Below are 94,656 nucleotides of genomic sequence, written 5' to 3' on the forward strand. Positions count from 1 at the left end.
TTTCCGGATATACATGTAATTTTCCGCCTAAAAACGGCTGATACTCTATCAATTTTGTTTTCATTGCTCTCAAACCGCTGTAAAAGGTCGAATAAAGCCCTGCTGGCCCTCCTCCGATCACGGTTACATCGAATATGTCCGCCTGCTCCATATTTCCTTCACTCCCAGTATGTTATGCATAATTGAAAAATATTCTCAATCAGCTAGTTGACAACTCATACCCTCACCTTTATATTTATGATTATAACGAAAATGATAATCATTCTCAACTATATATTTCTTACATCGGAGGTGAAAGAATGATCCGCTTATATACAGATGCTCTTAACGTGGGCTATGACGGACACTTAATTGTGAAAAATCTCAGTATAGAAATTCCCGACAAACAAATAACAACCATCATTGGTCCGAATGGATGCGGAAAATCAACCTTATTGAAAGCAATTACCCGAATTATTTCACATGATTCAGGAGCCGTGGTGCTAGATGGAAAAAACATCTCAAAAGAAAATACAAAATGGCTTGCAAAAAAAATGGCCATCCTTCCCCAAACACCGGAAAGTGCAGGTGGACTAACTGTCGGCGAACTCGTTTCCTATGGACGCTTCCCCTATCAAAAAGGGTTTGGACGCTTAACGAAAAAGGATGTCGAAGTAATTGACTGGGCCCTTGAAGTAACGGGTATTAGCGATTTTAAATACCGCCCTGTCGATGAACTATCGGGGGGCCAGCGCCAACGTGTCTGGATCGCCATGGCGCTTGCGCAGGAAACAGAGATGATTTTCCTGGACGAACCAACAACATACTTGGATATGGCTCACCAATTAGAAGTTTTAGAGCTTTTACAAAAACTGAATCAAGAGCAGGAGCGCACCATTATCATGGTCCTTCACGACCTGAATCAAGCGGCCCGTTTTGCAGATTATATGATCGCCTTAAAAGAGGGCAACATCGTGAAAGCCGGTAATTGCGAGGAAGTCATCACTCATCGGGTCCTCAAAAGTGTATTTCAGATCGATGCTGAAATCGGTCGTGACCCGCGAACGAACAAACCTATGTGCATCACTTATAACTTACTGAAAGGAGAACACAAAAATGAAGAAACGCTGGATCCTAGCCGTACTGTTGTTCATGCTGTTCATTAGCGGGTGCGGCAATCAATCAACTAAAAAGGAAAGCAAGGAAGAAAAGGCAGAAACGATTACGTACGAATCGGAAAACGGGCCTGTTAAAGTTCCCGCCGATCCGCAGCGCGTTGTGGTACTCTCCAGTTTTGCCGGCAATGTCATGGCTTTGGACGTCAATCTGGTTGGAGTTGATTCATGGTCTAAAATGAATCCCCGCTTTCAGGAAAAATTGCAAGATGTTGAGGAAGTATCCGATGAAAACTTGGAGAAAATCATTGAGTTGGACCCGGATTTGATTATTGGACTCTCTAATATAAAAAATATTGATAAATTAAACGAAATTGCACCTACAGTCACCTATACATATGGAAAAGTAGATTATCTGACACAACACTTGGAAATTGGCAAACTGCTCAATAAAGAAAAAGAAGCCAAGGAGTGGGTAGATGACTTCAAAAAACGCGCCCAATCAGCCGGAAAAAAGATCAAAGAAAAAATAGGTGAAGACGCAACGGTTTCTGTTATTGAAAGCTTCGACAAACAGCTTTATGTATTTGGTGACAATTGGGGACGCGGTACGGAAATCCTTTATCAAGAAATGAAGTTGCCCATGCCGGAAAAAGTAAAAGAAATGGCTTTAAAAGATGGCTACTATGCCTTGTCACCCGAGGTCCTGCCGGAATTTGCCGGCGACTATCTCATCGTGAGCAAAAATACCGATGCGGATCATTCATTCCAAGAAACCGAAACGTACCAAAACCTTCCGGCTGTTAAAAATAACCGCGTATTTGAGGTGAATGCAAAGGAATTTTACTTTAACGACCCCATTACGTTGGAACTTCAACTAGATTATTTTATGCAACATTTTCTTGACAAGTAAAACAAGATGGACATGATTTCTTTAAAAAAATTCCTCATCCGCAACAAGAAAAAGAAAAGAAGAGTGACTGATGATAAAAGAAAAACAACCTTTCATTCCATTTGCATATAAGCTGCTTGCCGGAATTCTTATTTTAATATGCGTATTTATGGCCGCTATGGTGCTGGGAGCAGCTGATATCACAGTAAAAGATGTGTGGCTCGCTCTAATGTCTAATGAGAAAAGCGAGCAGACTTCAATCATCCTTAACATCCGTCTTCCTCGTGAAGTCGGTGCGTCCTTTGTTGGAGCGGCTTTGGCCGTTTCCGGCGCAATCATGCAAGGAATGACGCGAAATCCCCTTGCTGATCCGGGTCTACTAGGGATAACGGCCGGAGCCAATGCAGCTTTAGCCATTACGATCGTATGGATGCCATCCACAAATTATGTTGGCGTGATGATTGGCTGTTTGTTGGGGGCAGCGGTGGGAGCCATGATGGTTTTTGGATTGGGGGCAGCGAAAAAAGGCGGATTTTCTCCGTTTCGCCTCGTATTGGCCGGAGCCGCTGTATCTGCCTTCTTATATGCCATTGCAGAAGGGATCGGCATTTATTTCAAAGTTTCAAAAGATGTGTCCATGTGGACCGCCGGTGGATTAGCCGGCCTTTCATGGAGCCAGCTTCAAGTCATCGTCCCGTTTATATTAATCGGTATACTGATTGCCCTATTCCTTTCAAGACAACTGACTATTTTAAGCTTGAGTGATGAAGTTGCTGTTGGACTTGGACAAAATACGACACAAATCAAAATAGCCCTTTTTATTGTGATCATCCTTCTGGCAGGTGCTTCCGTTGCTCTTGTTGGCAATATGGTATTTGTTGGTTTAATGGTTCCCCATTTGGTTCGTGCCGTGGTGGGAACTGATTATCGCTTGATCATCCCCATGTCGGCGATCGGAGGGGCCGCTTTTATGCTTTTGGCCGATACGCTTGGCCGTACAATGAACGCGCCTTACGAAACACCCGTCGCAGCCATTATTGCGATCTTGGGATTGCCTTTTTTCCTGCTCATTGTACATAAAGGAGGCAAGGCACTCTTATGATACACCCCGCCTTAATCAAAAGACAGCAGTTGATATTGCTTATCTTGTCAATACTGATCATGGTCACGATCATCATCAGCATGGGGCTGGGCGATTCTCCCCTGTCTTACGGCAGGCTCATTCCCACTCTTCTTGGACAAGGGTCTTTTAAAGAGGAATTCGTCTTATTTTCCATTCGCCTGCCAAGAGTTATTGTCACCGTATTGGCAGGTATGGGACTCGCATTGTCGGGAGCTATCTTACAAGCGATGACAAGGAATGACTTGGCTGACCCGGGTATCATCGGCATCAACTCTGGAGCAGGTGTCGCTGTTGCTGTTTTCTTTCTGTTTTTTCCCATAAAAGCGGGCTCCTTTGTCTATCTGCTTCCATTTGTCGCTTTCATCGGGGCTCTCATGACAGCATGTTTTATTTACTTCTTTTCATACAAAAGAAATCGGGGGCTTCAACCTATAAGATTAGTACTCGTCGGAATTGGATTTTCCATGGCCCTATCTGCAGCAATGATTGTGCTGATCTCATCCGCTGAACGTACAAAAGTGGATTTTATTGCCAAATGGCTGGCAGGAAATATTTGGGGTACAGACTGGCCGTTCATTTGGGCGATCCTTCCATGGTTAGCTATTCTGATTCCTCTTACATTATATAAGGCAAATCGATTAAATCTTTTGGGACTCAGCGAGCCTGTTGCAATCGGGGTTGGACTTTCCATCGAAAAAGAACGGATCGTACTCCTGCTCACCGCTGTTGCACTGGCCGCATCTGCCGTTTCGGTAACAGGCGGCATCGCGTTTATCGGACTCATGTCACCGCATATGGCAAAAGCATTAGTCGGACCAAGAAACCAATTATGTATCCCGGTGGCCACTCTGATTGGCGGCTGGCTATTATTGCTTGCAGATACAATCGGACGTAATCTGGGAAATGCCGAAGGCATACCCGCAGGGATTATGGCCGCCTTAATCGGAGCGCCATATTTTGTTTATTTACTGATGAAGAAGAGTTAATTGCTGGAAGCTCGTGCCAGACATCTATATATTATACCTCAAACGGTATCCGCTCCTTATTCAGTGGTACCGTTTGAGAAACGATGTTTATTATTGATTCATTCTTCAGGAAAGAAGATAAAGGTCACATTTGCTTCTTCGCATGGTTCCTTTATTTTCTATCACATATAGTGTAAAAAACGACATTTGCAACGCTCTTGAAAGAGGGTGGACCCCGCTCACGTCATGATAGTAACGCCCCAAATAACAGCCAGAATGGTGAAGCGCATTTGAATGGAAGTCGCATAACTATATGAAATATATTGATACAGTCCGATGACATTTTACCCTCGCCCTTTTCAGGGTCTCCTCAATATGTCCCACCTTCTCATAAAAAGAAATAGGTCACATAAAAGTGGCAAATTATCGTCAATCAGCCTCTTCAACAGTCGATGTCTTTTTTTTGTCATACATTAAATGTTTTCTATTGTAAAAAAAGAGAATAACAATAGTAACCGATTATTTCAGGAAGGGGTATGTTTTATGGAAAATGTGGTTGTCACTTTTTTTGACGTGGAGAGCGAGGCATTTCAGGCGCTGGCAGAATTAAAGCAAAAGCAATACCAAAGTAACGACTTCGCATTATCACAGGTGGTTATTTTAAAAAAGGAGAACGAGCAAATCGTCTTGAAAGATGGCTTTGATACAGGCGTTCACTCAAGAGACGATACCTTAATCGGCGGCTTGATCGGTTCACTTGTGGGGGTTTTAGGCGGACCATTGGGTGTACTGCTCGGTTTTGGTGCGGGGGCCGCCATCGGGGCGATAGTAGATATAAATGACCTTGAAGAAGAATCCAGTTTAATTGCGGCCATTTCATCCCGTCTACAAGACAATGATGTTGCGATTGTTTTGGTGATGTCTGACGAATATGATGCCGTCTACGATGATATCATGTCTAAATTTTCCTCTCAAACCCGCCGCTATGAAGCTAGCATGATTAGAGAAGAGGTTGAACACGCACGCGAAATAGAAATGGAGTTACAAAAGCAAGCACGGGAAAAATTACGGGAAGAGCGCTCTGCGGAACGCAAAGCAAAAGTGAAGTCATATAGAGACCGCATTCGCGCAGAAGTGGAGGATCTCAAAAGAAAATTCAAGTCTGTCTGATAAGCTAAAAAAAGAGCGCCGCTGACAATCTGATGACAGCGGCTCTTTCCGGCGTACATAAATAGATGGCGAACCACTATTTTTGTGGCTAGTATTTGATTGGAAATAGCAGTCCGCACATCCCTTAAGGAACTGCCGGATTCATTTCTTTTACCATCTGGACAAACATTGCAAGGAAACGCCTGTCCCCTGTCAACTCAGGATGAAAAGCACTCACAAGGATGCTTCCTTGCTTTGCGGCCACCGGATATCCGTCGTAAGTGGCAAGCACTTCCACCCCTTCACCTGCCGTCTCGATGTAAGGGACGCGAATAAACACAGCCGTCAAAGGTTTACCCAGCCCTTTGACATCAAGCTCCGTTTCAAAGCTTTCTACTTGGCGGCCGAAAGCGTTCCGTTTCACTTTGATATCCATTAATGGAAGATGGGCTTCATCGGAATCGGCGATTTCTTTTGCAACAAGCACCAATCCGGCGCAAGTGCCCAAAATCGGCTTGGAAAAATGTTTAAGTGGCTGAAGAAAACCATATTGATCAATGAGCCTTCTCATTGTTGTACTTTCTCCGCCAGGCAAAATGAGCCCATCTATTTCCTGAAGCTGCTCCGGTTTCTTCACGATGATTCCGTTTAACCCCAAAGCGTTTACTTGTTTCAAATGTTCTATTACCGCACCTTGCAATCCCAGCACGCCAATTGTTGTCATCGTTCGACCTCCCTTCATGTAAAAAATAGTCAAGCGGCAGCACTTCTACCAGCCGCGCTCTTGCATTCTCTCTTCAAGACTGAGCTTATTAATATCGATCCCTTTCATCGCCGCGCCCAATTCTTTGGAAAGCTTGCCGATTAGATCATAATCCGTATAGTATGTCGTTGCTTGTACAATGGCACTTGCGAATTTTTCAGGGTTTTCGGATTTAAAGACGCCTGATCCGACAAATACACCGTCCGCGCCAAGTTCCATCATCAGCGCCGCATCTGCGGGAGTGGCAACACCGCCTGCCGCAAAATTAACAACCGGCAACCTGCCCTCTTCTTTAATTTGCTTAAGGATTTCATACGGTGCTCCAAGATTTTTCGCTTCTGTCATCAGCTCATCATCGTTCATTCTGGCAACTTTACGTACTTGCGCATTGACTTTGCGTATGTGGCGGACAGCTTCCACGATGTTGCCCGTTCCAGGCTCCCCTTTTGTCCGCAGCATGGCGGCCCCTTCCCCGATCCGGCGGGCGGCTTCTCCCAAATCCCTGCATCCGCATACGAATGGTACTGTATAATCACTTTTTAAAAGATGAAATTCTTCATCCGCAGGTGTCAGTACTTCACTTTCGTCAATATAATCTACGCCCATCGCTTCTAACACTCTTGCTTCCACAATGTGGCCGATCCGGCATTTTGCCATAACCGGAATGGATACGGCGTTCATCACTTCTTCAACGATTCTCGGGTCAGCCATTCTGGCCACGCCTCCTGCTGCGCGGATATCAGATGGCACTCTTTCCAACGCCATAACAGCCACTGCGCCGGAAGCCTCCGCGACTTTCGCTTGCTCCGCATTAACTACGTCCATAATGACGCCGCCTTTTTGCATTTGCGCCATTCCTCTTTTAACCGTCTCAGTTCCCAGTTGTTTTCCCATGTTCCCCACTCCTTCAAGTTGTGATTTGTTTCATTTCCCATTATTATAGAAAGTAAGTGACTCTGTTAAAAGTGTCAGTTTTCATAAAAATAACAGGGTCAGATAAGGAGGAGTTAAAAAAATGGATATGTTATCTTGCAATTTAAACCGATCTATAGACGTACCTTTATACGAACAACTCTATTTATATATTAAAAAAGAAATTACCGAAGGCCGCCTGGAGTATGGCTCCAAGTTGCCGTCTAAGCGAAAGCTCGCGGACTTTTTAAAAATCAGCCAAAATACAGTGGAAGCTGCCTACGATCAACTAATGGCAGAAGGCTATGTCGAAGGAATTCCGCGAAAAGGCTATTTTGTGCTTGCCTATGAAGATTTGGAGTATGTACAAACAGCCGCCGCCACCTCATATGTGCCGACAGACGAAAAAGAAAACATGAAATATCATTTCCTTCCCAGCAGGATCGATACGAAACACTTCCCGTTTGCCAAATGGCGGAAATACGCCAAAGACACAATTGACGAACAGCACCACGCACTCCTTTTATTGGGCGACAAGCAAGGTGAATTTGAGCTTCGCCGGGAAATTGCCCATTACTTATATCATGCGAGAGGAGTGCAATGCTCTCCCGAACAAATTGTGGTTGGTGCCGGCAGTGATTTTCTTTTACAACAACTTATTTTATTGTTTCCTAAAAAAACGGTGTATGGAGTGGAAGACCCGGGCTACCATGTCATCTCTCATATTTTAAAAAGCCATCAAAACGAAGTGTATCCTCTCGAGGTCGATGACGAAGGGGTCAAAGTGGATACGCTTGACCAAACCGGGATCAACGTTGTTTATGTAACGCCCTCCCATCACTTCCCATATGGATCTGTCCTTTCTGTCAACCGGCGGATCAAGCTGTTAAATTGGGCGGCGGGTCATGCAAACCGCTACATTATAGAGGACGACTATGACAGTGAGTTCCGCTATAGCGGAAAATCGATCCCCTCCCTGCAAAGCATGGACCATAGTGAAAAAGTCATTTACCTGGGGAGCTTTTCCAAATCACTTATCCCTTCTTTGCGGATCAGCTACATGGTTCTTCCCCAGGAACTATTACAAAGATATAAAGATGCGAACATTTTCTTTTATCACTGTTCGGTCTCTAGGATTGACCAACACATCCTTGCCCAGTTTATGAAAAAAGGGGATTTCGAAAGGCATCTGAACAGAATGAGGAAAATTTACCGCAAAAAATTAGAAAAAACATTGGACATCCTAAAGCCTTATCAGAACAAAGTCGAAGTCATCGGCGAGCACTCTGGCCTTCACATTGTCCTTGTCGTCAAAAATGGCATGAATGAACAAGACCTCGTTCAAAAAGCCGTGAATGCCAAGATGAAAATCCACCCCCTCTCCTCTTATTCACTGGAGAAAAAGGTGGAACATCCGCCAAAAATGATTCTTGGATTTGCCGGAATACCAGAGGATGAATTAGAAGCAGCTATTACATCGTTATTAAAGAGCTGGGGAATTTCATAACAACTGCCGGCTTTCTATTATGGAATTTTATCCCACTAAAAAGTAATATAAAAAGAAAAGGGGGGAATATGAGCATTTTGAATGAACAAGCGAACAAATTAATTCAAAAAGAATTGGGCCGGGCAAAGAACGCCAGTATGGGTCTTGGTGTCATCACAAAAGAACAGAAGTGGGTAAGCGGGCACTTGTATGACGAGAATAGGAACACCGACATCGGTGATTGTATTTTCGAAATGGGCTCCACAACCAAAACATTTACAAGTCTATTATTTGCAAAATTAGTCCTGGAAGGAACCATCTCCCTGGATGAACCTGTTACAACGTTTAAGCCGGAATATAAAAATGCACTTTCTTATAACGGAAAAGAAGTAACATTCCGGCATTTATCCACACACACTTCCGGACTTCCAAGGGAAGATATGAAAAAAATCCGCCAAAGAATGAAAGAAAATAAACAAGATAAAGACAATCCGTATAAACACTTTACCCATGATGACATACATCAGTTTTTCCTGGATTATGACTTAAAAAGAGAAATAGATCAAAAGTGGCGTTATTCCAATATTGGTGTAGGTCTGTTGGGAAACATCCTGGCAGAAATATTGGGAGTAACTTATGAGCAAGCTATCCAATCCCATATTTTGGAGCCATTATGTTTAAAAGACACTTTTATCACAGGTACTGCCGAGCAAAACAGCAGATACGTAAAAGCATATAATCAAAAAAAAGAGCCCATTCGGCCAATGGAACTACCGGCCATAAATGGCGCAGGAGCTTTAAAAAGCAGCCTGCATGACATGCTGCAGTACCTGGAATATCAAATTGGGTTGAAGGAAAGCCCTTTGCAAGAGGCGATGGCATTGACCCATCAAACGCATGGAAAAACCTCCTGGAAAAAAACTAGCATGGGTCTCGGCTGGTTTATTGAACAAGTCAAATGGAGCGAGTTTCCGCTCATACACCATGGAGGAACCACAATGGGATTCCATACATTTTGCGGCTTTATAAAAGAAAAGCAGATTGGAGTCGTCATTTTTTCAACGATTCAACTATCAGCGTGGCGAATCATCAAAATGCTCATAAAGCTCGAAAAAGGAGTAAACGAAGATATCGCGGAGGAAATATTCAAAGCGCACCTTGAGCAAACTTCGTGACTAACTAGCCCAACTCCCCTTGAAAAAGGGATGCCAATTGACAAGAGGCGGCGCGAACTAACCTCAGCGCATGGCCTGATCAATAGTTTGAATATAAGGCAGGCAGCTTTTTTCAAGTTAGAAAATTCACTTCAAAATGTTAAGGCTGAAGATATAGGCTTTTGTAATCATTTTTGGAATATTTTTAGAAGTGCACTCAGCCTGTAGAGCAGTAAATGGTTTTTCTCTACAAGCTTTTTTTATTTATTCGTGATATAGAATCCGAAAAAAAAAGATGCGCCGGCACTTTTTCTTTTCTGTTCATTACCGAAAAAGCGAAAGATGCCATTATTCGGCCACCATCTACTTTTACCAAATGGTTTTGTGGGGAGGCTTTGAATTGTATCGCAGGTATTGTGTAAAAATACAACTGTTGAAATATTGAAAAGAGCATAAGAAAAGACCTCGAATTAAGAGGACGGTTGCTTTTCACTTTTAGTTGCATTCGTTATCAAGTTGAATACGTGGGTTGTTTTTTTGTAACTCATTTACAAATGCCTGTATATCTTTGGGGGAAATCTGAATCGCTTTATACTTTTCGTAACTGCTTCAGCTGCTGGCAATATTACAAAAAGAGGTGTCCTAAAGTTGAAAAATTGACTTATGGACCCCTCTTCCCATTTGTATAATCTATTTAAGAAAAAAAGAAGCAAGAATGGTCTCTTTTATCTATCGTTCTTACGAAAATAGAATTGTAATTTGATACTTGAGGTTATTGCATAACCAATTAGTGCTCACCCTCCACCAGCAAATTCTCAAAGTGTTCCCGGAAATTTCCAGAAGGTAAAGATTACAAACGTCTCCTTTTCTCTTATAAACATTTTTGGTAAAATTAAGTTGTTGGTTGAAGACTTCAAAAGGGGGAGTGACCAGCAATGCTTTTGTTTTTTGGTAAGTTTATCTCGTTCTATTTGATCTGTACAATTGCATTCGCCCTCTACAAAGTAGCGTACTACAACATCAGCAAAAAATTGATTACAAAAACAACTGATGGTACAAAATTGCATTGGTTTTTAAATATATTTGTTAAAAGCGGTAAGAAATTAGATAATGACGATTACTTCTTAATAGGTGCTTTTGCGGCTCTTTGTGCGATTTATTTATAAAATGGTGCTGGGGCAAAACCCATTAAAACTAGAAAAAGAGTGGCAGTTGATGCATGCCACTCTTTTTTCTTTAATTACTTTTGGCTAGTTTTGTCCCAGTCTCTTTCTCACTTCGTAGGATATCCATTATCTTTACAGAAGTCTCTAATCTTCTTATATTTCTTTGAATACTTTCTGCATGCTTTTTTGATCCCATGCGTATAAACATCTTTTAAAAACTGTTGTGCCACTCCCGCTAATCCAAGCGCTGTCAAAATTGCGACTAATTCTTGCAATGAAATGTATACAACGTAAGGTATCGCAGGCGCAATCATAAGCTCCATTTGATTATCGCCATTTACTGCAACCTGTTTCCCTTCCTCTAAAAATTTTACTTGCTCTGTTGGCAAGCTTTCAAAAAACATCGCCATATTTGTTACTTGATCTGCAGAAAAACCAATTTGGAGTGCTTTTTTACGGTCTACAGAGTATGTAAAATCATCATTGGTTTTCAATGCTTCTTTTACAAACTTTCTCGCTTTTTCCAAGTCTTCTTCATCAACATTTTGCACAACATCGCTAACCTCTTGATTGAGCAAACTTTCTGTTGCATTTTGAGCCTGGACTGTAGCCGCTGGTACATTCAGTATTACTGTGGTTAGAAGTGCAAATGCTGATAAAACAATTAACACCCTAGCCTTCATACTTCTCATACCAAAAACAACCTCCTAATCTTTGGTTTATATTTACATGTAATATATTAACATACAACCCAACTATATGGAAGTGTTTTATTTAAATTTTACAAACATTTATTTCTATCTGATAAAACATTAGTGTAAAAGGGGGGGAATGGGTTTATGTACCTATTTACCATATCGACTGGTTCAGCCACAAAGTGATAGATTACGAGTTATCCATTACACTAGGAAAAAAGGGGGTGTCATCCTTCGCCATAGGCAAAGTTTGCAATGAGCCAATAAGAAATTTTTCGTGTGAAATCTGAAGTTGCTTACATGGTAAAAAATGGAACGACCTTAGCCCGGAAATGCTGGGTTAAGGCCGCATTTTATATTTCCACTGTCTACTTTAGAAGAAAAATATTGATTCATACGTTGTTTTTTTCTACCTATCAAAATTACATTAAAATGTTTAGTGGAATTTTTAAGCAACAATGGGTCTGTTTTTAATGGGATTATTTAAACCTGAATTTATGTTTAAAGAAGTACGACTTCATTATCAAAAGAAGTCTGCTACTTATTTAGGTTCTTTTATAGTTGGTTTTGTGTTTGCTGCTGGTTGGACACCTTGTATAGGTCCTATTTTTGCAGCAATTATATACGCGAGCGTTTTAAATCCTGGACAAACATTTGCTAATATTACCGCTTATTCATTGGGGTTTTGTATTCCATTTATCTTAATGGCTCTTTTTATAAGTAAGACTAAGTTTATCCTAAAATATTCTTCTGCCTTAATGAAATTTGGCGGCTTTATCATTGTTATTCTAGGTCTCATGGTTTATTTTTACAAAATGATTTATTTAAATATCTGGGCACCCACTTTGCAATATTTTTTCGAAAGTTTATTTTTTGATTAATTTTTCATCCAGTTTGATCGAATATATAAATTTTAAATGCCGACTATAAAAAAAATTCAGAAGGATTCCTTGCGTAAGAAATTTGAGGTTTAAAGAAAAGACCCCCATTTTGTATAGTACAGGGTGTAAATACATTGACAGGATTAAATAAATGTGATTGGAGGATTCTAATATAAATTAATATATTCTCTTTGTATAGTGTTACTTTTTAAACACCAGCTCCACTAGACACACATATTCAGACATTTTTAACACTTAACTTTCGTTTCATTCGTTCTTATCTGTCAAAGATAACGTTTCCTTCTTGAAGGGTGTTTAAGATAACGCTGTTAACATCCTCATTTAAAAAAACATGACGAGCGGCTTTTATCACTCGTCATGTTCACACGAAAATCTTCGTTTGGCGAGATGTTATTTATTACCCGGCCTCCCATTTCGCAACTTCCTCCCGGACGCGCGGGGCCACTTCTGTTCCAAGCAGTTCGATCGCTTTCATGACCTCATGATGGGGCATCGTACCAAGCGGTACATGGAGCATAAATCGGGTAATGCCGACTTCTTTACGGAGGTGGATGATTTTCTGTGCCACGGTTTCCGGATCTCCCACATATAGTGCTCCCTCAAAACTCCGCGCCGCATCATAGCTTGAACGATCATAGCGACCCCAGCCGCGTTCACGGCCTATTACATTCATCACATGCTGGGTAGACGGGAAAAATGTATCTGCCGCCTCTTCCGTATCCTCTCCTATAAATCCATGAGAATGAGAGGCGACCGGAAGCTTCGACACATCATGCCCCGCTTTGGCGGCAGCTCTTTTATACAGTTCCACAAGAGGCGCAAACTGCACCGGCCTGCCCCCGATAATCGCAAGTACAAGCGGGAGCCCAAGCGTACCCGCCCGGATAACCGATTGTGTATTGCCCCCGCTCCCAATCCACACCGGTAACGGGTCTTGGACAGGTCGTGGATAGATACCAAGATGATCAATGGCCGCCCGATGCTTCCCTTTCCAAGTTACCTTCTCGGATTTGCACAACTCCAGCAGCAATTCAAGCTTCTCTTCAAACAACTCTTCATAGTCATTCAAATCATAGCCGAACAGTGGAAAAGACTCGATAAATGAGCCCCTCCCCGCCATAATTTCAGCCCGGCCGTTTGATATGCCATCAAGCGTGGCGAAATCTTGAAAAACCCGTACCGGATCATCTGAAGAAAGCACCGTGACCGCGCTTGTCAGACGAATCCTTTTTGTTCGGGAAGCGGCAGCCGCAAGCACAACTGCGGGCGCAGAGGCGGCAAAATCCTTTCGATGATGTTCACCAACTCCAAACACATCTAATCCAACCTGATCGGCAAGTACAATCTCTTCGACAACCTCGCGAATCCGCTGAGCATGACTGATCACTTCACCTGTTTGAACATCCGGCGTTGTTTCAACAAACGTGGTCACTCCGATTTCCACTAGTATCCCTCCAATTTTTTAAAGACCGCTTATTTAGTTACTAAAAGTAATAAACTAATCTTGTGATATTAATTTATAAAAATCAAGCATTTTACCTAGTGGCGACCTTCAAAAAGTATTCCTGACGGTTTTTTTTGATGTATCCTTTTACATCATTGCTATGCCTTTGCCAATCTTTCTGATCACAGGTCGCTGGAACTGACCCATCTTATTATTTTAATAAATTTAAACTATGGAAATTATATAAAATAAGCATTATCATATATTTCAAGCATAACATCATCTTAAAAAGAGTCTCTCCCTTCCCTTCAAAGATATTGTTGCACTAATCTGGATGGGAACCACATTAAAATCAAGTGAACGATCTTTATTGGAGGTCATTAACTGATGAAAACCGTACTGATTATAGTCAACATTATGACAGGGCTGTTTGTTGGCATCTCAAGTATTTTAGGATTTTTAATGAGCGGAATAGCGGAAACACCGGAACCTACAAACAACTATTTTTACTTAATACTATTGTTAACTTGGATAATTGGCTTGGTTTTACAATTTAAGCCAAAAACGAGAATCATTGGTTTCATCATCTCGTTTATACCAGTAGCCTATTATATGTATCTCTATATTATGGCTGCTGTTTAAACCGGCAGGTTAGCCACATAAAGAAAAGAAGTAACTGCTCCATTCATTAAGTTTTGTGATATGCACTCGTTAAAAGCTAGTTTTTTCCTCTGTGCAAAATTTAATTTTCATCCTGAAAAGCTTCCAACAATTACATTTTCCAATGATGACAAGTAAAGCAAGAGTCTATATAATCAAATCAACGCTCGTAAATTTGATAGGGTTTGAAACAAAAGTTTGACTCCAACCAATAACCAATTTCGATGAATGGTACTAGCAAATTTACACAAGGCCAATGTCGTGCACTCTACGAGTATTACGGAAAAACGTTCATTGCCTACAAGCGTGAAAGCCTCCTCGACCCATCCCGCAACGAATGTCTCAGGATTTTTTCATCGTACACGACTGATTATATGCAACATGATTGCCCATCCTCATGGAAAAAATCGCAATTTGGAAAGAAATTATTTTATATTATCTTTCTGCAATCTGTAAAAAAGAAATAGATTGATCACTCCTAGTTTGTTAGTTGGCTCGATAAAGCGAAATATTCCAAAGAAAGCCTGTTTCGAGTTGAAATCTTGTGAGTCTCTGTTAAACTCCTTTTTTAATTCAATATCCCCGATTCTTTCACCATGAATGGAACACAACAAAAGATATAATAAAAACCTTCATAAAACGTTTATTAGCTTTTTTCAAATGATAGATGTTCAGAACACGCAGTCATTAAAGACCAGTGAACATACCATAGAAAGAATCGCCGCCACAAAAATCGGACACAGCTTTCTTTTACATAGCTGTATCGGAAAAAGAAGGAATGAAACAGCTTGGACGTGGTGTTATACGGGCGGCATATATCCAAAAAGAGAATAAAATGATTTTACGAAGATTGGCTGAGCTTTCTATGAAAACATGCTTGTGAAGATGATTCAGGAAGACCAAAAGTCCATCTTTGGAATCTTAGGAGAACATGAAGTTTCAATACGTACATTAAAAAGAAGGAGTCTGTGACACAAATAGCAAAGGCCGAACAATTCATTTATAATTGTTCGGTTTAATTGTGTTAAAAAAATCCCTATCATCGCTACGTCAACATATTTCGCTTTCCGCGGGCACGGCTTCAGCTTCCTCGGAAAGCAAAGGTCGCTTTCCTGCGGGATCTTCAGCTCGAGCTATTCCCGCAGGAGTCTACCTATTTTGACTACGCTAAAAGCTTGCGTATTATACACTGGGATAATTGATCCCGCATGTAAGGTGCCGTAAGACTCCCACTTCAAAATCTTAAGTGAATACAAAAGGTCTAAGTGGGAGAAAACGGCACCTAAATGCCCGATTGGTTCAACTAACATTCAGTAGGAGATGGAAGAAAACGCCTACTGAATGAAGTTTCACTTTATCCCGCAACGTATTTACTCATGTCCCAGCCCTACTCTTTCTTTTACCAAAACATCTTTGTTTTTGGCTTCACTCACCCGTAAATGCTTTAAGAGTCTCATTTCTCACAAAAGCCTTTTAAATCTTTTTGACAAACTCCGATTTTAGTTTCATGGCGCCGATGCCGTCAATTTTACAGTCTATATCATGATCCCCTTCAACGAGGCGAATATTCTTTACCTTTGTCCCCATTTTTACGACTGACGAACTTCCTTTTATTTTTAAATCTTTAATGACTGTAACGGTATCACCATTGTGTAATACATTGCCGTTGGCGTCTTTGACTACTTGCTCTTCTTCCATATTGTCTGCTTTCATTTCCGGATGCCATTCATGGGCACATTCCGGGCAAACAAGAAATCCTCTATCCTCATACGTGTATTCAGAATTACAATTTGGGCAATTGGGCAAATTGGTCATCTTCTCATTCCTCATTTCGCTATTTAACATTTTCAAAAAAATATAGTTAATTGTTTCCTATATGCCTATACTGTCACAGTCTTCCTGTAATGACAAGCTCCCCCTTACGAAATACCCGTTTGGAGAGCAATATAAAAAGTGACGCCCTTTTTTCCAAACTTGCGAGCGAACTCGGCTGTATAAAAGCCAATCCAGCCATAACAGTCAGATCATTCAGTAAATCCCCATCTCGCTTTTCTCTAAAGCTGTAATGAAAGGCATTAGAAAGCACCTCCCATCGTTTGATCGTTTCTCACGATGGAGGGTGCCATTCACAAAGGTGCTTATTTGATCTTAAGTAGTACAAACATATCTGCAAAAAACTGATTGTCATAATGACTCACAGAAGTAATGAGCAAATCCATTCTTACTTTGTCGTTCTCACGGGTAACAGTTGCTTTCTTTACAGACAGCATTTTGGTGCCTCCCCCGTAACTTTCTTCATCCTCAAGGATTTCAGCAAACACTTCTTTTGTATGAACCTTTATCAGTTCGGCGTTCTGTTCATCGACCAAACGGAGGATGATATCATCGCTTTCCAATTCTTGCTTCAATATATAATGTACGTTATTGATTTCAACTGGAACTTGCTGTACTTCTTTACTATTAACCGTCAGTTGAACCATTCGATCGTAAGGTTCTATATTCACGACAGGGCTTTCCTGCCAGTCCAGATCGGCATATTGTGATTTACCGCCCCCGTCTATTCCATCGTATACTGCTTGAAAACCGAAGGTTTTCTGAAAGTGATCATCGTAAAGAATGTTATCCGGCAGCCAATCAATTTTTTTCAGATAATCCATGCTGTCCAAATAACTGACCGTTCTCGTAATCGTTTTTTTATCTTTCTCGGATATGGATGAGTTCGGTACAATTTTGCCCTCTTCCAACATGCCGTTCTCAGTCAGAGTATCTTTCAGGACATTTATCTGGTTGGTTCGGCTGACTGTAAACGCATCTATGGGAGGAATGATCGATATAGCGGAAAAAACGATCAAAACAGCCGCAATCCAGCCATTTTTTCGAACAGGGAAAAAGCTGAATATAATGCCTGAAATGAATGCGAAAATCCCAAACATAATGACATAATAGCGTCCATGAGTCACTCCTGCTTCCGATATTTTTAAGATCGAAGCAATCGTTTGAAACAGTACGATCGGAATGAGTACCTTCGGAAAAATTCTCCTGAATATCATTGCGGATTGATTGTCCAGGCTGCTGGCCAGAATACACACGAAAATAACGGTAATCGTATAGGAAACAAGCATCGGTTCAAGCAGGTTATTCGTCCAAAAATCCCCGCGAATATTTAAAAGGACATAAACAAATAAAATAATGGTGTACACCGCAGTCAGCGGAATAATGACGTAAGAAATCAAAATACCCAGCGTTTTTGGAACCGAAATGGCCCTTTCCATTTTTTCAAGTTGATCTGTTGATAGATTCGTATCCTTTTTCCCTGGATAAGGGGGCGTAAAGGACAAAAAGAAGATCGGTGCAAACAAAGAAAAAATGATGTTTAAGGCGTGAGAGTAGACTTTATAATGTATGGAAAAAAGAAGCTGATCGATCGCAAAAATGATGGTGCTGACGCCTCCAGCGAGAACGGCTGAAAAAAGCGCCGTGATAAAAAATGCTTTAAAAGCGGACATAAAGCTTTCATTAAAGGTTACCTTGCTTTTAATAGCGGGAACCCAAATAAAAGCCATGAGCAGTGCAAACATGGCAACAGCCGTTTTTATGCTAATTTCGATATTAAATGCGGATGCCGATGGAATCATAAAGTAATAACCAGCAGTTAAAAGGATCGCGCCGCCCATCAGCATAAAGCGTTCACTTGCCTTTGTGCAAAAACGCTCATACACGTGCTGGCCAACAACACTCAGCATGGCTCCGACCACAAACGTAAAAAGATACTTTGAAAAATCTTCCTTTTCATTTTGTATGGAAATCACGTTCACTGTTGCAACAGCCACAAGAAAAAGCATCGTTAACGGGTAGCGGTCAACAGCCTTCACGACTCCAATCAACTTATTTTTTAAGCGTTCAATCACGAATCACATCACCTTTCTTCGTTTGTCCAAACGCGATATTACCTTGCCGATTGCCTTTTTAAAAACAATTGCCTCCCTCTCCATTGTATAATAGTTTTTTAAAAGTATGAAATTGGTAAAAAACATCTGTCAAAAACCATTCGACAACCTCTTTCAGCTTCAACGCGATTTTTTCAATTCGATCATCAAAAAATGACTAATACCCAAGCAAATGCCTCCTTACGGTAGCGATTCAAGATAATCGGCACCTGATTCATTGCTGGTTCGATCTCATTACCGATCAAGGAAGAAGCTTGCGGAGCACTGCAAACAAAAAAAGTACCTGTCACCTGTTTTCCCGGATTCTATAGGCACAAAACAAAATAAAAAAGCTTGGAGAGAATCTGCTTTCTCTACAAGCTAAAACCCGTTCACAAAGTTCATTCTCCAACAGGCAAAGCGTTATTTATATAATTCCTTGGACCCTTAATATGATTTCGGCAATAATGGCTGAACCGAGAAAAGTTCCCAAAAAGGCCATTAATGCAACTATTACGCTTCGGACACCAAGCTTCCTAAAGTCGGCCCAATTTTTTCCTATTGATATTCCTGCATAAGCAAGAATGGGAGTAGCAAGAGCCAGCATGTTGATATGATTCGTCCATTCCACTACATAGGATGATCCTGGAAACCAAGGCATGGAAATAATGATTCCGATAATCCCTATATAACCAACACTTGGTACATTGCCCGGTAATATTTTCTCAAGTATCAGTCCCAGTATACTGACACAAATTAAAAGCAACATTCCGGGAATGGCCATGATCGGAAGTACATCATACCCGAGCCAATTTCCAAACGCGGCCGATACACCAAAAACGAGCAATACCAAAAACCATTCACGAATATCTTTAAGCACTAAAATGCTCTCCTTTCCCTTCCTTGGATTTTCCTCTCCTCCTTGTCAACAATGAATAGTATTTTTCAGTTAGCGGCAAGCCAATAAAAATACTCATATATAATCCAGTGGAAAGAGAAAGCAAATTGCTTGCGCCGGCAAATGCGATAATTTGATTCTCCATATCCGGAAAAGCAGCAATTAAGGAACCGCTTGCGGCTGCCATCATGCTTCCGCTTCCGACCCCGGACGCCATGGCGAATGATAAAGGGTGCAGTGGGGTGATCGTTGCTAAAAAGCCGGCAAGCAATCCGAGAAAAGCGGCGCCAAATACAGTTCCAAAAATATAGACAGCCATCACACCCCGGCCTTCCGGTGAGTCAAAGCCGTATTTGTTTACAATTAATCCGACGTTTGGCTCCCTTCCAATCGAATGAGTCATCCCAATACTCTCCCTTTTAAAGCCTAGTAAAACGGCAAGCGGAAGAGCTAAGAGGATCGTTCCCAAATTGCCAAGCTCCTGGAGTAAAAGAGCCGGTCCTGCTTCAATAAGCGCGGGTATCTGAGGCCCTATAATGACACCAATCTTCGCAATTAAAAGGGTGACTCCCAAAACAATAAGCGGCTCAGCATTTTTGGCCTGTTTTTCCTTCATGATCGGTGTAAAATAAAGCCCCAAACCAAGGAAAAATGCGTACAACATCGGCAGAAGGAGAATCACTCCCGCGCCTATTTTGATACTGAATTGTCCTACCGCTTCAGTAAGGCATACAAGAACAAATACAATAACATGCAACCGCCAGTCCTTTACAATTTCAAGCCTGCCAGAATCCCCCATCCCATTTTCCCCCTTTCTTGCTTGTCCATTATTCTTCCTGATCATCCAAATCTCTTAAAATACAGCTTACCGCTGTCATATCGAGATGGCCCCAACCCTTTTTTTGGGCCTCCGCAAAAATGCTTCTAATAAGCGGACTCAACAATGTGCCCGCACGTTCTGATTTCGTAAGTCTAAAAAATAAATCAACGTCTTTTTGCATATGATTCAGCATAAAGACAACCTTCTCATGGGACTGTTCTATTATATTGGGGCCAAATACGTACATCACTTTGTTTTCCGCTGAACTCTTTTGCATGATTTTCATCATTTTTTGAGGATCGACTCCCACTTTGCCTGCGATGTGTAGCGCTTCCGACATTAATAATGTAATCCCTGCCACCACCATATTGTTGCAAAGTTTGACCACTTGCCCAGAGCCGCTTGATCCTACATAATGGATTTCTTTTCCAATAGCCTGCAAAATCGGAAGGATTTCTTCAAACCTGTCTGAATCTCCTCCCGTCATAATGGTTAAAGTTCCTTCCTGAGCCCCTTGTGGCCCATTCGAAACAGGACAATCAAAAAAGTTGACTCCTGCTTCTTTACATGTTTCAAAAAGTTCCTTCGTCACATGTACGTCCGTTGTACTCATGTCAAGTATAGCCGCGCCCTTTTTCAGTCTGGGAAGAATTCCCTCTCTTCCGATGATTGTTTCCTTAATCAGCTCGCTGGCGGGCAGTGACAATAAAAGATAATCAAGATGTTCGCCCATTTCCGTAAAATGGGAAACAGGCTGGGCTCCAAGCTCTTTCATTTGTGTTTGTTTTTCCAAATCAGGATCATAGGTGACAACACGGTATTGATGTTTAAGTAAATTTTTGACCATGCCACTTCCCATTGCTCCGCAGCCGACAACGCCAACTATTTTCACCGCAACCATCTCCTAAGCCTTCATATAGACTGTTTTAATGTCTGTCCAAAAATCCAATGCCGTGCTACCTTGTTCCCTCGGCCCTATACTCGACTCTTTTTTGCCGCCAAATGGATAATGGTTCTCGAAATAGGTAGATGGGAGATTTACGTGTGTCACACCAGATTCGATATTCTTTACAAAATGCAAGGCTTTTTTCAGATCTTTTGTATAGATGGTAGAAGATAAACCGAAATCAATTTGATTGGCCACTTTTAATGCTTCTTCATAATCCTCAACTGCAATCACTCCAATGACTGGCCCGAAAATCTCTTCTTTTGCAATGGTCATTTCGGGCTTTACTCCACTAAAAACGGTTGGTGCCACGAAATATCCTTTTGCCAAATCCCCATTGGTAAGCCGGCTTCCCCCCGTTTCAAGCGTTGCTCCTTCTTCCAGTGCCAATTGAACATATCGTAAATATGTGTTCATTTGATTTTCATCTATCACCGCGCCATTTACCGCATCTTTCGCAAATCCATTTTTAATTGTCAGGGATTCCGCTTTTTCGACCAGCTTACGAGTCACTTCTTTTGCGATAGACCTAGGCACAATCAATCGGCTCGTTCCCGTGCAGCGTTGGCCATTATCATAAAATCCACTAATGACAATACTTTCAATCGCCTTGTCTATATCGGCGTCCTCCAGAACGATGGCCGGATTTTTCCCTCCCATTTCAGCTTGCATTTTTCCTCCATGTCGTGTTACAGCTTTGCCTAAAGTTATTCCCACATCGGTAGAACCGGTGAAAGAAACAGCTTTCAACTCTTTGTTCTCGCCGATTTCCTTCCCTACAACCGATCCTTTGCCCGTGACCATATTAATAACTCCTCCGGGAACTCCCGCTTTTTCAAACAACTCCATCATTTTTACACTGATCAAAGACGTAGTACTTGCGGGCTTGAAGACAACGGTGTTTCCCGCAATGATGGCCGGAGCAATTTTCCATATCCCAATACCAAGCGGAAAATTATAAGGAGCAATTACGCCTACTACTCCCAATGGCTCACGTATCGTATAAGCAAAAATATCAGGCTGATAGGAAGGTAATGTTTCTCCGGCAAGCCTTGTTGCTTCACCGCTGAACTGCTTCATTGCCTGGATCGTCTTTTCTACTTCCCCCCGTGCCTCCCGTATGGCCTTTCCCACTTCCTTTGTAATCATGTGGGCGAGTTCTTCCCGGTTTCGTTCCAGTTCCCCAATCAGATTAAATATGACTTCGCCTCTTACCGGGGCAGAAGTATTTTTCCAAGCAGGAAAAGCTTCTTTGGCCACAGCAATCGCTTTTTTTACATCGTTGATAGAAGAACTCTGAAAATAACCCAATACTTCTTCGGTATTTGCCGGATTAATGCTTTTATATACATGATCACTTTCTGAACTTACCCATTCTCCCCCGATATAGTTTTTGTAAATCGGTACCTCCGCAATGGTTTTGTTTCCTAATAATTGATCCATATTTAGTCATCCACTCCCAATATCGTAATCGTTTTCAATAATTGTAATTCTTTGAAATATGGAGTGGAATGTGTGATAAAACAATCATTCGCTTGAATGTTTGTGTAGCATCACAAATCTGTATTGATAAATTCAAGAATTTCCAAAGCTGTATGAATGTTTTTCCAATCCCTGCCATTTTGTAAAGAAATCCCCAATATTCCTTCCGCTTTCCTCAAGCGATATGACAATGTATTGGGATGGATGACAAGCATATTCGCAACTTCTTTATGCTGTCTGTCCATGTTCATATACGTTTTTAATGTGTGAAATTCTTCCTGATAATTCTTGTCGAGTAACGGACCCAGCTGATCATCCACAAATTTTTTTAAAATCGGGAAATCCAAGCTTTGCCACAGTCTGACAGTTCCGAGCTCGGAATAAAGAACGAGCGGCCTTTGCTGTTCCCTTTTTGCATAAACTACAGATTCTACCGCTTCCCTGTAAGAGATGACGAGATCATGAATTGGAACACCATTCCCGACACCAATAGTTATGTTCTCTGCTTGTTTGCTCTTCTTCAACAGTTGCTTCTTAAATTCCCGCAAAGATTCCTTACTTATATGTGACACCAGAATGATGACGTCATATCCCCTTGTTAAAATAACACATTGAGGCTGGATTCTTTTCATGCAGTCTTCGACATATCTGATAAAGTGCTCCTTCTCAAAAACGGTCTTAGGGTCCCATAATGGAGCAATCTTTCCAGAAATAATGATGCAAGTAACCTCTTGAAATTCACCTAAGCCCATTTGTTTTTGATTTTTTAATGTATGGGCAAAAGGCGCTCCTTCTAAAATTTCATGAAATAACTCATCCTTGATGTGGACATCCCTTTCAAAAATCGCATTTTGTTTGATTAGCTCCAATGCCATCGCTGTCGCGGCCTGTTGTAAAGCAACAAGTTGCAACTTGGTTAGATGATGGATCGGCTTTCTGATTTGTAGATATCCAAGGGTTTCATGCGCCGAAATAATCGGAAATTGGTTACCATCCTCATCGTTGATTTCACTGTAGTACACCGGCTCATCTAATATACGCTCTAATACTTTCATAATTTGGGAAGTGCCGCTGCCTTCCAATAAAATTTTAGTAAATTTTTCATGAACATCGAGAGAAAAATGTAACTCTTCATTTCTTCTATTCAAATCCTCAAATAATTGAGCATTGACAATGGCAATAGCAGCCTGACTGGCAATAATCTCAACTAATTTTCCTTCTTCGTCACTAAAAACTTCTCCCTTTTCGTCAAAATTATCAACGGCAAGCACCCCAATGCATTCACCCTTATAGAGTAGAGGAGAGCAGATGACACTTTGTATATCACGGTTATATACACCTCGTTGCAAATAACGATGATTTTCTTTACTCATCGTTTTCATATATGTTTTTACCGTTTCACCGCACGCCGTCATAGTCGTTTTCTTTTGAAAAACAGTACCAGTCAATGACTCACCTGGCCTAAATGTAACATGACGTATCGCCTCTTTGTGAACCCCCATTCCATCGGCAAAGTGCAGAAGACCATCGTCCTCCAGATAATACAAAATAACGGTATCTGCTTGATCAATCAATTCAAATGCCGATTGCACCAAACGACTTAAAGTTGTTTGTTTATCCAAGCTTTGGGTCAACATTAAATTCATTTCAAACAACTTCATATCCTTTGAAACATTTTCCATGTTTCTCCTCCCCATCTTGTTTGAAAAATATATATATCATTGTACTTAACAAAAAAGAGAATACCGAATGAATGGTATCATTTATTATTTCGTTACCCAAAGCCTTGAACGAAACAGAAGGCGGCGGTAAAAGCCCGTTTCTCGCGTGCCGATGATGGATGATGCTCCATCGTTCAAACTTTTCTCCCGAATAAATGATTACAACAAGAATGGAAATACTACTTTCTACAGACATTCTGGCTTTATAACTTGTACTAAATTGGAGGTCAACATGGATCTTGCACATCTGTTCATCGTGATTGGCTTTATAACTAGCATCTTTGTCATTGGAACAATCATCTTTCTTTTTGCATATTTGCTTCTATTTGACAGAAATCAGAAGATGCATTCCATCTTAAGGAATTATCCGGTGCTTGGCAGGGTCCGGTATTTTCTAGAAAAAATCGGGCCGGAAATGCGCCAATATTGGTTTAATAGCGATACAGAGGGAAGGCCTTACACAAGAGACGACTATGAACATATTGTGAGGAGCGCAAAATATAAGCGGGCTGCGATCGGGTTTGGCTCTAAACGTGACTTTGAAGAAGAAGGCTATTACGTCCGAAATGATCTGTTTCCAAAACTAACAGAAGAATTGAAAGTAGACACTGAAACCTTGGCATTGACCCAAAAGTATTTACTTATTAAGGACCCTCTTTTTACACAAAGGGTTGAAAAATGGGAGGAGGATAAGTCATCGGCGTATCTACTGCACGATAATGATGCTGTCGTCATTGGAGCCGGGCTCAAGCATCCATTTATCCTGAAAGGGCTTATCGGCATGTCGGCGATGAGTTACGGGGCACTGGGAAAACATGCCATTACTGCTTTATCAAAAGGACTCTCCATGGCAAAAGGAACGTGGATGAATACCGGGGAGGGAGGATTATCCCCCTATCACCTTGAAGGCGGCGTTGATCTTATGGTGCAAATCGGGCCCGGCTTATTTGGTATTCGAAACCCGGACGGGGATGTCGATTGGGAGGAGTTAAAAAGAAAAAGCGAAATCCCGCAAGTAAAGGCCTTTGAAATAAAACTGGGGCAAGGCGCAAAAGTCCGCGGCGGCCATATTGATGCGGAAAAAGTAAATCCAGAGGTAGCCGCCATTCGCAAAGTAAAGCCATATACATCTTTGGACAGCCCAAACCGTTTCCGTCAATTTCACGACGTTCCAACGATGTGCGACTTTATTGAGAAAATCAGAGAAACGACCGGAAAACCTGTCGGAATCAAAATAGTCATTGGGGGAAACGACAGCGTTTTAGAGTTGGCAAGTTACATGCGAAAGACGGGAAAAGGACCGGATTTCATTTCAATAGATGGCGGTGAAGGCGGAACGGGAGCCTCTTATCAAGAACTGGCAGACAGCGTTGGTTTGCCTGTGAAGTCGGGCCTTCCCATCCTCGTATCCACACTTCAAAAATACGGCGTCCGGGATCGCGTCAAAATAATTGCGTCCGGCAAGCTTTTTACCCCGGACCGGGTGGCTATAGCGCTCGCCATGGGCGCCGATCTTGTGCAAATTGCCAGAGGCTTCATGATATCTGTCGGTTGCATTCAAACATTAAAATGCCAATCCAATATCTGTCCCGTTGGAGTTGCCACAACCGACCCTTTACTGCAAAAGGCATTAGTTATTGAAGAAAAGAAGCATCGGGCCGCCAATTATCTCATCACACTCCGAAAAGGGCTATTCCGGATTTCCGCAGCCGCCGGATTGGATTCTCCCGTTCATTTTTCTCCCAAACACGTCATGTTTAAAGACGATAAAGGTGTCGTCCATTCATTGGAAAACATTATGAATGAAATTGAGCAACAAATAAAAATCCGGGAGGAACAACATTCTACTTTGTTTTGAATGGCTTCTTTGACCCCCCGATATTGGTGGAGAACCGGAATACGAAAGAGACAATACAAATAGACTCGATGTTAAGAAAAAGGGTGACGTCAGATAAACATATTGTAAAAACACAAAATAAAAAAGCTTGTAGAGAAAGAACAGCTACTTTCTCTACAAGCTGAGCCTGCCTTTCTTATTCAAACCATTGAATCGGTTGAGGATTCAGGCTGATATTGATTTGCTTTGTTTCCTGGTATTCATCCAGCCCATAAGTCCCAAGGCTTCTGCCGATACCGCTCTGTTTGTAGCCTCCCCACGGAGCCTGGACGTTTGTCAAATGGTAGGTATTCACCCACGTAATTCCTGCACGCACTTTTTGAATGACGCGCATGGCTTTATGTTGGTCTTTGGAAAATACCGCGCCCGCAAGACCGAATTCTGTATCGTTTGCCAGCTTGATTGCTTCTTCTTCGTCTTTGAACTTTTGGATGACCACTACGGGACCGAAGATTTCTTCCCGGACGATCCGCATGTCACTGGTTACATCTGTAAAAACGGTCGGCTCGATAAAAAAGCCTTTCTCCATCCCGTCCCGCTCTATGCGCTTCCCTCCGCATAAAAGTGTGGCTCCTTCTTCTTTTCCAATCCGGATATATTCCAAAATGCTTTCCATATGCTTTTTACTGACGATCGCGCCCACTTCCGAGCTTTCTTCATTTCCCGGCCCGACTTTGATTGCTTTGGCTCTTGCCACATATGTTGTAACAAACTTGTCGTAGATGCCTTCTTGCACCAAAATGCGGCTCCCTGACGAGCAGACCTGTCCAGCTCCCATAAAAATACCGAAAAGCGCATAGTCAACCGCTGTTTCAAGGTCAGCATCATCAAAAATAATATTCGGTGATTTCCCTCCCAGTTCGAGGGAAACTTTTTTCAGATTGCCTGTTGCCGCCTTCATAATCTGGCGTCCAACGCCCGTGCTTCCCGTAAAGGAAACAATGTCCACATGATCGCTTTCAGCAATCGTTTGACCAACGATGGCTCCTGAACCCATCACTAAATGGGCCACTCCCTTGGGTAAACTTGTTTGATCCATCAGCTCAAACACTTTTACAGCCGTCAACGGGGTGATTTCAGCCGGCTTTAAAATAATGGAGTTTCCCGCGGCTAAGGCGGGAGCCATTTTCCAGACGCTCATCAATAGCGGGAAATTCCAGGGAACAATTAAGCCCGCAACCCCCATTGGTTCTTTTACGATCATCGTTTGCATATCTTGTGACGCTTCATATATTTGTCCATTCGGATGATTGAGCAGTCCCGCATAATAGCGGAAAGTGTTAGCTGCCTCAGCAGCATCCGCTTGTGCTTCCCGTCTTGTTTTCCCATTGTTTTGCATTTCCAAATCCGCAAGCTCGTCCATACTCTCTTCCATTTTTTCAGCGATCTCCAGCAACGTTTGCGCCCTTTCTTGGGGAGTCCTTTCTGACCAAACGCCGCTTTCAAATGCTGTTTTTGCCATATGAATCGCTTTTTCTGTCTCTTCCTTCGTCGCTTTCGGTGCTTTGGCGATGATTTGCTGATTGGCAGGGTTTAAGATATCCTGCTTGTCCGGATTATTAGACTCTATCCATTCTCCGTTTATATATAGTTTCAAGTTTAGTGTCATAACCATGATGCCTCCTGTTTTCAGCTTTTCATGCAGACGATCATTCTCATGTTCCAAAGAGGATGACGACAGATTGTTTATTCCCCGTGCGGACGGAAAGATGCGATATATTCCTCGGAGTCTTTATAATGGAGCGTACCTACTGCCTCCACATCAATAACAACCATATAAGGTTTTTGGCTGGCAAGCGCGTTTGCCAATCCTTTTTCAAATTCCTGAACGGAACTTGCTTTTTCTGCTTCAAAGCCCATTGATTTTGCCATCATGACGAAATCGGGGTTTTTCAAATCAACAGCCGCGCGTCTGCCGTAAGCGGCTTCCTGGTAGTATCTTAAAATACCGTAGCCGCCATCATCGAATAGCAGGACAATAATGGGCGCATCTTCTTGGGTCGCCGTAATCATTTCACCGGCATTCAACATAAAGCCTCCATCGCCCGCGATGAGTACGACCGGCTTATCCGGCTGGCCAATTTTGGCACCGATTGCCATTGGCAAGCCCTGTCCGATTCCTCCGCCTGCCATGTAAAGGTAATTTCTCGGCTCGTGGACGTCAACCAGTTTATTCCCCCAAGTATAGCCGGGGATCGTCACATCCGTTATCAGGACTGTATGATCAGGAAGCTGTTCACGCATAATCGCAGCTATATCACCATAAGGCTTAATGGAACTGCAAAGATCGTCACGCACTGCTTGACGGACAGCCTTGACTTCATCCACATAAGCGGTATCCGGCGTTAATTCCCTCTCGGCCAGCGCGTTGTTGATCTCTTGCAAAACTGCCTTGGCATCGCCGACCAATCCATAAAGTGTATCAAAGTTGCGGTTAAACGCATTTGGATCCGCATCAATATTAATGTGGTTTTCAGGTAACGGAGATGTCCAGCCATTTGTCTCTCCACCACGGAAACGGACGCCTATGCTGATCAGCAAATCCGACTTTTTCAAGAGCTCCTCGAACTGCGTAAAAAACGCAAAATTGCCGATACAAAGCGGGTGATTTTCGGGAATGGAGCCTTTTCCCGCCTCACTTGTCACAACAGCAGGCTGGATTTTTTCAACCAATGCCAGAAGTTCCTCCGATGCGCCTGAAGCAATGACGCCATGACCCGCCCACACAATCGGCCTTTTGGCTGTTGCAATTTTTTCAACTACTTCGGCCGGCAGATTAATTTTCACTTTCGTATCTTGAACAGTTCCTACTTCTATTAATTGATTGCGCGGAATGATCAGCGGCTGGAAATTTGTTGGAATTTGTACAGTAATAGGCCCTGTTGGAACTGTTAATGCCTCTTCGATCGCTTTACGCATAAATGGCGTGATCTGCTTCGGTCTCTTCAAGAGATACGCCGCTTTGTTCGCCCCATCCATCATCTTCAATTGATCTTTACATTCGTGGATATAACGTTGATCTGTTCCAATGTAATGGGAATCTGCTTCCCCTGTGATATGGAGAAGCGGAGTACCGGCGTTCCATGATTCCGTCAATGAACCCGCGCCATTTCCCGCACCGGCTCCCGTGCTCGTTAGCACAACTCCCAATTTCCCTGTCGCACGAGCATAGGCGTCAGCCATATTGACCGCCCCGCTTTCTCCGCGCGCAGTGACGATGCGGATTTTTCCGCTGCGGAGCATCGCATCATAGATCGGCATGTTATGAATACTGACAATCCCGTAAACTACCTCAACTCCCGCTCGCACCAACTCTTCCACAATGGCATCTGAAACTGTGTATGCTTTTTGATTATTCATGATAAGCCCTCCCAAGATGTTCATTCTTTATTTCTTTCTATCGTAAAAACTTCATTGTACTTCAAAATGGATCTAAACTGTATAACTGCATCCACGGAGCCGGGTAACTTTGGCCCTCATACGAATCTCTATCATCCACCCAGCCTTCACCTGCTGTTTAAGCTCACGCGGGCAAAATTCGTGCAGTCCCATTTCTATTGCGCAAATTTATCAGGTTCTTTATTTCTCAAGACTGGTGCATGCACTTTACTTCTCGCAAACTTGAAATAGTAAAAGATATAGCATGCGGCAACAAAGCCGAATCCGATATACAGTGACGTGCGCTGTGTGGGATCAAAAGCAGTGAAGACAACGATTCCTACACACATGAGCAAACAGAGGATGGGGACAAGAGGGTAAAAAGGAACTTTGAAGGTCAAATCTTCTACTTTCCCACCTTTAGCAATATACTGCCTACGAAACCTATACTGGGCCCATGCAATCGCCATCCAAGTGACTACTCCCCCAACACCGCTAATGGCCAGCAACACGACAAACAATGTTTCTTCCGCCATGACACTCGTTAACAGCGAGAGCAATGCGAACACCAATGTAACGAAAAGGGCGTTCATCGGGATGCCGCGCTTGTTCAATTTACCAAATAAACGGGGAGCCTGTCCGCTTTGGGATAGCGAATACAGGATTCTTGTACAAGCGAATAAACCTGTATTTCCCACTGAAAGAACGGCCGTCAATATGACGAAGTTCATAATATCAGCGGCATATGGAATACCAATCATATCAAATACGGTTACAAAAGGACTTTCCAGCACACCCGCTTTTTTCCACGGAACAATAGCCGATAAAATAAAGGTTGCCAGTACATAGAAAACCATAATCCGGATGACAATGCTTCGAATGGCTTTCGGGATATTCTTTTCCGGGTTTTCTGTCTCACCTGCGGCAACCCCCATAATTTCCGACCCCATAAAAGCGTAGACAACTGTCATCATCGATATAAAAACACCCATAAATCCCGTTGGAAATAGTCCATCACTGAAAAAGTTTGAAAGAAATGGCGCGGATTGGCCTTTTATCGGAACGAGTCCAAAAATCGCCGCACCGCCAACGACAATAAAGAAGAGTACAGCAAGTACTTTAATGGCGGAGAACCAATATTCCGTTTCGGCAAAGCTTCTAGTGGTCAATGCATTAATGCCGAATAGGAGTAAAGCAAAAATGGCACACCAAACCCATACCGGGACATCCGGAAACCACCTGGCCATCAGCAATCCGGCGGCGATAAACTCCAAACCCACATAAATGGCCCAGCTCAACCAATAAGTCCATCCGATCATAAATCCAGTTGCGGGACCGATAAATCGCTCTGCATGCGCCTGAAATGAACCTGATACCGGCATGACCACTGATAACTCTCCAAGGCAGATCATCACGAGGTACATCACCAATCCACCGAACAAGTATGCGGTAATGGCTCCAGCAGGTCCCGCTTCACCAATTGCATACCCAGACCCAAGGAAAAGGCCTGTTCCAATGACTCCTCCTATAGACATCATAAACAAATGTCTGCTTTTCATCGATCTTTTTAATCCTTTTGACTGTTGACTCCCTAGTTCTTCTTCCATTCAGTTCCCCCCAATATGTTAAAAACCTTAGCTTTTTTCCTTACGATTGTTCGGTACTGCCTATTTGTGAATGAATATGAAGATCCGAAACCTCGTTATCATATCAAAGTCACGAGTTCGGGGGAGACGCTTTACTGCGCTCCCCATCCATTTTTACTGAACGGCTGTTGCTGAACTTGATGCCGTATATTCTATTAAATCGCTCTTTTCCGGTTTAAAAATCTCAAAAGCAACGTCTCTTTGATAACGATTTTGTTTTTTCGCTTCCGTAAACAAGCGGGACACATTTTTCCGGCACAGTCTCTCAATATCATCTATCACCGCTTGCGGATTTGGTTCTACCAAACCAAAAATAACAGCGTCATAGGAACGGATTGCCCCCAGGTTGGCGACAAAGTCATTGACAATATCAATTCCTCTTTCTTTAATGATCTTGTCTCCCTCAGCTGAAATCGGAATATTCGCTGCTTCCACAATCAAGCTTGCTTTTACTTTTTCAGCATTGGATGCATTGATGACATCCTCCAGCGCACACGGAATTAAAATATCGCAGTCGACATCAAGCCATTCCGTGTTCGGTCTTACTTCATAATTTGCTTCAAAATAATCCCGATCCATTTCTCCGTAAGCATTTTTATGGTCGATCAGCTTTTGAACATCCAAGCCTTCCTTACACGTTACAAGCAAATTGGCATCTGAAATACCGACGACTTTATATCCCATTTGAGACATTTTCAATGCACAGCTTGCACCTACGCAGCCGAATCCTTGAATGACCACTCTCGCGCCGTCTTTCCCATGTTTAAATTTCCAGGCTTCATCCGCAGAAAATGCGACACCATAGCCAGTCACAACATCATTTACAAGCAGCCCGTCCACTTTTTTTGTTAATAGGTCATCATAATCTTTTATCCCTTGTAATACTGCCGGGTCTTGCTTCATTGACTGCGTGAGAGGAATATCAATACCGAATTCATGGAAGATATTCAAAACATCTTCATATTTTGTTCCTAAATCACTTCCCAAAGATACACCGTTATCTATATAAGGCATCATCGCAATCAAAAATCTTCTTAACACATCGTACGCGTCCGGCGCTTTGTAATCATAGGAAATACCTGCTTTACAACCTCCGGTCGTTTTAGATTCGCTCGCTACGTATTTATAAGCCATTGCTTCAGCGAGTCTTTCTACTTCTTCTTTTGTCACAGACGGGTGCATTCTCGTCCCGCCACCTGTGTAGCCTTTCACAAAGTTATGGACGACTAGCCAGCCTTTCGCATCTGTCTCTGTATCGTTCCACTCTACCACTAAATATGGTTTTAACATCTGGGTGTCCCTCCTATAAACAATCTGCAACATCTAGATGCATTTATGACCCACTTGCCATTTTTAAATATAGCAAGAAGGGTCCCTATATTAAGTGTAACGCTTCTAGTCATTGAAGGCTACCGCACTCAACGCTTGATTATCATACCTATACAGTTGATAAACTTGATTATAGGGCTCCCATATGGCATAACCTCTATATTTCACCCATTTCCTCTCTATAACGCTCGTGGAAAAACTTGATAGCGTATTCATTCGGAGAATAGCCCCCGCAGTCAAATGCTTTCGTATCAAACCATTGTTGCAAAAACTCCACCAATTCAAAATCTTCTTTGCCTACCTGGTCCACAAATCTGATCAGTTCCTCTTGCTCCGCAGTGATGTGAGCATTCTTAAAATATAACTGTAAATGGCCAGGGTCTTATCCGTGGCTTGTTGTCATATTGCCATCTTCTCCTAGATACATACCGATCTTCCAGTTGGGCCATACCCAGTAAAAATGCGACCATTCTTCGATGAGAAATGGTGCGCAAGTCTTATAAAATCAATCGCAGCTCTCGCCGGGTCACAAAAGACTTGTTGATCGGCCAAACGCTGACCGCCAAATGAATGAGGGAACATTGTAAGGACTTACAGGATCATAGGTAAAATAAAAAAACGGAAAGCCTACATTTATGTAAGGTTTTTCCGTTTTACCCCCTATTCGTCTATTGTTTCATTTAATCAAATGTTTGATTAAGACATCCCCCTTCAAAAAGAAAAAAGCCGGGACTGCTGTTGTGTCTTAGAAATCTCTTATTCCGATTTTTTTGCTCCTTCACTAGGCTTTTCTGCGTCTTGCCTGTTTAGCCCTTTGAGCTTTTCCATCGTTTGATGAAACTTATCTGCTTTCTCTGTCCATTTATCAAGATATTCACTGGGATTCGAGCTGTTTTCAAAAGTGGCACCGATATTTAGTTGCCCACTTAAATCTTTGATGCCAAGATTTCCCAAGTTATTCACCTGTTCGTACTTATCAACAAACAATTTATCCACCTTGATCTCTTGGTACACAATCGGCGTCTCCTGCTCTCTCTTGTCCCTTCCCTTCATCTTGTTTTCTTCCATCCACTGATCGTACATTGTCAAATAGTCCCCTAACCATTTTTCATAAAAAGAAACACGCTTCTCCATTTTGGAAATTCTTTTTGACAATCCTTCCAACGAATGCCGTATCGGTTTCAATTCTCCTTTGATGGCCTCCTCTATAAACAATAAGAGTTTTTTTTCCAAATCTTTCTCTATTTTTTGATTTGCCAAAGGAGCCGATCCTTTGTCCGCCCGCAAAGCCTCCACATGATCTTCGATCACTTCCAACTTCTTCACTTGTTTTTCGAGCGCTCTGATTTTTTGAAAAATGTCCTCCGGGAAGTGATTTTTAAGTTCTTTTCTTCTAAAGGGCATAACATGCATCACACCTTACGATAAAATGTTGACTTACCGAATCATGATGTTCTCTTCCCTTGTATATTTTCGTGCGTAGGATATAGTAAGGAGTCCATTTTTAAATCGGGCATAGATGTCTTTACTGTCGACAGGCTCCGGCAAATCAATATTTCTTTGAAATTCTCCATATTTTCGTTCATTCAAGACAGAAGCCCCATTGATCATGGGTGGCTGCAATACTCCTTTGACAGAAAGCTTACTGCCCGAAACGGACAGGGCAATATCCTCTTTTAAAGCACCAGGAATCTCCATTAATACAACGACATCCGTTTCCGTTACATAAATATCCGTTTTCGGGTATTTTTTTGGATCAGATTTGTTTTTTGATTGTAAAGGATGTACTTCAGACGTCTCCTCATCTTCATCAAAGGAATTGCCATCGAAAATTGTTTCCCAAAACTTCCCATTTTGATATTTTTGTGTAATTTCCATCCATTGTTTTATTTTTTCAAAGTCCATTTGTTTGTCCCCCCTTTATTGCTCAAAACAAAATACAAAGAACTGCTCCTAATCCAATGTCGGGACAGCTACCTCTGTAAATTGGGGATCGATTCTTTTTTTCATTTTGATTTGCAAATGATGGTCACGATATTCCGAAACAGATTCCTTCATTCGCACCGGAGAAGGCAGGGAAATGATATGCCGGTCATCTGAAGAGGGCATCCCTTCAATGACAAGCTCGTTGGAACTATGATAAATTTTCACATTGGGAAGTACAGATTCATCCTTGACAAACACTCGAACGTAAACGTGATCATTGCTTTCAAAAGTGGATGCCTGGAGTGTCCCATTCGCTTGCTCCGGTCTTTCTTCTTCAACTTCGTGCACGCTTCCCATCATCTTTGCATTTTTGATAGATGAGGAGATGGACTGCTCAACCATTTCTTGAACAAACTTTTGAATGTCATTGTTTAAATATGATTGTGTCAGCCATTTTGGCAGTCCACCTTTAGATAGAAACGGAAATGGAAGCATGGTCAATCTCCCCTAATTGTCTAAAATTGATTGCTGATCGGGAACGATGGAGTGGCTATTTGATCTTGGTCGCTTATATCGGTGTCAATGCTGCCGTTGCCCATTAAGGAAGTGGAAGGAGACAAATCACCCAGAGAAAGGTTGGCTCCTATAAACTTTGTATTGGCGGTATGGCTGTTTTGGATGACTGCTCCAATATCCAAGTTCCCGTTTTTGGTAATTCCATTGGTTTTCATTGTGAGAATATTTATAAAGTAAGGCATTTTTTACTCCTTTCTTAGAAGCGTTCATTAAAGCTGATTAGCGTTCACATTGGCTGGAGTTGCGATGTCCCCCTGGTCATTTCCATCAGGATCGATGAACACATTTTCCATGCCCGAAGTTGTCGGAGAAATATCCCCGTACGAGGAATTGACCCCTTGCGATTTGGTGTTGGCTGAATGTGAATTATGCAGAGCATCACCAATGTTTAGAGAACCGTTGTTGGAAATATTGTTAATTTTAATGCTGTATATATTTATGTTTGAGGGCATACTCTCTCCTCCCAACTCGTCGTTGTTTATATATATGCCCATTTTCCACGTTTGGTTAAAGTTCGCTCCTTATTCCCCTTTGCCGTTTTTCCCTCGGCTAACGCCGATTGCCGTCGTTTGCTTATTCAGATCAATGACATGAGAACAATCGCCGAATGAAAAACAAACCCCGGCAATCTTGGTATTTGCAGTATGGCTGCTTTGAACTGTCGCTCCAAAATTAATGTTTCCGTTTTGGGCGATGATATTTGTTTTCATGTTATGAATCGTTTTTACCATTTTCAAAGCTGTCACCTCTCATCAAATGAATTGGCGCTGAAGCTTTCCTCCCCATATTATATGTTGCGGGCTTGCCTTGCTCCATGGCATACGCCTATTTGCAAGCCTGTTCTCATCTAGTCTTTTGAAAAAAAAAAAGCAAGACTTTGGATACGCGACTAATTAACCAAATATTCTTACAGTATTTTTATCATTTATTCATGAAGGCTTTATCATTACTTCTTATAATAGAGTTGAAAATGAAGGGAGTGAGTGATTTGAAGAAGTTTTTTTCCATCGTTTTAATGTCAAGCCTCGCCATGGGAATGTATACAGCTCCAGCACTTGCGGCACAGGAGGGCCCTATTTCAAAACAACAGCAGCTTAAAATGATTAATGTGGCGCATCGGGGGGCATCGGGCCATGCACCGGAAAATACGATGGCCGCGTTTCAAAAAGGTGTAGACATGAAGGCTGATTACATAGAAATTGACGTCCAAATGTCAAAGGACGGCGAACTAGTCATTATGCATGATACAACGGTAGACCGGACCACGAATGGAACGGGTGCTGTGAAAGATCTTACATTGGAAGAAATGAAACAATTAGATGCAGGAAGCTGGTTCAGTGAAAAATTTGCAGGTGAAAAAATTCCGACCTTTGAGGAAGTACTTGATGAGTTCCGTGGAAAAACCGGCATTTTGATTGAGCTTAAATCACCTGAACGATATCCCGGGATCGAAGAGAAGGTAGCGAAAGCTTTGATTGAACGAAATATGCATAAGCCAAACAATAAAAAGATGGTCATTCAGTCTTTTCATCATGAATCCATCGAAACCTCCAAAGAGCTTCTGCCGCTTTTACCCCATGGTGTGTTATTAGGCGGCGGATGGGCAGGCGTTACAGATGAACAGCTTGCGGACTTTGCGGCATATGCCGATTATTTTAACCCGACGATCAGTATTGTGACACCGGAGCTTATAGACCGCGTTCATGCCGTCGGAATGAAAATGTATCCATACACTTCCAGATCGCAGGAGCAAGCTTACGAATTGTTCTCACTGAATGTTGATGGAATCATTACCGACTATCCTGAGCATGTTTATGACCATCCAGGAAAAAACCAATAATTCCCACAAAGAGAGTGGCATCTACATGCTGCTCTCTTACACATTGTTAAAAAACAACTAACCCCACGGGTCCTCCCTCCCTATCCGCCTTCACACCTTTTTACAAAACCTGATCACTGGCGCTTACTCCATACCAATTTTTCCATTTAATAAAAGGCATATATGGAAAGTGTGAATGTCAAAACCAATTGACTTCATAACCGAAGTGATGTAACATATAAATTACATAAGTAATATATATATTACATCAGGCAATGAATGTAGGTGATACATTGAACAACAGAGTGAAGTTGGCGAGATTAGAAAAATCCATGACACAAATCCAGTTGGCAAAAAAAGTGAAAGTCACAAGGCAGACGATTGGATTGATCGAAAAAGGCGAATATAATCCAAGCCTGCAACTTTGTATTGCCATTGCCAAAGCATTGGAAAAAACATTGGATGAATTATTTTGGGAGGTTGAGTCACATTGATTACATCATGGTTAACGTTTTTTCTGCCGAAAGATGAATACAAACGCTTGAAAATAGTCTACTTTATGGCTGAAGCAGCTGTCACCTCGATGATACTTTTCGGTGCCATTGCCTTTATAGAACTATTGTCTATCTGGCATTTTGACGCTAACATCCTTTGGGGATTAGGGTTCTGCACCCCGCTTCTTTATATAGCGACAAGGTATATGCTCTCTGGTATGGAATACGAAAATGTAGTAACGGCCAGACAGTTTCAAAGAGAAAGAAAAGCGTTGATTTACCAAACCTTTATTTTTGTTGTTATTTTTTTCATTTTATACATCTTGTTTATGGGAGTATCAACACTGAAGAAGCAGTTGGCGGATGTAATCGGACTCCTGATTACGGTCGGATTGGTTGCGTTTTTATCAAACTATATTTCATTAAAGCGATCCTACAAAAAGAACAAAGATTTATTAGACTAGGAATAGCTCAGAACATTATGAAACCTCTTGGCTTCACTTTATTTTTCAAGCGATTTATCTAGTTGAAAAGCGAAGTGAAGCTTTCCCCTCAATTACAATTGTTCCCGCTTCCATTCCAATCTGGCACGAGGAGTCAAGCCGTGATGGGCCCGTTCCAAGTCCTTTCCCGCGTAATATGGCTGTTTTCCACGTCTTCATTCTCTCCCCCAAAAACATACTCCCTCTTTCACCTCCTACCGAAAATAGGTTATAATGAGCACGATGAAAAGGTAGAAAATTCATATTTTTTCATCGTTTCTACTATAAAACAGAGGAGATGGTCATTTGAATCATCATATAAAAACAAGTACATCTTTACATATGGAAGCCCCTCTTTATGAAATGCTTTGTTTATATGAGGAACAGAACCGCACTTCATTACATGTACCAGGTCATAAGGATGGACGCGTCTTTGACGAAAATTCTTTAAAACATTTTTCCAATCTATTGTCTATCGATGCCACTGAATCAAAAGGGATTGATGATCTGCATCATCCGTCAAATGCGATCAAAAAGGCGCAGCGTTTGGCTGCGGATGCGTTTGGAGCGGATCATACGTTCTTTCTTGTGGGAGGAAGTACGATAGGAAACGTCGGAATAGCGCTCTCCTTATGTCAGCCGGGAAACAAAATTCTTGTTCAACGCAATATGCATAAATCTGTATTTCACGGTTTATTGTTGGCCGGGGCCGAGCCGATCTACATTGCTCCGGCAATGGAGTCCACCACAAAAGCAGCAATGGTGGCGGAACCATATTATATTGAACAGGCTTTAAAGAAATACCCTGATGTGAAAGGAGTGTGGATTACAAATCCAAATTATTATGGGATGAGTCAAGACCTTACCCAATTAGCGGCTATTTGTCATCAAGCCGGCGTACCATTCATTGTGGATGAAGCGCACGGCGCCCATTTTGGCCAAGCGGAAACAGTTCCGCCGTCCGCCCTCTCGAAAGGAGCCGATTTGGTCATACAGTCTACGCATAAAATGTTAACCTCCATGCATATGACCTCCATGCTCCATATGAAAGGCCAGCTCGTTTCCCGTGAACGGTTGGCACAAGTACTCGGTATGATTCAGTCCACAAGCCCTTCATATCCGTTGCTTGCTTCCTTGGATGTTGCAAGACGCCATTTAGTAGAGCGCGGCAGGGAACAGTTAAAAGAAACCGTACAGCGTTTGGAAGACCGCAGAAAAACTCTTTCTGAGAATCTCAAAATACTTTCCATATGGGGAGGAAGTCAGGAAGTATATGCCAGAGATCCTTTGAAGTGGATTGTCTCGTGTAAAAATGAACTTGTTTCCGGATATCAATTGCTGGACCTGTTTTATGAGCAAGGCGCAACCGCCGAAATGAGTGACCCACGCCATGTTGTTTTCTTGTTTTCGCTCCATGAAAAAGAAGGCGATATTGATAAAGTCGTATCCTCCATCAAAAAGGTTGATGAAACATTACAACATTGGTCTGAAAAAGCCAGACCGCCAAAAAAGGAATTGGTTTTTTTTGATCCAGAAGGCACTTTATATCAACCGAAGGTTTCCTTGCGGGACGCCTTTCATATGCCCCGCCGAAAAGCCGCTTTGGACGAGGCAGTCGGCTCCCTTTGCGGAGAAACAGTGCTTCCGTATCCTCCCGGCATCCCGCTCCTTACACCCGGAGAGGAAATCAACCAATCTCATATACAAACGATTAGACACCTTTATGCGATGGGCGCATATTTTCAAAGCCCTTCCGACGATACGATGGAATCCATCTACATCATTGAATAGCCATAAACCATTAAGGACCGCCCGCAAAGGATATATCTTTTAAAAGTAACATACAAATAAAGCTCACAACGTTTAAAAGCAGAGGGGGGTGTCCATAGGCCGAATAATCGACTTATTGAACCCCCCAGCATGTTTATCCAATTTTTACTCTTGATAGCCGTACAATAATCGCAATAAATGTATAAATAAATCCTATGAATCCAACATCTTATCTTTAAAAAGGTCGAGATATCTATATTTCTTTTAAAAGTTTGTATGTATTGTCATGATCATATTTTGAAACTACGCAAGAATTAATTTGCCTGAAACTTAATAAAAAACGTCGTCCCTTCAGACCCTGTCTCAATATCGATTGTTGCATTATGACGGGCAGCAATGGCATAGCACACACCGAGCCCCAAACCGGTGCCATTGTCTTTAGTTGTAAAAAAGGGTGTTCCCAGCTTTTCCATTACTTCAGGACTGATTCCCGCTCCTTGATCCTGCACGGCAAGAACGACATGGTTCCCTTCTTTATATGTTTTAATGGTCAGCACTTGCCCTTCGTTCATCGCTTCAAAGCCATTCCTGTAAAGATTCATTAATAATTGCCTAATTTCATTACGATTTAAGAGAAGTTGCGGAATATCTCCCGTCTCAACAGCAATTATTTGGCTTTGACTGGCCGCGTCGATTTTGATTAAGGGAACGATATCGTGAACAATGGTATTTAAATCAAGCATCTGTAATTCAGATGTCCTTGTATTTCCGATTGAAAGGAATTCCGTAATAATCGCATTGGCACGATCGAGCTCTTCTATCATTAAATCCAAATAGCGTTTGTATTGGATAAATTTATTTTCCATTTTTAATAACTGTAAGAAACCCCGCACCGTCGTCATTGGATTTCTGATTTCATGGCTGATACCCGCTGCCATTTGTCCAATTAAATCCAAGCTGGATAACCTTCTGAGCTCTTTCTCGTATTTCTTCTTTTCCGTTATGTTCTTGAAAAGACAACAGATTCCGTCATCGTATGGATAGGCTACGATTTCATGCCAAACATCTTCATAAACTGAACGCATTTCAAAATGGACAGGAATGTCTCCCCTCATCGCCCGATGAAATTCTTTATACATAGCCGTACCAACTGCCTTTGGAAAAATATCCCATATGCTCTTGCCCAATACTTCTGTCACAGTCTTGTTTTGGGGTAAAAATTGATGTTTATTGATATAAGTAAATTTCCACTCTTGATCCAAAGTGAAGAAACCATCTGTCATTCCATCAATGATGCTTGTCACTTTTTCATTAGCAGCAGCGAGTTCCTTTGTCCTTTCTTCCACCATATTCTCCAGTCTATCCACATACTGTACATTTGAAAGCGTAAGAGCGGTCGCATCCACAATAGACTGGGCCAGCGGGATTTGGACATCGGGGTAAACGTTGAAAGCGGCTATTACCCCCGCCACTTGCCCCATTGAAGCGAAAGGAATCAACAATATACTTTTCATATGGCACTGTCCTTTAAGCCTTTCATCTTCACGCACATCTTCAATAAACAGGATTTGTTTTGCTTTTACAACATCTTGAATCAACGTTGTCAGGCTCTGCCCCAATTCTAATTTATCACCCCATGTTTTTATGAGGGTAATGGTATGTTGGTCACATGGATCCAAGAGATAAGCCGCGAGTTGCCAAGTATGTAAAACCTTTCCCAAGTAGAAAAAACACGTATGCAAACTATCTTCAGATGATGTAGACATGCATAAATCGCGCAGCACTCCCTGCATGAGCCGCTCCTCGGCAATAAGCTCCCGGTGTTTAAATATACCGGCATTCCGAATGGCTACAGAAACCATATGCGCATACACTTCAACCCCTTGGATTTCGGGTTCCGATAGACACATAGGAGTTCTATCATTAAACAAAAAAATGAGGCCGAATAATTCATCCTCAAAGAAAATGGGTGAAGCTAATAATGATTTGATGTTAAACGCTTCCACATAATCCGAAACCAGATGGTGATCCATGGACATATCTGGTATATATAAAGTTTGTTTTGTGTTCATGATTCGTTGAATCATAAGATCTTCTTCTGGATCAAAGATCATTGTTTCGAGCATTACGCCATAACCAGCCATTCTTTTGTATGTTCCATCTTCTTGACGTAAACCCAGCGGCATTACATTGAAGGATTTCTTCGGATATGGCCACAGCAACAAGTCGCAAAACTTCATTCTGTCCTAATGATGTAATGAGGGTTGCATTCTTTTCATGCTGTATGTATTCCATCTGTTTCCTTACCATCATACAAGGCTCCAATCATCAAATTGTTGTCATAGACCTTTATGCCTATTATATAATACTTACAGCCTATTATTGCACTAAATGTAATACTTATAAACAAATTTTCCCCAAAAGAAGTGACACGAAAAAAAAGCCGCCTCAAAAGAACATGCAGCCAAACTCCACAATTATTTATCCAAAGCAATTTGAACTAATAACCGCGAGTAAAAGCCATACCCCTTTGGGCAACCTCTTTTATACCGTTTTGATTTTTTTAAACTCACTTACATCAAATAACTCATTTAATGCTTCCTGCGTTGCCATCCCGTTAACTGAAATAGTCCCGTCTTTTGAAATTCGAATTTCAATTTTATTGTCAATGCAGGAAAGGTCGCTTTCCAAGTGCTTATAGGCAGGTGATAAAAAGTGAAACCGCTGGTTAGAGGAGCCAACCCAAGGTCGGCTTAAATCAAGCTTTTCTTTCACGAAAGGCCCATCTATCAATAAATCTGTACAGGCGAGCAGGCTTCGGGCTTTCGTTCTATGTTTCAGCTCCTCGTACAGATAACCGGAAAATGTCATCACTGTCAAGCCCGCATTCTTTACCATGCCAGCAAGCTTTCCAAGAGCTTCCGCTTGATCGAAAGGTTCGCCGCCAAGAAATGTGACACCCTCTATATCATTCTCTTCTTTGCTCTTTTCGATTTCCTTAAAAAGCTCCTCAACCGTGATCGTGCTTCCATTCTGTTTTGACCATGTCCAAGGCACCCCGCAACCTTCACAGCGAATAGAGCAGCCTTGCACCCAAAGACAGAATCTTTTTCCAGGGCCTTCAACAGTTGTACAAGACAAGTAACGATGAATAACGAGTTTCATTAGAAGTCAACAATTCTCCCCTCTGATTTTTCCAAGGAACTATTTTCCGTTTCTTCAGGAAAAACAAGGAAAGGTCTCATCTTTTCAGCCAAGTGCGGTTTAATGGCGAGGACTTCTACAAAATGGTCAAACGATGTAAAGCCGTTCGCCCTGCTTCTGGCCTCAACCACTTTTTTGGCGAACAAAGCGCCGATTCCCGGAACTCCTGCAATTTCATCTTCGGAAGCAGTATTAATATCAATCAGTTGAATCGTATCTTCCGGTTTTTCCTTAACTGTTTGTTGAACAGGCGCTACTGTGGACGGAGATTTAACAGTACCCCCATACTCCCGCGTTATCTGTTTCCTCAGCGATTGAATCTCCCGTTCTTTATGGCCGCTTGCCGTCTTGGCTTCAAGCCTTAACAAATACTCTGGTCTTATTTTAAATACATGGATGATCGAAACAGCCCATCCGACTATCAAAAAAACAGCCCCTGCATCTAACATCCAATGTTCTTCCGAAAAAATATTGTTAATAACCATCGTCGTGATAAATATCGATGAATATAGCAGAGCGGCAAAAAACCATTTTTTCTGTTTCACGCGAAAAGAAATATAATAAAAAGAAACATAATTAAAAAATCCGAATGTCAGGATGGCCCAAAGCATCCAGATTGAGTTTCTCAACTCCCACCCTTTTCCCTTGCTGGTGATCGCCATCGACTAATCGCCCTCCTTTATAAACTGTTTATTTTGGCGAACAGACTGGATCTCTGTTTGATAGTATTCTTCTGTATAGTTAGAGTCTATTGTTTCAGCATCCAGCAGTTGTTCAAGCATCTCTATATACTCCAAACAATCCTTTCCCTTGATGCCGATTGTCTCGGCAAAAACTTGGCCGTCCTCTGTAATTTTTATTTGTAATTTTTTATCCCTCAATTTTTCTCACCTGCCGACCACTCACTTACATTGAATGTTAATAAGATGGAACGATCTTTCTGAATTTCTTCCGATTCCAATTCCAACCCTTTTTCCTGGGCCTGTTGCAGCAGCTTCTGGTACGTCTCTTGCTGGATCAAATATTTATACTCTACGTGCAGGTTATCAATAAACTCCAATGCATGTTCCTTTTCTACACTTTCATCAAATACTGCTTCAAAAATTCCCTTGTCATTTTGTTGGAAAAAGATTTTAATATCCCCTACTTCTGCCTGACAATTATCTTCATTAAGTTCATAAACGTTACAGCCATATTGTTCAATGGCTTTTTGCAGCAAATGCTGTCTCTTCATGACTGTTTGGATGCTGTATGTATGGCCGCTTTTTTTCTCGATTAACGAGCCCGCAGCATGTGCCAGTGCAATTCCTACCGGGATCAGTACAAGTTCAATACTCAATGGGCATTTTCCACCTTTCAATCAGATTAAAAGTCGATCGTCCTTCCGCCACGTGATGCCATGATATCACCGATGCCTGCGGCCTCATTACTTTCCGTGTATTCCTCTCGGTCTTCGCGCGGGGTTGCAGCTACAGCCCTGACATTGGCCCAGTCACGGATTCCCTTGATTTGTTCAGCCTGGGTCACTGACAGCGGGATAAACTGTTTACATATCTTTTCAAAATCAGACAGTGTAACACTTCTTTCTTCGTAAAATGCTTCAAATAATCCATTTATGACTACCTGTTCAATTTCTGCCCCGACAAATCCTTCTGTCAATCCGGCAAGTTGATGTAAATTGTTATCATTTATTTGAAAGTCTCCGGTAACGTTCGGATCCTTTAATCTTTTCTGTAAATGAACCTTGAAAATTTCGACCCGCTCTCGATGCGTCGGCAAATCGACAAAAAATATTTCATCAAATCGGCCTTTTCGCAGCAATTCCGTAGGCAGGCTCGAAATGTTATTGGCTGTCGCTATGACAAAAACCGGCTTCTCCTTTTCCTGCATCCACGTTAAAAAATGGCCAAAAATACGGCTGGCCGTACCGCCGTCGCCGGATGAATTTAAACCGCTGAATCCCTTTTCAATCTCATCAATCCATAAGATAGAAGGGGCAATGGCTTCAGCCGTTTGAACTGCTTTTCTCATATTCTCTTCACTGCTCCCGACAATCCCGCTGAAAATTTTTCCTATATCCAGTCGTAATAAAGGAAGCTGCCACATCGCGCTGATCGCTTTGCTGATTAAACTTTTCCCACATCCAGGCACACCTGTTATGAGCACACCTTTTGGAGCCGGCAGACCGTATTTTTGGGCAGACTCCAGCCACGACTTGTTTCTTTTTCGCAGCCAGCGCTTTAAATTTTCCAACCCCCCAATGTCATCCATATTCAAGTGGCTATTGACAAATTCAAGAATCTCCGTCTTTTTGATGATCTGTTCCTTTTCTTTTAAAATCACTTCTACATCATGAATAGATAGTTGTCCATCCTCTACCATTGCGCGTGCAAAAGCATTTTCCGCTTCAGACAACGTAAGTCCAAGTGCTGCCTTTACAAGTTTTTCTTTTTCCTCTTCACTCAGATTAACTGCAATTCGTCCGGTTTGTTTATTAACCTCAATAAGATCGTCCAAAATTTGTTTGATCTCATGAAAAGTGGGCAAGTCAAAATCGACGATTGTAATATCTTTCTCAAGATCATGCGGAAGCCTTAGTACAGGAGAAAGAAATACAACATTTTTAGGATTTGGACTGCGTTTCAACTTCAAGCTGATATCCCTTAATTTACGGATAATTTGATGGTCTGGAGTGCGTCCTTCGTCCCCAAAATAAATATGAAAGTCATGCAGGACAAAAATAGCAGGCTCTTGATAATTCTCAATAAGTTCCAAAGCTTTAAGCGCAGATTTTGTATCTCCTTTTCCGTTAGCCTCTCCTTCAATCCCGGTCGTAATTTTCCATGTGATGACTTTTCTTTCTGTTTTAATTAATGCCTGATTGGAAGCAATCGATTCTATGAGTGAAAGCACTCTGTCCTCTTCCCATGTAGCTATATAAAGGAAAGGAAAACGTGCTTTAAACAGATTGGCCATTAGCTTTTCCCGATCAAACTTTTTCTCCATTTTTCCATCCCCCTGTAAATTCTTACAAACTATTAAATTCTATTATATTAAAACATTGGAGCTGTGACTATGTGTGCAGATAAATTGTTTTGGGCATAAGAGGGTGATCCTCCTTTATTGTTAAAATAGCTGACTTGCAGCTATGGGTACTTATGGCAGCGGAACCAATCATGGCAGAAGCATGCAGAGCCCCGATTCACGAACATTAATCTTCAGAAACCGGAACATTATCTATACAGCACTCGGCTTCACATCAATGAGGGGCACTTCTCGATTTCTCTCATGTCATTCCATTCATTATGCTATAATTTTAAGTGTAAAGTTTGAAAAAATGACGGGCCCCTACCTTAAGGTCATGTCCTAACTCCCGAACCCACACTAAAAAGAAAGCTCGAATATTTTGATATCGTAAAAGGATGCATGGTTATCTATTCTCTATTGGGGCTGTATCATTGCCTGCTTTAGTCCGCTTTTCATTGGAAAAGACCTTGAAACACTTTTGTTCACCATACCTTTTGCAACCCTGTTCATATCTACTGGATATAAAATACATAACGAACCATTCAACAAGGACCGATTAAAGAAAATCCCAATCAAAGACATCAAAAAAACGACACTAGAAAAAAATCCATTCGCATCTTTGGCACATTCAATAGACAGGTTCGAAATCATATACGACGATTCTAACTTTAAAGTGGCACTTGTTTCACCAAAGGATAAATAAGCATATGTCTCTATGTTAAAGAACCACTCCATTTGAAGTTGACCGCCATTTAGACCCATAAACACTTAGCCATTTAGCAGGTATATCCTTTATGTAAAACGATAGCATGTTGATTATATTTTTGTCTCTTTAAAGCTTGACATGTTCCGATTTTCCCCTTTCATTTTTTGTAATGATCCTTTTCGTAACACCCGTGAAAAAAAGAGGTTCCTGTCATTAGGCAGAATCGTTTTCAGATTTTCTATTGTTGCATATGAAAAAGATTGTATGTGAGTCGATATCATTTCGTTGTTGACGCACTTGCTTATTTTTCGCTCCATATGCATGTGGCAGAAACAGACGCAAAACTGATTTTTCCAAGGATCAGATTCGACATTTGGCGAATATGAAAATAAAAGAAGGTGAAGGTATGAAAATAAACATGTACACAAGCAATGACCGTTTCATGGCAGGGATGACGATGAAAGATAAAAGCAGGCTTGAAATGAACAACATGGCTCTCCATGTATGTGAAAACCTTGATCATGTTGTAGAAAATCGCCAGAAGTTGGCCGCCTTTTTAAACTGCCGGTTGGATGACTTTGTGTGCGCTCATCAGACGCATAGCGCCAATGTCCATCAGGTGACGGCCGATGACAAAGGGCGCGGTGCCGACCGACCTGAAACGGCCATTCCGAATACGGATGCCTTGTACACATATGAGCCGAATGTATTGTTATGCTGCTTTACTGCCGATTGTGTCCCAGTGCTGTTTTACAATGAGGCAAACGGTCTCATTGGTGTTATTCATTCCGGATGGAGGGGCACGACTAAAGAAATTACCTTGAAGATGTTTGAGCACGTCATACACGCGGAGGGTTGTCATCCGGGGGATTTTCGTGTTCATCTTGGCGCAGCTTTGAGCCAGGAAAAATTTGAAGTTGATGAGAATGTGTACACAAAATTCAAAGACCTCGGTTATGCTGATGACTTTATTTATTTCAATGCCGAAACAAAAAAATATCATATAGACAACCAGCTTACCGTCAAAAAACAATGTGAACTCATCGGCATCCCTTCTGAGCACATCACCCTTGACCGGACTTGTACCTATTTGAACAAGGGTGGATTCTCCTATCGTCAAGACAAGACATCTGGAAGACATTTGAGTTTTATCATAAGAAAAACATAAGACGCTGTCCAAAGCTTTTCATTATAAGAATATACAATCTATTGGCCACCCTCCTATTCCATGCACGAATAACCGGGTCGGGTGACCATTTTTTGTTTTTTCTCCGTTGGACAAGAATAACCATCTATTTGGCTTTAAGGGATCTTTTGACAATCTCTTTTGTCATATTATAGCTTTTTTTCTCATAATATAGAAAAATATGCTAGAAAAACTTGATAACATATATTAAATAATATATGATTATAGAAAATCGATAAAAAAGGAGGAGGAGTTTCGTCCTAAATGAAAACGCTTCACATTTAAAATCTCAATATTAGGGGGAGTGAAAAAATTTGCAATTTATGGCCCATAGAAAAATAAAGTGGTTTTTTCAACTCATGGCATTAATCAGCTTAATCTTTCTGTCTGCCTGCGGTGGAGGAAGTGAAAGTACAGACGCTAAAAAAGACAAAAGCGGAAATGGCGACGGAGGTGGCCAAGAACATGAATTTGACTTCTCACACTTTTTCCCACCCACACATTTTATGGAAGAGGAAATTCAGACATTTGCCGCTGAACTAGAAAAAGCGACAGATGGCAGGATAAAGATCAATTCTTATCCCGGAGCCTCTTTGGCGGCACCGGATGAACATTTTGATGCCGCTGCCACAGGTTCAGTCGATTTGGCTTTAAGCGTTCATGGTTATACACCCAATCAATTTCCATTAACCTCTGTGATGGAACTGCCATTTATGTCGAAGTCCGCGGTGGAGGGCTCCGATCATTTATGGGAATTATACAACGAATTTGACGAGTTCGATGATGAATATGCCGGAACGATTCCTTTATGGCTGTATACGACGGATCCCGGTCAATTATTTACGGTCGGAAAGCAAGTAAAAAGTGTGGATGATTTGAAAGGCATGAGAATTCGTTCCCCTTCGGCCGAAACAAGTGAGTGGTTAAAAGCGCTTGGAGCTACACCTGTATCCATGCCCATGAACGAAAATTTTGAAGCCTTGGAACGCGGCGTGGTGGATGGAACCATTGCACCCTGGGAAGCTATTAAAACATGGGGATTGGATGAAGTCATTGACTATGCGACGGTTGGAAACTTTTATTCTACTACCATGTTCGTTGTCATGAATGAAGACATCTGGAATGACCTGAGCGAAGAGGATCAAGCAACGATGAAAGAATTGACCGGTAAGAAAATGGCCGAGCAAACAGGAAAAGTTTTTGATAAATTCGGACAAGACGCCATTGAACAAGCAAAAGAAAAAGGGATTGAAATTCACGAATTAAGTGAAGAGGAATTGAAAGATTGGCGAAAATATATCAACCCTACCATTGAAAAATGGATTAAGAACGTTGATGAAAAAGGGTTGCCTGGACAAAAAGTGTATGATCGAGCAGTTGAATTAAGCAACAAGCAGGAGTGAGGCTTAAACCATGGCCAATATAGTAGAGAAGGCGGAAAAAATATTAAATAAGATAGTTGATATTCAACAGTTCATTTCAAATATGTTTCTTATTTTTATTATGGTGATGATCACATTGGATGTGGCAGGCAGAAACTTTTTGAACAAACCATTAAAAGGAACGTATGAAATGACGGAACTCGGGGCGGCCCTGCTTGTTTTTTTTGCATTGGCTATTACACATCGTCATGGGGATCATATCACGATTGATTTTCTCGTTGACCGATTTTCAACAAAAGCGAAACATGTTTTAAATGGCGTTATTGAAATCGTCATAACATTTACACTGCTGTTTATGGCGAGGCATATTTTTGACAACGGGCTCCGTTTCATGGAGAGGAAAACAACGACATCAGACTTGGCTCTTTCTATTCACCCTTTTTTATTTGTGATTTCCTTTACACTTGTGATCTTTGCGCTTACAGCCATATTTAAAGCGGTTACACATTTCAGCTTGGTGGTGAATAAGAAATGAGTCCGGAATTGTTGGGTATTTTAGGGATTGTTACGTTACTGCTGTTATTTCTCATGAAAGTGCCAATCAGTGTATCACTGATCATTGTCGGCACTTTCGGACTAGCCATGATCAGGGGATGGGAGTCGGCACTTGTTCAATTGGGAACTACTCCCTTTTCGACGGCAAGCTCTTATTCCTTAAGCGTCATACCCTTATTTATTTTAATGGGGATGTTCTTGTCTTATAGTGGATTTGGAAATGACTTATACACCGCCGTAGACTCTTGGATCGGGCATGTAAAAGGCGGGCTTGCGATGACAACGATTGGCACAAGCGCTTTGTTTTCGGCCATTTCAGGATCTGTCAACGCGACAACCGCCACAATGGCGAGAATTGCGTTGCCCGAGATGAAAAAATATCGTTATGATGATGCATTATCCACTTCATGTGTTGCCGCCGGAGGCACCCTCGGCATCCTGATTCCACCAAGTGTCATCCTTGTGCTATATGGCATTCTAACGATGGAACCAATCGGCAAGTTATTAATCGCTGGCCTCGTTCCAGGTATACTACAGATGGTTTTATTCATGCTGGCCGTCTACATCATCGTGCTAAGAAATCCTGATGTAGCTCCGGTAACTGGAAAAAAACCATTAAAAGTAAAAATAAAGTCCTTATCAAGTGTATGGCCATTTCTTTTTCTGTTCGCGTTAAGTATCGGAGGAATTTACTTTGGATTTTTTACACCGACGGAAGCCGGCGGTGTCGGAGCTTTTGGGGCATTTTTATTAGCAGTTGCAACGCGAAGATTAAAATGGGACGATTTTAAATCATCGTTAAATGAGACGACCCGATTAACTGCTATGATCTTCTTTATTTTGATCGGCGCTGATATTTTCAGCAAATTTCTGGCATTAAGCAAAATTCCGGTCGTCATTACGAAGTTTGTATCCAATCTAGATATGTCGCCAATGATCATATTGGTGTTCATTTTAATCGCCTATTTCATTTTAGGTCTTTTTTTGGAAGGGATCGCCATATTTGTATTAACGCTGCCAGTCGTGTACCCGTTAATTACAATGCTTGGATTTGACGGTATTTGGTTTGGAGTCGTTATGATCTTCGTCATGAATATCGGCTTATTGACTCCCCCGCTCGGTTTAAGTGTTTATATTATTAGCGGGGTTGCCAAAGACGTACCCATTCAGCGTATTTTCAAAGGGGTCATCCCCATGTTGCTTATGATGATTGTATGTTTGGCGCTCGTTGTCATTTTTCCTGAAATCGTTACATTTTTACCCGATTATATGAAATGAAAAGAGGCAATCCAACTGCCGATGGTTCGGCCTTGGATTGCCTCCCTTTATACAGTTAAGGATTGGTCGACCACAATCCGGCTGATTTGATAAAGACGCGGGGATGCAATTTTAATTGTGCAACCATGACTTCAGCGATATCTTCCGGCTGCATTACTTTTTCCGGATTACCATCCGTCAAGTTTTCCGCAAACGCCAAATCAGTGGCGACAGTGCTCGGGGTTAACGCGGTAACACGGATATTATGTTTTCTTGCCTCATACATCAGGGATTCGGTAAGACCCAACACGGCAAACTTGGATGTGCTGTATGCACTCATAACCGGCCCGCCTTTTTGCCCGGCAGTAGAAGAAATATTGATAATATCTCCGGATTGCCTTTCTATCATATCTGGCAAAACCGCTCTTGTCACATAATACATTCCCATCACATTGACATCAATAATTCGTTTGAACTCCTCAGGAGTAAGGTCTAGAAACTTTCCAAACTTGGCAATTCCCGCATTGTTGATCAGAATATCTATTGGACCAAGCTCCGATTTTACATGGTCAACGGCGGCCATCACCGAGTCATGATCCGATACATCCGCTACTGCCACCGTTACGTTGACCTCGTATGCTTCAAGTTCTTTGGCCACTTTTTCAAGGTTGTCAAACGTTTTGCCAATGAGACCTACATGGATGCCTTCTTTCGCAAAAGCAATAGCGGTTGCTCGCCCAATCCCTCTGCCGGCTCCTGTAATTAAAGCATTTTTCCCCTGTAAGTTCCGCATGTCAACTCTCCTCGTATAGTATATTTAAGCTTCCTAGTTGAATATACCATGTCACCAAATCCAGCGCCAAATCTTTCGATTCATGCCATGTACTGTTTACGACGTCTGCAATGCTGCTTTATGAAGATAAAGACATCAAGTACCACAATAGGTGACATAAGGAGCCGTTGAAGCGGGCACCGTACAGTATTCTGCTTGCTCTTCTGTATAGGCATAAGGGGTGGAAAGAATGTTATGCAAACGTTCAAGCACGCTGTAGTCTTCTTTTTCCACTGCCGCTTCCAGCGCCTCTTCTACGCGGTGGTTCCTCGGAATGACGGAAGGATTGCTTTTCCTCATGAGCTCCTGGGAGGAAGCGGTTGATTCTTGTTGCCTTTCCATCCTATCCCGCCATCTTTTTTGCCACTGGGTAAATCTTTCTGTTTTAAAAAGATCCATTCCTTCCAACCGGTTCATCGTTAATGCCCGAAAAGTATTCGTATAATCCGCGCGATGATCTTTCATCAAATCAAGGAGATCGGTAATCAAGTTTTCATCCTGAGGCTCATCATTAAAAATGCCGAGTTTAGCCCTCATTCCCGTAAGCCAATGGGAATGAAACAGCTCCGAAAATCCGGAAACCTCTTCTTGCGCGATTTTTACCGCTTGCTCTGGTTCTTCATGCAAGAGCGGCAATAGCGTCTCAGCAAACCGGGCAAGATTCCATCCTCCAATGATCGGCTGGTTCTGGTAAGCATACCGGCCTTGGGTATCAATAGAACTAAATACAGTATCAGGATCGTAAACATCCATAAAAGCGCAAGGCCCATAATCAATTGTTTCTCCGCTAATAGCCATATTATCTGTGTTCATGACTCCGTGAATAAAACCAACAAGCTGCCATTTGGCGATCAGCTCCGCTTGGCGGTTGATCACTTCCTGAAGCAAAGAGAGATACTTGTTTTCATCATCTGCAATCTCCGGAAAGTGCCGCTTAATGGTATAATCGGCCAAAATTTGAAGCTTATCGACTCCGCCCCATCTGACAACATATTCAAAAGTTCCCACCCGCAGATGGCTGGCCGCCACACGTGTCAAAATGGCACCCGGAAGCTTTGTTTCGCGCCAGATGAGCTCCCCCGTTGTCACAACAGCCAGACTGCGAGTTGTAGGAATACCAAGCGCATGCATCGCCTCGCTGACAATATACTCGCGCAACATCGGTCCCAGCGTCGCCCGGCCATCACCCCCGCGAGAGTAAGGAGTTTTGCCTGAACCTTTCAGTTGAATATCCATCCTGTCACCTTGCGGTGTGATCTGCTCACCCAATAGTACTGCCCGCCCATCACCCAACATGGTAAAATGGCCGAATTGATGTCCCGCATACGCTTGTGCAAGCGGCTCAGCCCCAGCTGGTATGCTGTTTCCGGCAAACACCGCTGCTCCTTCACCACTTTGAAGCGCTCCCACATTCAACCCTAAAGACTCAGCCAACTGTTCATTCAGAATAACCAATTTGGGCGAGTGGACAGGAGTTGGGCTTATGCTCGTATAAAACAAATTCGGCAACTGTGCATAGCTATTGTCAAAGTTCCAACCTGTTTGGTTATATTTACTCATTGCATCTCCTTTTGTTTTACAAAATTGATAGTGGCCATTTTTATCCCGCATGTAAGGTGCCGTACTACTCCTACTTCAAGAGCCTTGAGTTGATACAAAAGGTCTAAGTGGGAGAAAACGGCACCTAAATGCCCGATTGTTCAACTAACATTCAGTAGGAGATGAAGAAAACTCCTACTGAATGAAGTTTCACTTTATAATTTTGCTTTTGTTTATGTATTATACTCTTTTGGATGCATCTTTTGTATGGAAAGTGACAAATTGCTTATAACCTGCCGATGTTTATATGACTGCTAGTAATTCATCAACGCAGTGTTTGGTTGAGTATCCACCGTTTGTTATACATGGATTGGCGGAAGCTATAGGCTTTTGCAATAAGTGATACCCACCAGGGCTCCATGACAAGCGGCAATGAAACGAATATCCTTGATTGCCATTTGATTTTAACTCCCTTTTCGCTTGGAATTTTTAATGTAAAAGCAATCCCCGACAGATACCCCTAAGGATTTGGCGATGACATAAGCAATTCTCGGACTTACTTTTTGCTTTCCTGATAGTATTTTTGACAAATACGAGGGATCTGTTTGAATTTCTTTAGCCAGGTTCGCTTGTGTATCATATTTATCATAAATTAACTCAAAAAGATTATTCTTAATTCGATAAACCGGCTTCATCTAAACTGCCTCCTAATTAATACTCCATATTAATTAGTACTTTTACAGCAATGGCAAATGGAGATGATTTTTATGAATGGACTTTAGCTTGATCCTTTTTCGTACAGAGTTATTAAAATAACCTAACTGTACATGTCGAATTGCCAGGTGATGCCAAGGCATTTTCCTTGTTTTTACGTATTGAAGATGAGCGTTTTGCAAGATATGCGTCTTTTTGATGAAAACTCCTTGTTCAACAATTAAATGATCCGCTTCAATTTGAAATTTTACACTCCAATGCTTCATTACCTTTATGCTACATAAAATCAGTAAGGCAAGTATCCCGATCGGGAACAAGATTTCAGCTAACATGTAGAGACACAAACCCGTAATGAAAAATGCAGTTAAATAGATGAGGAGTACAGCATGCCTCCCGCCTTGCTTGTTCCATTTCTCTTCTTTCAAATGGATGTCCTCTCTATAACACAACTTTATAAACATAGGGATGTCTTCATTTTTTACAAAAGGGTGTAAAAGGATTTTTCTTTGCTCTTGATCAATTGTTTCTATATAAAGGGTCGACCTTTTAAATAATTTTTGAACGAGGGTTTGTTGAACCATCAAACCCTTTATATTTTTGATGTAAATACTGACAATTTTTTTGGAGAATGCTCCGCTCACTATTTTAATTTGCTGATCATCCATTTGAAGATTGAAATTGATTGCTTTGGAATATTGTGCTATCAATGACATGATTAAGAGAGCTGAAGCATACATATAGACGGAACCTGGCAAATTGGCGATTCCTTGTATCCAAAATTCGATAGAAAAGTACCCTTCCCAAGTTTCGGATTTGGAAATATTTGAAACAAGGGTTGATAGAAAAATTACAAAAAGTGTAAATATAAGTCCTCTGGTGATTAAGCCTCCGAGGACTTCTCTTGGTGTTACTTGAAATCTTTTTATAAAATCAGAGTTGGTCTCTTCGGCTTTTAGGGCGTTCATAATTGCGAGTCGATCTTGCTCTCTTATCGCGGGCAGAGAAATGGTTGCCTCATCTTCATCCCCTTCCAGCTGAATTCGCAAATCAGAAATTCCCAGCATATTACTTGGAAACCACTTTGTCGTCACACAATTAACGACCTTTCTTTCGTCAATGTATTCTACCGTCTGTTGCAAAAATGAAAAGTTTTTAACGATTACTTGATCATCTTGTATACTGTAACGCAAAGTAAACCATTTCACGAACCCGAACATAATGAAACTACAACCAAGAATGGATATAATGGTTCCACTAATATGTTCATTGATCGTTTTTAAACCTGCACTGGAACGAAAAATTAACACTAATAAATAAGGAGGGATCAATCTTATCGCCAGTTTGACCGCATAAGAAACAATAAGGAATGGATGCATCTTACTCATTCTTTATTTCCTCTTGATTTCCATTTAATTCAATGTATTTGATAATAGATTCTGCTGTCGAATGTTTTATATAGTCAATCTCTAATGAACCTGCTGCAGTAATGATCTCTAAAGATACTAAATGATATTTCTTCAAAATCGGCCCTTGCCTTATTTTTGTTTGATACACTTTACGGCAAGGAATAATGACTTCATTTTTTATAACAATGCCAGATTGATAGAAAATCAATTTATTTGCGCATTTAAATGAAATGGAGTGATAAAGTCTTTTTAACCTTAGCAAGCTTATGAAAAAAAAGACCGTAATGAAAATCATTATGTAAATCAACATGCTGTTTATAAACTTATGAAATGAAAATAGGTACAAGATAAACGTAATAAGAAAAGTCGCAACGAAAATAAGCGAGTATTCAATCCTTTTTCCTTTTATAAAATTATTGGACACCTTATTCCAATCATTTACACAATCCATACACTACTTCCTTTATCGTTTTTGATCATAAAAAGTTTTACACAAATATATCTCTTTTCTTAAAAATCACCATTGATAGATATAATAATAATACTATTGCAAGTCCGATGACGACAATCGCCGAAATAAGACTGACACCATATGGTTGTGTCGCCCCTCCCCCTTCCAAAAACAGCGCTAATTTTACGTTAGGGAAAACGGAGTAATATAGATAAGGAATTTTTTCCATATAAAGCGGGGAAGTATACTGAATTAATACAAAAGTGATAAATCCTAAAATTGAACTCATGACATTATTAAAAATAACAGAAAAGAAAATTGCTAATAAAATATAGAAAGTCATTGAAATTACTAAAAGCAAAAACCCTAATACGATTCCTTGCCACACTGAGTAAATACCAGGGTTTATAAGGGTCAACACGATTTGATCAGTCCATCCACCGAAACGATAAAGCGTTCCTGTTGTGATGTATTCTAGAAGAAAATAAAATATAGATAGGCCTAGTAAAACAAAAAAAACTGCTAGAATCTTAGAGAATAACAATCTGCCTCTTCCCAAGGGAGAAAACAATAGCGACTTTAAACTTCCGGTAGTCTGTTCGCCTACAATCATATCGCTACACAAAATAATGACTGCAAAAGGTAAAATGATTGAAATAAAAAATCCTCCCGTGATTTCTTCAAATAACAGCATTGCCCCTGTTTGATAACCTTCCGCAGGTATATTGTGAGCCATTTTTGTATCAATAATTTCCAATGAACGTTCTATGTATGTAGAGTCTATTTCTTTATTACTATATAAACTTTTGAGCGATTGTTTTTCCATTTCATATATCTCATTGGAAGCCATTTTAACTTCATTTGAATCAAAGTAGCTTAGCGTTGCCGAAAGAATCATCATTCCAACACTAATTATTAAAAGAACAACAATTTTCTTTCTTAACCAAAGCTTTATTATTTCATTTTTTATAGCTGCTTTCATACACTTTTCTCCTTAGAACCAATTGCTTCTAAATAGATACGCTCTAATGATTTTTCCTTTTTTAAAAAGTGGGTGATGACTATTTTTTGATTAATGAAACTTGAGAGTATTTGTTGTGCGCCGTTCGTATTTGTTGAAAAATGAATATGGCTGTCTGTCATATGTATGATTTGTACCTTGTGAAGATGAAAGATAGCTTTGATCTCTTCTTTCGTTAGTTCGGTCTGAAATTCAATCTGATACGTATGTTTATCAGCTTCTTGAAGATCTTTTTTTTCAATGTCCGTCACTTTTTTTCCTTCATGAATGATAATTCCTCTATCTAATACATGTTCTAATTCACTTAAAATATGTGAGGAAATAAAAACGGAAATATTTTTCTCTCGTGAAAGGTATTGGATAAGATTCCGAACATCGATGATTCCCTGTGGATCTAAACCGTTAATTGGCTCATCTAAAATGATCATTTTAGGCCGCCCGATCAGTGCGAGCCCAATCCCTAAACGTTGCTTCATCCCAAGTGAAAAATGAACTGCTTTTTCATGAATGCGAGAGCTTAAGCCGATAAGTTCAACGATGTCAGACAAGTCTTTGTCTGTCGGGTTTGAATCTAAAAGTCGAGCACGTTGCTTCAAATTTTCCCAACCACTCATATACAAATAGAGTGACGGATTTTCCACAATCCCTCCCATATGCCTCATTGCTTTGGAAAAGTCTGTTTCTATGTTCCAGCCATTGATATAAATGTTTCCACTTGTTGGCTTAATCATCCCCGTTAACATCCGAATCGTCGTTGTCTTTCCAGCACCATTGGGTCCAAGAAATCCAAAAACTTCACCTTGTTTAATAGAAAATGAAATATCATAAATGAGTGTTTTCTTTTTAATAACTTTAGTAAGCCCTTCCACCTTCATAATTTCCATTTGATTCACCTAAACTTTTCATACTCATTTTGATTGCTATATTTCTAAAATGTCCATTTATTTTATTTATAAAAACATATTTCAAATGTCATCCGGCTTCATCTCTATGCATACGCCTAGCCCCAACCCCCTTTTCATCACAGCCAAGCAAATCATTTACCCAAGCCTATTTACAGCTTCAGCCATTATGACTCATTCTCTTTGTTAATTATATTATAGTCTATCTATTTCGAATTTCACCGCAATCCTCATTGCGGTTTTACGTAAAGTAGTTTGCGGTAGGAGAAATCTATAAAAATGTAAGGACAGGATGATTAAAGATGATCATGTTTATGTAAGCAAATAATTAAGTAAAAACAATAAAGTAGGAAACATTTTATATCACATAAAAAAAGTATATTCCTCTCTCAGGAATATACTTTTTTCAAAATAATAAAATAATTTCCCTCATCCGAATATATCAATAACTTCTATTAAACGCCAAACCCATTTACCAGCTTCCTTTACCCATTTCCATACCTTTTTAACTTTCTTCAACAAGTAACACCCCCTATTTTTTCTAATGAGATCATTTATACTAATAATCTAGTGATCTCATGTTTAATTATATTTTTTTGCTCATATTCTATCAATTGTAACTTATGGGAACATATGGTAATTATCTTAATATTAATAATACTTAGTAAATACCAGACTGAAATGTGGTATAGATGACCACCAGCGCTGCATTAAAAAGTTAAAACTATTCAACTGACTATTCAGAACTATATCCTCTATCAAAATTTGCAAAAAGGACAAACCTTACTCAAAGTGATGTTAATTTGGTAAAATATGTATATTGATACCCGGGACGATTGACATTTCCTTATGTAGGCTGAAGATTTCCAACAGCTCTTAAAGTCGGAAAAAGCAAAGCTCGGAACTTTGTGAATATTTGATATAAGGCCAATGTTGTGTTGGTTTCCAACCTAAGAAGCAGTCGTATACTGTAGGCGATCATGGCAATATAAAGCTGGTTCCAAGCAAACTGTTCCGTTCGCCATGGATATGGTTTACCTGCAGATGCTGCTTCATCAATTAATTCCAGGGTAATCGCTTCAGCCCATTTACCAAATGACGTAAATAGTGTATGTTTGTCCATAAAATATTTCTTTGTAATGGATTTGGCCAGGCCATCACCTATCCGTCCTTTACAAAGGTTTTTTTCTTTTTCAGACGTGTCTGAAACTATCGTATGCAACCCAGTTGCAACACTAGTGGTTTATATTAAAAAAAAGTATATTCCTCTCTCAAGAATATACTTTTCCAAAAAATAAAATAACTTTACTTATCCGGAAATATCTTCAATAAATTTTACTAAACATCAAATCCATTTACCTGCTTCTTTTACCCATTTTCATTACAAATACCGCTCCAATAAATATATTATTGTTTTTAACTTTCTTCAGCAAGTAACACCCCCTTATTTTTCTTATGAAATCATTAAACTAATCATCTCATGTTTGATTATAGTTTTTTGTTCATTTTTATCAATTGTAATTTATAGTAATAAATGGCAATTTTTAAATTTTAATAATATTTTTTAAATGAAATGTGAAATAGACAAAATAGCTGAGCTCCGAATTTAACCTTGCATTCACCCCTTCCGTTCAACAAAGTCTGGATCATTGGCTGGAAAAAGAGACTTTGTTGGCCTTCAAGGCTTCATCCCGGAAAGTTCTTAATAGCAACAAGCACTTCCCTTGGAGAGTAAACCAATGTATGATGAGCCAACATTCCGCCATACTTGCGATAAGGTAAGCGCTACTTTCCTAGGAAGCATGCGTTCTATATAGGCAAAGAATCCTTTTACATCAGTATAAGTGTGTGCTAAACGAGGATGTCTAGGTTCAGCTTATCGCAAAAGTTGTTTCATATTACACTCTCTTTTTCTTGCTATCACGGAGTTAAAGGATGTTACGGATGCATCCTATTTACTCCACTTTTCTTTCCCATTCTCCTGCTCGAGACAAACGAGATAAATCGGATTTTCCCTTGTTTTCCTTGCCTACATCCTCCGGATGTTTGTTTCATACAATATAACAAAACGCATGCACCTGTTTAGCAACGTGCAAACTGGAGCTAATTGCAATGATATAAAGGATAAGGAAGTGAACGTAAAGCTAGACAATTGCTGAAAAAGGCGCCCTTAGCCTTCAGCAGCGATTGTCTTCATTCTTGCGCCTGGGAGGACTCCCAACTGGGGAAACATAACAACGAAAAGAGCCGATATTGACCTTATTAAGCAAACGATGGCCTCGTGTAATGTTTCCTCGATTCCCCACCATGCAGTCGAATATGCTGCGTCTCAAAGACTACTAGGCATAGGCGCTGGAGTTAGACAACAAATACTGTACTTTCTTATCTTTAAAACAAAGGATGGGAGAAAAGCTATGAAAGAAACGGATGTCGGACCGAGATTAAAAGTGCTTCAAGGCACGATGGAAATTGCCAATCAACTGCATACATCTTCCAAGGGATTAGAAAAAAACGGAGCCATCTCAAAAATAATTAACAATTTTCATAGTTATTTAGGCTATCCGTCTAAGTATGAAATAAAAGATTGGAAAAAAGTAGAAAGCAGTAACAAAGTAAACTATATTCAAAATCAGCTCATTCCCGAATTTGATCTATTCCATTTTCATTTTTCGACGAGTTTACTAACTGATCATTCTGACTTAAAACAACTTAGAACTGCTCAGAAACCAATCATTATGGAGCACTGGGGGAGTGAAGTTCGTTCCTTAAATAAGGCATTACAAATTAATCGCTATGCGAAAGTAAAAATGAACAATGACGACTGGATTTCCCGTAAACTGGAATTCCTTGCTGAAAACATTCCATATTGCATTGCTCCTGATCATGAAATGCATTACTATGTCAAGCCTTACTATCAGCACGTTTTTTTTGTGCCACAAATGATTGATCTATCCGAATATGCACCAACTTTCTTGGAAAAGAAAACACGACCACTTATCGTTCACGCTCCAACCAACCCGCAAATCAAAGGAACTCGTTATATTTTACAAGCCATTGAACAATTACGGACTGAATTCACGTTCGATTTCCAATTAGTTCAACGCATGAATCATCTAGAGGCTAAAAAAATTTATGAAAAGGCCGACTTGATTATCGATCAGCTTCATTTAGGGAGCTACGGCTTATTTGCGATTGAAGCGATGGCTTTAGGCAAACCGGTGATTTGTTATATTAGTGACTTCATGGCTTCTTATTATCCAAAAACATTACCGCTTATCTCAGCCAACCCCGATACCTTAGTTGAAAAGCTGCGCTTTCTTTTAAATAACCAGGATTCCTTTCCTGAAATAGGAAGGAAAGGAAGAGAATACGTGGAGGCGCATCATGATTATCTCAAAAACAGTGCTAAACTTCTTAAGATCTATGAAGCAATCATCCAGTCTGAAAATGGGTAGGCAGCCCTTTTCACGATTCATCGTTCTTCTCCATCCACTCTTTTCATAAAATAATGAAGTCAAGAGAAAAGCATGAGCAAGCAGGTGACAATATGAATAATGATTTAAAACCCGCCCCATTAACAGATCAACATATTTTAGTAACAGGTGGAGCCGGATTTATCGGATCAGCGCTCATTGAAAAATTAATTGCTCACAACAAAGTAACGATTTTTGATAATTTTTCCCGAAACGCATTAAAGTGTAAACCATATAAAGATCATCCAAATTTACAAACGATAACCGGTGATGTTCTTGATCTGAAAGCATTGAAACAAGCAGTGAACGGGGCCAATTACATCGTCCACGCTGCCGGGATTGCCGGGATTGACACTGTCATTAAAAATCCCGTGAAAACAATGCAAGTCAATATGATCGGCTCCGCCAACGTTCTGGAAGCCGCCGCTTCCCTCCCTAATTTAAAACGTGTGATCTGTTTTAGCACAAGTGAAGTGTTTGGCCAAGTAGCGTTCCGTTCAACCGAAACGACCCACACCATTTTAGGAGCTGTCGGAGAAGCAAGATGGACCTATGCTGTCAGCAAACTAGCCGTGGAGCATCTTGCTTATTCTTATTTCAAGCAGTACCAGTTACCTACTGTAGCTGTTCGCCCCTTTAATGTTTATGGGCCGGGGCAGGTTGGCGAGGGCGCCATTAAAACAATGGTTCAGCAAGCCCTAAAAAATGAACCAATCACGATTCACGGTGATGGCACCCAAATTCGAGCCTGGTGTTATGTGGACGATATGGTCGATGGAATTCTTCGCTGTTTAACCGTCGATGAAGCCGTTGGAGAATCTTTTAATATCGGTAATGAACGGGCGATTATTACGATTTATGGTTTAGCGAACACGATCATCCGCGTCCTCGGTTCTGAATCAAACATTCAATATGACAAGCGGGCGACAGCTGACATTGAACTACGCATTCCTCAGGTAAGAAAAGCGAAGAAGCTACTTGGTTTTGAAGCAAAGGTAGACTTAGAAGAAGGCATTCAGCGCACAGCAAACAGTATGAAATTGAAATGATCAAGCGATTGGAGGTTTACCGGTTGAAAAAGTGGAAGTCAGAAGGAGATGGAACGTTCTCATATGACGAGCTTGGCAGCTGTGGTGAACATGTCATTATTGAAGACGGCGTGCGCATTTTCCATCCTGAAAATGTTCATCTTGGTGACAATGTTTACATCGGCCATGACACGATTATTAAAGGTTATTACAAAGATACATTGCGGATCGCTTCAAATAGTTGGATCGGCCAGCAATGCTTTATCCATGGGGCTGGCGGGGTCGAGATTAACGAATTCGCCGGGATCGGTCCCGCGGTTCGAATGCTGGCCTCTTTTCACATTGACCCAGATGATGTTGATGAAGCCATTGTCTTTTCTCCTCTCGTTTCTTCACCTATTATCATCGAAAACAACTGTAATATCGGTATCGGCGCGACCATTCTTGGCGGCGTTACTATCGGAGCCAACTCCAAAATTGGCGCAAACGCCCTCGTGAATAAAACGATCCCTCCCTACAGTATTGCTGTCGGCGTTCCCGCAAAAGTCATTAAAAATCGCCAAATGTCTAAAAAGGAGAAGAACACAGATGATTCGATTAGTTGAACCGTACATTCGCTTTGAAGAGGTTCAGCATGAGCTTGAACAAATCTTTTCTTCCGGCATATTAACGAAAGGGCCGTTCGTTCAACAATTCACTGACAGCTTGAAACAGTATGTCGGTGCTCGCCATAGTTTTTTAACAACATCTGGGACAACAGCCCTTTCGACCTGCCTTCGCTTATTCAATATTCAGCCAAGTGATGAAGTCATTGTTTCTGATTTTTCATTTCCAGCTACCGCGAATGTCGTTGAAGAGCTTGGAGCAAAACCAATCTTTGCTGATGTCGATTTAGATACATTTAATATGCTGCCAGAAGAGCTAGAGAAGCAAATAACACCGAAAACGAAGGCCGTTATTTTTGTTGACGCACTCGGCAATCCAACCGGGATTCATCAGATTAAACAAATGTGTGACCATTATCAGCTCCCATTAATTGATGATGCCGCCTGTGCTCTAGGCAGCAGTGAGAATGGCGTCAAGTCGGGAAAAATCGCTGATTTGACTTGCTTTAGCTTTCATCCGAGAAAACTGTTAACTACGGGGGAAGGTGGAGCAATTATTACAGATAATGACCGTTGGAGCAGTTGGCTCGAAAGAAAGTTAAATCATGGTGCTGTCCCGGCAAACGGACAATTAGATTTTGTCGATTACGGGTACAATTATCGCCTGCCTGATATTCAAGCTCTTATGGGCTTGAAACAGTTACAAAAGCTTGATTCAATTGTTAAAAGAAGGAATCAGTTAAAGGAAACGTATCGTCAGCTTTTGGAACCTTTAGGTTTTACTAACCAAAAGATTGCTCATCATGTGATTCATAATGTCCAGTCTGCTGTTTTTAAAATCCCGGAGCAGGTTAAACTCGGATCGTTAATCGCCTATTTACGCGAACACAAGATAGAATCCACTTTTGGCACCTACTGTTTAAGTGCAACGAGCTACTATCAGCGCAAGTACGGACAAACGAAGCAAAATGCCCGTTATTTACAAGAACATACGCTAGCCCTTCCTTGCCATGATCAAGTAAAGGCCGAAGAAGTCGCGGCAGTAATTGAGTCTTACATGAACCTTCTCTAGCTTTCTTGTAAATAGGAATTGAAAAGGAAGATGTTATAAAAGGAAAAGCTCATGCACCTCTGCCTTAAGTGGAACTCTAGTGCGCAGATTGGCGGACAACAATAAAGCCCTGCAAGCAAGTAATCTCTACCTGCTCGCAGGGCCGCATTTCTTAATTTTCTTCTATTTCTCTACGATTTTTCTTGAATAGCTTGGATAATACTTCATACACGATTGGTACAACTATTAAAGTTAGCAACGTCGAACTTGCTAATCCACCGATAACGGTAATCCCTAAATCTCTTGAGATTAGGCCGCCTCCGCCATTTCCCAGTGCCAATGGGATTAACGCGCCAATTGTAGCGATAGCGGTCATGAGAATTGGGCGGAGACGAGTTGCTCCGGCTTCTAATATCGCCTGGCGCATCGTCAATCCGGAGCGCTCCATGCGGATGATCCGGTCGACCAGAACGATGGCGTTCGTCACAACAATTCCGATCAGCATCAATAGCCCCATCATAACAGAGACCGAAATCGTTTCACCGGCAATAAATAACCCGACTAAAGATCCGATGACGGTAAACGGTAATGAAAACAAGATCGAAAACGGTGCGACACCTTCATGGAAAGTAACTACAAGGATAAAATACACAATGGCAATTGCCGCTGCCATGGCCATACCCAATTGTGTAAATGTCTCCTGCATATCGGCTTGTACACCGGCAACTCCGACTGTCACGCCTTTAGGTAAATCCAGATTATCTACTTCTTTACCAATCTTGGATGTTACTTTTGAAATATCTTGGCCTTTTACTGTCCCCGAAACCGTTGCATAGTACTCGCCTTTACTGCGGGCAAGCGTATTAAACGTAGTCCCTTTCTTCACATTGACAAGTTCGGAAAGAGGCACTGTGTTGCCTTGCGCAGTCGGTACTTGTTTATCCAGTAGTTCATCGATCGATTCCGGTTTAGCATCTTGCTCTTGTTGAACAATGACATCTAAGGAGTTCCCGTCTTTTTCCACCGTCGTTAAAACATCTTTTGCTTTTTGCGGGCTTAACATCATCACAAGCTGGCCTGTTGTCAACCCATAATTCAGTAATTCTGCCTGGTCGACTCGGAATGTATATTCAACATAAGCCTCCTCGTCAGAGGACGAAACATCTTTTAATCCATCATGTTTTTTCATGATGTCCTCTACCTGTTTTACAGATTCATTTAGTTTATTTAAATCTTCACTGTAAAGAGTGTAGCTTACTTCATTGGTAGATCCTGATCCTGAAGAGAAATTCTGGCTTTTCCATGTGCCCGATTGGTCAAGTGATGTTACATACTTTTCTATTTCCTCCCTGGCTTCCGGGAAGTCTTCCATTTCCTCATCAAAAATCAGGTACATTAAAGCACCGCCTGAGCCGCCGCCCATCATCATAGCCGTCTCGTCGCCAGCTTCCGTAATGGACACTTGAACAATATCAATATCCTCGCGTTTCAGCATTTTCTCTTCAAGCTCTCTTACATTTTCTAATGTCTTGTCTTGAAGCTCTCCCGCTTTTGGTGTGTACGTTAAGTACATTACCTTTTCTTCTTCGCTTCCCATAAAGCTGAAACCGATGAGTGGCGTTAACGCCAAACTGCCCACCAGTAAGAGGGTCGCCAACACTGATGCTATGATTTTATGGTTGAGCACTTTTTCAAGAAAGTTTCTATACCCGTTTGCCAACTTGCCTGGCCCTTTGTGGCTCGTTTCCGTTTTTTCACCATATAGTTTCTTTTTAAATAAGAAATGCGACAAAGCCGGAACGATCGTAATCGCCACAAGTAATGAAGCTCCCAGCGCAAACGCCATCGTTAAGGCGAATGGCATAAACAATTCACCGACCATGCCGCCGACAAAAATCATCGGTGCAAATACAGCAATCGTCACTAATGTTGAGGACAAAATCGGCTTGAACATTTCAATGGTCGCTTCACGTATAAGAGCGCGGCCTGTCAAGGTTTCTTCTTTTAAATGCAAGCGACGGTATATATTTTCCACAACAACAATCGAGTCATCGATGACTCGTCCAATTGCTACGGTGACCGCCCCAAGCGTCATAATATTTAATGTGATATCCATCCAATTCAATAGCAGCAATGCCATGAAAATAGAAACCGGAATGGAGATAATGGAAATGAGTGTTGATTTGAAGTCCCTTAGGAAGAGAAGAATAATCAATACAGCAATTAATCCGCCAAATAACGCTTTTTCAATCATCGTTGCCACGGATTCTTCAATTGGTTCTCCCTGGTCAAGCGTTGTATCAATCACAAGATTCTCATACTTCGATTTTTCCTCTTTGACTAACTTCTTGACCTTATTAACGACATCAACTGTGTTTGCCTGCTGATCTTTGACAATTTGGATGGCAATAGCATCTTTTCCGTTTGTCCGGGAAACCGATTCAACCTTTCCGACTGTCTTGATTTCCGCAATATCGCCAAGCTTAACAAATGGTGATGAATTGGAAGGTGTGGGCGTAACAGGAATCAACATTTCCTTTAACTCGTCAATGGTCATAAATTTGCCATCAATCGCTACGGCCTGCTCGCCTTCTTTAAACTCATATAATCCTAATGAAACTGCCATGTTACTGGCTTGAATCATTTCCTTGACCTTATCTTCCGTCAAACCGAATTGACTCATTTTCGCTTGATCATATATAAGGTCCACTTCTTCAATATGCTGGCCGGTAATGGTGGCTGAAGCAACACCAGCAAGCTTTTCAATTTTCGGCAGCAAACTTTCCTCTACTGTTGATGTTAATTCAACAATATCATCTTTCGAACTGCTGACACTAAGAGCCATAATCGGCATCATATTCATGCTGATCGCAGATGTTGTCGGTTTCTCTACCTCTTCTGGTAATTCCAGATTATCCAACACTGATTTTAATTCCCGGTTTGCCTCATCCATATCAGTCCCGTATTCGTATTCCACTTGAATACTCGCCATATTTGAATAAGAATTGGAATAAACAGCTTTTACATATTCGAGGTTTTCCGCTGCTTTTTCTATCGGAATGGAGACATCTTCCATCACCTGTTCAGGAGTAGCCCCGGGATATACCCCCGTAACCATCAAGAAAGGAATGGAAATATCGGGAATCGTCTCTGTTTTCATTCGAGTCCCTGAGTAAATGCCTGATACCGTAATGATAATCGTAAGCAGCCATACAGCAAGTTTGTTCTTTAAGACAAAATTGACTAACCCTTTCACTATCCCACCTGCCCTAAATTGACTATTTTCTTACATTTATTTATAATAATGACTGATTGGTCACTTGTCAATAAATACCTGGGAGCGATCGCTTTATGATGAAAAAACAATTAATTATGGAAAAGGCATTGGAGCTTTTTGCGAAGCAAGGATTTGAGGCCACATCAGTCCAACAAATAACAGAACATTGCGGCATTTCCAAAGGAGCATTTTACCTATCATTCAAGTCAAAAAATGAATTAATATTGGATTTGCTTGATTACTTTTTGAGGAAAATTTTATCGGATATTGACTATCTGGTCAAAAACACGAAAAACGCCGCTCTTTTATATGAATTTTATGAGACGTTGTTCCATTCTTTTCAAAAACATCATGACTTTGCCAAACTACTCCTGAAAGAGCAAATACTAACAATTAACGATACATTTATGAATAAAATGTATGCCTATGAAGTATCATTCGAGAAAATGATTTTAACCTTGCTGGAACGGAACTATGGTGAAACAATCAAAAATTCAAAATATGATCTTATCTATTGTGTCAAAGGCCTCATCAATACTTATTCCCAACTTCTTTTATTTGGTGATGCGCCGTTTGATGTAAAACTATTGATCCAATCACTCGTCGAGAAAACAAATATACTTGCTAAATACACGACCATCCCTTTTATTTCGCAAGAGCTGCTTCAAACATTAAAAAGACCGACAAATGAAAATATAACGAAGGAACAGCTCCTTGAAATGATGGAAGAAAAAATCGAAGAAATGGAAGATTCGATTGAAAAAGAATCGTTAAGCTTGTTAAAAGAGCATCTATTGGAGCCGAGTTTCAGCCCTGCCATCGTGAAGGGGTTGCTGGAAAATATTCGGCATCATCCTCATTGTAAAATGATGGCTTATTTGCTCCGCCATTATTGGAGGCTTTAAACATGACGGAAATGCAGAAACATCTGTTTCGGCTCGTTTGAATGTCACGAAGCAAGTGAACCGTTATATCGATTCGGTCTTTCATCACCAAGATCCTCTTTTGGAGGAAGTCATTTCATCCATAAAAGAAAACGGACTGCCCTCCATATCAGTATCCCCCTCCTCCGGAAAGCTTTTAACCATGCTCATATCCATTTCAGGGGCTAAAAGCATTTTGGAAATAGGAGCCCTTGGGGGTTATAGCGGGATTTGCCTTGCAAGGGGATTCGGTACAGATGAAACATTAACCTCCCTTGAACTTGAGGAGAGATGCGCCGAGTTGGCACACCGCAATCTATCTAAAGCCGGCTTTCGCGATCAAGTATCCTACATGACAGGACCGGCTCTCCAAAGCCTTGAAAAACTCGTTGCCGATCATAAGCGATTTGATTTTTTCTTTATTGGTACAGATAAAGTTAATTATAAAATTACTTGGAATATTGCATCAGATTGGCGGAATCAGATGCTTTAATCGTTGCTGATAACGTACTTGCGGGCGGCGGTGTAGCAGATCCGGGAGCTAAAGCAAAGCGCTATACTGAATTCATGGAAGAATTTAATAAAGTAAAACTTCATTCAGTAGGCGTTTTCTTCCATCTCCTACTGAATGTTAGTTGAACGAATTCGGGCATGTAGATGCCGTTTTCTCCCACTTAGACCTTTTGTATCAACTCAGGTCTTGATGTGGTGTGTATGGCACCTTACATGCGGGATAAACTTTGGTTCTCTGCTTATTCCAATTGGGGATGGGATGACCGTTTCAAAAGTAAAGAAATAAGAAAACAATTGTATCAGAATGCTGTGAATTGCCATCTTGCCTGCTTAAAAAGACCCGCCGTCTTTGAATTTCTCTCGATATACATCCGCGATCTTTGCTCATACAGCCTGTGCCCGGCTGTCTTTCCGGGGGGCCGTTGCTTGCCGATAGGATATGAAATTTAACGGCAATATATAATATCTGCCACCATTAGGCGGCAAGCATATTTAGGACGACTGTGTTAATAGCCTGTCTAATATAGTGCCAATTATTTTTCCGGCTGTCTTTGGAGCCGTTTTCCCTGGAAGCCCAAGAGCGTGGATGGTCTTTAAGCCTTTCTTTTCTGCAAATGCAAAGTCCGTTCCCCCTGGTTTGGAGGCTATGTCAATGATCAGAGCCGCCGGGTTCATTTTTGAAAGGATCGCCGCTTCCAAAATCTGTTGGGGAATTGTATTGATACAAATATCGGTTTTAGCAATATAATCGGCTAAATGGTCAAAGTGAACCGGACGCAGCCCCATTTCAGTGATGCGGGCTAGATCGGCATCCTTTCTTGCGGCCACACTCACTTGCGCCCCGACAGCGGAGAATAGCCTTGCCAAAGTAACACCCGTTCTGCCAAATCCCAGCACCATCACATGAGAACCGTGAATCGTATAGTCTGTTTCTTCTATGGCAATGTTTAATACGGCCTCGGCTGTAGGAATGGAATTTAAAATAGCAACATCGTGACGGTCCATTAAACGGACAAGCTTGCGATCAGCTTGCTTCACAATACGGTCTAAATATTCATTTGAAATCCCCGTATACACAATGCAATGTTCAGGAGTCTTTTTTAACATATCGGGCGACACGTTCAAAGATTTCTCCGAATAGACGGCCTCTACTTCACCGCGGGCATTCGTTCCGCCCAAAGGAAGCAAAATGGCATCAATTCGCCTAAAGTCGACTTGATCCAGCTTTTCATTATGTATGTTGGAATGAGAGAAGATCAATTGGTCGAATCCGGCTACAAATATATCGATCCCTTTGGAAGCTAATTGATTAATGACTTCAACATAGCGCTGATCACCACCCATAATCAACAGAGACAAATGCTTTTCCACCAATAATACCGCCTTTCCGTTCCATATTTAGCTTGTTTCTATATAAAATAACTATTCTAGTTGATAATCTCTATCTTGTTATAAAGCGTTGAAATCGAGATTCCCAAAGAGCGGGCTGCCTGCTTTTTACTTTCCAACGAACTGCCATAGTAATGTAATGTTTTTTTAATCCACAACCTTTAAAGGTAGAAGTGAAGTAGAAGCCAAGGATGGCAAAGAATCTATTTTATTCTGGGAAGAAGACCCCGGTAATGTTTGCATCTGCTTCATCACTAATAAATCCGGAATAACGGATGAAGTACTCTCGTTCATGAATCTTTCTAACACGTTTTCCAATTCCCGAATGTTCCCGGGCCAATTATATGTGGATAAAATGGACATTCCTTTGCTTGTAAAGCTGCATCGGGTAAAATCCGACTCTTTCCTCGATCCTGTTCATCAAAATCTTCTACCAATAATGGTATATCTTGCTTTCTTTGTCGTAAAGATGACACTTCGAAGCAGAGAACGTTCAATCGATCATATAAATCTTCACAAAACTTTCCTTCAGATACCCGCTTTTCCAAATCAGCAATTGAATAAAAACCTCCAAAAACACACCTATCATTTATATAAAATATAAATCCATAGGATAAAAAGCTTTATATTGTATAATTTATAACCTTGACTATTTGGTAACATTCAGCTCCAACCATATTTTTGTCCGGCCTACAGATGAAATATATGGAAAAAGCGTTGCGGCTGCTTTGTTCCGGGACTAGAATTTGGCCTGCTTTATAGGTACAATGAGATTAATGGTGAATGAAAAAATAAAAGTGAGGAATATCATGATCAAGGCTATTTTTTTCGATTTAGACGATACTCTGTTATGGGATCAAAAAAGTGTGAAAGAGGCTTTTGCCGCGACATGTAAAACGGCTGAAGAACGCTGTGGATTAGACCCGGATCATTTGGAACAAGCGGTTCGCGAGAGTGCGAGAGCGCTATACTCTTCTTATGAAACATATCCCTTTACCCAAATGATCGGGATCAATCCTTTTGAAGGGTTATGGGGAGAGTTTAAGGATGAAACAGCAGACTTTCAAAAATTAAGCAACATTGTTCCCACATATCGAAAAGACGCATGGACACTCGGTTTGAAACAATTGGGTATAGATGATCCGGATTTGGGGTCTGAACTGGGAGAACTTTTTCCCCAAAACCGCCGGAAAGTCCCGTTTGTTTATGACGATACATTTCAAGTGTTGGATACACTTACAAAAGATTATCGGCTCGTGCTGATTACCAATGGATCACCAAGCTTGCAAAACATAAAATTGACCATCACCCCAGAATTGAGACCATACTTTGAGGAAATTATCATTTCTGGCGATTATGGGAAAGGGAAACCTGATAAAGGAATCTTTGAGCATGCTCTGTCACTAATGTCCTTGCATAATGATGAGGCCATCATGGTAGGCGACAACTTAAACACAGATATTTTGGGGGCAAATCGCGCAGGAATCAAATCTGTCTGGATCAACCGCGAGCAAAAAGAACGGAATGAGGTCGTGCCTTCCTTTGAGATTCAGCAACTGACGAATGTTTATGATGTTTTAAAAGATTTATAGATACCTTCTTTACAAATACCGACCAGCTTCAGAAAGATTTCAAACAACGTTTAGGCATTGTTTGAAATCTTTTTTTTCCTGTAAAACGAAACTTATAGGGATTTGTTTTCCATATGTTAGCGCTAGATAGTTATTGACAAAATAGTGTGAAACGGAACCGGGAAGTATGTACAATGAATTCTTTACCTGTTACTATTTATATAAATGTTATATTTATGAGGAGAGTTGAGACAAGATGAGCACAGTGAAGCAAAAAGGTTATTTCGGCCAGTTTGGCGGAAGTTTCGTTCCTCCTGACTTACAGAAAGTAATGGACCAGTTGGAGGAGCAATTCGAGAAGTACAAAAATGATGAAGAGTTTAATAGAGAGTTTGCTTATTATGTAAAAGAATATGTGGGCAGAGAAAATCCGCTCACTTTCGCTAAAAATTTGACGGACAAACTTGGCGGGGCAAAAATTTATTTAAAGCGGGAAGATTTAAACCATACAGGAGCCCATAAAATCAATAACGCCATCGGGCAAATTTTGCTTGCGAAACGAATGGGCGTCAAGCGGATTATCGCCGAAACCGGGGCGGGACAGCACGGTGTGGCCACTGCTACCGCCTGTGCGATGTTCGGGATGGATTGCGTCATTTATATGGGAGCAGAGGATACGAGAAGACAGGCGCTGAATGTATTCAGAATGGAGTTATTGGGCGCAAAGGTTGTCGCGGTGGATAAAGGCCAGGGTCGTTTAAAAGATGCAGTTGATGAAGCATTGAACGATTTGGTACAAAACTATGACCATACATTCTATTTACTTGGATCAGCGGTCGGTCCACATCCTTATCCAACGATTGTAAAACATTTTCAAGCCATCATCAGTGAAGAGTCTAAGAAACAAATTCTGGAAAAAGAAGGAAAGCTGCCTACCGCGGTTGTCGCTTGTACAGGCGGGGGGAGCAACGCAATAGGCGCATTTGCCCATTATATAGACGAACAAGATGTACGTCTGATCGGGATCGAGCCTGACCAAGCTCCTTCCTTGACGAAAGGCGTGCCTGCCGAGCTCCATGGATTCAAATGTCTCGCCTTAATAGATGAAAACGGCAACCCACAGCCAACCTATTCCATCGCTGCGGGATTGGATTATCCGGGAATCGGCCCTGAACACAGCTACTTAAAAGAATCAGGCAGAGCGGAATATTACACAGTTTCCAACGATGAAGTGCTGGAAGCCTTTAAATTATTGTCAAAAGTGGAAGGCATCATCCCGGCACTGGAAAGTGCGCACGCCATCGCCTATACGGCCAAATTTGCCCCTACACTGGATCAAAATGATATCATTATCGTAAACTTATCCGGCCGGGGCGACAAAGACGTCCAGCAAGTGTTTGAAATGGAGACAAAATAATAGAGCTGTCCGAAAAGTAATATTGGAGCTTGAAAATCAAAAAAAATAAAACCCAAGAATGCTGTAAAATCAACATTCTTGGGTTTTAAGTTTTAGCGTCTTGACTCTAAGTTGGACTTTTTAGACAGCACCTTTTTGCGCGATTGAAAAATAGGCCTTCCAACTCCCTTATTTGAATTTTCTGGGAGGGTGATCAAAATGGACCGGAAACGAGTTAAAAAACAGATACAACAATGTACAGTTGAGGAATTAACAGCATGGCGAAAACATGCGGTGAAATGTCTTCAATATTTTTTGAAAGCGCGAAATAAGTTTGAGATTGAAGAATGTCACTTTGTCATTTCCCATATCGACCAAAGACTCCAAGAATTAAACAAAGATTTCTGCTGAAGTGACAGCGCCCCTGGACCAAGTGCGAAAAGTACAGAAGGGGGCGTTCAAAGGCTGCGTGAAAAATGCGAAATGGAGCCCCCGGCTTCTTTTCCATCAAACAGGTCTGACGGTGATTTCATTTACATTCACATAATCAGGCTGGGTAACGGCGTATAACACAGCTTTTGCGATATCCTCAGCCTCCAGTTTTTTACGGTTGGACACACTTGTGCTCAATGAAGTGTCCACCATGCCCGGAGAAATATTAGTTACACGGACACCGGTTCTGGCCAATTCCTTTTCCAGTCCCATTGAAATAGCACGGACCGCAAACTTGGTTGCGCTGTAAATTGTGCTCATCTTTGTCACTTCAAAACCGGAAACAGAAGCAATATTGATAATATGACCGGCCGAGCGTTCGAGCATGGAAGGCAAAACGGCATTGATACCGTATAGCACCCCTTTTATGTTCACGTCAATCATTTTCTCCCACTCTTCCACTTTACCGGACTGGACAGTGGCGGAAAGCATCTGGCCCGCGTTATTGACAAAAATATCAATACGTCCAAATGCTCCCAGCGCTTTTTTCACCATTTCCTCTACTTCTTCCCTGTTGGCCATATCCGTCCTCACCACAAGTGCTTTCCCTCTAGCTTGCCAATTTATCTCCTGCCCTATTTCATTCAACTTTTCATGACGTCTGGCGGCCAGAACAACATTGGCGCCCTCTGCCGCCAGTTCTTTGGCAATGGCGGCGCCAATTCCACTGCTTGCTCCTGTGATAACAACTGTTTTGCCTTGTAACTGCTCCATGTTCCATTCCTCCATTTACCTCTTTTAACCGAGTGTAACACGAAGGAAAATAGGAAGAAAACAGATCGCATTCCCGCTTAAATAATCAGCCACCTTTTAGATAAACCAACATAATTGACAAAAAGACAGGTATTACAACATTGTCATAATACCCGTCTTTGATCGTTATACTGCAGCCTCTGAATGCTGCCCGTTTGTTTTTTTCTTTTTGACCATAAAATAAGTCATTGTTAACGCGGCACAGCCCAGGATGTATAAGGCTAGAATGCCGATATTTTGCCACATGAACGCATAATCACCGCTTGAAATCACCGCTTTAAACGCCTGAACGGTATATGTCATCGGCAATAAGTTGTTGATCGGTTGGAGAACTTTCGGAATTAACTCCAACGGGAACGTTCCCGCGCTTGTTGTCAGTTGCAAAATCAGAATAATAATCGCAATGAAACGTCCGGGATCACCCATTGTGGTGACGAGAAGTTGTATCAATGTCATAAAAGCAAGACTCGTTATGATGGATACAAAAAGGAATAATGGAATGCTTTTTACTTCCATTCCCAATCCAAATAATAAGACAGCATCGACTAATAATGCCTGGATCACTCCGATAACGGCCACAACGCCGAATTTGCCAAGGAACCAGGAGATGCCATTACGCGGCTTTCCCGCGGGATCCTTCATATTGAAGACAATGGTCATCAATAAAGCACCGACAAACAATCCCAGCGACACAAAATAGGGAGCAAAACCTGTTCCGTAGTTTGGAACCGGACTTACCTGTTCCTTATTCACTTTAACAGGATTCCCCATCATATCATACGTATCACCGTTAGCGTCTACCGAGCCCGCCTCTTCTGCCGCTTCACTCAGTTTCTCATATAATTCTGCTGTTCCACCATGCAGTTCGTTTGTTCCTTCTGACAGCCTGGAGGACCCATCAGCTAGTTTTTGCGATCCGTCTTTGATTTTCGAGGAGCCGTCTGCCAATTGGCCCATTCCGTCATGTAATTTATTGGCGCCATCCGATAATTGGTGGGCGCCAGAATTTGCTTCTCCCATTTTTCGTGTGAATAATTCCATGTTTTTCACATATTCTTGTTGGCCGCTGCTTAACTTGGAAGACCCGTCGTTAAGATTTTTTGCTCCATTCGACAGTTGGTTGACCCCTTCCTGAAGCGCAAGCTGGCCAGACTGGATAGCTCCAAGACCCGTTCCTAATTGATTCAATGCCGGATCAACCGCTTGTTGAATTTCTTTCTCCAGCCCGGCGGTTGAGCCGCCAAGTTTTTTATTTACTTCACTCTTATACAAGCCGAATGCCTCATCGATCCCCGCAGTGGCTTGATGAACCCCTTGATTGACGCCGGTTTCTATTTGAGGTTGCAGTTGATTCACTAATGTTTGCTCCACTTGTTCTTTCGTCGGGGAGGCGGCTCCTACTTGGGAAATTATTTTTTGAACCGCTTCTTTTGGAACCCCGTTATCTAATAAAGCTGCGGAAAGCTTATCCATCTGCTCTTTTTGCATTTTATCAATTTGATCGGCAACCCCTTGTGCCACACCTGCTGAAAGCTGCCCAGACAGCCCATTCACTAAGTCATTTTGCAGTTTCCCGTTAATGCCCTGATTCAATTGATCCAAACCTTGATTCATTTCCTGGCCGCTTGCCTGGATTTTCGCATGGATCGTAGCGGCCATTTGCTTTGGCAATTGGGTTTGGAGCTGTTTGAGCCCATCCTGTACCTGTCCTGTTCCCTCGACCAAGTCCGGTATTTTCCCGTTCATTTCCTGTAACCCGTTGTTCATCTGGGAAATACCGCCTGTTAATGCTTGTGAGCCTTCTTGCACTTCTGTAGACGCGCTGTAAAGTTTTTCACTGGCATCTGTCAATTGATTCATCCCGTCCGCCAGTTCCCGTGATCCATTGGCAAGTTCATTGGAACCGGAGCGTACCTTTGTTATGCCATTTTCAAATTCAATGGAGCTGAATGCCAGCACTTCAAGATGATCTGTCAATTCTTTGGATCCATCCGCTACTTTTTTAGCCCCTTCATCTAATTTTTTACTGCCATCACTCGCTTTTTCAAGACCTTCCGCTACTTCTTCAACCTTGGCAAACATTGTTTCGGCATATGTGGTGGAAACAGCTTTGGCAACCTCGGCCTTGATTTCTTTTGCCGCTGTTTCCCCTATTTGAGAAGAAAGGAAATTGTAAGCTTCATTCGGTACGTACTTTAAAGCTAACTTCTTTGGTTTTTCGTCCATTAGCGTCGTCGCATTTTTTGAGAAATCCTTCGGTATTTCGATCAGCATATAATATTTTCGGTTTTTCAAATCCCGGTATCCTTCTTTTTTGGGGACAAAGTGAAATTGGAATTCATCGTTATCCTTCAACTTATCGACCAGTTCTTTACCTAATTCCAATTTCTCTCCCTCATAGTCAGCCCCAACATCTTCATTTACGACAACAACAGGCAAATCACTCAAATATTCATATGGGTCCCAGAAAGACCAAAGAAACATCCCCGCATATAATAATGGAACAAAAATGACAGCGATAACGGGAATCAGCACTTTTTTATTTGTCAGGATTTGCTTCCATTCCGTTAAAAAGCTAGATTTCTCCATCCATTTATTCTCCCTTCCGAAAAAAACGACCATTATATTCAACTGGTCAATTTTATGAAAAATAACCATTGACCACTTTATTCAATTGGTCAAAATTGTTTTAAAAATAAGGATTATCTTTTGGATAACCCCTTAAACAAATATAACTTAAACAGTTTTGATATGTCCTCTTTCTCCAACGGCTCCCGGACCTTCTCCCAATCAAAGATGAGCGCGACATAAAGCTTCAAAATGACAAAAGCCGTGATTTCGGGATTGCATGGCTTAATCTCGCCTTTTTCAATCCCTTTTCGGACAATGTTTCCCACGTGCTGGATAATCGTGTTTTCGATCTTTTGGATGACATCCTTTACCGCCGGCGTTCCCATTTCTTTTTCTTCTTGTATGAGTTTAATCATGAGTTGATGGTCAGTCCGGAACTCCAATAAGGTAAAAAGCGCGCGATCCACCTTTTCATAAAACGTTGCACTATCATATATCTCTTTTTCAACCGCCGCTTTCATTTCAAGGATTAAAGTAGAAATAATTTCATGAAACAGCTCTTCTTTATTTTTATAAAATGTATAAATTGTCCCTTTGCCGACATTGGCCAATTTGGCTATTTGATCCATCGTTGTAGCTTTGTAGCCAAATAAGGAAAAGGAGTTTGTTGCCGCCTGTAAAATTTGCTGCTTCCGATCAATGGCCATGTGCTTTCACCCCCATTCGGGAAACCATTTTGACCAATTGAACACTTTGGTCATACGTACAATGAAATACTAACACATCGATTTACAAGATGCAATACATTGTTCTGATTGCTGGTTAAGTGATTTGCCATGGATATAATTCAGCTTGCTTGTCCACTGCCACACGATCGGTCGGGGCGAACAATTCATTTTAACATGAAGTCACCCTGCTTGAATAGGTATATGTAATGCTGGTCGGATATATGATTTCTCTCACTTTAGACAATCAAGATTACCGTCAATCTTGCAGTTTGGACATGGACGGAAGCATTCCTTTGATTTCAACTTCCGCCATACGGAGTCTGTTCTTTGATCATTCATTGTGATCGTTGTCTAAACGAATTTCTAGCGTACTTGTGTCTTGACGAGGAGTAAATTCGATGGTTTTTAGAAGTGGTCCGGTTACTACCTCTCCAGATGTCTTTTTAGCCATAAATTCATCTACCGTTTTCACTTTCGATTTAGACACATGGATGGTGTAAGGAATATCAATATGTAACTTGATTGTTGCTTCCTTTTCCTCATTTGTCATTACTAGTCTCCCTTGAGGCAACACCGCGGAATTGTTGTCAGATTGCCCTCCTTTTGTTGATATTTCTATCAAATAGTATTCTTTTTCTTCTCCACCAATGATTTTCAAAGTAACTTCCTTCATTTTCGAATGTTCCTCCTGTTCTTTCGAATTACCCGAAGTAGAGCAACTAACTAACAAGATTGCTAAACAAAATATCATAAACGGTTTGATGGCTCTCACTTCCTCTTTTTCAATCGTTGACATTTGGAACACATAAGATTTTTTTCTTCATTTATATGTAGCTTAGAACAAATAAATGATTCCATCATTTAACATAAATATCCAAAAAAACATTAGCGCGACGCTATGATCACTAAACACCCTTTTCAAGCAGACGTATAAACCGAAGAGACAAGACAATTTTACATCACAACAAATATATCTTTCGACATAATCAATCAAAAACCATTTTTCAAAAATCTAGTTATCTGCCTATTACATAATTGGAAAGAAACCCTCTCCCAATTTTGGAGTAGGGTTAAAATGTAAGAACTTTTTGTGCGTCACTAAAGGGACATCCATTGATATATTTGGTATATTTCAGATGGTCCAAACTTTGGCCCCCAACTTGCTGTACTATTGACAGAAATAATAGAATTGGACTTAAGAATAGACCCACCACTCATACCGCCAGTGACAGAAGAGCTATGGATGATCGCATTTTGAGAAATATTATTTATTTTTCCGGAGCTTTTATATAAGTAATAATAGCCCGTTCCTGTACCTTTATCAGCAGGATATCCATGAGAAATGATCGGATCGTTCACTCCCGCATTTTGGCTGAGAGATAATTTTGGTGAATGAGAAGAATTAACTTTTATAACCGCATAATCATATTGTACATCTTTAAAATATACGCTGCTCGGATCTGGAGGGTTTGATGACATCCAGCCTAATGGGGCATAAGCCGTGGTAGAAGCCATCCCATCATAAGGCAACTCTGTACCATTTTGTCCTGGAGAAACAGCCCAATATGAAAAAAATTCATCATTATATGAATCATATACACAATGTGCCGCTGTAAGAACTGTCGTCTCGTTGATAAATGATCCAGAGCATACATACCAACTCCCGGATGAATCTCTAAAGGTGATTTGTGCCATGGCATTATAAGGGCTTATGGTTGTATTCGTGACTCTTACTCTGTTATCTGCGCTAAGTGGACTAACATCTAAAGAAGTCACATCAGGGGAAGTTGATTCAACGGAACTATTTAACTCAGGGGCATTTGGTTCTTCTAATATGTTTCCTTGAGAACTGACTGAGGTGGTTTTATGATTGCTACTTTCCAACTGTTTTAATTCGTCAGAATCAATATTCTTTTGTTTCGGCAGTTTTTGGATATCTTTTTTATATCTATCTTCCAAGGCGGGAATCTTATCTTTATCCAGTTTTGGCAGATCGAAGCGATCATAGACTTCATTTGTGTTCTCCTGTTGTGAAGATGCTGCAAAGCTCTCCATTGGCCCAACAAAATAGGCAAACAACAACATGCATAAAACGAGGTAGAGTGGTTTTTTCATTTTTGTTTTCCTTCCTTTCCTTTTTTATTTTTTGTATATTAGTCATTATTGTAAAGCGTTTTCATTTCTAAATCAACACAATATTAGGTAATATTTAAATATTTAGTAAATTATCTCTATTCATTTGGTAAATAATACAATTAAATGAAGACGAACGGGATTTATTTTTTCAAAATATCAGTCTTGCTACCCAGGCTGGACGAGTTGATACAACCAATGAGTCACGATTGAAGATGTTGTATCTCGGTTTCACTCACCCCATCATCCTCCTGATTTCTGATAAATCGTATGATTTGTTTCGTTGGCAACCGCCTTTTCCTCGTTAGCTTTTCTTAATGCCCAAGAATGGCCCGTTTGGCTTGGACGGTTGAAATAGCCAACGGCCACCTTACTCTTCCTCATTACAATCATTCTCCATGAATGACCAAGCTTCTTTTGCAATCTGGCCCCTTCTATTTTTATAAAAGTGGCACTTTTAGCGGAGTCAATCCTTTGCTAATCTTATCAATAAAACAAAATGAGAGAAAGAAGGTCTATGATGCAAAGAACAACTAGTTATTCGCGCTCCAACACGTTTGATCTGATCCTGACAGCCATGTTAACAGCTCTCGTATTCGTGGCCACTCTCTTATTAAATATTAAACTGCCTATTTCAGCGAATGGCGGTTTGGTTCACCTTGGAACAGCCATGCTCTTTATCGCATCCATTTTATTCGGTCCAAAAAAGGGAGCTATTGCCGGGGCCGCCGGAATGGGGCTGTTTGACCTAGTATCGGGCTGGACATTGTGGGCGCCTATCACCTTTTTAACCCGCGGTTTGCAAGGCTATATCGTTGGAAAAATTGCCTGGAAGGGAGAGCGGCGAGGAAGCAGCATCACTTTCAACCTGGTTGCCATGATTGTTTCGATACCTCCTATGATCGCCGGCTATTACGTTTGGGAGCGGGTGCTGTATGGCAGTTGGATTGTACCATTGGCTTCCATTCCCGGAGACATCATTCAGAGTGTCATAGGGATTGGTGTGGCTATTCCCGTTTGTATAGTGTTGAAAAAAATTCCCGTTTTTAAATAATGACTGAACACAGTCCGTCGCCCAAAAGAGACAAGAAAAGCCGTATGGATACAAGGTGAAATGCTGTATCCATACGGCTTTTTATATTGGTAAAAACTTTCGGCCCAGCAGTTTAGGCTTCCTGTAGCATATCTGTTTTTCTATGATCCACTAAACCTAGCGTATTATCTGTTGTAGCATGAATGTCTTGGAAAAGATCTGGATTTTCCACTAGTGACACGCCATAAGAAGGGATCATTTCTTTAATTTTTGGCTCCCATTCTTTCACATGTTGCGGGAAGCATTTTTCCAATACCTCAAGCATCACGTGAACAGCAGTAGAAGCACCAGGAGAAGCACCAAGTAACGCGGCGATTGAACCATCGGCCGCATTCACCACTTCCGTGCCAAATTGCAGCGTTCCTTTGCCGGCTTCGGTGTCTTTGATGACTTGCACGCGCTGGCCAGCTGTCACGATGTTCCAATCTTCGCTTTTGGCGCTCGGAATAAACTCGCGCAACTCTTCCATGCGCTGTTCGTTTGATAACATCACTTGCTGGATCAGATATTTTGTTAATTTCATCTCTTTTACCCCTGCCGCCAACATCGTGATGACATTATTCGGTTTAACAGAACCGATCAAGTCCATATTTGAACCCGTCTTTAAGAACTTGGGCGAAAAGCCGGCAAACGGTCCAAACAGCAATGTCTTCTCGTTGTTGATAAATCTTGTATCAAGATGCGGAACCGACATGGGAGGAGCGCCGACCTTTGCTTTACCGTACACTTTTGCGTGGTGTTGCTCTACCACTTCCGGATTCTTACAGACCATAAACAGTCCGCTTACAGGAAAACCTCCAATATGTTTTGACTCGGGAATACCGGTTTTTTGAAGTAATGGAAGACTTCCTCCTCCGGCGCCGATAAAGATGAATTTTGCAGTATGGTGTTCAATTGTGCCACTGTCCATATTATGCATCTTCACTTCCCACAAGCCATCGCTGTTACGTTTGATGTCCTTCACATAGTGCTTATAATTGATTTCGACGCCCCTTCGCTTTAAGTGGTCAAATAGTATGCGTGTTAATGCACCAAAGTTGACGTCCGTGCCCGAGTCGATTTTTGTTGCCGCTATCGGTTCATTCAATGTGCGGCCTTCCATGATGAGCGGAACCCATTCCTTCAATTTTTCCGGGTCATCGGAAAACTCCATTCCTTGAAAAAGAGGGTTGTTTGCCAGTGCCTCAAAACGTTTTTTCAAGAATGCGACATTCTTTTCCCCTTCTACGAAACTCATATGGGGTATTTGCCTAATAAAGTCCTGCGGGTCGTGAATCATTTGGCTGTTTACAAGATAAGACCAAAACTGTTTTGATAGCTGGAACTGTTCATTAATTTTTACTGCTTTGCGGATATCGATCGATCCGTCCGATTTTTCGGGTGTATAGTTAAGTTCACAAAGTGCGGAATGGCCCGTACCCGCATTGTTCCATTCGTTAGAGCTTTCTTCTCCCGCATCTGACAGTTTCTCAAACACTTTGATTTCCCACTGCGGCGCTAACTCTTTTAGTAACGAACCCAAAGTCGCGCTCATAATGCCAGCACCAATTAAGATAACGTCTGTTTTCGTTTGTTTATCGCTCATTTCGACCTTCCTTATACACTGAAATTTACATATAGAATGAAGGCGCTCTTACTTGAGCATCGAACAAGCAGAGCGCGAACTAATCACAAATCTTCTCTAACTCTATTATACCCTAATCATCGTTCATAAGAGCCTTTTAGAGATAAGAATCTTTATTTTGTATTATCTAAATTTAAGATTGATTTCGAAGAATTGATGACTAAACTGTTATAATACAAAAAATTAAAGTCCCGCGAGACCTAATACAGTATAGGGAAAAGCCATTTTTACCACAATTAGGATAAAATTCCTATGTGTGGTATTTTACCATAAAACCCCATCCACGCCAGATGTTACTATTCTATTACTTTGCATATGCCTTCAATATTCACATTCCTTACGCTAAAATGTTCCCCGTCCCTTTAGCCATCCACAATAATACGAAAGTAAAAACCCGATAAAGAAACTACATTCTTTTCGGGTTTGGGCAGAACAAACTATATGACATTAGGGCGTAACCAATCTTTTGCTTCTGCAGTTACTTTTTGCAAGACCACTTTCTTCAAGGCTTGGATAAAATCATAGGCATCATCCAAAAAAGCAGTCCTTACTAACTCTATGTTCCATTCTCGACATTGTTCCTGTAAATCGAATCCTATGTCATATAGAGCTTCCAAATTGGTTGTTACTGATAATAAATCACATGTGACTACCGCTTTAATGCCTTGACTTGCTTTTTCTCGAATGACATCTTTTACATCAGGGCCAAGCCACAGTTCTTTCTTTTCACCAGCACTTCGGTAAGCTATTTCCCAATCCGGCACATGCAATTGCTCCGCAACCAACTTTGCCAATTCGGAAAACTGCTGTATATAGATTTCATGCGTTTTCGCAAGACCTGGTTGACTATGGGCCGTAAAAATAACAGAAGAAGCTTGAAATTCGTCTTTAGGCAACCAATCTAACGCTTCTTGAACACGCTGGGCTAAGATTCGGATAAAATCTTCCTGTTGATGCCAGTGTTCAACATCCACAATCGGCATATCACACCCAAGCATGTTCAAAGTCTTTCGGACTTGACGTTGGTAGTAACGAATGCCCATTTTTGAATACAGTGGTTTAATCGGAAAGGTGATGATTTTTTCAACCCCGTCTGCCACCATTTTTTCAACCGTTTCCCGCACAAAAGGAGGCGTATGTTTAAAAGCGACATAGGACTTTACTTGTTCCTCAAAGCAAGGCTGTAAAGCATGCTCTAAAGCCAGCGCCTGCCTTCTTGTCATACTTCCAAGCTGATTTGCTTCTCCAACATGCCTATACTTTTCTTTCACTGCTTCTATCCTTTCCTCGCTCGGCGCCTTGCCATGATGGATATGAGTATAATAATCCAGTAAATCATCCATAGATGTTGGACCGCCATACGCAAAAATTATGATACCAATCATTTTATACACATCCTTGCATTGGTCATTGGTTTGGGTGAATCCATTCTGCCAGTTCCTCCAGTATATCTACTACATAAGCATTGGGCTGGGAAATAGATTTTGCCGGGATATTCTTTACATTGCCTGATTCAACAGCGCGCAAAGTGTTAAACCCCGGTGAATCCAACAGTTCGGAAAATTCCCCGCTTGTCGATCCCCACTCAACGAGAACGATGTAATCCGGATCTATTTCGATCATATGCTCTATCGAAGCAGGCGTTGTTTTATCCAAGTTGAGCACATCCGATGCCGGTGTGCCACCCGCCAGTTTTACGATGTCATACGCAATACTGGATGGACCCAGAATATAAGGGCCTGTATTAGAACCTACTTGTGAAAGCAGTAAAACAGAAGGCTTTTCTTTTTGATCCGCCACTTGTTTTTGAACCTTTTCCACTTTCGCCTTCATCTCCGCCACCCTTTTTTCCGCCTTTGCTTCTTCACCAACCAACTCGCCAATAAGTTGATAATTCTCCATTAAAGATTCCACCGTCATCCAACGGTCAAAAGACGCTAGTGGCACACCCGCTGATTGCAACATCTTATTCGCATCCTGTTCAGACCCATGGGTTAACGTTAAAAGCACCAAATCAGGCTCATACGACAAAACAACTTCCGGATCTAACGAGGTGGCGCCTGCAATTTTATGGGGAATCTGATCGAGTTCTTCGGTGATATGGGATAAACGATCATTTTCCGCGCTTGTTGTTATAGCTGCAATGTGCTCCGCACCAAGTAAATCCACTGCAATTTCCGCTACATTTAAAGATAGTGCCGCAACTTTTTCCGGCTTCTTTTCGATTGTGATTTCTTCTCCGTAAACATCAACCGTACGCGGGAATTCACCCCCCTGACCCTTTTCTTTATCATTCGAAAAAGACTCTTTCTCCGCATCTTTCTGTTGATTTTCCGGTTCACTGTTCGTCTTTTGTTCATTTTGCCCACATCCGCTCACAAAAAATAATACGAGCAGCGTACATCCATAAAATATGATTTTTCTCATCCATTACCCAACTCCATTCTTTCTTTCATTTATGATTTCCTGTTCGGGAGGCTGATATTTTAACGCTGTGACGGTCTGGGCATGAATGAGTTCATCATGGCGAATAGCAGTCTCAACATGATAACTCTCCTGTAACCTTTTCTTTGTCAATACAGCTTTAGGCTCCCCCGCGGCCTGCACTTCTCCGTTTTTTAATAAAACTAATCGATCGCAAAACCTGGCAGCCATGTTTAAATCGTGTAAAGCGGCAATAGCGATCATTCCTTCGTCAACCAATTCGCGCACCAGTTCGAGCACTTGAAGCTGCCGATGAAGATCAAGTGCCGAAGTAGGTTCATCCAATAATAAAATAGACGGGTCTTGCGCCAAAGCCTTGGCAATAAACACCATTTGCCTTTGCCCCCCGGATAAGCTTGTCACCGATTGCTCAGAGAGATGGGTAATCGCTGTTCTTTCCATCGCTTCATTCACCCGCTCATAATCGGTGAAACGGCCAAAACCAAAACGCGGGATATGGGCATGTCTCCCCATCATTACGATGTCTCTCACACGAAAATCGAATCCAATGGTTGTATCTTGAGGCACATAACCAATCATTTTTGCCAATTGATTGGCGGAATATGAGCTGATTTTCTTGTTTTGAATGCGGATCGTACCAGACTGATAACTTAGTAATCCGCCTAAAGCTTTCAGCCAAGTCGATTTTCCAGAGCCATTTGGGCCAATCAGACCAATAAAAGTGCCCCTTGTCGCACTAAAAGAAACCGATTTTAGAATTTTCTTTTTTCCGATTTGAACCACAAGTTGATGGCACGAGATACTCATTAGACACTCCCCCTTTTTGAACGGAGAACAAGCATTAAAAAGATCGGCGCTCCGATTAAAGCACAAACAACCCCCACTTGCAGATGAACCCTTTCAAAAGCCATACGTGAAACAGTATCCGCCAAAACAAGAAATGCCGCTCCACCGAGCGCACTGGCAGGAAGTAAAAAGCGGTGATCGGCACCGAATAAAAGGCGAATCACATGTGGCACAACAAGGCCGACAAAGCCAATTGTCCCACTGACAGCTACACCCGTACCGGTCATAAGGGCACTTAAGCCTAACAAAATATATCTTGTTCTTCGGACATTCACTCCGGAACTTTTTGCTTGATCATCACCGAGCAACATCATATTTAATTCCCTTGCGAAAAAACAGACACCTACTATAGCCGCAAGAATAAATGGACTAATGAGTTGAACATGTTGCCAAGTTGGACCTTCCAATCCACCCTGTAACCAAAAGACGATGCTGCGAAGCTCTTGCTCACTGGGAGCACTGGCAACAAAAACACTAATAACAGCCGAGACGAACAGATTTAGCCCCAAACCCACCAGCAGTAATGTCGACACTGATGTTTTCCTGCTCATCTCCCAAACTGCCAACACAATCCCCATTGATATAAGCGCACCTAAAAAGGCTGCTCCGGGCAAAATCCACAAACTGTATTTTACTAAGCCAAAAAAAAGAACCATGACCGCGGCTAATGCCGCACCACTTGAAACGCCAATATAGCCCGGCTCGACTAAAGGATTTCGAAATAAACCTTGCATAATGGCTCCTGCCGTACCCAAGGCTCCTCCCACCAATGCGCCGACAATTACACGCGGTAGTCTGATGTCCATTACAACAATGGCATCCCTCTCTATGTAATCCAATCCTTGTTCGATATGGAGAGCATCCAACATAATGGCAATGGTTTGTTGAAAAGGGATAGGTACTGGACCTATTGAATTGGCCAAAATCATGGAGAATATTAAGATAAAACCAAGAAAGCTTAAAAGAAATACATACTTTCGCCAACTTTTTTTGTAATTCACTCTCCGAGCTTGCAGACGATTTTCTGTTTCTAACTGTTTCTGAATCAATAGGCCACCCCCTAACTTGGTTAAGGGAATCAAATTTTACTGTAGTTAATTTTGTTTCCCTAATACAAGAATTTATTTTAATCTCTCCATTTTGTCAATGATTCCGTATTTTATTACATTTATTTAAATATTTTTTCATTTAAAACTACATTCGATCCATCTGCCCCGAAGCGCCATACGTTCCAGAATACCCGACATGCCCCTACCTGCCCAAAGTAAAAATGCCATCCACAACAGTTGGCATAGCTATATGGAGCTATCCGAAAAGTAATATTGAGCTTGAAAAGCAAAAAAATAAAACCTAAGAATGCTGTAAAAACAACATTCTCGGGTTTTAAGTTTTAACGCCTTTACCCTTTTAGACAACCCCTTGATTGTTCAATATCTATTCTCTCTAGCGACTCAAAGATGTCTCTGGAATCAATTTAAAACCTTCAATCATTGTATCCTCTTCCACTTCAATCAACAGACAGCGCTTGCCGTTTAAATGAACCTGTCTAACATACTTTAAGTCTTTTGGACTGATAGAAATATTCGCCACCTTTGTATTAATTTTGATAGATTTAGACGTATAACTCGGAACAATATTACTTGCTTTCAGCTCGTACTTCTCGTCATCGACGACTTTTTGAAAAGCCATTTCCACTAGATCCGTATCGACATTTTCCACTCCACTCACCTTTAGCACCCGTTCCACATCTTTATAATCCAATGTTGGAGGAACCTCTTCCTCCGCCCCTTCCTCTTCATCCATCATCCGGTTGATTTCTTCGTATACGTTGGACAGCGTATGGGTATCCACCTCGTCTCCAACCACTTCTTTTACGACAAACTCAAAAACGGCTTTATCATCCTCTGCAGTCATAATATCTTCACCATTTAACACATTTTCGATAAAGTGATAATCAGGTTGGTTTGCTTTGCCCGCCGAGTATAACACGCGATTGACATCAGCCGAATTGTCTGTGAAACAAGGAAACAAAAATCCCGCTTTCGGAGATGCCATATTGATAATGGAGTCAACTACGACGTTCGACTTAAATTCCTTCTCAATATAATCAAACACCAACGTTCTTTTCGGCTGCTCCGTCTGATTCATGCTACAGAGAATAAAAGGGTGCATATAAACCTCGTCCCGGCCACTTACTTCCGCTTCCTCATGACTTCTTTTCGTCGGTTTAAAATACTCTCCCCGAATGAAGGTGACTACCATATCCTTTTCGTACTGGACATCCTTGAACGTCTTTTCAACGATTCGCAACATCTGCTCCTTCCATTCATCTACATCGTCCGCTTGCAGACCTTCATGAAGAATAAACCGTGTGTGATCTTCTGCATGCTCCAGAAACTTCACTTCAAATAATTTCACATCCAATTTTCCGGTCAGCACCTTCTTGAAATTGTTCATGAACAACTCCTGCTGCTCCCGTTCCAGCATGGAAAACGGCTGGCTCTCTTGATGGTAAATATCGCTGCTTTCTTTTCTGATGTAGACATTAAAAATATCTTTGACTTTTAATAAATCATTATCAAGCTTGAATTGTTTACGAATGTTGGCTATATCATTTTTGTTCATATGAAAGTGCAACTCCTTACTGTTTGGTCTGTGAAGGGAAAGCAAATTTTTCCCGGGTGAATTTCCATTTCTTTAAAAAAGCAAGTCCAATTTGGCGTTTATACGCTCTGAACCGCTCCCCATCAGGCAAGATGAATTATACTTTTTGTATCCGTCTACCTCATTGGAAGCATATCACTCTTTGAACACTCCCTTATTATAACAACATAGCCGGACAGATTGTTTAAAGACATATAAGTGCCACCTCTTACATACTGACAGTTTCGTTAAAGGAATCCGCCCCTGCATGCACCCTCAAACATGCCTCTCGTTGATTGGAGCTAAGCAATCTTCACCAAAAATTCGCCAACCGTGAAGGAAGATTCCGGCCCCCATCGCTTTTTGCCGCTCCCAAATCGGCTTATATTGAAACCCGCAGAAAAGGTATACGTATAAATAAGTTGGGCCGACCTTTGCGGTTGGTATTGTTACAACACTTTCCCTAAAAAAAAAAAGAGTTTTCCAGGCTCAAACCCGCGTTTCAAAAGCATTTTCCCTCATGATAAAAACATTGCCTGGAAGCAACATTTTTTGTATAATTTGTCTTGTAACCATAACGTTTTGGTTAGGAGGGGTTTAGTTGGGACAGAAAAATTAAGAATCGGTGAATTAGCTGATAAAACTAATGTTACCAAGAGGACTATCGATTATTATACGAATCTTGGTTTGTTGAAAGCGGAACGTTCCGCTTCAAATTACCGTTACTATGACCCGTCTTCCATTGAAAGAATTGAATTTATTGAAAAACGAAAACAAGATGGAATGTCACTAGATGACATTAAGAAAGAAATCATTGCAAAATATTCAGAAGAAGTTGACGTATTAGAACTGCGACTGAAAATAAAAGGGTTGGAAAAGGAAGTTTCTGAAATTCTGGCTCAATTAGAGAAAACCGACAAAAAGAAATATGACGATATTAAGAAAAAAATCTCTCATGAAAGTTTGTCATTGATACAAACATTACTTTTATTGCTTAGTTAAATCTTTGGGGGTGATACTTCCATGTTTTTTCATCCAATGGACATTTTCATTTTCTTGGCATTAGGGATTTCCATTTGGGCACAATTTAAGGTAAAAGGAAATTTTAATAAGTGGTCAGAGGTGAAAACCCGGACGGGTTTATCTGGTGCGGAGGTCGCTCGGCAAATTCTGGACAGCAACGGGCTGCACAACGTTCCGATCGAGGTCGTGCCCGGCATGCTTTCCGATCATTACGACCCCATTAAACGTGTCGTTCGTTTATCGGAACCAGTTTATTATGGACGTTCTATCGCATCTGTATCCGTCGCAGCCCACGAAGTGGGTCATGCCATTCAACATCAACAATCATATACAGCTCTTGTCCTGCGGCACCGGATTTTTCCTATGGCGAATTTTGCTTCTGGCGTTGCTCCCTTTTTATTTATTGGGGGATTTCTTTTACAACAATTATCTTTAATCGGTATTGGCATTGTCTTCTTCTCGGCAGCAGTGGCTTTTCAATTAATTACACTCCCAGTGGAATTTGATGCAAGTAAACGCGCCAAAAACTTAATGCTTTCTGAAGGTATATTGTTTAATGATGAAGAACACGGTGTAAAGAAAGTACTAAATGCAGCCGCATTGACATACGTCGCGGGAGCACTGATGGCTGTATTTGAACTATTGAAATTTGTCATGATCTTTCTTCAAGGAAATGCTGAAGAATAGAACGATCTTTTATTGGGAGGTGTAAGTCTTACTTTCGTAAGGCTGTTCATTGACAACCATAAACTTAATTTTAATTGCTGTATTAATTGCTTTAACCGCATTTTTCGTGGCGACGGAATTTGCCATTGTAAAAGTCCGTACATCAAGAATAGATCAATTAATTGCTGAAGGAAAAAAAGGCGCTCTTGCTGCAAAAAGGGTTGTCACACATCTGGATGAATATTTATCCGCATGTCAATTGGGGATTACCATGACTGCTTTAGGATTAGGATGGCTGGGAGAACCGACCGTCGAAAAATTATTGCATCCTGTATTCGAGCATTTTGAATTAAATGAATCACTGACAAGTATTTTGTCATTCGCCATCGCTTTTTCCCTCGTAACGTTTTTACATGTAGTGGTGGGGGAACTGGCTCCAAAAACAGTCGCGATTCAGAAAGCTGAGGCGGTAACCCTTGCTTTCGCCGTACCCATTATTTGGTTCTATAAATTAATGTACCCTTTCATATGGTCGCTAAATGGGTCGGCCCGCTTGCTTATTGGACTATTTGGCATAAAACCTGCTTCAGAGCATGAAGTAGCCCACTCGGAAGAGGAACTGCGCATACTGCTGTCTGAAAGTTATAAGAGTGGGGAAATCAACAAGAATGAACTCAAATATATGAATAATATCTTTGAATTCGATGAACGAATCGCAAAAGAAATTATGGTCCCGCGAACAGAGATTGCGGCCATCTCGATTGACGATAGCTATGAAGAAATTTTGAATACGATTAAAGTGAAAAATTTTACACGCTATCCGGTCGTTGACGGTGATAAAGACCATATTAAAGGCTTTATCAATGTGAAAGAATTTTTAGCGGCCAACCTTCTGGCCCAACAAACAGATAAAGAGTTTCAAATTGAAGATTTCATCAATCCCGTCATTCGAGTCATTGAGACGATCCCCATACATGATTTACTAGTAAAAATGCAGAAAGAACGGATCCATATTGCGATCCTGATGGATGAATATGGGGGTACGTCTGGATTAGTTACCGTCGAAGACATACTTGAAGAAATTGTCGGAGAAATACGAGATGAATTTGATGAAAACGAAGTACCCGAAATCCGCAAATTAAGTGAAAATCACTTTATTTTAGATTCAAAATTACTAATTGAAGACGTAAATCATTTACTGGGAACAAACTTAGAGCACGAAGAAGTGGACACAATCGGCGGTTGGTTCCTGACCCAAAGCATCGATGCAGACCTCGATTCAGAAATAGAGCATGAGGGCTATACATTTAAAGTACAAAACAAAGATGGGCATCAAATTCATTATTTAGAAGTTAAAAAAGCGTAGTGTAAGATGTTATTGTTGAGAAAGGGATAGGGAATGTACATGAAACTGTGAAGTAAGATTCGTAATCACTCTTACTTCACAGTTTCGCTTTTGATTTTATTGACTAAATGATAAAATGGCAAAAAGGAATTCCGCCGGATCCCTTGAAGCCTGATGATGAAAAACTGGAGGCCTTGGGGTTTCACTTATCTGATGTATACATATCTGAATAAGGATCAAAGACCATACGTACGCCTGCCCTCTCCCATAACGCCTCCACCTATTAATGCAAAAGGCTTAAACAGAGCAATACAAGAAGCATAGTGTTCGTACATGGTTCCCCCTCCAAGTTCGCTGTTACCCGCTGTTATGAAATATATTAATGATCTTTAATAGAACCTGATCATACCCTTGTTTAAACACCGTTTTTGGTTGCCCTTACATAAGGGCGCCAAGTAAAGACCAAAGCTGGGCAACTAAAAGAAGTCCCACACTTATTATTGGAATAAAAATGATCCCTATTTATTCAATTGGTATATATTTTGTAGGTAAGGTACTTTTTATAATATCACCTTCACTTAAACTTATAACATATTCTTTAAGATACATTTCATCGGAGAAATGTCCAAGTATTACATTAACCTTTAGTCCATCGTTGACAAAAAAGTTCCCTCTTCCACCATTTGGCTGAACTTTATATCGTCCTTCTGGAATATCCTTTCCAACTTCAAATTGTCCGGCAGCTAAAGTTTTAGGCTCTTCTTTTTTTTCAACAACGCCATTTTCCAACTTCTCTAGTTCCTTCTGTTTTTCTTTTATTTGAGTATCTAAAGAAGCTACTTCTTCACTTTTTTGCTTTGTATTAACTTGTAATTGATCTACGTTTGTTTGCAATTCATCTTTTTGATCTACAAGTGCTGTTGCTTCTTGATATTCATCTTTTAACTGTTCAAGTTCTTCAGATTTTTGTTTTTGTTCTTTTTTGATTTCTGAAAGTTCATTTTCCATTTCTTCAATTGTAAGCTTTTTATCTTCTAGTAGTGTTGTTGCATTTTGGTAGCCAATTTTATGTGCAACATATGAAGAAGCGATAATAACTATTACTGTTGCAATAATAAAAAATACAAAACCTTTACCAAACCTTTCAACCATCCTTCCTTTTTCTTTCACAAAAAAACCCTCCTAATATGTAGTAATAATGACCTAACCAAAATATACCATACATCTCTATTTTCGGGATTATACTTTTTAGATATTATCATTTTTATAGGTGAAAATGCTTACTTTTCATACATTTTTTCCATATTATGGTTGGGGGGATTAGCATGGAAATGAATGCTGTCGTAGAATTGATATGGAATTACGCACGGGAAGTTATTGCAAAATTACGGAAAAACTCCGAGGATTACCACACGTAAGTCCGTGGTACGTACAAAGGAAAAAACTTATTTATACACGCGGATCATTGCAACCTTATGAGGCTTTCTCTGAGGTTGCGTTTTTAATTTGCCAATAGATGATTATTTAATTTTTGATTCATAATCTCTACTCCTCCCTAGTCAATCATAGAAGTCTTCAACTTTATCGATTCCACTTTCTTGTACAAGCTCTCTACGGATCCAACATACTCAATTGGTTCAAATAAGGATGTGAAAATGAGCCTGTTTCAGGTGCGGACTCTATATTGATCCCAAAGGCAGACAGGGATCGGCTTTTCTTCACTTCCTCTATAAAAAAAGTAGCACAAAACCATGGCCTTGGTTTTGTGCTACTAATGTTGTATGTTTGGGGTTCAGTACACAACTAATCAGTCGCTAGTCTTTTTAGGAGTTTTTGAAAGTCACTTCACACAAGCTTATGTTGTTGGATAAAATCTGTTACAATATCTTTTAAATTCGGACTGCCCATTTCAGCTAAATCATAGTGTACACGTGTACACGGCTTATTAATTGAAATGACGCGAGTTAAGTCGATCGGTGTCCCAATGATCACTGCATCACAGTCGGCCTTATTAATCGTTTTTTCAAGATCTTTTAATTGTTGTTCGCCGTATCCCATTGCTGGAAGGACGTTTCCAATATGTTTGTATTTATTTAACGTTTCGGTTAATGTACCTACCGCGAATGGACGTGGGTCAATGATTTCTTTCGCTCCCAAACGCTCTGCCGCGACGGTACCTGCACCAAGTTTCATTTCTCCATGTGTCAACGTCGGACCGTCTTCAACGACTAACACGCGTTTTCCAATAATACTTTCCGGATGATCGACTGTAATCTTTGATTCAGCCTTTATAATCGTGCTATGGGGGCTTGCAAATTTTATATTATTTTCTACAATTTGAATGGCTTCCTTTGACGCACTATCCACTTTGTTAATGATGGCTACATCAGTTGTTCTTAAACAAACTTCGCCAGGATAGTATTTCAGCTCATGACCCGGGCGATGCGGGTCCAAGACAGTAACAGCTAAATCAGGCTCAAAGAAAGAGAAATCATTATTTCCCCCATCCCATAAAATAACGTCACAGCCATCTGGATCATTTTCAGCTGCTGCCAAAATGTCTGCATAATCAACGCCCGCATACACAACATTTCCTCGTGCCACATGTGGTTCATATTCTTCCATTTCTTCGATTGTACAACGATGTTTCTTTAAATCTTCGACTGTCGCAAAGCGCTGAACACGTTGCGCATTTAAATCGCCATACGGCATCGGGTGTCGCACTGCAATGACTTTCAAGTCATGCTCCAACAGCGTTTCAATTATTTTTCGCGACGTCTGACTTTTTCCAGTTCCAGTTCGCACCGCGCAAACAGAAATGACGGGCTTATTACTCTTTAACATCGTGCTGTTTGGACCGAGCAATGTGAAGTTGGCGCCCGCTGCATTCACGATTGCCCCCACACGCATAACATCCTCGTAACTAATATCACTATACGCAAAAACACATTCATCCACTTGTAATTCCTTAATCAATTCTGGTAATTGATCTTGTGAATAAATGGGAATACCATCAGGGTATAGTTCACCCGCTAATTCACTTGGATACTTGCGTCCATCAATATCTGGAATTTGTGTTGCTGTAAAAGCGACAACTTTATAGGCTTCATTATCGCGATAATACGTATTGAAGTTGTGAAAGTCTCTGCCAGCCGCACCTATAATAATAATATTTTTTCTTTTCATAGAACTCTCTCCTATAATTACAATAAGTTATTATAATTATAGCTAGGAATGTATATTAATACAACGGCATTTCCGAATATGCTAGAACTTTGGTTCTATGTCAAATGTTGGGGTGAAGTGAGATGGAATCTCACCTACCCAACATGACTTCCAATTTTTTTATACTTATGTAAAAGAAGTATTCT

84 protein-coding genes and 3 pseudogenes (1 of these 87 cut by a window edge) are annotated in these 94,656 nt (G+C 41.1%); 31 read left to right on the forward strand and 56 right to left on the reverse strand.

Features of this window, described 5'->3' with window-relative positions; genetic code table 11:
• On the reverse strand, positions 1-151 hold the start of the coding sequence (locus JOC94_RS07465) for an NAD(P)/FAD-dependent oxidoreductase (protein WP_077112541.1). It extends 905 nt beyond the left edge of the window; 151 of the gene's 1,056 nt are visible here — the first part of the coding sequence; it begins with the start codon at positions 149-151; its stop codon lies off the left edge, out of view.
• A 148-nt stretch (positions 152-299) separates the two neighbouring features.
• Between JOC94_RS07465 and JOC94_RS07470 the strand changes: the two genes are divergently transcribed.
• From JOC94_RS07470 to JOC94_RS07490, 5 genes are all read left to right on the forward strand, one after another.
• Positions 300-1,145, forward strand: a complete 846-nt coding sequence (locus JOC94_RS07470; protein WP_077112543.1) for an ABC transporter ATP-binding protein — start codon at positions 300-302, stop codon at positions 1,143-1,145.
• Positions 1,096-2,007, forward strand: coding sequence for an iron-hydroxamate ABC transporter substrate-binding protein (locus tag JOC94_RS07475; RefSeq protein WP_077112545.1), 912 nt, complete (start codon positions 1,096-1,098; stop codon positions 2,005-2,007). Before JOC94_RS07470 ends, JOC94_RS07475 begins: the two co-directional genes overlap by 50 nt.
• Before the next feature lie 70 nt (positions 2,008-2,077).
• Entirely contained in the window at positions 2,078-3,088 is a 1,011-nt protein-coding gene (locus JOC94_RS07480; protein ID WP_077112547.1) for a FecCD family ABC transporter permease, read from the forward strand.
• Complete coding sequence (locus JOC94_RS07485; RefSeq protein WP_077112549.1) at positions 3,085-4,095, forward strand: FecCD family ABC transporter permease; 1,011 nt, start codon at positions 3,085-3,087, stop codon at positions 4,093-4,095. Before JOC94_RS07480 ends, JOC94_RS07485 begins: the two co-directional genes overlap by 4 nt.
• Positions 4,096-4,617: 522 nt before the next feature.
• Positions 4,618-5,244 carry a DUF1269 domain-containing protein gene (locus JOC94_RS07490; protein WP_077112551.1) on the forward strand — a complete coding sequence of 209 codons (627 nt, stop codon included), beginning with the start codon at positions 4,618-4,620 and terminating at the stop codon, positions 5,242-5,244.
• 124 nt (positions 5,245-5,368) lie between these two features.
• Here the strand turns inward: JOC94_RS07490 and pdxT are convergent, their stop codons facing one another.
• Both pdxT and pdxS read right to left on the reverse strand, forming a co-directional pair.
• Positions 5,369-5,947, reverse strand: a complete 579-nt coding sequence (gene pdxT, locus JOC94_RS07495; RefSeq protein ID WP_077112553.1) for a pyridoxal 5'-phosphate synthase glutaminase subunit PdxT — start codon at positions 5,945-5,947, stop codon at positions 5,369-5,371.
• Between the two features lie 45 nt (positions 5,948-5,992).
• Positions 5,993-6,880 carry a pyridoxal 5'-phosphate synthase lyase subunit PdxS gene (gene pdxS, locus JOC94_RS07500; RefSeq protein ID WP_077112555.1) on the reverse strand — a complete coding sequence of 296 codons (888 nt, stop codon included), beginning with the start codon at positions 6,878-6,880 and terminating at the stop codon, positions 5,993-5,995.
• Positions 6,881-7,001: 121 nt separating this feature from the next.
• On the opposite strand from pdxS, the gene pdxR reads away from it, so the two are divergent.
• Positions 7,002-8,405, forward strand: coding sequence for a MocR-like pyridoxine biosynthesis transcription factor PdxR (pdxR, locus tag JOC94_RS07505; RefSeq protein WP_077112557.1), 1,404 nt, complete (start codon positions 7,002-7,004; stop codon positions 8,403-8,405).
• Positions 8,406-8,473: 68 nt separating this feature from the next.
• The gene (locus tag JOC94_RS07510; RefSeq protein ID WP_077112558.1) at positions 8,474-9,559 is read left to right on the forward strand and encodes a serine hydrolase domain-containing protein; all 1,086 of its coding nucleotides are present in this window, start codon (positions 8,474-8,476) and stop codon (positions 9,557-9,559) included.
• Between the two features lie 1,252 nt (positions 9,560-10,811).
• On the opposite strand, the gene JOC94_RS07515 is transcribed toward JOC94_RS07510, so the two are convergent.
• Positions 10,812-11,396 (reverse strand): hypothetical protein, encoded by a 585-nt coding sequence (locus tag JOC94_RS07515; protein ID WP_077112565.1) that lies wholly within the window; start codon positions 11,394-11,396, stop codon positions 10,812-10,814.
• Between the two features lie 476 nt (positions 11,397-11,872).
• On the opposite strand from JOC94_RS07515, the gene JOC94_RS07520 reads away from it, so the two are divergent.
• Positions 11,873-12,280, forward strand: coding sequence for a sulfite exporter TauE/SafE family protein (locus JOC94_RS07520; protein WP_205178982.1), 408 nt, complete (start codon positions 11,873-11,875; stop codon positions 12,278-12,280).
• Between the two features lie 418 nt (positions 12,281-12,698).
• Here the strand turns inward: JOC94_RS07520 and JOC94_RS07525 are convergent, their stop codons facing one another.
• Complete coding sequence (locus tag JOC94_RS07525) at positions 12,699-13,745, reverse strand: LLM class flavin-dependent oxidoreductase (protein ID WP_077112569.1); 1,047 nt, start codon at positions 13,743-13,745, stop codon at positions 12,699-12,701.
• A 387-nt stretch (positions 13,746-14,132) separates the two neighbouring features.
• Here JOC94_RS07525 and JOC94_RS07530 point away from each other — a divergent pair, with 387 nt between their 5' ends.
• A complete protein-coding gene (locus tag JOC94_RS07530) occupies positions 14,133-14,387 on the forward strand; it encodes a hypothetical protein (RefSeq protein WP_077112571.1) in 255 nt (84 codons plus the stop codon).
• Between the two features lie 1,491 nt (positions 14,388-15,878).
• Here the strand turns inward: JOC94_RS07530 and JOC94_RS07535 are convergent.
• From JOC94_RS07535 to JOC94_RS07565, 7 genes are all read right to left on the reverse strand, one after another.
• Positions 15,879-16,220: a zinc ribbon domain-containing protein YjdM gene (locus JOC94_RS07535; RefSeq protein ID WP_077112573.1), complete on the reverse strand. Its 342-nt coding sequence runs from the start codon at positions 16,218-16,220 to the stop codon at positions 15,879-15,881.
• Between the two features lie 323 nt (positions 16,221-16,543).
• Positions 16,544-18,313 carry a DUF4153 domain-containing protein gene (locus JOC94_RS07540; protein WP_077112575.1) on the reverse strand — a complete coding sequence of 590 codons (1,770 nt, stop codon included), beginning with the start codon at positions 18,311-18,313 and terminating at the stop codon, positions 16,544-16,546.
• 445 nt (positions 18,314-18,758) lie between these two features.
• Positions 18,759-19,211, reverse strand: coding sequence for a hypothetical protein (locus JOC94_RS07545; RefSeq protein WP_077112577.1), 453 nt, complete (start codon positions 19,209-19,211; stop codon positions 18,759-18,761).
• Positions 19,204-20,028: a DUF3100 domain-containing protein gene (locus tag JOC94_RS07550; RefSeq protein WP_077112701.1), complete on the reverse strand. Its 825-nt coding sequence runs from the start codon at positions 20,026-20,028 to the stop codon at positions 19,204-19,206. Before JOC94_RS07550 ends, JOC94_RS07545 begins: the two co-directional genes overlap by 8 nt.
• Positions 20,029-20,056: 28 nt before the next feature.
• Positions 20,057-20,941: an NAD(P)-dependent oxidoreductase gene (locus tag JOC94_RS07555; RefSeq protein WP_077112579.1), complete on the reverse strand. Its 885-nt coding sequence runs from the start codon at positions 20,939-20,941 to the stop codon at positions 20,057-20,059.
• A gap of 12 nt (positions 20,942-20,953) precedes the next feature.
• Complete coding sequence (locus JOC94_RS07560; RefSeq protein ID WP_077112580.1) at positions 20,954-22,438, reverse strand: aldehyde dehydrogenase family protein; 1,485 nt, start codon at positions 22,436-22,438, stop codon at positions 20,954-20,956.
• 110 nt (positions 22,439-22,548) lie between these two features.
• A complete protein-coding gene (locus JOC94_RS07565; protein ID WP_077112582.1) occupies positions 22,549-24,159 on the reverse strand; it encodes a helix-turn-helix domain-containing protein in 1,611 nt (536 codons plus the stop codon).
• 271 nt (positions 24,160-24,430) lie between these two features.
• Here JOC94_RS07565 and JOC94_RS07570 point away from each other — a divergent pair, with 271 nt between their 5' ends.
• On the forward strand, positions 24,431-26,056 hold the full coding sequence (locus tag JOC94_RS07570) for an FMN-binding glutamate synthase family protein (RefSeq protein ID WP_077112586.1): 1,626 nt from the start codon (positions 24,431-24,433) through the stop codon (positions 26,054-26,056).
• A gap of 175 nt (positions 26,057-26,231) precedes the next feature.
• Here the strand turns inward: JOC94_RS07570 and JOC94_RS07575 are convergent, their stop codons facing one another.
• From JOC94_RS07575 to JOC94_RS07625, 11 genes are all read right to left on the reverse strand, one after another.
• Complete coding sequence (locus JOC94_RS07575; RefSeq protein ID WP_077112588.1) at positions 26,232-27,704, reverse strand: aldehyde dehydrogenase family protein; 1,473 nt, start codon at positions 27,702-27,704, stop codon at positions 26,232-26,234.
• A 77-nt stretch (positions 27,705-27,781) separates the two neighbouring features.
• Positions 27,782-29,455, reverse strand: a complete 1,674-nt coding sequence (locus tag JOC94_RS07580) for a thiamine pyrophosphate-binding protein (protein WP_171973939.1) — start codon at positions 29,453-29,455, stop codon at positions 27,782-27,784.
• 194 nt (positions 29,456-29,649) lie between these two features.
• Complete coding sequence (locus JOC94_RS07585) at positions 29,650-31,080, reverse strand: amino acid permease (protein WP_077112591.1); 1,431 nt, start codon at positions 31,078-31,080, stop codon at positions 29,650-29,652.
• 153 nt (positions 31,081-31,233) lie between these two features.
• The gene (locus tag JOC94_RS07590) at positions 31,234-32,409 is read right to left on the reverse strand and encodes a Glu/Leu/Phe/Val family dehydrogenase (protein ID WP_077112593.1); all 1,176 of its coding nucleotides are present in this window, start codon (positions 32,407-32,409) and stop codon (positions 31,234-31,236) included.
• 196 nt (positions 32,410-32,605) lie between these two features.
• Positions 32,606-32,791, reverse strand: coding sequence for an SRPBCC family protein (locus JOC94_RS07595; protein WP_139345666.1), 186 nt, complete (start codon positions 32,789-32,791; stop codon positions 32,606-32,608).
• A gap of 413 nt (positions 32,792-33,204) precedes the next feature.
• Positions 33,205-33,852 (reverse strand): hypothetical protein, encoded by a 648-nt coding sequence (locus JOC94_RS07600; RefSeq protein WP_077112595.1) that lies wholly within the window; start codon positions 33,850-33,852, stop codon positions 33,205-33,207.
• A 33-nt stretch (positions 33,853-33,885) separates the two neighbouring features.
• A complete protein-coding gene (locus tag JOC94_RS07605) occupies positions 33,886-34,353 on the reverse strand; it encodes an Hsp20/alpha crystallin family protein (RefSeq protein ID WP_077112597.1) in 468 nt (155 codons plus the stop codon).
• 48 nt (positions 34,354-34,401) lie between these two features.
• Positions 34,402-34,869 (reverse strand): Hsp20/alpha crystallin family protein, encoded by a 468-nt coding sequence (locus JOC94_RS07610; RefSeq protein WP_077112599.1) that lies wholly within the window; start codon positions 34,867-34,869, stop codon positions 34,402-34,404.
• A gap of 20 nt (positions 34,870-34,889) precedes the next feature.
• Positions 34,890-35,132, reverse strand: coding sequence for a spore germination protein (locus JOC94_RS07615; protein WP_077112601.1), 243 nt, complete (start codon positions 35,130-35,132; stop codon positions 34,890-34,892).
• A gap of 27 nt (positions 35,133-35,159) precedes the next feature.
• Positions 35,160-35,402 (reverse strand): spore germination protein, encoded by a 243-nt coding sequence (locus tag JOC94_RS07620; RefSeq protein WP_077112603.1) that lies wholly within the window; start codon positions 35,400-35,402, stop codon positions 35,160-35,162.
• Positions 35,403-35,471: 69 nt separating this feature from the next.
• On the reverse strand, positions 35,472-35,681 hold the full coding sequence (locus tag JOC94_RS07625; protein WP_077112703.1) for a spore germination protein: 210 nt from the start codon (positions 35,679-35,681) through the stop codon (positions 35,472-35,474).
• A 257-nt stretch (positions 35,682-35,938) separates the two neighbouring features.
• Here JOC94_RS07625 and JOC94_RS07630 point away from each other — a divergent pair, with 257 nt between their 5' ends.
• The 3 genes from JOC94_RS07630 to JOC94_RS07640 all read left to right on the forward strand — a co-directional run bounded on the left by JOC94_RS07630 (position 35,939) and on the right by JOC94_RS07640 (position 37,727).
• Positions 35,939-36,790, forward strand: coding sequence for a glycerophosphodiester phosphodiesterase (locus tag JOC94_RS07630; protein WP_077112605.1), 852 nt, complete (start codon positions 35,939-35,941; stop codon positions 36,788-36,790).
• Positions 36,791-37,062: 272 nt separating this feature from the next.
• Complete coding sequence (locus JOC94_RS07635) at positions 37,063-37,263, forward strand: helix-turn-helix transcriptional regulator (protein WP_077112607.1); 201 nt, start codon at positions 37,063-37,065, stop codon at positions 37,261-37,263.
• A complete protein-coding gene (locus tag JOC94_RS07640) occupies positions 37,260-37,727 on the forward strand; it encodes a hypothetical protein (protein ID WP_077112609.1) in 468 nt (155 codons plus the stop codon). Before JOC94_RS07635 ends, JOC94_RS07640 begins: the two co-directional genes overlap by 4 nt.
• A 54-nt stretch (positions 37,728-37,781) precedes the next feature.
• Here JOC94_RS07640 and JOC94_RS07645 read toward each other — a convergent pair whose 3' ends face one another.
• Positions 37,782-37,925, reverse strand: a complete 144-nt coding sequence (locus JOC94_RS07645) for a hypothetical protein (RefSeq protein WP_171973941.1) — start codon at positions 37,923-37,925, stop codon at positions 37,782-37,784.
• A gap of 126 nt (positions 37,926-38,051) precedes the next feature.
• Between JOC94_RS07645 and JOC94_RS07650 the strand changes: the two genes are divergently transcribed.
• Positions 38,052-39,536 carry an aminotransferase class I/II-fold pyridoxal phosphate-dependent enzyme gene (locus JOC94_RS07650; RefSeq protein ID WP_236017015.1) on the forward strand — a complete coding sequence of 495 codons (1,485 nt, stop codon included), beginning with the start codon at positions 38,052-38,054 and terminating at the stop codon, positions 39,534-39,536.
• Positions 39,537-39,829: 293 nt separating this feature from the next.
• Here the strand turns inward: JOC94_RS07650 and JOC94_RS07655 are convergent.
• The 6 genes and pseudogenes from JOC94_RS07655 to JOC94_RS07680 all read right to left on the reverse strand — a co-directional run bounded on the left by JOC94_RS07655 (position 39,830) and on the right by JOC94_RS07680 (position 45,725).
• Positions 39,830-41,825: pseudogene (locus JOC94_RS07655) on the reverse strand (ATP-binding protein).
• 234 nt (positions 41,826-42,059) lie between these two features.
• Positions 42,060-42,680 carry a 4Fe-4S single cluster domain-containing protein gene (locus JOC94_RS07660; RefSeq protein WP_205178984.1) on the reverse strand — a complete coding sequence of 207 codons (621 nt, stop codon included), beginning with the start codon at positions 42,678-42,680 and terminating at the stop codon, positions 42,060-42,062.
• The gene (locus JOC94_RS07665; RefSeq protein ID WP_205178986.1) at positions 42,680-43,381 is read right to left on the reverse strand and encodes a ComEA family DNA-binding protein; all 702 of its coding nucleotides are present in this window, start codon (positions 43,379-43,381) and stop codon (positions 42,680-42,682) included. The genes JOC94_RS07660 and JOC94_RS07665 overlap by 1 nt, the downstream gene beginning before the upstream one ends.
• 3 nt (positions 43,382-43,384) lie before the next feature.
• A complete protein-coding gene (locus JOC94_RS07670) occupies positions 43,385-43,600 on the reverse strand; it encodes a DUF2997 domain-containing protein (protein WP_205178988.1) in 216 nt (71 codons plus the stop codon).
• The gene (locus tag JOC94_RS07675) at positions 43,597-44,058 is read right to left on the reverse strand and encodes a hypothetical protein (protein WP_205178990.1); all 462 of its coding nucleotides are present in this window, start codon (positions 44,056-44,058) and stop codon (positions 43,597-43,599) included. Before JOC94_RS07675 ends, JOC94_RS07670 begins: the two co-directional genes overlap by 4 nt.
• Positions 44,059-44,084: 26 nt before the next feature.
• Positions 44,085-45,725: an AAA family ATPase gene (locus tag JOC94_RS07680; protein ID WP_205178993.1), complete on the reverse strand. Its 1,641-nt coding sequence runs from the start codon at positions 45,723-45,725 to the stop codon at positions 44,085-44,087.
• Positions 45,726-46,224: 499 nt separating this feature from the next.
• Here JOC94_RS07680 and JOC94_RS23165 point away from each other — a divergent pair, with 499 nt between their 5' ends.
• The 5 genes from JOC94_RS23165 to JOC94_RS07705 all read left to right on the forward strand — a co-directional run bounded on the left by JOC94_RS23165 (position 46,225) and on the right by JOC94_RS07705 (position 50,853).
• On the forward strand, positions 46,225-46,449 hold the full coding sequence (locus JOC94_RS23165) for a PH domain-containing protein (RefSeq protein ID WP_268920958.1): 225 nt from the start codon (positions 46,225-46,227) through the stop codon (positions 46,447-46,449).
• Positions 46,450-46,858: 409 nt separating this feature from the next.
• On the forward strand, positions 46,859-47,620 hold the full coding sequence (pgeF, locus tag JOC94_RS07690) for a peptidoglycan editing factor PgeF (protein WP_077112621.1): 762 nt from the start codon (positions 46,859-46,861) through the stop codon (positions 47,618-47,620).
• A 341-nt stretch (positions 47,621-47,961) separates the two neighbouring features.
• Positions 47,962-49,041 (forward strand): TRAP transporter substrate-binding protein, encoded by a 1,080-nt coding sequence (locus JOC94_RS07695; RefSeq protein ID WP_077112707.1) that lies wholly within the window; start codon positions 47,962-47,964, stop codon positions 49,039-49,041.
• Between the two features lie 10 nt (positions 49,042-49,051).
• A complete protein-coding gene (locus JOC94_RS07700) occupies positions 49,052-49,555 on the forward strand; it encodes a TRAP transporter small permease (RefSeq protein WP_077112623.1) in 504 nt (167 codons plus the stop codon).
• Complete coding sequence (locus JOC94_RS07705) at positions 49,552-50,853, forward strand: TRAP transporter large permease (RefSeq protein WP_077112625.1); 1,302 nt, start codon at positions 49,552-49,554, stop codon at positions 50,851-50,853. Before JOC94_RS07700 ends, JOC94_RS07705 begins: the two co-directional genes overlap by 4 nt.
• Before the next feature lie 55 nt (positions 50,854-50,908).
• Here the strand turns inward: JOC94_RS07705 and JOC94_RS07710 are convergent, their stop codons facing one another.
• The 8 genes from JOC94_RS07710 to JOC94_RS07745 form a co-directional block, all read right to left on the reverse strand.
• Positions 50,909-51,625 carry a 3-ketoacyl-ACP reductase gene (locus tag JOC94_RS07710; RefSeq protein ID WP_077112627.1) on the reverse strand — a complete coding sequence of 239 codons (717 nt, stop codon included), beginning with the start codon at positions 51,623-51,625 and terminating at the stop codon, positions 50,909-50,911.
• Positions 51,626-51,760: 135 nt separating this feature from the next.
• Positions 51,761-53,224 carry a protein adenylyltransferase SelO gene (locus JOC94_RS07715; RefSeq protein WP_077112709.1) on the reverse strand — a complete coding sequence of 488 codons (1,464 nt, stop codon included), beginning with the start codon at positions 53,222-53,224 and terminating at the stop codon, positions 51,761-51,763.
• 443 nt (positions 53,225-53,667) lie between these two features.
• A complete protein-coding gene (locus JOC94_RS07720) occupies positions 53,668-53,898 on the reverse strand; it encodes a helix-turn-helix transcriptional regulator (RefSeq protein ID WP_077112629.1) in 231 nt (76 codons plus the stop codon).
• Positions 53,899-53,940: 42 nt separating this feature from the next.
• Entirely contained in the window at positions 53,941-55,302 is a 1,362-nt protein-coding gene (locus JOC94_RS07725) for a PH domain-containing protein (RefSeq protein ID WP_077112631.1), read from the reverse strand.
• Positions 55,295-55,774, reverse strand: coding sequence for a PH domain-containing protein (locus tag JOC94_RS07730; protein WP_077112633.1), 480 nt, complete (start codon positions 55,772-55,774; stop codon positions 55,295-55,297). Before JOC94_RS07730 ends, JOC94_RS07725 begins: the two co-directional genes overlap by 8 nt.
• A gap of 37 nt (positions 55,775-55,811) precedes the next feature.
• The gene (locus JOC94_RS07735; protein ID WP_077112635.1) at positions 55,812-56,756 is read right to left on the reverse strand and encodes an ABC transporter permease subunit; all 945 of its coding nucleotides are present in this window, start codon (positions 56,754-56,756) and stop codon (positions 55,812-55,814) included.
• A complete protein-coding gene (locus JOC94_RS07740; RefSeq protein ID WP_077112637.1) occupies positions 56,753-57,679 on the reverse strand; it encodes an ABC transporter ATP-binding protein in 927 nt (308 codons plus the stop codon). Before JOC94_RS07740 ends, JOC94_RS07735 begins: the two co-directional genes overlap by 4 nt.
• Before the next feature lie 865 nt (positions 57,680-58,544).
• Positions 58,545-58,919: a hypothetical protein gene (locus tag JOC94_RS07745; protein WP_077112639.1), complete on the reverse strand. Its 375-nt coding sequence runs from the start codon at positions 58,917-58,919 to the stop codon at positions 58,545-58,547.
• Positions 58,920-60,111: 1,192 nt separating this feature from the next.
• On the opposite strand from JOC94_RS07745, the gene JOC94_RS07750 reads away from it, so the two are divergent.
• The 4 genes from JOC94_RS07750 to JOC94_RS07765 all read left to right on the forward strand — a co-directional run bounded on the left by JOC94_RS07750 (position 60,112) and on the right by JOC94_RS07765 (position 63,875).
• On the forward strand, positions 60,112-61,152 hold the full coding sequence (locus JOC94_RS07750; protein ID WP_083717615.1) for a glycosyltransferase: 1,041 nt from the start codon (positions 60,112-60,114) through the stop codon (positions 61,150-61,152).
• A 92-nt stretch (positions 61,153-61,244) separates the two neighbouring features.
• Positions 61,245-62,219: an NAD-dependent epimerase/dehydratase family protein gene (locus tag JOC94_RS07755; protein WP_077112640.1), complete on the forward strand. Its 975-nt coding sequence runs from the start codon at positions 61,245-61,247 to the stop codon at positions 62,217-62,219.
• A 23-nt stretch (positions 62,220-62,242) separates the two neighbouring features.
• Positions 62,243-62,803: an acyltransferase gene (locus tag JOC94_RS07760; RefSeq protein WP_077112642.1), complete on the forward strand. Its 561-nt coding sequence runs from the start codon at positions 62,243-62,245 to the stop codon at positions 62,801-62,803.
• The gene (locus JOC94_RS07765) at positions 62,787-63,875 is read left to right on the forward strand and encodes a DegT/DnrJ/EryC1/StrS family aminotransferase (RefSeq protein WP_077112644.1); all 1,089 of its coding nucleotides are present in this window, start codon (positions 62,787-62,789) and stop codon (positions 63,873-63,875) included. Before JOC94_RS07760 ends, JOC94_RS07765 begins: the two co-directional genes overlap by 17 nt.
• Positions 63,876-64,026: 151 nt before the next feature.
• Here the strand turns inward: JOC94_RS07765 and JOC94_RS07770 are convergent, their stop codons facing one another.
• Positions 64,027-67,110 (reverse strand): efflux RND transporter permease subunit, encoded by a 3,084-nt coding sequence (locus JOC94_RS07770; protein ID WP_077112646.1) that lies wholly within the window; start codon positions 67,108-67,110, stop codon positions 64,027-64,029.
• Between the two features lie 95 nt (positions 67,111-67,205).
• Between JOC94_RS07770 and JOC94_RS07775 the strand changes: the two genes are divergently transcribed.
• Together JOC94_RS07775 and JOC94_RS07780 are read left to right on the forward strand one after the other, a co-directional pair.
• Positions 67,206-68,036 carry a TetR/AcrR family transcriptional regulator gene (locus tag JOC94_RS07775; protein ID WP_077112648.1) on the forward strand — a complete coding sequence of 277 codons (831 nt, stop codon included), beginning with the start codon at positions 67,206-67,208 and terminating at the stop codon, positions 68,034-68,036.
• A 100-nt stretch (positions 68,037-68,136) separates the two neighbouring features.
• Positions 68,137-68,639: pseudogene (locus JOC94_RS07780) on the forward strand (O-methyltransferase); the annotation flags it as partial.
• Between the two features lie 420 nt (positions 68,640-69,059).
• Here JOC94_RS07780 and dpsA read toward each other — a convergent pair.
• From dpsA to JOC94_RS23645, 3 genes and pseudogenes are all read right to left on the reverse strand, one after another.
• Positions 69,060-69,938, reverse strand: a complete 879-nt coding sequence (dpsA, locus tag JOC94_RS07785) for a dipicolinate synthase subunit DpsA (RefSeq protein WP_139345669.1) — start codon at positions 69,936-69,938, stop codon at positions 69,060-69,062.
• 56 nt (positions 69,939-69,994) lie between these two features.
• A complete protein-coding gene (locus JOC94_RS23500) occupies positions 69,995-70,114 on the reverse strand; it encodes a helix-turn-helix domain-containing protein (protein ID WP_083717616.1) in 120 nt (39 codons plus the stop codon).
• Positions 70,104-70,331: pseudogene (locus JOC94_RS23645) on the reverse strand (AAA-type ATPase lid domain-containing protein); the annotation flags it as partial. The pseudogene JOC94_RS23645 and the gene JOC94_RS23500, both read right to left, overlap by 11 nt.
• A gap of 434 nt (positions 70,332-70,765) precedes the next feature.
• Between JOC94_RS23645 and JOC94_RS07795 the strand changes: the two are divergent.
• Entirely contained in the window at positions 70,766-71,548 is a 783-nt protein-coding gene (locus JOC94_RS07795) for an HAD family hydrolase (protein ID WP_077112717.1), read from the forward strand.
• A 235-nt stretch (positions 71,549-71,783) separates the two neighbouring features.
• Positions 71,784-72,944 (forward strand): tryptophan synthase subunit beta, encoded by a 1,161-nt coding sequence (gene trpB / locus JOC94_RS07800; protein WP_205178995.1) that lies wholly within the window; start codon positions 71,784-71,786, stop codon positions 72,942-72,944.
• 486 nt (positions 72,945-73,430) lie between these two features.
• Here trpB and JOC94_RS07805 read toward each other — a convergent pair whose 3' ends face one another.
• From JOC94_RS07805 to JOC94_RS07830, 6 genes are all read right to left on the reverse strand, one after another.
• The gene (locus JOC94_RS07805) at positions 73,431-74,129 is read right to left on the reverse strand and encodes an SDR family oxidoreductase (protein WP_077112656.1); all 699 of its coding nucleotides are present in this window, start codon (positions 74,127-74,129) and stop codon (positions 73,431-73,433) included.
• Between the two features lie 165 nt (positions 74,130-74,294).
• The gene (locus JOC94_RS07810; protein WP_077112719.1) at positions 74,295-76,757 is read right to left on the reverse strand and encodes a YhgE/Pip domain-containing protein; all 2,463 of its coding nucleotides are present in this window, start codon (positions 76,755-76,757) and stop codon (positions 74,295-74,297) included.
• Between the two features lie 113 nt (positions 76,758-76,870).
• Complete coding sequence (locus JOC94_RS07815; protein ID WP_077112658.1) at positions 76,871-77,446, reverse strand: TetR/AcrR family transcriptional regulator; 576 nt, start codon at positions 77,444-77,446, stop codon at positions 76,871-76,873.
• 352 nt (positions 77,447-77,798) lie between these two features.
• On the reverse strand, positions 77,799-78,140 hold the full coding sequence (locus JOC94_RS07820) for a hypothetical protein (protein ID WP_077112660.1): 342 nt from the start codon (positions 78,138-78,140) through the stop codon (positions 77,799-77,801).
• Between the two features lie 425 nt (positions 78,141-78,565).
• Positions 78,566-79,582 carry a trypsin-like serine peptidase gene (locus tag JOC94_RS07825; protein ID WP_077112662.1) on the reverse strand — a complete coding sequence of 339 codons (1,017 nt, stop codon included), beginning with the start codon at positions 79,580-79,582 and terminating at the stop codon, positions 78,566-78,568.
• 261 nt (positions 79,583-79,843) lie between these two features.
• Positions 79,844-79,984, reverse strand: a complete 141-nt coding sequence (locus tag JOC94_RS07830) for a hypothetical protein (RefSeq protein WP_205178997.1) — start codon at positions 79,982-79,984, stop codon at positions 79,844-79,846.
• Between the two features lie 136 nt (positions 79,985-80,120).
• Between JOC94_RS07830 and JOC94_RS07835 the strand changes: the two genes are divergently transcribed.
• Positions 80,121-80,654 (forward strand): ECF transporter S component, encoded by a 534-nt coding sequence (locus JOC94_RS07835; RefSeq protein WP_077112666.1) that lies wholly within the window; start codon positions 80,121-80,123, stop codon positions 80,652-80,654.
• A gap of 112 nt (positions 80,655-80,766) precedes the next feature.
• Here JOC94_RS07835 and JOC94_RS07840 read toward each other — a convergent pair whose 3' ends face one another.
• From JOC94_RS07840 to JOC94_RS07865, 6 genes are all read right to left on the reverse strand, one after another.
• Positions 80,767-82,293: a malate:quinone oxidoreductase gene (locus tag JOC94_RS07840; protein WP_321189686.1), complete on the reverse strand. Its 1,527-nt coding sequence runs from the start codon at positions 82,291-82,293 to the stop codon at positions 80,767-80,769.
• A gap of 461 nt (positions 82,294-82,754) precedes the next feature.
• A complete protein-coding gene (hemH, locus tag JOC94_RS07845) occupies positions 82,755-83,702 on the reverse strand; it encodes a ferrochelatase (RefSeq protein ID WP_077112670.1) in 948 nt (315 codons plus the stop codon).
• 22 nt (positions 83,703-83,724) lie between these two features.
• Positions 83,725-84,744 carry an ABC transporter substrate-binding protein gene (locus JOC94_RS07850; RefSeq protein ID WP_077112672.1) on the reverse strand — a complete coding sequence of 340 codons (1,020 nt, stop codon included), beginning with the start codon at positions 84,742-84,744 and terminating at the stop codon, positions 83,725-83,727.
• A 3-nt stretch (positions 84,745-84,747) separates the two neighbouring features.
• Positions 84,748-85,569, reverse strand: coding sequence for an ABC transporter ATP-binding protein (locus JOC94_RS07855; protein ID WP_077112674.1), 822 nt, complete (start codon positions 85,567-85,569; stop codon positions 84,748-84,750).
• A complete protein-coding gene (locus JOC94_RS07860; RefSeq protein WP_236017016.1) occupies positions 85,569-86,657 on the reverse strand; it encodes a FecCD family ABC transporter permease in 1,089 nt (362 codons plus the stop codon). The genes JOC94_RS07855 and JOC94_RS07860 overlap by 1 nt, the downstream gene beginning before the upstream one ends.
• Positions 86,658-87,051: 394 nt before the next feature.
• Positions 87,052-88,233 (reverse strand): DUF4317 domain-containing protein, encoded by a 1,182-nt coding sequence (locus JOC94_RS07865; RefSeq protein WP_077112676.1) that lies wholly within the window; start codon positions 88,231-88,233, stop codon positions 87,052-87,054.
• A gap of 570 nt (positions 88,234-88,803) precedes the next feature.
• Between JOC94_RS07865 and JOC94_RS07870 the strand changes: the two genes are divergently transcribed.
• Genes JOC94_RS07870 through JOC94_RS07880 form a run of 3 tightly spaced genes read left to right on the forward strand, consistent with a single transcriptional unit; the run spans position 88,804 to position 91,306 of the window.
• Positions 88,804-89,253: a MerR family transcriptional regulator gene (locus JOC94_RS07870; RefSeq protein ID WP_236017017.1), complete on the forward strand. Its 450-nt coding sequence runs from the start codon at positions 88,804-88,806 to the stop codon at positions 89,251-89,253.
• A 21-nt stretch (positions 89,254-89,274) separates the two neighbouring features.
• On the forward strand, positions 89,275-89,961 hold the full coding sequence (locus JOC94_RS07875) for a zinc metallopeptidase (protein WP_077112678.1): 687 nt from the start codon (positions 89,275-89,277) through the stop codon (positions 89,959-89,961).
• 49 nt (positions 89,962-90,010) lie between these two features.
• On the forward strand, positions 90,011-91,306 hold the full coding sequence (locus JOC94_RS07880) for a hemolysin family protein (protein WP_077112680.1): 1,296 nt from the start codon (positions 90,011-90,013) through the stop codon (positions 91,304-91,306).
• 501 nt (positions 91,307-91,807) lie between these two features.
• On the opposite strand, the gene JOC94_RS07885 is transcribed toward JOC94_RS07880, so the two are convergent.
• Positions 91,808-92,455 carry a hypothetical protein gene (locus tag JOC94_RS07885; RefSeq protein ID WP_253191900.1) on the reverse strand — a complete coding sequence of 216 codons (648 nt, stop codon included), beginning with the start codon at positions 92,453-92,455 and terminating at the stop codon, positions 91,808-91,810.
• A gap of 675 nt (positions 92,456-93,130) precedes the next feature.
• Positions 93,131-94,471 (reverse strand): cyclic 2,3-diphosphoglycerate synthase, encoded by a 1,341-nt coding sequence (locus tag JOC94_RS07890; RefSeq protein ID WP_077112682.1) that lies wholly within the window; start codon positions 94,469-94,471, stop codon positions 93,131-93,133.
• Between the last annotated feature and the right edge of the window lie 185 nt (positions 94,472-94,656).

Origin of the sequence: Siminovitchia thermophila (assembly GCF_016909185.1) — a bacterium.
Lineage (GTDB): Bacteria > Bacillota > Bacilli > Bacillales > Bacillaceae_C > Siminovitchia > Siminovitchia thermophila.

Coding starts and splice junctions, on each gene's coding strand:
- JOC94_RS07470 (WP_077112543.1), top strand. CDS start 300: ATGATCCGCTTATATACAGATGCTCTTAACGTGGGCTATGACGGACAC.
- JOC94_RS07475 (WP_077112545.1), top strand. CDS start 1,096: ATGAAGAAACGCTGGATCCTAGCCGTACTGTTGTTCATGCTGTTCATT.
- JOC94_RS07480 (WP_077112547.1), top strand. CDS start 2,078: ATGATAAAAGAAAAACAACCTTTCATTCCATTTGCATATAAGCTGCTT.
- JOC94_RS07485 (WP_077112549.1), top strand. CDS start 3,085: ATGATACACCCCGCCTTAATCAAAAGACAGCAGTTGATATTGCTTATC.
- JOC94_RS07490 (WP_077112551.1), top strand. CDS start 4,618: ATGGAAAATGTGGTTGTCACTTTTTTTGACGTGGAGAGCGAGGCATTT.
- pdxT (WP_077112553.1), bottom strand. CDS start 5,947: ATGACAACAATTGGCGTGCTGGGATTGCAAGGTGCGGTAATAGAACAT.
- pdxS (WP_077112555.1), bottom strand. CDS start 6,880: ATGGGAAAACAACTGGGAACTGAGACGGTTAAAAGAGGAATGGCGCAA.
- pdxR (WP_077112557.1), top strand. CDS start 7,002: ATGGATATGTTATCTTGCAATTTAAACCGATCTATAGACGTACCTTTA.
- JOC94_RS07510 (WP_077112558.1), top strand. CDS start 8,474: ATGAGCATTTTGAATGAACAAGCGAACAAATTAATTCAAAAAGAATTG.
- JOC94_RS07515 (WP_077112565.1), bottom strand. CDS start 11,396: ATGAGAAGTATGAAGGCTAGGGTGTTAATTGTTTTATCAGCATTTGCA.
- JOC94_RS07520 (WP_205178982.1), top strand. CDS start 11,873: ATGGGATTATTTAAACCTGAATTTATGTTTAAAGAAGTACGACTTCAT.
- JOC94_RS07530 (WP_077112571.1), top strand. CDS start 14,133: ATGAAAACCGTACTGATTATAGTCAACATTATGACAGGGCTGTTTGTT.
- JOC94_RS07535 (WP_077112573.1), bottom strand. CDS start 16,220: ATGACCAATTTGCCCAATTGCCCAAATTGTAATTCTGAATACACGTAT.
- JOC94_RS07550 (WP_077112701.1), bottom strand. CDS start 20,028: ATGGGGGATTCTGGCAGGCTTGAAATTGTAAAGGACTGGCGGTTGCAT.
- JOC94_RS07560 (WP_077112580.1), bottom strand. CDS start 22,438: ATGGATCAATTATTAGGAAACAAAACCATTGCGGAGGTACCGATTTAC.
- JOC94_RS07565 (WP_077112582.1), bottom strand. CDS start 24,159: ATGGAAAATGTTTCAAAGGATATGAAGTTGTTTGAAATGAATTTAATG.
- JOC94_RS07570 (WP_077112586.1), top strand. CDS start 24,431: ATGGATCTTGCACATCTGTTCATCGTGATTGGCTTTATAACTAGCATC.
- JOC94_RS07575 (WP_077112588.1), bottom strand. CDS start 27,704: ATGACACTAAACTTGAAACTATATATAAACGGAGAATGGATAGAGTCT.
- JOC94_RS07580 (WP_171973939.1), bottom strand. CDS start 29,455: ATGAATAATCAAAAAGCATACACAGTTTCAGATGCCATTGTGGAAGAG.
- JOC94_RS07585 (WP_077112591.1), bottom strand. CDS start 31,080: ATGGAAGAAGAACTAGGGAGTCAACAGTCAAAAGGATTAAAAAGATCG.
- JOC94_RS07590 (WP_077112593.1), bottom strand. CDS start 32,409: ATGTTAAAACCATATTTAGTGGTAGAGTGGAACGATACAGAGACAGAT.
- JOC94_RS07600 (WP_077112595.1), bottom strand. CDS start 33,852: ATGCCCTTTAGAAGAAAAGAACTTAAAAATCACTTCCCGGAGGACATT.
- JOC94_RS07605 (WP_077112597.1), bottom strand. CDS start 34,353: ATGGACTTTGAAAAAATAAAACAATGGATGGAAATTACACAAAAATAT.
- JOC94_RS07610 (WP_077112599.1), bottom strand. CDS start 34,869: ATGCTTCCATTTCCGTTTCTATCTAAAGGTGGACTGCCAAAATGGCTG.
- JOC94_RS07615 (WP_077112601.1), bottom strand. CDS start 35,132: ATGCCTTACTTTATAAATATTCTCACAATGAAAACCAATGGAATTACC.
- JOC94_RS07620 (WP_077112603.1), bottom strand. CDS start 35,402: ATGCCCTCAAACATAAATATATACAGCATTAAAATTAACAATATTTCC.
- JOC94_RS07625 (WP_077112703.1), bottom strand. CDS start 35,681: ATGGTAAAAACGATTCATAACATGAAAACAAATATCATCGCCCAAAAC.
- JOC94_RS07645 (WP_171973941.1), bottom strand. CDS start 37,925: ATGAAGACGTGGAAAACAGCCATATTACGCGGGAAAGGACTTGGAACG.
- JOC94_RS07660 (WP_205178984.1), bottom strand. CDS start 42,680: ATGAAACTCGTTATTCATCGTTACTTGTCTTGTACAACTGTTGAAGGC.
- JOC94_RS07665 (WP_205178986.1), bottom strand. CDS start 43,381: ATGGCGATCACCAGCAAGGGAAAAGGGTGGGAGTTGAGAAACTCAATC.
- JOC94_RS07680 (WP_205178993.1), bottom strand. CDS start 45,725: ATGGAGAAAAAGTTTGATCGGGAAAAGCTAATGGCCAATCTGTTTAAA.
- pgeF (WP_077112621.1), top strand. CDS start 46,859: ATGAAAATAAACATGTACACAAGCAATGACCGTTTCATGGCAGGGATG.
- JOC94_RS07695 (WP_077112707.1), top strand. CDS start 47,962: ATGGCCCATAGAAAAATAAAGTGGTTTTTTCAACTCATGGCATTAATC.
- JOC94_RS07700 (WP_077112623.1), top strand. CDS start 49,052: ATGGCCAATATAGTAGAGAAGGCGGAAAAAATATTAAATAAGATAGTT.
- JOC94_RS07705 (WP_077112625.1), top strand. CDS start 49,552: ATGAGTCCGGAATTGTTGGGTATTTTAGGGATTGTTACGTTACTGCTG.
- JOC94_RS07710 (WP_077112627.1), bottom strand. CDS start 51,625: ATGCGGAACTTACAGGGGAAAAATGCTTTAATTACAGGAGCCGGCAGA.
- JOC94_RS07715 (WP_077112709.1), bottom strand. CDS start 53,224: ATGAGTAAATATAACCAAACAGGTTGGAACTTTGACAATAGCTATGCA.
- JOC94_RS07720 (WP_077112629.1), bottom strand. CDS start 53,898: ATGAAGCCGGTTTATCGAATTAAGAATAATCTTTTTGAGTTAATTTAT.
- JOC94_RS07725 (WP_077112631.1), bottom strand. CDS start 55,302: ATGAGTAAGATGCATCCATTCCTTATTGTTTCTTATGCGGTCAAACTG.
- JOC94_RS07730 (WP_077112633.1), bottom strand. CDS start 55,774: ATGGATTGTGTAAATGATTGGAATAAGGTGTCCAATAATTTTATAAAA.
- JOC94_RS07735 (WP_077112635.1), bottom strand. CDS start 56,756: ATGAAAGCAGCTATAAAAAATGAAATAATAAAGCTTTGGTTAAGAAAG.
- JOC94_RS07740 (WP_077112637.1), bottom strand. CDS start 57,679: ATGGAAATTATGAAGGTGGAAGGGCTTACTAAAGTTATTAAAAAGAAA.
- JOC94_RS07750 (WP_083717615.1), top strand. CDS start 60,112: ATGAAAGAAACGGATGTCGGACCGAGATTAAAAGTGCTTCAAGGCACG.
- JOC94_RS07755 (WP_077112640.1), top strand. CDS start 61,245: ATGAATAATGATTTAAAACCCGCCCCATTAACAGATCAACATATTTTA.
- JOC94_RS07765 (WP_077112644.1), top strand. CDS start 62,787: ATGATTCGATTAGTTGAACCGTACATTCGCTTTGAAGAGGTTCAGCAT.
- JOC94_RS07775 (WP_077112648.1), top strand. CDS start 67,206: ATGATGAAAAAACAATTAATTATGGAAAAGGCATTGGAGCTTTTTGCG.
- JOC94_RS07795 (WP_077112717.1), top strand. CDS start 70,766: ATGATCAAGGCTATTTTTTTCGATTTAGACGATACTCTGTTATGGGAT.
- trpB (WP_205178995.1), top strand. CDS start 71,784: ATGAGCACAGTGAAGCAAAAAGGTTATTTCGGCCAGTTTGGCGGAAGT.
- JOC94_RS07805 (WP_077112656.1), bottom strand. CDS start 74,129: ATGGAGCAGTTACAAGGCAAAACAGTTGTTATCACAGGAGCAAGCAGT.
- JOC94_RS07810 (WP_077112719.1), bottom strand. CDS start 76,757: ATGGAGAAATCTAGCTTTTTAACGGAATGGAAGCAAATCCTGACAAAT.
- JOC94_RS07815 (WP_077112658.1), bottom strand. CDS start 77,446: ATGGCCATTGATCGGAAGCAGCAAATTTTACAGGCGGCAACAAACTCC.
- JOC94_RS07820 (WP_077112660.1), bottom strand. CDS start 78,140: ATGAAGGAAGTTACTTTGAAAATCATTGGTGGAGAAGAAAAAGAATAC.
- JOC94_RS07825 (WP_077112662.1), bottom strand. CDS start 79,582: ATGAAAAAACCACTCTACCTCGTTTTATGCATGTTGTTGTTTGCCTAT.
- JOC94_RS07830 (WP_205178997.1), bottom strand. CDS start 79,984: ATGAGGAAGAGTAAGGTGGCCGTTGGCTATTTCAACCGTCCAAGCCAA.
- JOC94_RS07835 (WP_077112666.1), top strand. CDS start 80,121: ATGCAAAGAACAACTAGTTATTCGCGCTCCAACACGTTTGATCTGATC.
- hemH (WP_077112670.1), bottom strand. CDS start 83,702: ATGATTGGTATCATAATTTTTGCGTATGGCGGTCCAACATCTATGGAT.
- JOC94_RS07850 (WP_077112672.1), bottom strand. CDS start 84,744: ATGAGAAAAATCATATTTTATGGATGTACGCTGCTCGTATTATTTTTT.
- JOC94_RS07855 (WP_077112674.1), bottom strand. CDS start 85,569: ATGAGTATCTCGTGCCATCAACTTGTGGTTCAAATCGGAAAAAAGAAA.
- JOC94_RS07865 (WP_077112676.1), bottom strand. CDS start 88,233: ATGAACAAAAATGATATAGCCAACATTCGTAAACAATTCAAGCTTGAT.
- JOC94_RS07875 (WP_077112678.1), top strand. CDS start 89,275: ATGTTTTTTCATCCAATGGACATTTTCATTTTCTTGGCATTAGGGATT.
- JOC94_RS07890 (WP_077112682.1), bottom strand. CDS start 94,471: ATGAAAAGAAAAAATATTATTATTATAGGTGCGGCTGGCAGAGACTTT.